This is a genomic window from Micromonospora sp. SCSIO 07396 (genome assembly GCF_053667945.1).
This window is the reverse complement of sequence record NZ_CM132210.1, coordinates 2,436,447-2,549,746: the sequence shown is the minus strand read 5'-3', so window position 1 is coordinate 2,549,746 and position 113,300 is coordinate 2,436,447. Positions and strand designations below refer to the sequence as shown.

Annotated in this window: 104 protein-coding genes, 2 pseudogenes and 2 riboswitches (1 of these 108 only partly in view); of the genes and pseudogenes, 35 read left to right on the top strand and 71 right to left on the bottom strand. The window is 74.6% G+C overall.

Annotation, left to right across the window (positions count from 1 at the left end; translation table 11 throughout):
- Positions 1–107 precede the first annotated feature (107 nt).
- From ACWCHM_RS10780 to pdhA, 4 genes and pseudogenes are all read right to left on the bottom strand, one after another.
- A pseudogene (locus tag ACWCHM_RS10780) lies at positions 108–1,788 on the bottom strand (right-handed parallel beta-helix repeat-containing protein).
- Positions 1,789–2,037: 249 nt separating this feature from the next.
- On the bottom strand, positions 2,038–3,573 hold the full coding sequence (locus tag ACWCHM_RS10775) for a dihydrolipoamide acetyltransferase family protein (protein ID WP_454222300.1): 1,536 nt from the start codon (positions 3,571–3,573) through the stop codon (positions 2,038–2,040).
- Complete coding sequence (locus ACWCHM_RS10770; protein WP_204960636.1) at positions 3,570–4,586, bottom strand: alpha-ketoacid dehydrogenase subunit beta; 1,017 nt, start codon at positions 4,584–4,586, stop codon at positions 3,570–3,572. Before ACWCHM_RS10770 ends, ACWCHM_RS10775 begins: the two co-directional genes overlap by 4 nt.
- Positions 4,586–5,785 carry a pyruvate dehydrogenase (acetyl-transferring) E1 component subunit alpha gene (gene pdhA, locus ACWCHM_RS10765; RefSeq protein WP_204960768.1) on the bottom strand — a complete coding sequence of 400 codons (1,200 nt, stop codon included), beginning with the start codon at positions 5,783–5,785 and terminating at the stop codon, positions 4,586–4,588. Before pdhA ends, ACWCHM_RS10770 begins: the two co-directional genes overlap by 1 nt.
- Before the next feature lie 72 nt (positions 5,786–5,857).
- Here pdhA and ACWCHM_RS10760 point away from each other — a divergent pair, with 72 nt between their 5' ends.
- The gene (locus ACWCHM_RS10760) at positions 5,858–6,364 is read left to right on the top strand and encodes an Lrp/AsnC family transcriptional regulator (RefSeq protein WP_281897165.1); all 507 of its coding nucleotides are present in this window, start codon (positions 5,858–5,860) and stop codon (positions 6,362–6,364) included.
- A 42-nt stretch (positions 6,365–6,406) separates the two neighbouring features.
- On the opposite strand, the gene ACWCHM_RS10755 is transcribed toward ACWCHM_RS10760, so the two are convergent.
- Together ACWCHM_RS10755 and ACWCHM_RS10750 are read right to left on the bottom strand one after the other, a co-directional pair.
- Positions 6,407–7,378, bottom strand: a complete 972-nt coding sequence (locus tag ACWCHM_RS10755) for a DNA polymerase domain-containing protein (protein WP_454222299.1) — start codon at positions 7,376–7,378, stop codon at positions 6,407–6,409.
- A 39-nt stretch (positions 7,379–7,417) separates the two neighbouring features.
- Positions 7,418–7,630 carry a helix-turn-helix transcriptional regulator gene (locus ACWCHM_RS10750; protein ID WP_088647624.1) on the bottom strand — a complete coding sequence of 71 codons (213 nt, stop codon included), beginning with the start codon at positions 7,628–7,630 and terminating at the stop codon, positions 7,418–7,420.
- Positions 7,631–7,791: 161 nt separating this feature from the next.
- Here ACWCHM_RS10750 and ACWCHM_RS10745 point away from each other — a divergent pair, with 161 nt between their 5' ends.
- Positions 7,792–7,986: a hypothetical protein gene (locus tag ACWCHM_RS10745; protein ID WP_204960633.1), complete on the top strand. Its 195-nt coding sequence runs from the start codon at positions 7,792–7,794 to the stop codon at positions 7,984–7,986.
- A 10-nt stretch (positions 7,987–7,996) separates the two neighbouring features.
- Positions 7,997–8,617, top strand: coding sequence for an L-threonylcarbamoyladenylate synthase (locus ACWCHM_RS10740; RefSeq protein ID WP_454222298.1), 621 nt, complete (start codon positions 7,997–7,999; stop codon positions 8,615–8,617).
- Between the two features lie 10 nt (positions 8,618–8,627).
- Here the strand turns inward: ACWCHM_RS10740 and ACWCHM_RS10735 are convergent, their stop codons facing one another.
- Positions 8,628–9,173 carry a hypothetical protein gene (locus ACWCHM_RS10735; RefSeq protein ID WP_454222297.1) on the bottom strand — a complete coding sequence of 182 codons (546 nt, stop codon included), beginning with the start codon at positions 9,171–9,173 and terminating at the stop codon, positions 8,628–8,630.
- Positions 9,174–9,392: 219 nt separating this feature from the next.
- Here ACWCHM_RS10735 and ACWCHM_RS10730 point away from each other — a divergent pair, with 219 nt between their 5' ends.
- Positions 9,393–9,893 (top strand): hemerythrin domain-containing protein, encoded by a 501-nt coding sequence (locus ACWCHM_RS10730; RefSeq protein ID WP_454222296.1) that lies wholly within the window; start codon positions 9,393–9,395, stop codon positions 9,891–9,893.
- A 112-nt stretch (positions 9,894–10,005) separates the two neighbouring features.
- Here the strand turns inward: ACWCHM_RS10730 and ACWCHM_RS10725 are convergent, their stop codons facing one another.
- Positions 10,006–10,431, bottom strand: coding sequence for a winged helix-turn-helix transcriptional regulator (locus ACWCHM_RS10725; RefSeq protein WP_204960629.1), 426 nt, complete (start codon positions 10,429–10,431; stop codon positions 10,006–10,008).
- 100 nt (positions 10,432–10,531) lie between these two features.
- On the opposite strand from ACWCHM_RS10725, the gene ACWCHM_RS10720 reads away from it, so the two are divergent.
- Positions 10,532–11,347, top strand: a complete 816-nt coding sequence (locus tag ACWCHM_RS10720; RefSeq protein WP_454222295.1) for an SDR family NAD(P)-dependent oxidoreductase — start codon at positions 10,532–10,534, stop codon at positions 11,345–11,347.
- A gap of 9 nt (positions 11,348–11,356) precedes the next feature.
- Here the strand turns inward: ACWCHM_RS10720 and ACWCHM_RS10715 are convergent, their stop codons facing one another.
- On the bottom strand, positions 11,357–12,226 hold the full coding sequence (locus ACWCHM_RS10715) for a metallophosphoesterase family protein (protein WP_454222294.1): 870 nt from the start codon (positions 12,224–12,226) through the stop codon (positions 11,357–11,359).
- Positions 12,227–12,504: 278 nt separating this feature from the next.
- A riboswitch (ZMP/ZTP riboswitch) is annotated at positions 12,505–12,594 on the top strand.
- Positions 12,595–12,612: 18 nt separating this feature from the next.
- Here ACWCHM_RS10715 and ACWCHM_RS10710 point away from each other — a divergent pair.
- Positions 12,613–14,049 carry a glycine hydroxymethyltransferase gene (locus ACWCHM_RS10710; RefSeq protein ID WP_204960626.1) on the top strand — a complete coding sequence of 479 codons (1,437 nt, stop codon included), beginning with the start codon at positions 12,613–12,615 and terminating at the stop codon, positions 14,047–14,049.
- Between the two features lie 184 nt (positions 14,050–14,233).
- Here ACWCHM_RS10710 and ACWCHM_RS10705 read toward each other — a convergent pair whose 3' ends face one another.
- The 6 genes from ACWCHM_RS10705 to ACWCHM_RS10680 form a co-directional block, all read right to left on the bottom strand.
- Entirely contained in the window at positions 14,234–14,485 is a 252-nt protein-coding gene (locus ACWCHM_RS10705; RefSeq protein WP_204960625.1) for a hypothetical protein, read from the bottom strand.
- Positions 14,486–14,562: 77 nt separating this feature from the next.
- Complete coding sequence (locus ACWCHM_RS10700; protein ID WP_454222293.1) at positions 14,563–15,882, bottom strand: aminotransferase-like domain-containing protein; 1,320 nt, start codon at positions 15,880–15,882, stop codon at positions 14,563–14,565.
- Positions 15,883–15,886: 4 nt separating this feature from the next.
- Positions 15,887–16,990: an alpha-hydroxy acid oxidase gene (locus ACWCHM_RS10695; protein WP_454222292.1), complete on the bottom strand. Its 1,104-nt coding sequence runs from the start codon at positions 16,988–16,990 to the stop codon at positions 15,887–15,889.
- A complete protein-coding gene (locus tag ACWCHM_RS10690; RefSeq protein WP_454222290.1) occupies positions 16,987–18,012 on the bottom strand; it encodes an alpha/beta hydrolase in 1,026 nt (341 codons plus the stop codon). The genes ACWCHM_RS10695 and ACWCHM_RS10690 overlap by 4 nt, the downstream gene beginning before the upstream one ends.
- 11 nt (positions 18,013–18,023) lie before the next feature.
- Positions 18,024–19,244: a cytochrome P450 gene (locus ACWCHM_RS10685; RefSeq protein ID WP_454223061.1), complete on the bottom strand. Its 1,221-nt coding sequence runs from the start codon at positions 19,242–19,244 to the stop codon at positions 18,024–18,026.
- 61 nt (positions 19,245–19,305) lie between these two features.
- Positions 19,306–20,592 (bottom strand): SGNH/GDSL hydrolase family protein, encoded by a 1,287-nt coding sequence (locus ACWCHM_RS10680; protein WP_204960765.1) that lies wholly within the window; start codon positions 20,590–20,592, stop codon positions 19,306–19,308.
- A gap of 356 nt (positions 20,593–20,948) precedes the next feature.
- On the opposite strand from ACWCHM_RS10680, the gene ACWCHM_RS10675 reads away from it, so the two are divergent.
- From ACWCHM_RS10675 to ACWCHM_RS10665, 3 genes are all read left to right on the top strand, one after another.
- On the top strand, positions 20,949–22,499 hold the full coding sequence (locus tag ACWCHM_RS10675) for a class I adenylate-forming enzyme family protein (protein ID WP_454222289.1): 1,551 nt from the start codon (positions 20,949–20,951) through the stop codon (positions 22,497–22,499).
- A gap of 239 nt (positions 22,500–22,738) precedes the next feature.
- A complete protein-coding gene (locus ACWCHM_RS10670) occupies positions 22,739–23,947 on the top strand; it encodes an MFS transporter (protein WP_454223060.1) in 1,209 nt (402 codons plus the stop codon).
- 224 nt (positions 23,948–24,171) lie between these two features.
- A complete protein-coding gene (locus tag ACWCHM_RS10665; protein ID WP_204960621.1) occupies positions 24,172–24,855 on the top strand; it encodes an SGNH/GDSL hydrolase family protein in 684 nt (227 codons plus the stop codon).
- Between the two features lie 230 nt (positions 24,856–25,085).
- Here ACWCHM_RS10665 and ACWCHM_RS10660 read toward each other — a convergent pair whose 3' ends face one another.
- From ACWCHM_RS10660 to ACWCHM_RS10580, 17 genes are all read right to left on the bottom strand, one after another.
- On the bottom strand, positions 25,086–26,444 hold the full coding sequence (locus tag ACWCHM_RS10660) for a hypothetical protein (protein ID WP_454222287.1): 1,359 nt from the start codon (positions 26,442–26,444) through the stop codon (positions 25,086–25,088).
- Complete coding sequence (locus tag ACWCHM_RS10655; RefSeq protein ID WP_454222286.1) at positions 26,444–27,415, bottom strand: alpha-ketoacid dehydrogenase subunit beta; 972 nt, start codon at positions 27,413–27,415, stop codon at positions 26,444–26,446. The genes ACWCHM_RS10660 and ACWCHM_RS10655 overlap by 1 nt, the downstream gene beginning before the upstream one ends.
- A 1-nt stretch (position 27,416) precedes the next feature.
- Entirely contained in the window at positions 27,417–28,385 is a 969-nt protein-coding gene (locus ACWCHM_RS10650) for a thiamine pyrophosphate-dependent dehydrogenase E1 component subunit alpha (protein WP_204960618.1), read from the bottom strand.
- Positions 28,382–29,179 carry a DUF3050 domain-containing protein gene (locus tag ACWCHM_RS10645; RefSeq protein ID WP_204960617.1) on the bottom strand — a complete coding sequence of 266 codons (798 nt, stop codon included), beginning with the start codon at positions 29,177–29,179 and terminating at the stop codon, positions 28,382–28,384. The genes ACWCHM_RS10650 and ACWCHM_RS10645 overlap by 4 nt, the downstream gene beginning before the upstream one ends.
- 2 nt (positions 29,180–29,181) lie before the next feature.
- Positions 29,182–30,105 (bottom strand): phytanoyl-CoA dioxygenase family protein, encoded by a 924-nt coding sequence (locus ACWCHM_RS10640; RefSeq protein ID WP_454222285.1) that lies wholly within the window; start codon positions 30,103–30,105, stop codon positions 29,182–29,184.
- The gene (gene hppD, locus ACWCHM_RS10635) at positions 30,102–31,211 is read right to left on the bottom strand and encodes a 4-hydroxyphenylpyruvate dioxygenase (RefSeq protein WP_454222284.1); all 1,110 of its coding nucleotides are present in this window, start codon (positions 31,209–31,211) and stop codon (positions 30,102–30,104) included. The genes ACWCHM_RS10640 and hppD overlap by 4 nt, the downstream gene beginning before the upstream one ends.
- 70 nt (positions 31,212–31,281) lie before the next feature.
- Positions 31,282–32,541 (bottom strand): beta-ketoacyl-[acyl-carrier-protein] synthase family protein, encoded by a 1,260-nt coding sequence (locus ACWCHM_RS10630; RefSeq protein WP_421488262.1) that lies wholly within the window; start codon positions 32,539–32,541, stop codon positions 31,282–31,284.
- Complete coding sequence (locus ACWCHM_RS10625; RefSeq protein ID WP_454222283.1) at positions 32,538–34,154, bottom strand: class I adenylate-forming enzyme family protein; 1,617 nt, start codon at positions 34,152–34,154, stop codon at positions 32,538–32,540. Before ACWCHM_RS10625 ends, ACWCHM_RS10630 begins: the two co-directional genes overlap by 4 nt.
- A complete protein-coding gene (locus tag ACWCHM_RS10620) occupies positions 34,151–34,678 on the bottom strand; it encodes a beta-ketoacyl synthase chain length factor (protein WP_454223058.1) in 528 nt (175 codons plus the stop codon). Before ACWCHM_RS10620 ends, ACWCHM_RS10625 begins: the two co-directional genes overlap by 4 nt.
- A gap of 26 nt (positions 34,679–34,704) precedes the next feature.
- A complete protein-coding gene (locus ACWCHM_RS10615; RefSeq protein WP_204960611.1) occupies positions 34,705–35,901 on the bottom strand; it encodes a beta-ketoacyl-[acyl-carrier-protein] synthase family protein in 1,197 nt (398 codons plus the stop codon).
- A complete protein-coding gene (locus tag ACWCHM_RS10610) occupies positions 35,894–36,139 on the bottom strand; it encodes a hypothetical protein (RefSeq protein ID WP_088647750.1) in 246 nt (81 codons plus the stop codon). The genes ACWCHM_RS10615 and ACWCHM_RS10610 overlap by 8 nt, the downstream gene beginning before the upstream one ends.
- Positions 36,139–36,405 carry an acyl carrier protein gene (locus ACWCHM_RS10605; protein WP_281897133.1) on the bottom strand — a complete coding sequence of 89 codons (267 nt, stop codon included), beginning with the start codon at positions 36,403–36,405 and terminating at the stop codon, positions 36,139–36,141. Before ACWCHM_RS10605 ends, ACWCHM_RS10610 begins: the two co-directional genes overlap by 1 nt.
- Before the next feature lie 161 nt (positions 36,406–36,566).
- Positions 36,567–37,958, bottom strand: coding sequence for a class I adenylate-forming enzyme family protein (locus tag ACWCHM_RS10600; protein ID WP_421490395.1), 1,392 nt, complete (start codon positions 37,956–37,958; stop codon positions 36,567–36,569).
- A 388-nt stretch (positions 37,959–38,346) separates the two neighbouring features.
- Positions 38,347–39,636, bottom strand: coding sequence for a beta-ketoacyl synthase N-terminal-like domain-containing protein (locus ACWCHM_RS10595; RefSeq protein WP_454222281.1), 1,290 nt, complete (start codon positions 39,634–39,636; stop codon positions 38,347–38,349).
- Entirely contained in the window at positions 39,633–40,901 is a 1,269-nt protein-coding gene (locus ACWCHM_RS10590; protein WP_204960607.1) for a beta-ketoacyl-[acyl-carrier-protein] synthase family protein, read from the bottom strand. Before ACWCHM_RS10590 ends, ACWCHM_RS10595 begins: the two co-directional genes overlap by 4 nt.
- A complete protein-coding gene (locus ACWCHM_RS10585) occupies positions 40,898–41,302 on the bottom strand; it encodes a cupin domain-containing protein (RefSeq protein WP_088647536.1) in 405 nt (134 codons plus the stop codon). Before ACWCHM_RS10585 ends, ACWCHM_RS10590 begins: the two co-directional genes overlap by 4 nt.
- Positions 41,295–42,002 carry an SRPBCC family protein gene (locus ACWCHM_RS10580; protein ID WP_281897126.1) on the bottom strand — a complete coding sequence of 236 codons (708 nt, stop codon included), beginning with the start codon at positions 42,000–42,002 and terminating at the stop codon, positions 41,295–41,297. The genes ACWCHM_RS10585 and ACWCHM_RS10580 overlap by 8 nt, the downstream gene beginning before the upstream one ends.
- Before the next feature lie 199 nt (positions 42,003–42,201).
- On the opposite strand from ACWCHM_RS10580, the gene ACWCHM_RS10575 reads away from it, so the two are divergent.
- From ACWCHM_RS10575 to ACWCHM_RS10555, 5 genes are all read left to right on the top strand, one after another.
- Complete coding sequence (locus ACWCHM_RS10575) at positions 42,202–43,230, top strand: AfsR/SARP family transcriptional regulator (RefSeq protein WP_454222280.1); 1,029 nt, start codon at positions 42,202–42,204, stop codon at positions 43,228–43,230.
- Positions 43,227–43,574, top strand: a complete 348-nt coding sequence (locus tag ACWCHM_RS10570; RefSeq protein WP_281897121.1) for a TcmI family type II polyketide cyclase — start codon at positions 43,227–43,229, stop codon at positions 43,572–43,574. Before ACWCHM_RS10575 ends, ACWCHM_RS10570 begins: the two co-directional genes overlap by 4 nt.
- A 192-nt stretch (positions 43,575–43,766) precedes the next feature.
- Positions 43,767–45,077, top strand: coding sequence for a hypothetical protein (locus ACWCHM_RS10565; protein WP_454222279.1), 1,311 nt, complete (start codon positions 43,767–43,769; stop codon positions 45,075–45,077).
- 251 nt (positions 45,078–45,328) lie between these two features.
- Positions 45,329–46,390, top strand: a complete 1,062-nt coding sequence (locus ACWCHM_RS10560; RefSeq protein WP_454218960.1) for an IS110 family transposase — start codon at positions 45,329–45,331, stop codon at positions 46,388–46,390.
- 203 nt (positions 46,391–46,593) lie between these two features.
- A complete protein-coding gene (locus ACWCHM_RS10555; RefSeq protein WP_204960603.1) occupies positions 46,594–46,800 on the top strand; it encodes a hypothetical protein in 207 nt (68 codons plus the stop codon).
- A 346-nt stretch (positions 46,801–47,146) separates the two neighbouring features.
- Here the strand turns inward: ACWCHM_RS10555 and ACWCHM_RS10550 are convergent, their stop codons facing one another.
- From ACWCHM_RS10550 to ACWCHM_RS10530, 5 genes are all read right to left on the bottom strand, one after another.
- Positions 47,147–49,255: an amino acid transporter gene (locus tag ACWCHM_RS10550; RefSeq protein ID WP_454222278.1), complete on the bottom strand. Its 2,109-nt coding sequence runs from the start codon at positions 49,253–49,255 to the stop codon at positions 47,147–47,149.
- Positions 49,256–49,372: 117 nt separating this feature from the next.
- A complete protein-coding gene (locus ACWCHM_RS10545; protein WP_454222277.1) occupies positions 49,373–49,783 on the bottom strand; it encodes a hypothetical protein in 411 nt (136 codons plus the stop codon).
- 205 nt (positions 49,784–49,988) lie between these two features.
- Positions 49,989–50,738, bottom strand: a complete 750-nt coding sequence (locus ACWCHM_RS10540) for an aminoglycoside phosphotransferase family protein (RefSeq protein WP_454222276.1) — start codon at positions 50,736–50,738, stop codon at positions 49,989–49,991.
- A 74-nt stretch (positions 50,739–50,812) separates the two neighbouring features.
- Positions 50,813–51,583 (bottom strand): DUF5995 family protein, encoded by a 771-nt coding sequence (locus ACWCHM_RS10535; protein ID WP_204960600.1) that lies wholly within the window; start codon positions 51,581–51,583, stop codon positions 50,813–50,815.
- Between the two features lie 116 nt (positions 51,584–51,699).
- On the bottom strand, positions 51,700–54,687 hold the full coding sequence (locus ACWCHM_RS10530) for a helix-turn-helix transcriptional regulator (protein ID WP_454222275.1): 2,988 nt from the start codon (positions 54,685–54,687) through the stop codon (positions 51,700–51,702).
- A gap of 192 nt (positions 54,688–54,879) precedes the next feature.
- Here ACWCHM_RS10530 and ACWCHM_RS10525 point away from each other — a divergent pair, with 192 nt between their 5' ends.
- Positions 54,880–57,246 carry an AAA family ATPase gene (locus ACWCHM_RS10525; RefSeq protein WP_454222273.1) on the top strand — a complete coding sequence of 789 codons (2,367 nt, stop codon included), beginning with the start codon at positions 54,880–54,882 and terminating at the stop codon, positions 57,244–57,246.
- Between the two features lie 7 nt (positions 57,247–57,253).
- On the opposite strand, the gene ACWCHM_RS10520 is transcribed toward ACWCHM_RS10525, so the two are convergent.
- The 6 genes from ACWCHM_RS10520 to paaI form a co-directional block, all read right to left on the bottom strand.
- On the bottom strand, positions 57,254–58,264 hold the full coding sequence (locus ACWCHM_RS10520; RefSeq protein ID WP_454222272.1) for an ABC transporter ATP-binding protein: 1,011 nt from the start codon (positions 58,262–58,264) through the stop codon (positions 57,254–57,256).
- Positions 58,261–59,304 (bottom strand): ABC transporter ATP-binding protein, encoded by a 1,044-nt coding sequence (locus ACWCHM_RS10515; protein WP_281897104.1) that lies wholly within the window; start codon positions 59,302–59,304, stop codon positions 58,261–58,263. The genes ACWCHM_RS10520 and ACWCHM_RS10515 overlap by 4 nt, the downstream gene beginning before the upstream one ends.
- Positions 59,301–60,251, bottom strand: coding sequence for an ABC transporter permease (locus tag ACWCHM_RS10510; protein WP_454222271.1), 951 nt, complete (start codon positions 60,249–60,251; stop codon positions 59,301–59,303). The genes ACWCHM_RS10515 and ACWCHM_RS10510 overlap by 4 nt, the downstream gene beginning before the upstream one ends.
- Positions 60,248–61,192, bottom strand: coding sequence for an ABC transporter permease (locus ACWCHM_RS10505; protein ID WP_204960595.1), 945 nt, complete (start codon positions 61,190–61,192; stop codon positions 60,248–60,250). The genes ACWCHM_RS10510 and ACWCHM_RS10505 overlap by 4 nt, the downstream gene beginning before the upstream one ends.
- A gap of 9 nt (positions 61,193–61,201) precedes the next feature.
- The gene (locus ACWCHM_RS10500; RefSeq protein ID WP_454222270.1) at positions 61,202–62,737 is read right to left on the bottom strand and encodes an ABC transporter substrate-binding protein; all 1,536 of its coding nucleotides are present in this window, start codon (positions 62,735–62,737) and stop codon (positions 61,202–61,204) included.
- Between the two features lie 157 nt (positions 62,738–62,894).
- Positions 62,895–63,407: a hydroxyphenylacetyl-CoA thioesterase PaaI gene (paaI, locus tag ACWCHM_RS10495; RefSeq protein WP_454222269.1), complete on the bottom strand. Its 513-nt coding sequence runs from the start codon at positions 63,405–63,407 to the stop codon at positions 62,895–62,897.
- 258 nt (positions 63,408–63,665) lie between these two features.
- Here paaI and ACWCHM_RS10490 point away from each other — a divergent pair, with 258 nt between their 5' ends.
- Positions 63,666–64,199, top strand: a complete 534-nt coding sequence (locus ACWCHM_RS10490; protein ID WP_454222267.1) for a FluC/FEX family fluoride channel — start codon at positions 63,666–63,668, stop codon at positions 64,197–64,199.
- Positions 64,196–64,558: a fluoride efflux transporter CrcB gene (gene crcB / locus ACWCHM_RS10485; protein WP_454222266.1), complete on the top strand. Its 363-nt coding sequence runs from the start codon at positions 64,196–64,198 to the stop codon at positions 64,556–64,558. Before ACWCHM_RS10490 ends, crcB begins: the two co-directional genes overlap by 4 nt.
- 102 nt (positions 64,559–64,660) lie before the next feature.
- Here crcB and ACWCHM_RS10480 read toward each other — a convergent pair.
- The 15 genes and pseudogenes from ACWCHM_RS10480 to ACWCHM_RS10410 form a co-directional block, all read right to left on the bottom strand.
- Positions 64,661–65,554 (bottom strand): annotated as a pseudogene (locus ACWCHM_RS10480) (sirohydrochlorin chelatase); the annotation flags it as partial.
- Positions 65,551–66,144 (bottom strand): precorrin-8X methylmutase, encoded by a 594-nt coding sequence (locus ACWCHM_RS10475; protein WP_204960591.1) that lies wholly within the window; start codon positions 66,142–66,144, stop codon positions 65,551–65,553. The pseudogene ACWCHM_RS10480 and the gene ACWCHM_RS10475, both read right to left, overlap by 4 nt.
- Positions 66,145–66,190: 46 nt before the next feature.
- Positions 66,191–66,421 carry a 4Fe-4S binding protein gene (locus ACWCHM_RS10470; protein ID WP_204960590.1) on the bottom strand — a complete coding sequence of 77 codons (231 nt, stop codon included), beginning with the start codon at positions 66,419–66,421 and terminating at the stop codon, positions 66,191–66,193.
- The gene (gene cobJ, locus ACWCHM_RS10465; protein ID WP_454222264.1) at positions 66,418–68,163 is read right to left on the bottom strand and encodes a precorrin-3B C(17)-methyltransferase; all 1,746 of its coding nucleotides are present in this window, start codon (positions 68,161–68,163) and stop codon (positions 66,418–66,420) included. The genes ACWCHM_RS10470 and cobJ overlap by 4 nt, the downstream gene beginning before the upstream one ends.
- Complete coding sequence (gene cbiE / locus ACWCHM_RS10460) at positions 68,160–69,497, bottom strand: precorrin-6y C5,15-methyltransferase (decarboxylating) subunit CbiE (protein ID WP_454222263.1); 1,338 nt, start codon at positions 69,495–69,497, stop codon at positions 68,160–68,162. Before cbiE ends, cobJ begins: the two co-directional genes overlap by 4 nt.
- Entirely contained in the window at positions 69,494–70,645 is a 1,152-nt protein-coding gene (locus ACWCHM_RS10455) for a cobalt-precorrin-5B (C(1))-methyltransferase (protein ID WP_454222261.1), read from the bottom strand. The genes cbiE and ACWCHM_RS10455 overlap by 4 nt, the downstream gene beginning before the upstream one ends.
- Positions 70,642–71,469, bottom strand: a complete 828-nt coding sequence (gene cobM / locus ACWCHM_RS10450) for a precorrin-4 C(11)-methyltransferase (protein WP_454222260.1) — start codon at positions 71,467–71,469, stop codon at positions 70,642–70,644. The genes ACWCHM_RS10455 and cobM overlap by 4 nt, the downstream gene beginning before the upstream one ends.
- Positions 71,466–72,248 (bottom strand): precorrin-2 C(20)-methyltransferase, encoded by a 783-nt coding sequence (gene cobI, locus ACWCHM_RS10445; RefSeq protein WP_454222259.1) that lies wholly within the window; start codon positions 72,246–72,248, stop codon positions 71,466–71,468. Before cobI ends, cobM begins: the two co-directional genes overlap by 4 nt.
- A complete protein-coding gene (locus ACWCHM_RS10440; RefSeq protein WP_454223057.1) occupies positions 72,245–73,618 on the bottom strand; it encodes a cobyrinate a,c-diamide synthase in 1,374 nt (457 codons plus the stop codon). The genes cobI and ACWCHM_RS10440 overlap by 4 nt, the downstream gene beginning before the upstream one ends.
- Positions 73,619–73,698: 80 nt before the next feature.
- Positions 73,699–74,310, bottom strand: a complete 612-nt coding sequence (gene cobO, locus ACWCHM_RS10435) for a cob(I)yrinic acid a,c-diamide adenosyltransferase (RefSeq protein WP_454222258.1) — start codon at positions 74,308–74,310, stop codon at positions 73,699–73,701.
- Positions 74,310–76,661: a VWA domain-containing protein gene (locus ACWCHM_RS10430; RefSeq protein ID WP_454222257.1), complete on the bottom strand. Its 2,352-nt coding sequence runs from the start codon at positions 76,659–76,661 to the stop codon at positions 74,310–74,312. The genes cobO and ACWCHM_RS10430 overlap by 1 nt, the downstream gene beginning before the upstream one ends.
- On the bottom strand, positions 76,658–80,425 hold the full coding sequence (cobN, locus tag ACWCHM_RS10425; RefSeq protein WP_454222256.1) for a cobaltochelatase subunit CobN: 3,768 nt from the start codon (positions 80,423–80,425) through the stop codon (positions 76,658–76,660). Before cobN ends, ACWCHM_RS10430 begins: the two co-directional genes overlap by 4 nt.
- Before the next feature lie 307 nt (positions 80,426–80,732).
- Positions 80,733–80,862: riboswitch (cobalamin riboswitch) on the bottom strand.
- Between the two features lie 601 nt (positions 80,863–81,463).
- Positions 81,464–81,799 (bottom strand): hypothetical protein, encoded by a 336-nt coding sequence (locus ACWCHM_RS10420; protein WP_088646738.1) that lies wholly within the window; start codon positions 81,797–81,799, stop codon positions 81,464–81,466.
- A gap of 91 nt (positions 81,800–81,890) precedes the next feature.
- Entirely contained in the window at positions 81,891–82,790 is a 900-nt protein-coding gene (locus ACWCHM_RS10415; RefSeq protein ID WP_454222255.1) for an aldo/keto reductase, read from the bottom strand.
- 73 nt (positions 82,791–82,863) lie between these two features.
- Entirely contained in the window at positions 82,864–84,105 is a 1,242-nt protein-coding gene (locus ACWCHM_RS10410) for an MFS transporter (RefSeq protein WP_454222254.1), read from the bottom strand.
- Positions 84,106–84,319: 214 nt separating this feature from the next.
- Between ACWCHM_RS10410 and ACWCHM_RS10405 the strand changes: the two genes are divergently transcribed.
- On the top strand, positions 84,320–85,156 hold the full coding sequence (locus tag ACWCHM_RS10405) for an AfsR/SARP family transcriptional regulator (protein ID WP_281897076.1): 837 nt from the start codon (positions 84,320–84,322) through the stop codon (positions 85,154–85,156).
- Positions 85,157–85,180: 24 nt separating this feature from the next.
- On the opposite strand, the gene ACWCHM_RS10400 is transcribed toward ACWCHM_RS10405, so the two are convergent.
- The 5 genes from ACWCHM_RS10400 to ACWCHM_RS10380 form a co-directional block, all read right to left on the bottom strand.
- Positions 85,181–86,440, bottom strand: a complete 1,260-nt coding sequence (locus tag ACWCHM_RS10400; protein ID WP_454222253.1) for an MFS transporter — start codon at positions 86,438–86,440, stop codon at positions 85,181–85,183.
- A gap of 174 nt (positions 86,441–86,614) precedes the next feature.
- Positions 86,615–87,073 (bottom strand): thioesterase family protein, encoded by a 459-nt coding sequence (locus ACWCHM_RS10395; RefSeq protein WP_204960579.1) that lies wholly within the window; start codon positions 87,071–87,073, stop codon positions 86,615–86,617.
- Positions 87,070–88,251, bottom strand: a complete 1,182-nt coding sequence (locus ACWCHM_RS10390) for an acyl-CoA dehydrogenase family protein (RefSeq protein ID WP_204960578.1) — start codon at positions 88,249–88,251, stop codon at positions 87,070–87,072. The genes ACWCHM_RS10395 and ACWCHM_RS10390 overlap by 4 nt, the downstream gene beginning before the upstream one ends.
- Before the next feature lie 12 nt (positions 88,252–88,263).
- Positions 88,264–89,619 (bottom strand): aspartate aminotransferase family protein, encoded by a 1,356-nt coding sequence (locus tag ACWCHM_RS10385; protein WP_204960577.1) that lies wholly within the window; start codon positions 89,617–89,619, stop codon positions 88,264–88,266.
- The gene (locus ACWCHM_RS10380; RefSeq protein ID WP_454222252.1) at positions 89,616–90,758 is read right to left on the bottom strand and encodes a 3-oxoacyl-ACP synthase III family protein; all 1,143 of its coding nucleotides are present in this window, start codon (positions 90,756–90,758) and stop codon (positions 89,616–89,618) included. Before ACWCHM_RS10380 ends, ACWCHM_RS10385 begins: the two co-directional genes overlap by 4 nt.
- Before the next feature lie 246 nt (positions 90,759–91,004).
- On the opposite strand from ACWCHM_RS10380, the gene ACWCHM_RS10375 reads away from it, so the two are divergent.
- The 16 genes from ACWCHM_RS10375 to ACWCHM_RS10300 all read left to right on the top strand — a co-directional run bounded on the left by ACWCHM_RS10375 (position 91,005) and on the right by ACWCHM_RS10300 (position 105,080).
- Positions 91,005–91,790 carry an LppM family (lipo)protein gene (locus ACWCHM_RS10375; protein ID WP_454222251.1) on the top strand — a complete coding sequence of 262 codons (786 nt, stop codon included), beginning with the start codon at positions 91,005–91,007 and terminating at the stop codon, positions 91,788–91,790.
- Complete coding sequence (locus ACWCHM_RS10370; RefSeq protein ID WP_454222250.1) at positions 91,787–91,981, top strand: hypothetical protein; 195 nt, start codon at positions 91,787–91,789, stop codon at positions 91,979–91,981. The genes ACWCHM_RS10375 and ACWCHM_RS10370 overlap by 4 nt, the downstream gene beginning before the upstream one ends.
- Positions 91,982–91,992: 11 nt before the next feature.
- Complete coding sequence (locus ACWCHM_RS10365; protein ID WP_454222249.1) at positions 91,993–92,601, top strand: glycine zipper family protein; 609 nt, start codon at positions 91,993–91,995, stop codon at positions 92,599–92,601.
- Complete coding sequence (locus ACWCHM_RS10360) at positions 92,598–93,290, top strand: carboxypeptidase-like regulatory domain-containing protein (protein ID WP_454222247.1); 693 nt, start codon at positions 92,598–92,600, stop codon at positions 93,288–93,290. The genes ACWCHM_RS10365 and ACWCHM_RS10360 overlap by 4 nt, the downstream gene beginning before the upstream one ends.
- 25 nt (positions 93,291–93,315) lie before the next feature.
- Positions 93,316–94,548 (top strand): phage tail sheath family protein, encoded by a 1,233-nt coding sequence (locus tag ACWCHM_RS10355; protein WP_454222246.1) that lies wholly within the window; start codon positions 93,316–93,318, stop codon positions 94,546–94,548.
- Position 94,549: 1 nt separating this feature from the next.
- Positions 94,550–95,032, top strand: a complete 483-nt coding sequence (locus ACWCHM_RS10350; RefSeq protein ID WP_204960571.1) for a phage tail protein — start codon at positions 94,550–94,552, stop codon at positions 95,030–95,032.
- On the top strand, positions 95,007–96,515 hold the full coding sequence (locus ACWCHM_RS10345) for a hypothetical protein (protein ID WP_454222244.1): 1,509 nt from the start codon (positions 95,007–95,009) through the stop codon (positions 96,513–96,515). The genes ACWCHM_RS10350 and ACWCHM_RS10345 overlap by 26 nt, the downstream gene beginning before the upstream one ends.
- A complete protein-coding gene (locus tag ACWCHM_RS10340) occupies positions 96,515–97,306 on the top strand; it encodes a CIS tube protein (RefSeq protein WP_454222243.1) in 792 nt (263 codons plus the stop codon). Before ACWCHM_RS10345 ends, ACWCHM_RS10340 begins: the two co-directional genes overlap by 1 nt.
- Positions 97,307–97,320: 14 nt before the next feature.
- Positions 97,321–98,889: a phage baseplate assembly protein V gene (locus tag ACWCHM_RS10335; RefSeq protein ID WP_454222241.1), complete on the top strand. Its 1,569-nt coding sequence runs from the start codon at positions 97,321–97,323 to the stop codon at positions 98,887–98,889.
- On the top strand, positions 98,889–99,227 hold the full coding sequence (locus ACWCHM_RS10330; protein WP_204960568.1) for a hypothetical protein: 339 nt from the start codon (positions 98,889–98,891) through the stop codon (positions 99,225–99,227). Before ACWCHM_RS10335 ends, ACWCHM_RS10330 begins: the two co-directional genes overlap by 1 nt.
- Positions 99,224–99,700: a GPW/gp25 family protein gene (locus ACWCHM_RS10325; protein WP_454222239.1), complete on the top strand. Its 477-nt coding sequence runs from the start codon at positions 99,224–99,226 to the stop codon at positions 99,698–99,700. The genes ACWCHM_RS10330 and ACWCHM_RS10325 overlap by 4 nt, the downstream gene beginning before the upstream one ends.
- An 807-nt stretch (positions 99,701–100,507) precedes the next feature.
- The gene (locus ACWCHM_RS10320; RefSeq protein ID WP_454222237.1) at positions 100,508–102,352 is read left to right on the top strand and encodes a baseplate J/gp47 family protein; all 1,845 of its coding nucleotides are present in this window, start codon (positions 100,508–100,510) and stop codon (positions 102,350–102,352) included.
- Positions 102,333–102,893 carry a phage tail protein gene (locus ACWCHM_RS10315; protein WP_204960565.1) on the top strand — a complete coding sequence of 187 codons (561 nt, stop codon included), beginning with the start codon at positions 102,333–102,335 and terminating at the stop codon, positions 102,891–102,893. Before ACWCHM_RS10320 ends, ACWCHM_RS10315 begins: the two co-directional genes overlap by 20 nt.
- Positions 102,890–103,720, top strand: coding sequence for a hypothetical protein (locus ACWCHM_RS10310; RefSeq protein ID WP_454222236.1), 831 nt, complete (start codon positions 102,890–102,892; stop codon positions 103,718–103,720). The genes ACWCHM_RS10315 and ACWCHM_RS10310 overlap by 4 nt, the downstream gene beginning before the upstream one ends.
- Positions 103,721–103,817: 97 nt before the next feature.
- Complete coding sequence (locus ACWCHM_RS10305) at positions 103,818–104,273, top strand: hypothetical protein (RefSeq protein ID WP_454222234.1); 456 nt, start codon at positions 103,818–103,820, stop codon at positions 104,271–104,273.
- Between the two features lie 57 nt (positions 104,274–104,330).
- Positions 104,331–105,080 carry a hypothetical protein gene (locus ACWCHM_RS10300; RefSeq protein WP_281897047.1) on the top strand — a complete coding sequence of 250 codons (750 nt, stop codon included), beginning with the start codon at positions 104,331–104,333 and terminating at the stop codon, positions 105,078–105,080.
- A gap of 193 nt (positions 105,081–105,273) precedes the next feature.
- Here ACWCHM_RS10300 and ACWCHM_RS10295 read toward each other — a convergent pair whose 3' ends face one another.
- Genes ACWCHM_RS10295 through ACWCHM_RS10285 form a run of 3 tightly spaced genes read right to left on the bottom strand, consistent with a single transcriptional unit; the run spans position 105,274 to position 108,424 of the window.
- Positions 105,274–106,071: a sugar phosphate isomerase/epimerase family protein gene (locus ACWCHM_RS10295; protein ID WP_454223055.1), complete on the bottom strand. Its 798-nt coding sequence runs from the start codon at positions 106,069–106,071 to the stop codon at positions 105,274–105,276.
- 53 nt (positions 106,072–106,124) lie between these two features.
- Entirely contained in the window at positions 106,125–107,276 is a 1,152-nt protein-coding gene (locus ACWCHM_RS10290) for a dihydrodipicolinate synthase family protein (RefSeq protein ID WP_454222232.1), read from the bottom strand.
- The gene (locus ACWCHM_RS10285; protein ID WP_454222231.1) at positions 107,273–108,424 is read right to left on the bottom strand and encodes a Gfo/Idh/MocA family protein; all 1,152 of its coding nucleotides are present in this window, start codon (positions 108,422–108,424) and stop codon (positions 107,273–107,275) included. The genes ACWCHM_RS10290 and ACWCHM_RS10285 overlap by 4 nt, the downstream gene beginning before the upstream one ends.
- Before the next feature lie 155 nt (positions 108,425–108,579).
- On the opposite strand from ACWCHM_RS10285, the gene ACWCHM_RS10280 reads away from it, so the two are divergent.
- Positions 108,580–109,596, top strand: coding sequence for a LacI family DNA-binding transcriptional regulator (locus tag ACWCHM_RS10280; RefSeq protein WP_454223054.1), 1,017 nt, complete (start codon positions 108,580–108,582; stop codon positions 109,594–109,596).
- A gap of 78 nt (positions 109,597–109,674) precedes the next feature.
- On the opposite strand, the gene ACWCHM_RS10275 is transcribed toward ACWCHM_RS10280, so the two are convergent.
- The 5 genes in view from ACWCHM_RS10275 to ACWCHM_RS10255 are tightly spaced (each overlapping or abutting the next) and all read right to left on the bottom strand, a layout consistent with a single transcriptional unit that may run on beyond the window.
- Complete coding sequence (locus tag ACWCHM_RS10275; protein ID WP_204960559.1) at positions 109,675–110,283, bottom strand: bifunctional 4-hydroxy-2-oxoglutarate aldolase/2-dehydro-3-deoxy-phosphogluconate aldolase; 609 nt, start codon at positions 110,281–110,283, stop codon at positions 109,675–109,677.
- The gene (locus ACWCHM_RS10270) at positions 110,280–111,302 is read right to left on the bottom strand and encodes a sugar kinase (protein ID WP_454222229.1); all 1,023 of its coding nucleotides are present in this window, start codon (positions 111,300–111,302) and stop codon (positions 110,280–110,282) included. Before ACWCHM_RS10270 ends, ACWCHM_RS10275 begins: the two co-directional genes overlap by 4 nt.
- Entirely contained in the window at positions 111,299–112,240 is a 942-nt protein-coding gene (locus ACWCHM_RS10265) for a DUF6807 domain-containing protein (RefSeq protein WP_454222228.1), read from the bottom strand. Before ACWCHM_RS10265 ends, ACWCHM_RS10270 begins: the two co-directional genes overlap by 4 nt.
- The gene (locus tag ACWCHM_RS10260) at positions 112,237–112,869 is read right to left on the bottom strand and encodes a hypothetical protein (RefSeq protein WP_454222227.1); all 633 of its coding nucleotides are present in this window, start codon (positions 112,867–112,869) and stop codon (positions 112,237–112,239) included. Before ACWCHM_RS10260 ends, ACWCHM_RS10265 begins: the two co-directional genes overlap by 4 nt.
- Positions 112,866–113,300: the final stretch of a carbohydrate ABC transporter permease gene (locus tag ACWCHM_RS10255; protein ID WP_239485956.1), read on the bottom strand. 447 nt of this gene lie beyond the right edge of the window; 435 of the gene's 882 nt are visible here — the last part of the coding sequence; its start codon lies off the right edge, out of view; its stop codon occupies positions 112,866–112,868. Before ACWCHM_RS10255 ends, ACWCHM_RS10260 begins: the two co-directional genes overlap by 4 nt.

Here is a 113,300-nt window from a genome sequence, read left to right as displayed (position 1 = left end):
TCCGGGGAACCGGACGCGCGGGGCCGGGCTTATCGACCCGGCCGGGCCACCGGGGGCCACGGTGCCGCCGATGTCCGGGATCGGCCGTGCCGGGACACCCCGACCGGTCAGTCCCAGTCCTGGTCGCCGTGGTTGCGGTGCCACCGCCCACCGACCGGCGGGGTGTCCAGTCGCAGGGCCGCCACCGCGTTGCCGGCCAGGTCGTTGTCCTCGACCCGGCAGTCGACGCAACTGCCCCGGGGGGTGATCCACATCCCGTGGGTCTGGGTGCGGTCGTCGTGGTTGTCCCAGATCCGGTTGCCGCGCACCGTCGCCGAGTCGAACGCCGCGTTGATCGCGATGCCGGCCCGGGTCGGCGGCGCGGCCGGCAACTCGTACGGGGTGCCCGGCAGCGGGGTGTCCCCGCTCCACCCGCTGTAGGCGTCGGGACGTACCGGGGCGAGGTGCAGTTCGGTGGCGGTGTTCGTGGCGACCACGGCGACCCGCCGGCCGACCCGCAACACCGTGCCCCGGTGGCTGTCCTGCGCCCAGGTCGCCGAGCGGTCGACCAGGGACCGTTCGCTGTAGCGGACCGACTCGCCGCCACCGTGGGACGCGTCGGCGCACCGCCGGCCGTTGTTGCGGATCCGGTTGTCGAGCACCATCGCGTCGGTCATCGGGCGGTCCACCCGGATCGCGTCCAGGCCGTTGCCCCAGAACTCGTTGCTCTCCACCACCACGTCCTGCGCCGGGTGCGGATAGCCCCGCCCCAGGTCGTGCTGGTGGTAGCCGTAGCCGCCGTTGCCGCTGATCCGGTTACCCCGCACCGTGTACGGGCCCGGGGTGTTGCCCACGCTGATCCCGTCGCCCACGTTGCCGTCGATGACGCAGTCGGTGAGCAGACCACCGCGGCCGGCCACCCCGGAGGTGCCGTTGCCCGACACGTCGAAGCCGGCCTCCAGGTTGCCGGTCATCGTGCAGCCGGTGACGATCAGCCCGTCGGCCCCCCAGTCGGAGATGCCGAACCGGTTGCCCTGGCTGTGGCAGCCGACGATCCGGTACCCGCGCGGCGGCGTCCAGTAGTCCTTCTGGAGTTCCAGGAAGATGCCGTTGGTGCCGTTGGCCAGGGCGGTGCAGTTGGCGATGGTGAGCCGCTCCATGTCGCCCCAGCCGCCGATGCCGATGCCGATGCCCGCGCCGCCCATCTGCTCGCCGTTGTCCAGCCGGCCGCAGCCGACCACCACCACCCCGTCGACCAGGGTGTCCTGGAGGAAGTCGCAGCCCAGGCCGCTGGCCGCCGTGTGGTGGATGTAGAGGTTGCGGAACACCCCGCGCACCACGTACTGCAACCCGAGGCCCTTGGCCAGGTAGTTGTACTCGGCCATGGCCACCCCGGAGCCGTCGATCTCGAAGTCGGCGAAGGTGCAGTCGGCGATGTGCCGGTCCCGGTCCGCGCCGTGCTGGAGCACCGTCCAGAACGCCAGCGGCGTCGGATCACTGCGGTTGCCCTCGTTGCTGAGCAGGAACCGGGTGGCCGCCGGGCCGGCGCCGATCAGCGACACCCCGCTGCGCCACACCGTGCCGGCGTCGCGGATGGAGTAGATGCCCGGCGGGCACCAGATCACCCGGGCCCGCCCGTCGGCCGCGTAGCCGTCACCGAGCCGGTCCACCAGGGCCGCCAGCGCGGGTTGGTCGTTGGTCACCCCCGTCGCCGGTCAACCCGTAGTCGTGGGCGTTGCACCACAGCGGCGCACCGGCGACGGGGGGACGGCGGTCCCGGACGGCGACGGGCAGACCCTGATACGGCACGGGTGGCTCCTCTCGGCGGTACGTCCACGACCGACACGGCAGGGCCGCGACCGGGCGCGCGCAGGGCGGCAGCCGCCGGCGTACGCCCACCCGACGGTGCGGCGCATCCGCGCGACCTGCGCCGGTTTCCCGGCCCGTCGGGCGGAAAACCCGACCGCCCACCGGTGCTGCCCGGCGAACCGGACGAACGCCGGGCCGCACGACGGAGCCGGCCACCCCGCCCAGGGTGACCGGCTCCGGGCGTACCGGTCAGACGTTCGCCACCAGCAGCGCCGGTTGTTCGACGCAGTCGGCGACGTGGCGCAGGAACCCGCCGGCCACCCCGCCGTCGCAGACCCGGTGGTCGAAGGTGAGGCTGAGCTGGGTCACCTTGCGGACGGCCAACTGCCCGTCGACCACCCACGGCTTGTCCACGATCCGCCCCACCCCGAGCAGCGCCGCCTCCGGGTGGTTGATGATCGGGGTGGAACCGTCCACCCCGAACACGCCGTAGTTGTTGAGGGTGAAGGTGCCGCCGGTGAGCCGGGCCGGTGGCAGGGTGCCGGCGCGGGCGTCGGCGGTGGTCTGCGCCAGAGCGGCGGCCAACTCCCTGGTGGTCAGCCGCTGGGCGTCGCGCAGCACCGGCACGAGCAGGCCCCGGTCGGTCTGCGCGGCGATGCCCAGGTGCACCCCGGCCGACTGGACGATGCGCTGCCCCTCGGTGTCGACGTGGGCGTTGAGCTGCGGGAACCGGCGCAGGCCGCTGAGGCAGATCCGGGCCAGCAGGGCCAGCACGCTGACCGGCGCGTCCGGGGTGGCCGCGTTGATCGCCGCCCGGGTGGCCAGCAGCGCGGTGGCGTCCGCGTCCACCCAGATGGTGACCTCGGGGATCTCCCGACGGCTGCGGGAGAGCTTGTCGGCGATCACCCGACGGATGCCGGTGAGCGGGATGACGACGTCGGACGCGTCGGCCGGAGCGAGCCCGACGTGCGCCGGGGCCGGCTCCGCGGCGGCGGGCCGCCCCGGGCCGGGCGGGGCCGGGTCTGCGCTGTGCTGGTCACGCGCGGCGGCGCGGCCGGCGGGCCGCTGTGGCGGGGTGGCCAGGGCGGCCTCCACGTCACAGCGACGGATCACACCACCCGGACCGGTGCCGCGCAGGCTGCCCAGGTCCACCCCGTGGTCGCGGGCGAGCCGACGCACGATCGGAGAGATGACCAGGACGGCCGTCTCGCCGGTCGGGGCGGTGCCGCCCCCCACCGGCCCGACGGCACCGCCGGCGGCCACCCCGGCGGAGGCCGCAGCGTCCACACCCGCGCCGGCCGGGCCCCTCGACGCGGACGGCGGGCCGGTGGCGGGCTCGGGGGCACGCTCCGCGACGGCTGCGGCAGCACCACCGGCGACCGGCTCCGGAGCCAGCGTCAGCCGGGGGCGACGCCGGCGGCGGGCGGAGCCGCCGTGGCCGGTGCCGTACCCGATCAGGACGTTGCCGGAGCCGGCCCGCTCCTCCTCGCGGTAGGTGGCGTGCCCGGCGGGCTCGTCGCCACCGTCGGCCGGCGCGACGGTGATCAGCGGCTGGCCGACCGGGCGCGTCTCGCCGGCCGCGCCGTGCAGCGCGACGACCCGCCCGGCGTACGGGCAGGGCACGTCGACCACGGCCTTGGCGGTCTCCACCTCCACCACGCTCTGGTCCACGGTGACCAGGTCACCGACGGCGACCTTCCACTCGACGATCTCGGCCTCGCTCAGCCCCTCACCCAGGTCGGGCAGGAGGAACACCCGGGTGCCGGTGGCGGTGCGGGCGCTCACGCCGCGCTCCCCTGGGCCAGCCAGCGCGGGTCGGGCCGGTCGTCCCACTGGAGGCGGGCCACGGTGTCGAGGACCCGGTCCACCCCGGGCAGGTGGGTGTGCTCCAGCATCGGCGCCGGGTAGGGGATGTCCAGCCCGGACACCCGCAGCACCGGGGCGTGCAGGGCGTGGAAGCAACGTTCCTGCACCCGCGCGGCGATCTCCGCGCCGACCCCGGCGAAGCCCTGCGCCTCGGTGATCACCAGGCACCTGCCGGTGCGGCGGACCGAGGCGGTGACCGTGGCGTCGTCGAACGGCACGATGGTGCGCACGTCGACGACCTCCAGGTCCCAGCCGTCCTCCCGGGCGGCCTCGGCGGCCTCCAGCGCCACCGGCACCGCCGGGCCGTACGCGACCAGGGTGGCGTCGGTGCCGCGACGGCGCACCACGGCCCGGCCGAACGGGGCGGTCCGGGCCGGCAGCGCGGCCTCGCCGCTGGCGAAGTAGAGCTTTTTCGGCTCCAGGAACACCACCGGGTCCGGGTCGGCGATCGCCTCCCGCAGCAGCGAGTACGCGTCCTCGACGGTCGCCGGGGTGACCACCTTCAGGCCGGGGGTGTGCGCGTAGTACGCCTCCGACGAGTCGCAGTGGTGCTCCACCCCGCCGATGCCACCGGCGTACGGCACCCGGATGACCATCGGCACGCTCAGCGCGCCCCGGGTGCGGTTGCGCAGCTTCGCCACGTGCGAGGCGATCTGCTCGAACGCCGGGTAGGCGAACGCGTCGAACTGCATCTCCACCACCGGCCGCAGCCCGGACATGGCCAGCCCGACGGCGAACCCGACGATGCCGGCCTCGGCCAGCGGGGTGTCGAAGCAGCGCTTGTCGCCGAACCGGGCCTGCAACCCGTCGGTGATCCGGAAGACCCCGCCGAGCTGCCCGACGTCCTCGCCGAAGACGAGCACCCGCTCGTCGTCGAGCATCGCGTCGGCGAGCGCGGCGTTGAGCGCCTTCGCCATGGTCATGGTGGCCATCAGGCGTCCCCCTCCGCGTCGGCGGCCAGCTCGGCCCGGACCATCTCGCGCTGCTCGACCAGCTGCGGGGTCGGCTCGGCGTAGACGTGCTCGAACAGGCTCAACGGGTCGACGACCGGCTGGGCGTGCATCCGCTCCCGCAGGTCGGCGGCGTACGCCTCGGCCTCGGCGGCGACCTGCGCCACCGCCGCGTCGTCCAGTTCGCCCCGGCTGCGCAGGTACGCCTCCAGCCGGGCCACCGGGTCGCGGTCCCGCCACGCCTCCACCTCGTCGGGGTCCCGGTAGCGGCTGGCGTCGTCGGCGTTGGTGTGCGCCTCCATCCGGTAGGTGTGCGCCTCGACCAGGTACGGCCCGTGCCCGGCGCGGGCGTGCGCCACCGCCCGGGTGAGCACCGCCAGGACGGCGACGGGGTCGTTGCCGTCGACCTGCTCGCTGGGCACCCCGTAGCCGACGCCCTTGTAGGCCAGGCTCGGCGCGGCCGTCTGCCGGGACAGCGGCACACTGATCGCGTACTTGTTGTTCTGCACGAAGTAGACGACCGGGGCCTTGAACACGGCCGCGAAGTTCAGCCCCTCGTGGAAGTCGCCCTCGCTGGTCGCGCCGTCGCCGATGAAGGCCAGCGCGACGGTGTCCCGCCCCTGGTAGGACTCCCCATAGGCAAGACCGGCGGCGTGCACGCACTGGGTCGCCAGCGGGGTGCACTGCGGCGCGGTGCGGACCACCGTCGGGTCGTACCCGCAGTGCCAGTCGCCGCGCAGCAGGGTGAGCACCTCGACCGGGTCGATGCCCCGGGCGGTCAGCGCCATCGACTCCCGGTAGGTGGGGAAGACCCAGTCGTCGTCGCGCAGCGCCAGCACCGCGCCGACCTGGCAGGCCTCCTGGCCGCGCGAGGACGGGTAGACGGCGAGCCGGCCCTGCTTGGTCAGGGCGGTGGACTGCGCGTCGAAGCGACGGCCGACGACCATCCGGCGGTACATCTCGCGCAGCGTCTCGACAGGCGGTGCGGGCAGGTCGGCGCGGGGTGGCAGCGGGGTGCCGTCGGGGTCGAGCAGCCGGACCGGTTCGGCCTGCGGGAGCAGGCCGGTCGTCGGGTCGGGGGCGACCGGGGTGGCCGGTCGACGGGTACGCGGGGATGCCCTGCGGACCGCCTGGGGTGTGGTCGTCACGGCGGGGACCTCCTGGACGTGTGGTGGCCCTATGCTCCAGCCGTTGGATGATTGACTCAACATTCCCGGTGAACGCGGGACGATTGGCCTACCGAGGAGTATCTGATGAGCCAGCAGACCACCCCGCCGCCGGGCCCACCGGGCGCAACGGGACGTTCGGTCACGCCGCTGGACGAGGTGGACCGACGGGTCCTCGACGAGCTGACCCGGGACGGCCGGCTGTCCATGCGTACGCTCGCCGAGCGGGTGCACGTGTCGCGCACCAACGCGTACGCCCGGGTGGAGCGGCTGCTGCGCGAGGGGGTGATCACCGGGTTCCGGGCCCGGGTGGCACCCGAGCCGGCCGGGCTGGGCACCTCGGCGTACATCTCGCTGACCATCCAGCAGAACACCTGGCGGGAGGTGTCGGCGGAGTTGGCCCGGGTGCGCTACATCGAGCACGTGGCGCTGCTCAGCGGGGAGCACGACGTGTTGGCCCTGGTCCGCGCGCCGGACAACGCCACCCTGCGGGACGTGGTGCTCAGCCGGGTGCAGGGCATCGCCGGCGTGCTGTCCACCCGTACCTGGTTGGTCTTCGACGAGTTCGACGGGGCCGGCAGCCCCTGGGCCTGAGTGGCGGCCCGGCCGGTGGGGCGGCCAGGCCAGCGCGGCCGGTCAGCGTTCCGGTGGGGCGGCCAGGCCGGCGCGGTCGGCCAGGGCCAGCAGCGGCTCCAGGGAGAAGCGGTCGCCGTCCAGGCCGGCGTGCGGGTCGCCGCGCTCGGCGAACCGGGACGGCATGGTCAGCACGTCGAAGTCCTCCGGGCGGGCGTCGTCCAGCTCCGCCCAGTCCAGCGGGGCCGACACCAGCGCCGCCGGGGTGGGCCGGATCGAGTACGCCGAGGTCACCGTGTGGTCGCGGGCCATCTGGTTGTAGTCGATGAAGACCGGCCGGTCCCGCTGCTCCCGCCACCAGGTGGTGGTGACCAGGTCGGGCAGCCGCCGCGCCAGCTCGTGACCGAGGGCGAGCACCGCGCGCCGGCACTCCCCGAAGCTCCACCGGGGCTCGATGGACAGGTAGACGTGCAGGCCACGCCCGCCGGTGGTCTTGGGGTAGCCGACCATGCCCAGCTCGGCGAGGAACGCCCGGACCTCGTGCGCCACCGGCACCACCCGGTCGAAGCCGACCCCCGGCATCGGGTCCAGGTCGATCCGGAGCTGGTCGGGGCGCTCCACGTCGGCCGCCGTCACCGGCCAGGGATGGAACCGCAGGGTGCCGAGGTTGGCCGCCCAGATCACCACCGCCAGTTCGCCCGGCGCGACCTCGTCGGCGGTACGGCCGCTGGGGAACGTGAGGTGTGCGGTGCGCACCCAGTCCGGCGCGCCGGCCGGGAGCCGCTTCTGATAGAAGGCGTCACCCCGGTTGTCCTGCCGGGTGCCGATCTTCGCCCCCGCGAAGACGCCGCGCGGCCAGCGCTCCAGCATCGTGGGCCGGTCCCGCAGGGCGCGCAGGATGCCGTCACCGACGGCCAGGAAGTAGCCGACCACGTCCCGCTTGGTCAGCCCGCGCTCCGGAAAGTAGGGCTTGTCGGGGCTGGAGATACGGACCAGCCGCTCCCCCACCTGGATCTCCTCGGCCGCCGTCGCCACGCTCACACGGTAACGGCCACCCCTGACACCCGGAGCCGTTCAGCGCTCGTCGTCGTCCGCGCCACGCGGTTGGTTCGGCCGGTACTGCCTGATCCACGCGTCGACTGCCGCCCGGTCCCAGACGCGGACCTTGCCGCTGGCCACCGTGTCGAGCGGCGGCGGGAAGGTCGGGCGGTTGGTGATCTCGGTGGCCCTGGTGCGCGACACGCCGCCGAGCATGTCCGCGATGTCGGAGAGAGCCACGAGTCTCACGTCCCGACCGTATGTACGTGTGCTGTGCACACGTTGCCACTTGCAACCTTGGCGGTGTGCACGTTGCAGGTGATGCTGATGAGGCACATCCGGTAGCGGTCCGGGTACCTGATCGGGGATCGGTGCCCGGATCTGCCCGTACCCGGGAGGGTCCCATGCCGATGGACGACGGACCGGTCACGCCCGCCCTGGTCGTCTGGACCGCGCAGCGGGTGCTGGCCCAGCACCACGAGGCACCGGACGGGCCGCCGCCCCTGCGCCGGTGCTTCCAGTGCCGCGACGGCGGCTGCCACATGCTGACCTGGGCCCGCGACGTGCTCCGGGCTCACCGGCGACCGCCGCCGGTCCCCCACTAGGCTCCCCGCCATGGCGATCTATCTCGACGTACACCCGGAGAACCCGCAGCCACGGACGATCACCCGGGTGGTCGACCTGCTGCGCGGCGACGGCCTGGTCGCCTACCCGACCGACTCGTGCTTCGCGCTCGGCTGCCAGCTGGGCAACCGGGACGGTCTCGACCGGATCCGGGAGATCCGGCAGCTGGACAGCAGGCACCACTTCACCCTGGTGTGCCGGGACTTCGCGCAGCTCGGGCAGTTCGTGCACATCAACAACGCGGTGTTCCGGTCGCTGAAGGCGGCCACCCCGGGCAGCTACACCTTCATCCTGCCCGCCACCAAGGAGGTGCCACGCCGGCTGCTGCACCCCAGGAAGAAGACCGTCGGGGTACGCATCCCCGACCACCCGGTCGCCCAGGCGCTGCTCGCCGCACTGGGCGAGCCGCTGGTGTCGAGCACCCTGCTGCTGCCCGGGGAGACCGAACCGATGACCCAGGGCTGGGAGATCAAGGAACGGCTCGACCACGCCGTCGACGCGGTCATCGACTCCGGCGAGTGCGGCACCCTGCCCACCACCGTGATCGACTTCTCGCAGGACGAACCGGAGATCGTCAGATACGGCGCGGGCGACCCGACCCGCTTCGAGTAGCCACCTCCGGTCAGGACGCACCGGGGTCCGCCGGCGGAAGCGGCAGCGGCTCCACGACCGGGTCGACGTCACGGGCGGAGTGCACGGGTGCCGGCCGGGCGGGACCCGTCGTCCGGCTGTGCCGGCGGCCCGCACCCGGGGGCCCGGAGTGTCGGGACACCTCGCAGGTGACCAGGTGGATCGGGGCCGGCGGCACGGCGAACCGCCCCGGACCCCAGCGCACCCAGAGGGCGACCCGGCCGGCGGCCGCCTCCGCCGTCAGCTTCTCCCAGGTACGCCGCCGGTCGGTGTGGTCGACCTCGACGACCACGGGTGGCCCGTCGCGGCGGGCACACGCCACGTCCAGCACCGAGTGCCGGTCGGTCATCGGCGGGGGCAACGGCAGCACGCTCGCCGCCCGACGGTAGGACCGCCAGCCCTGCTCGGCGGCCCAGGCCGACACCGCGTCGACGATCCGTGCGGTCACCTCGTCGGTGCCCAGGTCGACGAATTCGAGCCGGTCCAGCCAGCAGGTGAGCGATGCCGCCAACCGTTCGCCGTCCGCCCCACCGTCCACGCCGGCAGGGTACCCACTCACCACTCGGCCCCGCCCCCCGGACCGCCGACCGCCCGCATGATCGACTCCAGGTCGACGAAACGGCGGTTTCCGGCCGCACCGGGACCGCGACACCATCGCCGCCGTCCGCCGGTGCCGGACGTTCGCCGGGCACGATCCGTTTCCGCAGTTCGTCCCGGGGTACCGGAATTGCCGTCAGCCGATCAAGGAGGTCTGCCGGTGTCCACCGATGCCATCGTCCTGCTCAAAGAGGACCACAAGGAGATGCGCCGCCTCTTCCGCGAGTTCGAGAAGGCGCAGGAGGGCCCGGCCAGCCGCCGCCGGAAGCTGGTCGACGAGATCGTGGCCGCCCTCACCACGCACACCTACCTGGAGAACGAGGTGATGTACCCGGAGGTCCTCACGCTCCTGCCGGACCTGGAGGACGACATCCTGGAGTCGTACGAGGAGCACCACGTCGCGGACGTGCTCTGCGCCGAGCTGGCCGCGATGGACGCCGCCGACGACCACTTCGTCGCCAAGACCACGGTGCTGATCGAGAACGTCGAGCACCACGTCGAGGAGGAGGAGCAGGAGTGGTTCCCGAAGGTGCGGGAGGCGCTCGGCCGCAACCAGCTCCAGGAGATCGGCGAGCGGATGATCGCGCTACGGCCGGACGCCCCCCGCTCCCCCAGCGACCCGAAGGCGGTCAGGAGCGCCCGGCACGCCACCACCGCCTGAACCACGTGCGACCCGCACCATGCCACGAGGGGCCCGACCGTCCGGTCGGGCCCCTCGTGGCATGGTGGGCGCGGTCGGAAAGAAGGCCCACGGCCACCCCGCGTGGGGCCGGTCAGGATGGGCCGCTCGATGCCGCAGCGGCGGCCCGGTGCCGGCCGGCGACGAGGGCGGCCTCGTTGCTGACCGCCCAGTCGGCGAGGGCGGACAGCGGGCCGAGCAGGCTCTGCCCGAGCGGGGTGAGCCGGTATTCGACGCTGGGCGGGACGGTGGGATGGACCTCGCGCAGCACCAGGCCGGCCGCCTCCAGACCACGCAGGGTGCGGGTCAACATGCGTTGGCTGATCCCGCCGATGGCCCGGTGCAGCTCGTTGAAGCGGTACGGCTGTCGGCCCAGCAGGACCAGCACCAGCATCGACCACTTGTCGCTGAGCAGCCGCAAAAGGCCGGTGACCGGGCAGCCGTCGTACTCGTCGGCCGGAACGGGCGTCGGCAGCGCCGCGCCCACCAGGGAAGGAACATCCGTGTGCGCTGGGGACATGAAACTGCCTTCTTCCGCCGCCGTCGGCCTCCGAACAGGATTGTGCCGAGGTTGACGTCCGGTGCCGAACGGGGGCCACCGGGCGACGGGAAGGGGTGGTATGCGGGTCACCGTCATCAGCGGCGGCACCGACGGCATGGGTCGGGGCACCCTCGAAGCCCGGCTCCGACGCGGGGACGAGGTCGTCGCCATCGGCAGCAACCCCGCGAAGGGGCGGTCCGTGCAGGCGCTCTCCGACCGGGTGCACTTCCTCCGGGCGGATCTGCGCTCGGTGGCGGCGACCCGCCGGGTCATCGACGTCATCCGTGACCGATGGCCGACGGTGGACGCCCTGGTGCTGTGCGCCAACCGGCAGTCACCCCGGCGGGTGGTCACCGACGAGGGCCTGGAGCAGACCTTCGCGCTGTACTACCTGAGCCGTTACCTGCTCAGCCACGGCCTGCGCGACCAGCTCGACGCCGCCGAGCGGCCGGTGATCATCAACGTGGCAGGCGTCGGCAGCACCAGGGGTTCGATCCACTGGGACGACCTCCAACTCACCCGCAGGTACGGCATGGTGGACGCCCAGTTGCAGGCCGGCCGGGCGAACGACCTGCTCGGGGTGGACTTCGCGGCACACTCCGGCGCGCGGGCCCGGTACGTGCTCTACCACCCCGGCTTCACCCGCAGCGGCGACCTGTCGACCATGCCGGCGGCGGTCCGTGGGGTGATCCGGGCGGCGTCGGTCTTCGCCAGGCCGGTCGGAAAGTCGGTCCGCCCTGTCGTGGAGTGGATCGAGAACCCGCCGTCGGAGGCGCTGACCGCCAACGACCGGGGCCGACCCGTGCCACCGTCGACCGGGACGCTCGATCCGGCCACCGCCCGCCGTCTCGGGGCGGTGACCGGCGCGCTGCTCACCCGCCTGCACCCCGGCTGAACCGGTGGCTCACCACAGGGTCACCGGTGCGCCCGTGGGCGCGGGCAGGATCTGCCGTACCCGGCCGGGGGGCACGCTGCGCTGCCGCCACTCCCGGGGGTAGCCCACCGAGACCTCCTCGAACCGCACCCCGTCCTTCCAGGTGGTACGGGGGATGTGCAGGTGCCCGTAGACCACGGTGGTGGCGGCGAACCGACGGTGCCAGTCGGCGGTGGCCTCCGTGCCGCACCACTGGGCGAAGATCGGGTAGCGCAGCACCTCGGTCGGGTGGCGGTCCAGCGGCCAGTGGTTGACCAGCACGGTGGGCAGATCCGGGTCGCGGGCTTCCAACCGACTGGCGGTCTGCGCCAGCCGGGCTTCACACCACGCCTGCCGACTCGGGTACGGGTCGGGGTGCAGCATGAACTCGTCGGTGCAGACGATCCCGGTCCGGTACGCCTCGGCCAGCGCCGCCTCCCGGGTGTCGAAACCCGGGGGCCGCCAGCTGTAGTCGTAGAGCAGGAACAGGGGGGCGACCAGCGCCGGACCGCCGGGCCCCCGCCACACCCGGTAGTCGTCCTCGGGGGTGACCACGCCCAGTTCCCGGCACCGCCGGACCAGCAGTTCGTAACGCTCCAGCCCGCGCAGGGTCACCGGGTCGGCCGGCGGGGTCCACAGTTCGTGGTTGCCCGGCGCCCAGATGACGGTGTCGAAGCGTTCGGCGAGCGTGCCGAGCGTCCACTCGATGTCGGCGACGGTCTCCGCCACGTCACCGGCGACGATCAGCCAGTCCCGTGGCGAGGCGGGGCGTAGCGCCTCGACCAGGGCACGATTCTCCGCGTACCCGACGTGCAGGTCGCTGATCGCGACCAGACTGCCCTCGATGTCCTCCCCCAGCATCCGCCGATCGTACGCAGACGGCTCCCCGGCGTGCGGCACGCGGGAGCACCCCCGGGCCGGGGTCGGTCGGCGGAGCCGGACCCGGCCACCCTGTCCTCGCCCCTCATCGTCGCTGTGGAGCCCGGCGCGGCCACGGTCGCCGGGTCGGCCCTGCCCTCCGCGCCGACGATCCGGTCGCCCATCTCGGCACGATCGAAGAACTTCGTCCCGGTCGGGCCGGGCAATGGCCGTGACCGACGAGGTGCTCCGGAGGGTCCACCGGCCACCCGGTAGGATCGTCGACGGGCCGTGACTGGCGCGTGGGGATGGAGCACCATCGGGAAGCGGCCCCGTCATGAGGACGCACGCCGAGCGCCTGGGCCTTCCGCACGTCACCTGGAGGTCGCATGTCGCGCAACGCCGAGTCCACCGCTTTCCGCAGCGCGCTCGAGGTGATCCGGGCGGTCGAGCCCCGGGTGGCCGACGCCATCGGCGCGGAGCTGGCCGACCAGCGTGAGTCGTTGAAGCTGATCGCCAGCGAGAACTACGCCTCCCCGGCGACCCTGCTGACCATGGGAAACTGGTTCAGCGACAAGTACGCCGAGGGCACCGTCGGCCGCCGCTTCTACGCCGGCTGCCAGAACGTCGACACGGTCGAGGCGCTCGCCGCCGAGCACGCCAAGGAGCTGTTCGGGGCCGCCCACGCGTACGTGCAGCCGCACTCGGGCATCGACGCGAACCTGGTCGCGTTCTGGGCGATCCTGGCCGACCGGGTCGAGTCCCCCGCGTTGAAGAAGGCCCAGGTACGCCAGGTCAACGACCTGACCGAGGCGGACTGGTTCGCGCTGCGCCGCGAGCTGGGCAACCAGCGGATGCTGGGCATGTCGCTGGACGCCGGCGGCCACCTCACCCACGGTTTCCGGCCGAACATCTCCGGCAAGATGTTCGACCAGCGCAGCTACGGCACCGACCCGGCCACCGGCCTGATCGATTACGACCGGGTCGCCGAGGCCGCCCGAGACTTCAAGCCGCTGATCCTGGTCGCCGGCTACTCGGCGTACCCCCGGAAGGTGAACTTCCGGATCATGCGGGAGATCGCCGACTCGGTCGGCGCGACCTTCATGGTCGACATGGCGCACTTCGCCGGCCTGGTCGCCGGGAAGGTCTTCACCGGCGACTTCGACCCGGTGCCGCACGCGCACATCGTCACCACCACCACCCACAAGTCGCTGCGCGGCCCGCGCGGCGGCATGGTGCTCTGCGGCCCGGAGCTCGCCGACCAGGTCGACCGGGGCTGCCCGATGGTGCTCGGCGGCCCGCTGCCGCACGTGATGGCGGCCAAGGCCGTCGCGCTGGCCGAGGCCCGGCGGCCCGACTTCGCCGACTACGCGCAGCGGATCGTCGACAACGCGCAGGCGCTCGCCGAGGGGTTGCTGCGCCGGGGCACCACCCTGGTCACCGGCGGCACCGACAACCACCTGGTGCTGCTCGACGTCTCCGGCTACGGCCTCACCGGCCGGCAGGCCGAGCAGGCGTTGCTCGACTCGGGCATCGTCACCAACCGCAACGCCGTCCCGCAGGACCGCAACGGCGCCTGGTACACCTCCGGCATCCGGATCGGCACCCCGGCGCTGACCACCCGGGGCCTCGGCACCGCCGAGATGGACGCCACCGCCGAGCTGATCCACACCGTGCTCAGCCAGACCACGCCGGGGGCCAACGCCGACGGCACCCCGTCGAAGGCCAAGTACGTGCTCGACCCGGCGGTCGCCGACTCGGTCGGCAAGCAGGCCACCGACCTGCTCGCCGGCTTCCCCCTCTATCCCACCGTCGCCCTCGACTGACCACGCCCCGCCCCTGCCCGCCCCTCCCCCGCCAACCCGACCGAACCCCGTCCGGCGGCACGGGTGGGGCGGGTTGGCGGGGTGATCAAGAGGTTCTGGTCAGGGGCGGTCGTTCTGGTGACCGAAACCTCTTGTTCACCCGAACGACCGGGTGGCGGGGTGGCCGGGTGACAGCCGGCGGGGGTCAGCCGAGGGGGCGCTTGAGGTGGTAGCGGTGGACCTCGGTGCTGCCCTGGATGTTGTTGACGTCCTCGGCGGCGGAGACCAACTCCCAGCCCTCCCGGCCGACCCGGTTGAGGTGGGCGATCGCGGTGTCGCCGTACGCCGTGACGTCGGTGCGTGAGCCGTCCGGGCCGTACCAGACGAACGAGACGTGGAACTGGCGTCCCTGTCCCTGGTAGCGGCGGACCAACAGGGCGTACTCCCAAGCGATCATGCGTCCATTATGGCCACCGCCACGCCCGCTGCACAGCACGGGGGGTGGCGGTTCGACGACACCGGGTGGGGGTCGGCTCAGCCGGCCGGGATCGCGGCGCGGGTCAGCTCGTCGGTGATCAGCGCGGCCAGCCGGTCCAGGCCGAGGTCGATCTGCGCCGGGGTGACGGCGCTGACCGACAGCCGCAACGCGTCGACCGGACGGCCGTCGTCGTAGAAGTGCGCCATCGGGGTCCAGAGCACCCCGTACCGCTCGGCGGAACGGCGCAGCAGCGCGTCGTCCACCGGGAACGGGACGGTGACCACGACGAAGAAGCCCCCGGCCGGGGTGTTCCAACGCACCGGCGAGCCGGCCGGGAAACGCCGCCGCAGGCCGGCGAGGAGATGGTCCCGGTTGCGGGTGTACGCCTCCCGTTCCCGCCGGTTCGCGGCGACCAGCGAGCAGCCGTGTTCCAGCAGGGCCCCGCCGATCACGGCCTGGGCCAGCGGCGACGTGTTCACCGAGACCATACTCTTGATCTTGGCGAGCTGGTCGGCGAACAAGCCCACCCCGCCGCCGGCCCCACCGACCCGCTGGTCGGCCACCAGGTAGCCGATCCGCGCCCCGGGCAGCACCGTCTTGGCGAACGAGCCGAGATAGACCACCCGCCGTCGGGTGTCGAGCGCCTTGAGCGTCGGCACCCGGTCGGCGTCCCCGGCCGGGAACAGACCGTATGGATTGTCCTCGATCAGCAGCAGGTCCTCCTCGGCGGCCAGGTCCAGCAGCCGCTGCCGGTCGGCCAACCCGATGCTGGTGCCGGAGGGGTTGGCGAAGTCGGGCATCACGTAGCAGGCCCGGGGGCGCAGCCCCTCGTCCCGGGCCCGGTGCGCCTGCGCCCGCAGGTCCGCCAGGTCCACCCCGGCCGGGCCACCGGCCACCGGCCGCACCGGCAGGTCCACCAGCCGGGCCGCCCCGGTCAACCCCACGTACGTCGGGGCGACGGCGAGCAGCACGTCGGTCGGGCCGGCCCGTAACGCCCGCAGCACCAGCAGCATCGCCTCCTGGCAGCCGACGGTCACCACCACCGCCTCGTCGTCGACGTGGACGTCCTCGTCGACGGCGAGGTTACGGGCGATCAGGTGATGGATGATCCCCTTTGTCCGGCCGTACTGGAACAGGGTGCGGCGCACCTGGTCAGGGCTCTGCCCGAGGTCGTCGGCGAGGTGCCGGCGGAACCGGTCCAGCCAGCGCCCCGGCGCGTCGTCGTCGAAGAACTCCTCGTACGGCCGCCCGGCCGCCAGCGACACCGCGTCGGGCCAGTGCTGGGACACCTCGTTGAGGAAGTTCATCGAGTTCAGCGCCGGGTCGTCGACCGCCGGGTGCAGGGTCGCCAGGTCCAGGTCCACCAGATGCTCCAACGGGTCAGCCTCCGGTCAGGGTACGCAGCCGCCGGGCCTGCGCCGGGTCGGCACAGCCGGTCAGGGTCAACGCGTCGCGCAACTCCACGGCGAGCAGGTCGAGGGCGGCCCGTGCCCCGGCGCGCCCGCCGGCCGCCAGCGCCCACAGCATCGGGCGGCCCAACAGCACCCCGGTCGCACCGAGGGCGAGCGCGCGCAGCACGTCCGTGCCGGACCGTACCCCGCTGTCCAGCAGCACCTCGATCCGCTCGCCGACGGCCGCGACCACCTCGGGCAGCATGGTGGCGGTGGCCGGCGCCCCGTCGAGCTGCCGGCCGCCGTGGTTGGAGACCACCACGGCGTCCACCCCGACGTCGGCGGCGCGGACCGCGTCGCGCGGGTCGAGCACCCCCTTGACCAGCAGCGGCAACCGGGTGCGTTCCCGCAGCCAGGCCAGATCCGCCCAGGTCAGGGCGGGAGCGAAGGCGGCCTCGGTGTGCGCGGCGATGGCCGACACGCCGGGGGTGCCGGCGTGGGCCAGGTCGTCGCGGCCGGCGGGCAGGTTGGCGGCGGTCACCTCCGGCGGCAACGCGAAGCCGTTGCGCACGTCGCGCAGCCGCCGTCCGAGCACCGGCACGTCGACGGTCACCATCAACGCCGCACAGCCGGCGGCGTGCGCCCGGTCGAGCAGGTCGGCGACCAGCCCCCGGTCACGCAGCCAGTAGAGCTGGAACCAGACCGGTCCCTCGGTGGCGGCGGTGACCTGCTCGACCGGGGTGCTGCTCAACGTGCTCAACACGTAGGGCACGCCGGCCGCACCGGCCGCCGCCGCGAGCGCCGGCTCACCGTCCGGGTGCAGCAACCGCTGGTACGCCATCGGCGCGACCGCCACCGGCATCGCCTGCTCCCGGCCGAGCAGCAATGCGTCGGTGCGCGGACGTTCCACCCCGGTCAGCACCCGGGGCAGCACGGCGACCCGGTCCAGGGCGGCCCGGTTGGCGGCCAGCGTGGTCTCCACCCCGCTGCCCCCGCCGACGAAGTCCCAGACCCCGGCCGGGAGCGCCCGCCGGGCCAGCTCGGCGAAGTCGGCCAGGCTGACCGGCTGCCGGTCGACCTCCCCGACGGTCACCGCCCGCCCCCCACCGTGGTGGCGGTGACCGGGGTGTCGGCCGGCGGGGTGGGCAGCCCGAAGACCTCCCGGAGGAAGGCGGCGGCCTCGTCCTGGGCGCGTCGGCCGGCGTCGAAGACCCCGGGCATGGCGAAGAACCCGTGGATCATCCCGGGATAGCAGGTGGCCCGCACCGGCACGCCGGCCTCCCGCAGTCGTTGCGCGTACCGCTCCCCCTCGTCCCGCAGCGGGTCGTGTTCGGCGGTGACCACCAGGGCCGGCGGCAGGCCGGACAGGTCGTCGGCGAGCAGCGGCGAGGCCAGCGGATCGGCCGCGTCCGCCGGGTCGGCCAGGTAGTGCCCCCGGTACCAGTCGACGGAGTGCCTGTTGAACAGCAACGGGTCCTGCTCGTCGCCGCTGCCCCGGGCGTCGGCGTCATCCTGGTCGGTGGCGGGGCGCGGGCGGTCGGCCCGCTGGTCGGTGTTCGGATAGACCAGCAGTTGCCCGGCCAGCCGGGGGCCACCCTCGGCGCGGGCCAGCAGGGTCACCGCCGCCGCCAGGTTGCCCCCGGCGCTGTCCCCACCCACCGCCAGCCGGTCCGGGTCCACCCGCAGCTCGGCGGCGTGCTCAGCCAGCCACCGGGTGGCGGCGTGGCAGTCCAGCACGGCCGCCGGGAACGGGTGCTCCGGGGCAAGCCGGTAACCGACCGTCACCACCTGGCAGCCGGTGGCGTTGGCCAGCCGGCGGCAGATCCCGTCGGCGGTCTCCACACTGCCCAACGTCCAGCCGCCACCGAAGAAGTAGACCAGGGTGGGCAGCAGCCCGTCACCGGCCGGCCGGTGCACCCGGACCCGCAGGTCCCCGTCGGGGCCGGGGACGGTCGTGTCGCGTACCTCGTGGACCGGCTCGACGTCGCCGCCGCCGGCCCGGATCGCGGCGAGGTCGGCGGCGCGGGCCTCGGCGAGGGTCTGGGTGTACAGCGGCGGGACGCCGGCGGCGGCCCGCGCGGCCCGGTACGCCACCACCTGGGGGTCGAAGGACATGGGATCGGCTCCTATCCGCCGGTGGTGACGAAGAGCTTGTCGATGCCGCGCAGGAACAGGCTCCCGCTGTAGTCGGCCGGCTGGCTGACCGCGAGCCGGGGGAACCGCGCGAAGAGCCGGGGCAGGCCGAGCCGACCCTCCAGGCGGGACACCGCCGCGCCGAGGCAGAAGTGCGGGCCGACGCCGAAGGCCAGCGACGGGGGGCCGTCGCGGCGCGGGTCGAACCGGTCCGGCCCGGGGAAGCGGTGCGGGTCCCGGTTGGCCCCGGCGATGATCAGCAGGACGTTCTCGTCCCGGGCGACCGGCACGCCGCCCAGCACGGTGTCCCGGGGTGCGGCGCGGGCCAGGAAGTGCACCGGGCTCTGCAGCCGCAGCACCTCGTCGACGCAGCCCTGGGCCAGGGTCTCGTCGCCGGGCAGCGCGGCCACCGTGTCGGGGTGCTCCAGCAGCACCGGCAGGCCGTTGCTGAACATGTAGACGGTGGTGACGAAGCTGGCGTTGAACAGCACGATCAGGTTGCTGATCAACTCCTCCTCGGTCAGGTCGACCTCGCCGGAGTCCAGCGCCTCGACCAGCCCGGAGATCAGGTCCTCACCCGGCTGGCGGCGGCGGTGCCCGATCAGGTCCCGGTAGAGCGCCCGCAACTCCTCGGCGGCCTGGTTGGCCAGGGCCAGCCGCTGCGGGGTCTTGCCGGCCACGTCGAGGAACTCGTCGATCCAGTCGACCCGCTGCCGGTACCAGGCCAGCTCGCTCTCGGGCAGGCCGATGAACTCGGCCATCACCAACGCCGGCACCGGATAGGCGAATTCCGCGACGAAGTCGACCTCGGAGCCGTCGGAGCCGGTGTCGGCCATCCGGTCCAGCAGGGTGTCGACCACCCGGACGATCACCGGTTCCAGTGCGCCGAGCCGGCGCGGGGTGAAGGTACGGGAGAACACGCCCCGCATCCGGCCGTGGTCGGGCGGGTTGACGAACATCATCGACGACTGGAAGGTCCGCAGGATCTCCTGCTCCTCCCAGCCCGGCGGGGGTTGCTTGTACCACTCCGGATCACGCAGCACCTGGTCGACCAGGTCGTAGCCGACGGCCACGGCGCTGACCGTGCTGTGCTCCGGACGGTTCGGGATGACGCTGATCGGCCCGTGCTCGTGCAGGGCCGCGTACCACGGATAGGGGTTCTGCCGGCCGGCCTCGCTGTACAGACCGGACAGGATCTCGTCGACGTCCACGATGGTGCTTCCTCCCCAGGAAATGACCGGGGGGCGACGGGTCACCCCCGCCGCCCCACCGGTGTCACAGACCGAGCAGTCGAAGGGGTACGGCGTCCGCCAACGCCTGGTTGCCGGCGTCGTTCGGGTGGATGTGGTCACCGGCGTCGTACGCGGGCAGCAGCCGGCTCGGCTGGGCCGGGTCACGCAGCACCGCGTCGAAGTCGAGCAGCCCGTCGAACTCCGCCGCTCCCGGCCCCCGCAGCCAGGTGTTCACCGCCTGCCGGGTGGCGTCCTTCTCGGGCGTCCACACCCCCGGGTTGCCGTGCCCCTCGTACGGGGTGAGGGTGACCGCGAGGCTGCGCAGGCCGCGCGCCTTGGCCTGCTTGTTGATCTGCCGCAGCGAGGTGATGATCCGGTCGGCGGAGTCGTCGGACATCCAGATGTCGTTGATGCCGAGGTGGGTCACCAGGGTCTTCACGCCGGTCTGCGGGAAGACGTCCTCGTTGAGCCGGGCCAGCGCGTTCGGGCCCAGCTCGTAGTAGCCGGGGAAGCCGCCCGCGCCGGGCTCGGTGCCCTCGTGGTTGAGCCGGTTACCGGCCAGGCTCAGGTTGAGCACCCCGGGGGTGCGCACCTCGGGACGCGCGGCGACCAGCCGCCCGGCGAGCAGTTCCGGCCAGCGCTTGTTGGCGTTGACGGTGCTGCCGTTGGCGTCCCCGATCGAGTCGCTGAGCACCACCACCGCACCCGGGCTCGCCGGGCGCAGCACGTCGATGCCGGACAGGAACATCCAGCAGCAGTCCGGGCGGATGGTGAAGCCGGCGCCGTCGGCGGCGGTGGTCAGGTCGTTCGCCCCGATGAAGGTGGTGACCTTGGACTGGCCGTGGAACGTGACCGGCCCGGTGAGCACCGGGAAGTGCAGGGTGACGACCAGGTCCTCCTGCTCGCCGACCGCGTAGGTCAACGGGTCGCTGAGCAGTTCGGCACCCTTGTTCATGGTCGCCGAGGTGGACCCGCCGAACTTCAGCTCCCGCACGGTGCCGGGCAGGATGTCGGACCGGTCGGTCAGGGTGGCGGTGTTCGGGCGGGCGACGGTGGCGTGTCCCACCTGCACGGCCTGCTCACCGTAGAGGTTGCTCAGCCGGACCCGCAGCCGCTCGCCACCCACGGTGGTGCGCACGGTCATCCGGATGCTCTGGTTGTTCAGGCCGGTGTTCGTCAGCCCGACGGTGTTGCCGCGGGTGACCGCCGCGGCCCACGTGCCCGCCCACTGCGGCCGGGCGGCTGCCGCGGCGGTGTCCGAGTCGGACGGACCGGCGCTGGCCACCACCGCCGGGGCGCTCACGACCAGCAACGCGGCCGCGGACGCTATGACCTGCCATCTCTTCGGGGTCGACATTGAACCTCCATGTTGGGCCGCCCAGGGCCGGCGTCCATTGACGGCACCGCCCGGACGATGGTCCAGAAACCTAGCCGTGACGTCTGACAGGCGTCAATCAACCCGATAGACATGATCAATTGTCCATGGTGGGCAGCTCATCGCCGTTCGGCTCTGTCACCGGGCGAGGCCACCGGCCTAGGCTCGCTAGCGGCGGCGGTGCGCCCGCCCATGGCGCGCACCCCGTCGCGGGCCGGGCGGGGACCTGCTCGGCCGCCAACCCGGCCGGTCGCCACGGCGGGTCCCACCGGGCCGCCGGCGACCCGCCGCATCGACCTGGGGGCTGTGCGATGACCGACGGGGCCGACCGATCCACCACCTACGTGCACGACGCGCTGGAGCTGTTCGCCGGCTTCGGCGACCGGAAGGCGCTGGTCGGCGACGGCAGGCGGCTGACCTACCCGCAGGTCGCCGCCGAGGTACGCGGTCTGGCGTACGCCCTGACCGGCCACGGGGTACGCCCCGGCGCGGCGGTGCTGGTGATGCTCGGCAACGCGGTGGAGGGCCCGCTGCTCCAGCTCGCCCTGCACCTGCTCGGCTGCCGCAGCATGTGGATCGCCCCGGTCACCTCCCGGCGGGAGATCGACGAGTTCGTCCGGCTGGCCCGTCCCGACGTTTTCGTGCACCACGCGCAGGCCCCGGACGGGCTGGGCGACCAGATCGCCGCCTCGCTGTCCGGGGTGCCGGTGCTGCGGCTGGGCGTCGAGTTGACCGCCGACGCCCCGCCGGTCGAGCTGCCCGCGCGGGTGCCGACCCCGGAGTCGTTCCTACAGACCAGCGGCACCACCGGCACCCCCAAGCTGGTGCACCACCGGGAGAGCTTCTACCGGCAGGTGCTGGCCCTGGCGGCGGATTTCCGCGCCGCCGGCTTCCCGCTGCTGCGGCACCTGTCGCACTCCCCGATGTGGCTCGCCAGCGGCCAGATCACCACCCTGTTCAACCTGTTCACCGGCGGCGTGCTCTTCCTGCGCCAGCAGTGGGATCCGGCCGCGTTCATCGCCACCGTCGACGCCGAACGGCTCACCTCCACCTTCGTCACCCCGCCGATGCTCTACGAGGTGCTCGACCATCCGGCTCTGCCCGACGCGGACTTCTCCGCCATGTTCATGTTCAACGTGGGCGCCGGGCCGGCCGCGCCCGCCCGGCTGCGCCAGGCCATCGCCCGGTTCGGCCCGTGCCTGCGCATCGTGTACGGCCTCAGCGAGGCGGTGGTGATCTGCGCCCAGCCCGGCCTGACCGAGGACCCGGCCCACCCGGAGCGGTTGGGTTCCTGCGGCCGGCCGTACGGGGACGTCACGGTGGAGATCCGCGACGCCGACGGGCGGGTGCTGCCGGCCGGCACGGACGGCGAGGTGTGGGTACGCACGAAACTCAGCTTCCACGGCTACCACGGCCAGCCCGAGCTGACCGCCGAGACGCTCGTCGACGGCTGGGTACGCACCCGCGACATCGGCCACCTCGACGACGACGGGTTCCTCTACCTGGTCGACCGGTTGCAGGACCGCATCCTGACCCGGCAGCGCAGTTGGCCGATCTACTCCCGACCGATCGAGGACGTCCTGGCCGGGCATCCGCAGGTGCGCGCGGCGGCGGTGATCGGGGTGCCCGACCCGGTCGCCGGGGAACTGCCGTACGCGTACGTGGTGCGCGCGCCGGCGGCGACGGTGACCGGAGCGGAACTGATCGGTCTGGTCACCACCGAACTGAGTGACACCTGGGCGCCGGGTGCGGTGGAATTCGTCGACGCGCTGCCCCTGAACCGGTCGGCCAAGGTGGACAAGCGGGCGCTACGCGAACGGTACGCCGCCGGCGTGCCCGCCGCGGTCGGCAGCCCGTCGTGACCGCCGACGCCGACACCGGCCCGCGTACCGCCACCGACGGCGACCCGTGGCCGGCCGACGCCGGGGCTCCCGGCGGGGCATCCGGCCTGCGACCGGCCGACGGCCCGACCGGTCCCGGACCGACCCCCGGTCAGGACGACACCGGAGCGGACGGCGTCGGGGCGGATAGGGCCGGGGCGGGCGACGCCGGATCGCTCGCCGCACCGCCGGGTCCCGAGCGGCGGGCCGCCCGGCGGGAACTGGTCACCCTGGTCGCCGCCGATCTCATCTCCAACCTGGGCAGCCGGATCTCGGTGATCGCGATCCCCTGGCTGGTGCTCACCACCACCGGCAGCCCGGCCAAGATGGGCATCGTCGCGGCCGCCGAGTTCCTGCCGTACATGCTATCCAGCTCGTTGGCGACGCCGTGGGCGGACCGGTTCGGGGTACGACGTACCTCCATCACGGTGGACGCGGCGAGCGCGGCCGTGATCGCGGTGGTCGCGCTCGCCCCGTGGCTCGGTTTCGGGGCGCTCGTCGCCCTCGTCGCGGTGGCCGGCGGCCTGCGCGGCATCGGTGACCGGGTCAAGCACGTCATGTTCCGGCCGGCCGCGCAGCGGGCCGGGGTGGAGCTGATCCGGCTCACCTCCGCCTACGACGGGCTGGCGCGCGGGGTGGCGCTGTTCGGCACGGTCATCGGCGGTCTGCTCATCGACTGGGTCGGGGTGACCCGGGCGATCTGGATCGACGCGGGCACCTTCGCGGTCTGCGCACTACTGGTCGGGGTGCTGGTGCGCCCGCCCGTAAGCGACGCGCCCGTCGCGCCCCGGGAGGGCTACTTCCAGGCGTTGCGCACCGGCTTCGGCTATCTGCGCACCGACCGGGTGCTGCTGACCATGCTGGTGGTGGTCTCCGCCCTGAACATGTTCGCCGCCGCCAACACGGCCGTCTGGGTGCCGCTGTGGGTCCGCGACGAACTCGGCGACCCGGCCGGGTTCGGGCTGGTGCTCGGGGTGTTCGGCGGTGGCGCGCTGCTCGGCAACGTGGTCTTCACCATGCTCGGCCCCCGGCTGCCCCGGACCCTGGTCTTCGCGGCCGGGGCGGCGTTGAGCGGCGCGCCCCGCCTGCTGGCGCTGGCGCTGACCGACCACCTGGTGGTGGTGCTGGTGGTGACGTTCCTGTCCGGGATCGGCATCGCGGCGGTCAACCCGCTGCTCGGCGCGGCCCTCTACGAACGGGTGCCGGACGCGTTGCAGACCCGGGTGCTGGGGATCTCCGGTTCGCTGGCGTTCGTCGGGCTGCCGGTGGGAGCACTGCTCGGCGGCTGGTCGGTGACGGTGCTCGGGCTGCGGCCGGCACTGCTGGTGATGGCGGTGGTGTGCGCGGTGCTGACCGTGCTGCCGCTGTTCGCCGGGCCGCTGCGGATGGGCCGGCCGGCACCCCCGCCGGCGGCCGTCGAACCGGGCTGACGCCCGACGGGTCCACCCGGCCGCCCGCACCGCCCGACGCCGACAACCTACCCGCGACGACCGACACAACCGCCGGACCGGCCGGGACGGGCCGGGGACCAGGTGGGCCGGAGTCGGTAGACCGGGCCGGGGCCGGCGCTGGTTGGCGCACCGGGACGACCATCAGGCGATCCGGGCGGTCGGTGTGATCGACGGCACCGGTCCGGTCGGCTACATTCCCGGCCATGTCATCGATGTTGACCGAGGCCACCGATCCGTACTGCCTGCGCGAGGGGGAGAGCGCCGCGCTGCTGCGCGACCATCCGTGGCACCGGTTCGTGGTGCTCGGCGACAGCGTCGCCGAGGGCATGTGCGAGCCGGTCGAGGGGTACCCGGACGTGCAGTGGGCCGACCGGGTCGCCGCCGAACTGTCGGCGGTACGCCCCGGGATGGCGTACCTGAACCTGGGTCGGCGCGGGCTGCGGGCGCAGCAGGTGCGCGCGGGTCAGCTGGACCGGGCGTTGGCCTTCTCCCCCGACCTGGCGCTGGTGGTCTGCGGCGGTAACGACGCCTTCCGGACGGCGTTCGACCCGGACGCGGTGGACACCGAGTTGACCGCGATCGTCGGGGCGCTGCGCGACGCCGGGGTGGACGTGATCACGGTGGGCATGTTCGACGTGTCGCACAGTCCGGCGGTCCCGGCGGCGCTGCGGCCCGGCCTGGGCGCCCGGATGCGGCTGCTCTCCTCGCGTACCAGGCGGCTGGCCGACCGGTTGGGGGCGCTGCACGTGCACCTGACCGATCATCCGGCCGGCACCGATCCGTCGATGTACAGCAGCGACGGCCGGCACGGCAGCGCCCGCAGCGACGCCATCGCCGCCGCCGAAACCATCCGCCGCCTCGGCACCCACCTGGGCACCCACCCATGACCCCCCGCCCCGCCCCGCCCGGCAGTGTCGATCAAGAGGTTTACGTCAGGACATCGGCCCCGGATGACGCAAACCTCTTGATCGACGCGCAAACCTCTTGATCGACGCGGCGGGAGCAGGGGCGGAGGCGGAGCAGGGGCCGGGCTGGGCCGGGTGGAGGCACGTGGAGGCGGGGACGGAGCGGGGTGGGATGTTGGACGGGGTGGGAGCGGTAGGGACAGAGCGGGTCGTCAGTCGGTGAGCAGGATGCCGGTGAGCAGGACGCCCCGGGCCAGGTTGAGGACCTCGTCGCAGCCGGGGAAGCCGACCCGGGCCAGGGCACCGGAGCCGGTCCGCCCGAACAGGTACGGGGCGATGCTGTAGGGAACCTCGGCGGTGACCGTCTCGCCGGTCTCGATCTGGACGAAGTCCATCTCCACCCGGTCGGCGGGCCAGTAGCGCTGGAGGATGTCGCCGCCCCGGTCGAGGGCGACGCGCAGGCCCTCGGCCCAGTCCGCGTCGCTCAACTCCCGACCGATGAGCACCCCGTGGCCGGCCGAGCCGTCGGCCGGCTTGACCACCAGGTTCTCCCGGTCGGCCAGGGCCCGCTCCAGTTCGGCGGCGGTGAACGCCACGGTGTGCGGGACGTACCGGCGGATCAGGGCCTGGTCGTCGGCGGAGAGCAGGTCCAGGTCCTCGTAGAGCCAGGCGAAGTTGATTTTGTTGCCGAGCAGCCAGGCGGCGGTGCTGACGAACATCGGCAGGGTGCCTGCGGCGAGCGCGCCGGCCACCGCGTCCAGGCCGGCGCTCGGGGTGACCCGGTTGGGCACGAAGAGGCGGAACAGCGCGTCGACAGGTGCACCGCCGACGACCAGCCGCTTCGCGTCGTCCAGGGTGGCCGTGCCGACCGGGGCGATCACCAGGTCGATGCCGAACCGGCGGGCCTGGTCGACCAGCGGGGAGAGGATCTTGATGAAGTCGTCAGGGGTCTCCAGGCCGGGGTAGTCGGCGTCAAAGTCGAGCAGCAGCGCCACCCGGGCCCCGTCGGGCAGGGACAGTCCGTCGCGGATCGCCACGAACCGCTGGTCGAGCAGGGACGGCGCCGGCCGCACCGGCAGCCCGTCGAGGATGCCCTGCTCCTGGTAGAGCGCCGCGTACCGGCGGACCACCGTGTCGGCGTCGAACCCGCCGCCCAGGCTGCTGTCGATGTTGTACTCGACGATCCTCGGCACGCCGCCGGAGATCAGCACGTCGGGCCGGTACGCGGCGAGCAGGTCCTCGGACAGTTCCTCGGACTCGTCGAGCAGCCGGGTCGCCCCCGCGGGCACCCCGAGCAGCCGCTGCAACTCCCCGGCGGTGCGGGCCCGCCGCCGGCAGGCGTCCAGGATGAGCTGGGCGATCCGGTCGCAGACCTCGTTCAGCTCGCGGAACGCGTCCGCCGGCATGACCGGGGGCCGGGCCAACCGCCACTGCTTGTTGTACGTCGCACAGCCATAGAAGATCTCCCGCCAGGCGGCGGCCCCGCTGGCCACCATCGCCGTACGGGCCGGCTCCGGCAGCTCGCGCCACGCCTGACCGGGCTCGGGCCAGCGGTAGTTCGGATCGGTCATCATCTGTCCTTCATGGTCATGTGGATGGCGGCGGTGAGTTGCTCGCGGCCCGGCTGCACGGCCCGGTCGAGCACCGGCGCGAAGGGCAGCACCGCTCCGTCCGGCCGGGTGACCCGGCGCGGCGGCGCGACCAGCGGCACCCGTTCCAGCACCGAGGTGATGATCTCGGCAGCGATGCCGCAGGACCGGTTGGAGTCGTCGACGACCACCAGCCGGCCGGTGCGGGACACCGAGTCGAGCAGGCCGTCGAGGTCGAACGGGTAGATCGTGCGCGGGTCGAACACCTCCACCGACACCTGGTCGGCGAGTTCCTCGGCGACGGCGAGCGCGTCGTGCACCAGGTGCCCGATGGCGACCACGGTGACGTCGTCGCCGGCCCGGCGGACCATCCCGCGCCCGAGCGGCACCGGCGCGAGGGTGGCGAAGTCGACGTCGTCGCGGACCTCCATCGCGGCGGCCGGGGCGAAGACCACCACCGGGTCGTCGTGCCGGATCGCCGACGCCAGCAGCCCGTACGCGTCGGCCGGGGTGGCCGGCACCACGGTGACGATCCCGACGTGGGCGAACAGCGAATACGGGTGGTCGGAGTGCTGCCCCGCCCAGCCGGTGCGGGAACCGGAGCCGGGCACCAGGTAGGTGACCGGCACCGCGCACTGCCCACCGGTCATCATCGGGAACTTGTGCGCGTGGTTGACGATCTGCTCGAACACCAGGAACAGCAGCGACGGGATCTGGAACTCCACCACCGGCCGCAGCCCGGCCAGCGCCGCCCCGGTGGCGAAACTGGTGAACGCCTGCTCCGACAGCGGGGTGTCCAGCACCCGGTCCGGCCCGAACCGTTTGAGCAGGCCCGGGGTGACGTTGGCCGCGCCCACCCGGATGTCCTCGCCGAGCAGGAACACCGCCTCGTCCCGGGTCATCTCGTCGGTGAGCGCCCGGGTCAGCGCCTTGCGGTACGACAGCCGTGGCATCTCAGGAGCCTCCCCGGGCGGTCAGCCCACTGGCGTAGAGGTGGTCCAGCGCACCCGCCGGGTCCGGTTCGGGGCCGGCCAGGGCGAACGCGACGGCCGCGTCGAGGGTCGCCTCCACCTCGGCGTCGACCGCCTCCCGGTCGGCCGTCGACAACCGCTCCCCCTGGATCGTCACCGGGTCCCGGGAACGGCCGTCGGCCACCTCCTGCGGCGTGCGGTACTGCAGGCGTACCGCGTGTTCGAAGGTGTGGTGGGCGTCGAACCGGTAGGTACGGGCCTCGACCAGTTCCGGCCCGCCGCCGTCGCGCATCCGCGCGACGGCGGCGGCGGTGACCTGCCGGACCGCCTCCGGGTCCTGACCGTCGACGACGGTGGCCCGGATGCCGAACGCCTCGGCCCGACCGGTGATGGTGCCGGCGACCGCGCCGGCCACCGGCATGGTGGTGGCGTATCCGTTGTTCTCGCAGACCAGCAGGACCGGCACCCGCCAGAGCGCGGCCAGGTTGAACGCCTCCAGCAGCATCCCCTCGTTGACCGCGCCGTCGCCGAAGAAGCTCGCCCCGACCACCGCGTTGCCGCGCTGTCGGTGCGCCCACACCGCGCCGGTGAGGATCGCCGGGGACGCCCCGACGATCGCGTTGGCGCCGAGCACCCCGATGGACAGGTCCGCGGCGTGCATCGAGCCGCCCCGGCCCCGGTTCAGTCCGGTTTCCCGGCCGCACAGTTCGGCCATCATCCGGGCCGGGTCGGCACCCTTGGCGAGCACGTGACCGTGCCCACGGTGGGTGCCGGTGACCAGGTCCCCCGCGGCGAGCGCGGCGCACACGCCGGCGGCGATCCCCTCCTGACCGAGGTAGGGGTGAATGCCGCCGACGATGTGCCCGGAGCGGACCAGGGCGATGGCCCGCTCCTCGAACCGGCGGATCAGCCGTACGGTGCGGTAGAGCCGGGCCGGGTCGGCGTCGGTCACCTGTCGCGGCCCTCCTTGACGGCGGCGAGGATGTCGTCCCAGAGCTGGGCACGGGCGGTCAGCGCCAGGTTGACCGTGTCGGCGCACTCCTGCCACTTGGCGTCGTCGTCGCCGCACAGGTCGGCGAGCATCTGCATCGCCATCGGGGTGTGCTGCTCGCCGTCGACCTCGATGTGCCGCTCCAGGTAGTCGACGAAGGTGTGCAGCCGGTTGCTGCGCTCGTTGACCGCGACGACCTGGGTGAACATGTCGGGGATCAGGTCCTCCCGGCCGAATGCGAACGCGGCGGCCTGGCAGTGCACCGGAGTCGACTCGATGATCTTCCAGGTGGTGGCGGCGAAGGCCCGCGATGCCTCGGGCACCCCGGCCTCGACCAGCGCGTCGGTCACCGACGTGCCGCCGCGCAGCAGGTCGACCAGCCGGTCGACGGCGGTGGTGTCCGCGCCCGCCTCCCCCATCCCCCGCACGTACAGCTCGAAGTGGCTGATGTAACCCTCGCCGAGCTCGTCGCTCTCCTCGACCATGACGATGTCGTTGATCAGCCGCCGGCTGCCGGTGGGCCCGGTGGGGATCCACGGCACGGTCACGCAGGTGAGCTGCCGCTGCAACGACTTCAGCAGGGACATGAAGTCCCAGACCGCGAAGACGTGGTGCTCCATGAAGGTGACAAGCGACTCGTGGGTGTCCAGGTTGGCGTAGAGCGGGTGCTTGACCACCACGTCGCGGCGGTCGGTCACCGCCTTCTCCAACCGCTCGATGCCCGGATGTGTCTTACCCCAGTCGTACCGTGACATGTTCAGCCTCCCTGCTGGGCGCGTTCGCGCCAGATGACCGGGCAGTAGTCGGGGTCCGCGTAGTCCGGCCGGCCGGCGTGGGTGCGGCGGACCAGCACGTCGTGGTTGTACGCGGCGAGGCTGCCGTCGGAGAGCGGGAACTCCTGGTAGGCGTTGTCGCCGTCCTGAAGGTGCAGCGAGATCGCCCGGCGCGGGCGTCCGCTGACGTTGGCGCCGCTGCCGTGGTAGGTGCGGCAGTGGTGGAAACTCATGTGCCCCTTGGGGATCACCATCGGAATCTTGCGGATCTGCGCGCCGTTGTGCGCCGCGTTCTCGGCCAGCATCTCCTCCAGCTGGTCGCGGTCCCGCTCGGCGAAGTGCCGCACGACGGTGTCGTCCGCGCCGGTCTCCGACCACCGGTGCGAACCGTCGACCATGGTGATCGTGCCCATCTCCTCACCGCAGTCGTGGAACGGGATGAACGCGGTCAGCATCTTCTCCGACGACGACGACGACCAGTAGTGCTTGTCGAAGTGCCAGGGCACGATGTTCGACGGCTCACCCGAGATCGGCGGCTTGTAGATCAGCGTGGACTGGAAGACCCGGATCTCGTCGGCCTGGGCCAGCCGGGCGGCGACCGCGCCGATCAGCGGCTTGCGCAGGATCGCGGCGATCCCGTCGTGTTCGTAGTGGACGTAGTCGTTGTGCCGCTGCACCGGGCCCTTCGACGGGTCCCAGTAGGCGAGCTTCGGCGGGCGCACCGGCAGGGTGCGGTCCCGTTCGCCGTCGTAGTAGCGGTCGGTGGCCGCGGTCAGCGTGTCCACCTCGTCGTCGGTGAGCAGCTTCTTGGACAGGTACCAGCCGTGCTCGGCGTAGTGGCGCACGTCCTCGTCGGACGGGAGCAGCGCCTCCTCCTCGGCGGTCAACGTCGGATGTGTCGTGGTCATGCACCTGCTCCTCGTGCCGTGCCGGCCGCGACGGCGGGGGTCGCCCCCGCCACGGCCAGCTCCCGTTCCTTGGCCTCGTAGAGGGCCCTGATGTTGCCGCTGCCGAAGGTCCGCGCCCCGCGCCGCTCGATGAGTTCGAGGAAGAGGGTGCGCCGCACGTGCATCGACTCGGTGAAGATCTGCAACAGCTGTCCGCCGTGGTCGGCGTCGACCAGGATGCTGAGGTCCCGCAGCCGGTCCAGCGGCGCGTCGACCTTGCCGACCCGCTGCTCCAGGGTGTCGTAGTAGGCCGCCGGGGTGCCGGCGAAGCGCACCCCACGGGCCCCGAGCGCGCCGACCGCGCCGACGATGTCGTCGGTGCGCAGCCCCAGGTGCTGCACCCCGGCCCCATGGTGCTCGGTGAGGAACGCGTCGATCTGGCCGGGACGCCGTCCGGCGTCCGGTTCCAGCAGCACCAGGGTGACCCGCCCGGAGGCGTCCTGCACCACCTTGGAGTTCATCGCCTGACCGGCGACCTCGATGTGCTCCTCGAAGATCTGCGCGAACCCGAAGACCCGCTCGTAGTGCGCGACGGTGTCGTCGAGCTGGCCGGGCGGCACGCACACCGCCAGGTGGTCGATCTCGGCGAGCAGCCGCTCGTCGGTCCCGCCGGCCGGGGTCGCCTCGATCGCGCCGGGCAGGAAGTCGGCCCGGTCGCCCCGGCGTTCCACCAGCCGGTGCAGCACGTCACCGAAGCCGCCCACCTCGGCGGTCACCACCTCGGCGTCCGCGCCGGTCCAGGTGCGCGGCGGGGTCACCGGCGTCGCACCTCGGGCCACCAGCTCCGCGTACGCCCCGGCGGCGTCGCCGACCTCCACCGCCACCACCGCGATCCCGTCACCGTGCCTGGTGACGTACCCCGAGGCGGGATGGTCGGCGGCCAGGCCGGTGGTCAGCACCATCCGGATGTCGGCCTGCCCCAGCAGCAGGGACCGCTGCCCGACCAGCCCGGTCTCCGGCCCGCCCTGCCCGAGCAGGGTGAAACCGACGGCGGTACCGAAGTAGAAGGCCGCCTGTCGGGCGTCTCCCACGTACAGTTCGATGTGATCTATTCCGCGAATGTCCATCTCTCCAGCCCTTCCCCATGTCCCCCCGTGACTGCCGTCCGGGCACGTGCGGCCCGGGTCGCAGCGTCGATCACCTCCCCGGCTCGGCAGGCCGGGCGCCAGCCCCGGTGGTACGCCGCAGCAGCAGGCTCACGTTCTGCCCGCCGAATCCGAAGGAGTTGGTGAGCGCGAATTCGGCCCGGCTCGCCCGGGGCACGTCGCGGACGTGGTCCGCCGGGCAGTCCGGGTCCGGGTCGTCCAGGTGGTACGTCGGCGGCAGCAGGCCGGCACGCAGCGCCAACGCGCAGGCCGCCGTCTCCACCACCCCGGACGCGCCCAGCAGGTGCCCGGTGAGCGCCTTGGTGGAGCTGACCGGCACCCCGCCGACGCCGAAGACCTTGCCCAGCGCGGTGCTCTCGGCGATGTCCCCGAGCTTGGTGCCGGTGCCGTGGGCGTTGACGTAGCCGACCTCGGCCGGTGGGACGTCGGCCCGGGCCAGGGCGGCGCGCATGCAGTCGGCCGCACCCTCGCCGTCGGGCCGGGGCATCGTCGGGTGGTGCGCGTCGGTGGTGCTGCCGTAGCCGGCCACTTCCGCGTACGTGCGGGCGCCCCGGGCGGCGGCGTGGGCGGCCCGTTCCAGCACCAGCAGGGCGGCCCCCTCGGCGAGCACGAACCCGTTGCGTCGCCTGTCGAACGGACGGCTCGCCTCGGTCGGGTCGGCGAAGCCCCGGGCGAGCGCGCGGGCGTTGCCGAAGGTGTCGGCGAAGGTCGGGAAGAGCGGCGCCTCGCTGGCCCCGCAGAGCACCACGTCGGCCTCGCCGGCCCGGATCAGCCGGGCCGCGTCGGCGACCGCCTGGGCTCCGGAGGCACAGGCGGTGCCGACCGAGGAGCTGTAGCCGCGGATGCCGTGGGCGATGGCGATCCGCGCCGAGGCCATGTTGGGCAGGATGCCGGTCAGCAGGTACGGGCTGACCGCCGCCCGGCCGCGTTCGGTGCGGGCGATCACCTGCTGTTCCAGGGTGGACATGCCACCGACCCCGCCGACGATGACGCCGATCCGCGCCGGATCGACGTCCCGGCCCACCTCGATGCCCGCGTCGGCGAGCGCGTCGGCGGCGGTGAGCAGGGCGAACAGCACCACCCGGTCGAGCACCTTGGTCTCCGGGCCGGTGGCGACCGTACGCGGGTCGATCGGCGGGAGCACCCCGGCGACCTCCAGCGACTCCCGGGCCGGGTGTCCCTCGGGCGGTCGGCTCAACCCGGACCGGCCGGTGGTCAACGCGGCGAAGGTGTCCTCCACCCCCCGCCCGACCGGGCTGAACAGGCCCATGCCGGTGATGACGACGGTCATGACGACGACTCGGCGAGGAAGCGTTCCCGCAGCGCCACCTTGCGGACCTTGCCGGTGACGGTGACCGGGATGTCGTCGGCGCTCACCGGCACCACCCGACGCAGGGTCGCCCCCACGTCCGCCCCGAGGGCGGCCCGGATCGTGTCGGTTCGGTCGACCGTCGGGTCCGCTCCGGCGGCCAGTTCCAGCAGCACGTCGGTGGTGACCGTGTCACCGTCGGCGACGATCAGCACGGTGCAGTCGGTGACGTCGGGGCAGGCGGCGAGGACGCGCTCCTCGGACAGCGCGGTGAAGTAGCGCCGCCCGTCGGGCAGCGTCACCGAGTCGACCGCCCGGTCCAGGTGGTAGTAGCGGCCGTCGGCGTCGGCGTGGACCAGGTCACCGGTGAGGTACCAGCCGCGCAGCCGGAACCGGTAGCTGGTGACCGAGTCGTTCCAGTAGCCCCGGAACAGCGACGGCGAGTCGATGCCGAGGAAACCCACCTGGCCGGGGGGCAGCTCGTTGCCCTCGGCGTCGAGGACGGCCACCTTCGCGAACCGGTAGGGCCGGCCCACGCAGCGGCCGTACCTGTCGGTGTCGGTGGTGTGCGTGATGTGGAACATCGAGTGGCCCATCTCGCTGGAGCCGAGGCCGTCGATGAACATCGAACCGGGGACGCGGGTGACGCCCTGCCGGGTGACCACGTCGCGGGAGCCGACCGCCACGAGTCGGCGGACGTGCGGCTCGTGCGAGCAGTCGCCGGTGTTGAACCACAGCCGCACCGAGTCCAGGTCGTACCCGCTGAGGTCGAAGCGGGCCAGCTCGGCCCAGGTCATCGAGAAGCCGAAGACCCCGTCGGGCCGCCACTGCTGGATGGCGTCGAGGACCCGTTCGCCGCCCTGCTCGGACAGCAGGAACATCTCCGCCCGGTTGCCCAGCGCCTGGTTGACCATCAGCACGGTCGCGGTGTGCGGGGCGGGCAGCGCGTTGAGGATGCGGCGGGTGCCCTGCGCCTGCGGCATGGACAGCAGGTGCCGGGTGGCGGCGAAGAGGCTGGCGTGCGAGTGCAGCACCGCCTTGGGCACCCCGGTGGTGCCTGACGTGTGGGTGATGACGATCGGGTCGTCGGGGTGGTGCCGGTAGTCGGCCGGGGCCTGCGCCGGGTCGCCGGCGCCGGCCCCCTGCGGGGTGCCCAGCAGCGGCACGCCCAGGTCGTGCCCGGCCAGCAACTCGGTGTGCGCGGCGTCGGCGAGCACCCCGGCACCGCGCAGCCGACGGATGTACTCGGCGGCGATCTCGGAGCGCAGCTTGCCGTTCATCAGCGCGGGGATCGCGCCGATCCGGGTCAGCGCCAGGAAGCTCAGCACCATGTCGGCGGCGGCGGTGGCCCAGACGGCCACCGGGTCGCGGGGCCGCACCCCCCGGTCGTGCAGCCACGCCGCCCGCGCGGCGACCCGCTCGTCGAGCTGGCCCAGGGTGAGCGGCTGCCCGGCGGGGTGCCCGTCGACCGGGGTGTCGAAGGTCAGCCCCGGCCCCTGCGGGTCCGCGCCGTGGGCCAGCACCCGGGCCAGCACGTTCCCCGCGCCGAGCTGCGGATCGGCGGCGAGCACCCCCCGCAGTCCCTTCGTCCTCATTGACTGTCTCCTCCCCCCAGCAGCACCGCGACCGCACCGGTGGGCGTCGCGTCGGGTGCCTCGTCGATCAGGACCAGCAACGCCTCGTCGGCGTCGCCGTCGTACAGCAGCAGTTCCCCCTCGGCGGTGGCGTCGGCCCGTGGGTCGCCGGTCGGGCTCAGGCACACCACCGGCCCGGTCAGCCCGAAGCGGGCGGCGACCTGCCCGGCGACGCTGTTGGGCACCGACTGGAAGAAGAACAGTGGACCGACCCGCCCCCCGGCGGCGACGGTCGACCGGACGTGCGTGGCGCTGGGCCGGTCACCGGCGGCGCTGACCAGCACCACCGCGCACCGGGTGCCGGTCGCCGCCGGGCCCCCCGGCCGGCGGTCCAGGCAGCGCCCGGCCACCGCGGCGACCAGCGGCGCGAACGGCGAGTGCAGGAACCCGGGCAGCGGCGGTGGCGGCCCGTCGCCCGGTTCCGGCCAGCGCGCCTGCGCCAGCACCCGCGGTGCGCCGTGACCGGCCGGACGGCCCGGGACGATCCCGGGTCCCGGGCCGCGCGTGCCGGTCACGGCGCACCCACCAGCAGGGCGGTGTTCGCGCCGCCGAAGGCGGCGTTGAGGCTGAGCGCGTACCGGCTGGTCACCGGGCGGGGCGCGGCGGTGACCACGTCCAGCGGGCAGGCCGGGTCGGGGCCGAGCCAGCCGGCGTTGACCGGCAGCTTCCCGTGCCCCAGCGCCGCCACGGTGACCACCAGTTCGAGCAGGCCGGACGCCTCCAGCGCGTGCCCGTGCAGCGCCTTGGTGGAGCTGACCGGCACCTGCCCGGCCCGCTCGCCCAGGGCCAGCCGCAGCGCCGCGGCCTCGGAGGCGTCGCTGAACCCGGTGCCGGTGGCGTTGGCGTTGACGTAGCCGACCGCCCCGGCGGGCAGGCCGGCGCGGCCCAGCGCCGCGCCGATCGCCCGGGCCAGCCCGCCCCCCTGCGGATCGGGTTGGCAGGGGTGGTGGGCGTCGCCGGCCCGGCCCCACCCGGCCAGCGTCGCCACCGGCGTCGCGCCCCGGTCGTGCAGCGTGGCCGCGGACTCCAGCACCACCGCGGCCACCCCGTCGCCGAGCAGCAGGCCCTGCCGTCCGATGCTGAACGGGCGGACCGCCCCGTCGGCGGCGAGCGCCCGGCCGGCGTCGAAGAGCGCGAACTGGTCCGGTTCCACCAGGTAGCCGGCGGCCACCACGACCCGGTCGGTGTCCCCCCGGCGGATCATGGCGGCGGCGTCGGCGACCGCGTTGCTGGCCGAGACGCAGGCGGTGGTGTAGACCCGGGTCGGTCCGCCGAGCCCGCAGCGCCGGGCCAACCGGCCGGCCAGGGTGGGCAGTTCCGGCCAGGCCGGGCCGTCGCCGTCGCGCTCGCCGCCGGCCCACCACGGGTCGTCGGTGTCGGCGACCGGCCTGTCGTCGGCGTACGGGCCGGGCAGGGTCGCCGGCCCGCCGTGGGTGGCCAGCAGCAGCGCGGACGCCCGACGCTGCGCCTGGTCGAGCCCGGCCGCGTGGCAGGCGGCGTCGACCGCGTCGGCCAGTTCCTGCGGCAGGGTCGCCACGTCGGGGCGGGTGGCCGCGACGGCCACCCGGCGGCCGGTGGTGTCGAACCGGCGGACCGGTCGGAACGCCGGCACCCCGGACAGGACCCCGGCCAGCAGGGCGTCCACGCCCCTGCCGAAGGCGCTGACCGCGTGGGTGGCGGAGATCGTGACGGTGCCCCGGTCAACCATCAGCGGAGGCGGTCAGGCAGGTGTGGAAAACGGCCAGGGCGTCGTCGAGGGTGCGGATGCCGGCGAGCTGGTCGTCGGTGAGGTCCATCCGGGTGTCGTAGCGCTGTTCGACGAGGTGCACCAGCCAGGCCAGTTCCATCGAGCCGACCCGGTGCGGTACCTGGTCGACGGGTTTGCCGGTCAGTTCGGCGAGCATGCTCACCAGGTCAGCTCGCCCCAGGTCGGGCTGACCGGACATCAGCGGTTGTCGGTGGTCGCCCCGGCGACCCGGTCGGCGACCATGGTGGTGAACTCCCCCACCGTCATCAGGGCCAGCTTCTCCGAGTCGTCGTCGGCGAACCGCAGCCCGTAGCGGTCCTCCACCCGGACGGACAGGTCGGACAGGGCGAGCGACTCCAGGTCCACCCCGGACGGGCCGAGGGTGGTGTCGTCGTCGATCCCGTCGACGTCGTAGTTCATGTCCTGGAGCTGCTCGATGACGAAGGTGCGGACCTCGTCTCGCATGACGGTTACCTCTCTCGATGGGCGGGTCGCCGGGGCCCGGTCGGGGCACCGTGCGGGGGTGGTTCGGGCGTGCCACCGACGGTCGGCCGGTGGGGACGCGGTGGGGACGCCCCGGCGACGGTCCACGGGGGCCGTCCGGGTGGCGGGGTGCAGCGGACCGGTCACGGCACCGCCGTCCGCAGCACGTCCAGTGAGCGGACCAGTTTGCCGGTGGTGGTACGCGGCAGCTGCGCCACCAGGTGCAGGGTGCGGGGCCGCTTGTAGCCGGCCAGCCGCTCCGCGAGGAGCTTGTCCAGCTCCTCCTCGGACAGTGGGCCGTCGGGCTGCACGTACGCGGTGATCCCGTCGTCGTAGGCGACCACCGCGGCGGCCACCCCGGGCAGGCCGGTGAGGGTGGCCTCGACCTCGGTGAGGTCGACCTTGAGACCCCCCACGGAGACCTGCGAGTCGAGCCGCCCCCGCACGGTGACCAGGCCGGTGTCCGGGTCGACGGTGCCGGCATCGCGGGTGCGCAGCCAGCCGTCGGCCCAGCGGCTCGGGTCGCTGAGCCCGACGTACGGCGAGGCGGGGCAGCTGATCAGCAGCTCACCGTCGGACTCGCGGACCTCGATGCCGGGGGCGGGGGCGATGGCGGGCCGGTGGCTGCCGTGCAGGTCGGTGCCGATGACGCCGACCTCGGTCATCCCGTACATGTTGCCCAGGGGCACGCCGTGCCGGTCGGTGAACGCCTGCACGACGGCCGGCGGGACCAGTTCCCCGCCGGTGGTCATCCGCCTGAACTGGGGCAGCGGCCCGTCCGGGCGGGTGAAGGCGAGCAGACCGATGTGGAACGGCACGCCGAGCACGGTGGCCGGGGTGTCCTGGGCGGCGATCGCGGCCAGCACGGCGTCGCCGCTGAGCCGTTGCGGCGGGACCAGCTCGACGTGGGCGTGCAGGCCGTAGAGCAGGCCACCGACCAGGCCGAGCACGTGCACCATGGACGGTAGCAGGATGATCCGTTCGCCGGGCAGCGCGACCCCGTCGATGCGGGTGTAGCGGTGCACCTCGGCGACCAGGTCGGCGGCGGTGCGTCCGATCACCTTGGACGGTCCGGTCGAGCCGGAGCTGAGCTGGATCACGGCGTGTCCGCTGACCGCCTGACGGTCGGCGTATCCGGTGACGCTCTCGGTGACGTCGAGGAAGACCTTCAGCGCGCCAGGACCGGTACGGGCCGGCGCGACGACCACCTGCGGGGTGAGCCGGCGCAGCGCCTGGTCGACCTCGTGGTCGGTGAGCCGGTGGTCGAGCAGCACTGCCTGGCCGCCGCTGCGCCAGGTCGCCAGCAGGTTGACCACATAGGACACCGACGGTGGCAGGCGCAGTGCGACGGCCCCGCCGGGGCGCAGTCCCGCGTCGCGCAGCCGGTCCTGTGCCGCGACGACCAGGCGGTGCAGGGTGCCCCGGTCCACCGGCTCGGGCAGCCGGAGACAAATGTCGGTTGGAGGGCCGGCGAACAACACGTCGTCCACCCAACCGGGGTCTAGCGCCGCAGGATCTTCCGTCGGGCGATACATGGTCACCGCCGGCCACCGTCCAGCATAGAATGGGGCGAAAGCGCCCAAAGATGATGCCTCTTGTCGTGCTCACGGCACCCTACGACAGCCCGGAAGAGCATTACTAGGTGCGAATGGCTAGATCATAAAAGGCGGCCGGCCGGATTGCCGCCGCTCGATCGGCCGGGCAGGATCGGGCGCGTACGCCGGCCCGCGACACCACCGGCGGCCTCGCCGTGCCCGACGCTCCGGCCGGCATCCGACCGACCCGACGGCACCCCCTGGTCAGCACCGGTCACCGTGGACCGTCGACGACCCGGCGCAGTGTCCACGCCGGACCCGGACAGGGGTGTGCCCGGCAGGCGGACTTCCGCCGGCCGGGCACACCCTCAGGCGCCACGCACAGTGATCAGTCGGTCGCGCTCCTCGGCGTCGGCGCGACGCCCCGGAGCACCAGGGCGCTGTTGAAGCCGTCGAAGCCGCGCGCGCAGACCAGCGCCACCCGACGCTCGGGCCGGCGCGGGGCACGCAGGAAACCCAACTCGCAGCCCGGAGCCGGATCGACCGGACCGGCCGAGGCGGGCAGCATGTCGTGGTGGAAGGCGAGCAGCGCGGTCGCCACGTCCAGGGCCGACCCACCCTGGTGGGCCCGGCCGGTCAACGACTTGTGCGTGCTCACCGGCGGCGGCCGGTCAGCGAAGACCGTCCGCAGCGCCGTCGCCTCGCTGCGGTCGTAGCGGGGCACCCCGAGCGCGTCGGGCACGACCAGGTCCACCTCGTCGGGCGGGCTGCCGGCCCGGTCCAGCGCCAGCCGCATCGCCCGCGCGTACGCCGTCGGGTCGCCTGCGGTGTCCGGGCCGGTGTGCACCGCGTCGTGGGTGGCCGCCCAACCGGTCACCTCCCCGTAGATCCGGGCACCCCGGGCCAGCGCGTGCCCCCGCTCCTCCACCACGAAGACCGCACCCCCCTCGGCGGGCACGTACCCGCCGGCCGCCCGGTCGAACGGCAGGTACGCCGCCGCCGGCTCGTCGACGGCACTGAGCAGCCCGGAACGCAGCTGGCAGGCCAGCGCGTACGGGCTCAGCGGGCACTCGGTCGCCCCGGCGACCACCACCGACGTGCCCCGCCTGATGGTGCGCACCGCGTGCGCCAGGCTGTCCAGCCCACCGGCCGCCTCGGCGACCAGCACCCCCGACGGCCCCTTGAACTGGTGGTGGATGGACAACTGCCCGACGCTGGCCGCATAGAACCAGGCGATCGACTGGTACGCCCCGACGGTGCGGCTCGGCCCGCCCCAGAGCCGTTGCAGCTCCCGCTGGCCGAACAGGTTCCCCCCCGACGAACTGGCCAGGGTGACCGCCCAGGCGTACGGGTCCGGGGCGCGGGCGGGCAACCCGGCGTCGGCGAGCGCCAACGCCGTCGCGGCGAAGCCGAGCTGGGTCCACCTGTCGGTCTGCACGAGCTGCCGGGTGTCGACGTACGCGGCCGGCTGGAAGCCGGGCACCTCGCCACCGACCCGGGTGGGATAGCCGGTCGGGTCGAACAGGGTGATCGGCCCGGTCCGTCGGACCCCCGAGGTCACCGTCCGCCAGTGCGCGTCGACGCCGATGCCGCTGGGCGCGACCACCCCGATCCCGGTCACCACCGCCCGCGCCCGCTCCCCGGGGGCCGGGGTGACGGCGGGGGCGGGGAGCGTCACCGCGCCACCGCCAGCCGGCGGAACAGCATCGCGGACTGGAAACCCCCGAACCCGCTGCCCACCGACAGGGCCACGTCGACCGGGGTCTCCCGGGCCACGTTCGGCACGTAGTCCAGGTCGCACTCCGGGTCCCGGGTGGTCCAGTTGGCCGTCGGCGGCACCACCCCGTACTCGATGGCCAGGGCGCAGGCGGCCATCTCGATGGCGCCGATCGCGCCCAGCGAGTGCCCGACCATCGACTTGATCGAACTCACCGGCACCTGGTACGCCGTAGGGCCCAGCGCCCGCTTGAACGCCGCCGTCTCGTGCCTGTCGTTCTGCCGGGTGCCGGAGCCGTGCGCGCTGACGTAGGAGACCGCCGACGGGTCCAGCCGGGCCTCCCGTAGCGCCGCCGCGATGGCCAGCCCCATCTCCACCCCGTCGGGCCGCAACCCGGTCATGTGGAAACCGTTGCTGCGCCCGGCGTAGCCGGCCACCTCGCAGTAGACGTGCGCGCCGCGCCGCCGGGCGTGCTCCCACTCCTCCAGCACCAGCACCGCGGCCCCCTCGGCGAGCACGAAACCCTGCCGGTGGGCGTCGAACGGGCGGCTGGCGTGCCCCGGGTCGTCGTTGTCCGGGCTGGTCGCCCGGATCGCGTCGAACGAGGCCACGGTGACCGGGGAGATCGGCGAGTCCGCCGCGCCGGCCAGCACGATGTCCGCCTCCCCGTCGACGACGAGCTGGTGGGCGTACCCGATGGCGTCGATGCCCGAGGTGCAGCCGGTGGAGACCACCTGCGCCGGGCCGTGCAGCCCGTGCCGGCAGGCCACGTCGGCGGCGAGGCTGCTCGGCACCAACGCCTGGTAGAGGTACGGCCCACCGAGGGCGTGGTCGACCAGCCAGTGCCGGCCGGCGTCGCTGACCCGGACGTACTCCTGCTCCAGCGCGGTGGTGCCGCCGACGGCGGTGCCCAGCACCACCCCGGCGACGTCCCGCTCGGCGTCGGTCAACTCCAGGCCGCTGTCGGCCAGCGCCTCCGCCGCGCAGGCCAGGGCGAACTGCACGTACCGGTCGGAGCGTTGCCGCTGCGCCGGGGTCAACCCGGCGGCGTCCGGGTCGAAGTCACACTCGGCGGCGATCTGCGACCGGTACGGCGACGGGTCGAAGAAGCTGATCCGCCTGGTGGCCGTCCGCCCCTCGGTGAGGGTCTTCCAGAACCGGTCCCGGGTCACCCCGCCCGGGGCGACCACCCCGACCCCGGTCACCACGGCACGCCGCCCGGTCACGACGGACCCCGCTGCTCCACCAGTTCGGTGTCGACGTGGCCGAGTTCCGGGCGGGGGGCGAGCGGGCCGAGGTGGAACACCACCTCGGCGGGGGCGTCACCGGTGTTGCGCAACCGGTGCCGCACGTTACGCGGCACGAACAGCGCCTCCCCGGCGGCCAGCGGCACCGGCTCGTCGTCCAGGTCCACGGTGATCGCGCCGCGCACCAGGTACAGGAACTCCTCGCTGTACGGGTGGTAGTGCTCGGCCACCCGGTCGCCGGGGGCCACCGTCACCACCCCCATGAACCCCGAGGTGCTGCCGACGGTACGCGGGCCGAGCAGCACCCGCAGCTCCCCGCCGCGTCGCCGGTCGGCCGGTACGTCCCGGGCAGCGACCAGACCGGTGGTGACCTCACTCATCGCCGCCTCCCGCGTACGCCCGCTCGATCCGTTCCTTGATCACGGCCAGTTGCACCCGGCTGTTGGTGTTGATCCGCTCGGTCATCGCCACGTCGTCCACCGGCGCGGTCGGCTTCATCGCGAAGTCCTGCACCCAGGTCATCCGGGTGCCCGCCGGTTCCGTGTCGTAGTACCAGTGGATGCGCATGTACTCGAACGGTCCGGTCTCCACCCGCCGGGCCCGCACCTGCCAGGTCGCCGGGTCGGCGGTACGTTCGCTGACCCAGCTCCACGCGATGCCGTTCTCGTCGGGGTGCATGGTCAGCCGGAACCGGACCGTGTCCCCCTCCCGGTGCAGGATCTCCACCACCGCGTACTCGGTGAACAGGTCCGTCCAGCGGGCCACGTCGTTGGTGATCTCCCAGACCAGCGCCAACGGGGCGGCGATGAGGATGCTGTTCTCGGTGTGCCCGGCCGGTCCGGCGTCAGCCACCAGGTCGGCGACGCCGGCGATGCTCAGCTGCCCGGCCTGTTCGGGGATGCGTACCCGCCAGCGGTCGGCGACCACGGCGGACAGTTCCAGCAACGCCAGCGAGTCCATGCCCAGCTCCTCCAGGCTGGCGGCGGGCGCGCGGGCAGCGGCGTCGGCGTCGAGACCGCAGCGGGTCACCAGGATCTCGGTGATCTCGCTGGTCAGCGGTCGGCCGTGGGTGACGGTCATCTCGGGTCCTCCTCCACCGGGCGACTCACCCCGGTAGCCGCCACCCTGCGGCCGGACCCGTCACCCCGGCGTCACCCAGCGGCCCCCGACACCTCCGCACGATGGTGACGGTGCGTTGACGCATGCTGTGTACCGGCTATGCGCGAGCTGTCCATTGTGATGGAGGTTCGCAGATCAGGGGCAATGCGACCCGGTCACCATGCCTACACTTTCGTTGACCGAGAGTAATCATATTGGTAGTGTTCGTGCCGGCCGGCCCGGCTCGGCCGCGCAGGGAACCGGCCACGGCGTCGCGGGGGACCCCGTCGGGACACCGGACGATCTGGACCCAGGTTTCCGTGCAGGGGGTGCGCCCGTGACCGGTCATGCCAGCACGCCGACCAACGGCGCTCCGGTACGCCTGCACCTGCTCGGCGGTTTCCGGCTGCTGCACGGCGACACCCCCGTGGTGGTCCCCCGGGGGCTGCAACGGGTGATCGCCCTGATCGGGCTGCGCCCCGGCGCCACCCGCAGCAACCTCGCCGGGCTGCTCTGGCCCGAGGTGCCCGAGGAACGGGCGTTGTCGTCCCTGCGCACCGCCCTGTGGCGGCTACGCCAGGACCCCTGCTGCCCGCTGCTGGTCAGCGGGGACACCGTCCGCCTCGATCCGGCCGTCCGGCTCGACGTGGACGACCTGGTCGCCACCGCCGCCCGGGTCCGCGACGGGGGTGACCCGCGCGCCGCCGCCGACGCGCTCGCCGCCGGCAGCCGCGACCTGCTCCCCGGCTGGTACGACGACTGGGTCCTGCTGGACCGGGAACGGCTGCGCCAGCTCCGGCTGCACATGCTGGAACAGCTCGCCGTCGACCACCTCGACGCCGGACGGCACGGCGAGGCGTTACAGGCCGCCCTGGAGGCGATGGCCGCCGAACCGCTCCGCGAGACCCCGCACCGCCTGGTGGTGCGCATCCACCTCGCCGAGGGCAACGCGTTCGAGGCGGTGCACGCCTTCTACGTCTACCGGGACCTGCTCATGCGGGAACTGCGCCTGGAACCGTCCCCCGCGATGTGCGCCCTGGTCGACGAGACCCTCGCCCCGATCCGGCAGGCCACCCGCCGCACCCCGGCCGCCCGCCGTCACGATCCGGCCGGACGGCGTGACGACGAGGTGACAGCCCCACCACCAGGGTGGACCCACCGTGAGCCCTGGACCGATCGGGGCGCGCCACCGGCGAGAGGGGTCCGATGAGCCGTCTGGTGATCGTCAGCAGGATCATTCCCGGCGCGGAGGGGCGGGTCGCCCAGATCTTCGCCGAAGCCGACGCGACCGAACTACCCGAACTCACCGGGCTGCGCCACCGCTCCCTGTACCGCCTGCACGACCTGTGCGTACACCTGATGGAAACCACCGAGGTGGACGTCGACACCCTGGTCACCGCCCGCCGGCACCCGCTGTACCAGCGGACCAACGAACGGTTGTCGGCCCACACGTCGGCGTACCTGCCGACCTGGCGGTCGCCCCGGGACGCGCCGGCCGGCTGCTTCTACAGCTGGGACGTCTCCGACGCGCCCAGCCCGGAGCCGCTGCGCTGAACCGCCGCCGGGGCGCGGAGCCCTCCCGACGTCGACGCCCTGTCGTGACGTCGATACCGCCCGACACCGGGCATTCCACCTGCGCAACGAGGTGTGGTCCTCCCTGTCGTCCGACATTCGCGTATGCAAAGCTGCGGCGGGTTTTCGCGTTTTCCTCGCGATCTCAACGACATACGCGATAGGGAGGTAGCCGTGCCGTCAACTGTCGGGCAGTGGCTCGTCGTGATCTTGGCTCTGCTGGTGGGCCTGGCCGGAGGCTGGGCGCTGTGGGGGCGGCAGAAGCCGACCACCGCCACGCCCATCGTGGAGGGTGACCCGGTGGTGGGGCTCTCCCCGGAGGAGAAGGCCGCCGCCACGATCGACGCCCCGCGCCCGGCCGCCACCCTCGACACCTCCCCGGCACCCGCCGCCGCTGCCGGCACGGCCGTCCCCGCCGAGTCCTCCGCTGCCGCTGACTCCGCCGCTCCCTCCACCGCCTCCACCGCCGACGTCGAGGACGCCGCCGTCAACGGCACCTCCAGCACGGTCGCCGCCGACCGGACCGCCCCCCTGCCGGACCTCGCGGACGAACCCACCACCATCGACCTGACCGGCCGCACCACCCGTGACGACGCGCCCGGAAGCGGCGTCACCGATGAGGCCACCGCGCCGGTTCCCGCGCCCCGGACCACCGTCGAGGACCCCCCGGACAGCGCGGCGGCCGACCTGCCGGCACCAGCCCCGGTGGCCCCGGAGCCGGACGCCACGGCCCCGGTCACCGCCTCGGACGTCACCCCGACTGACGCTTCGGCCCCGGCTGACACCTCGGGCCCGGATGACGCTTCGGCCCCGGCTGACACCTCGGGCCCGGATGACGCTTCGGGTCCGGATGACACCTCGGCCCCGGCTGACGAGCCGGACTCGGCCGGTGAGCCGACCCCGGCAGTCGCGTCGACGCCGGTTGATGAACTGACGCCGGTTAACGAGCCGACCCCGGCCGGTGAGCCGACGCCGGTCGACGGGTCGATCCCGGCCGGCGTTGCGGAAGCCGAGCCGGCCGATGCGTCCGAGCGCACCTCACCGCGAGTGCCCGACGTGGACGACGTCCCGGTCTCCGCAGAGCCGGTGATCCCGACGCAACGCACCCCCGACGCCGACAGCGCCCCGGTTCCGGAGCAAGCCCCGGTTCCGGACGGTGCCCCCGCCTCGGACGGTGCCCCGGTTTCACCGGGTGCCTCCGTCGCCGACGTCGCGGCGGCGCAGGACGAGCCGGTGGACGACTTCCGGCGTATCCAGGGGATCGGCCCGAAGCTGGCCGCAGCGCTCCAGGCTGCCGGCATCCGCAGCTACCGGCAGCTCGCCGCGCTGGACGAGACGAGCCTGCGGGAGACGATCCGTGCCGCCGGGCTGCGCGCCACCGCGAGCCTGGCCACCTGGCCGCAGCAGGCACAGGTGCTGGCCGGTGCGGGTGCCGAGGCCGAGCGGGTGCTGCCGACGCCGACCGGCACCGACAGCCAGGACTGACTGTGAGGCTGGCGGGGTCGGTCCGCAGGTGATGGGCTGATGTCGGCAGCAGCGGGCGTGACTCTAGGTCTGACTGGCTTCGTGCCTTTCGCGGGACTTGTCCACCCACTGCTGCCGGCGCCCGGCCCGGCGGGAGACGTTTGGCCTGATCAGGAGCTTGACCGCCAGTTAGCGGCTGGCGTGTCTCATCACAGTCCTGCCATCTCCGCACCGGACCGGACCCTCGCGTCCCCACGGTTTGGAGAGAACGCATGTCCATGCTGGCAGATCTGGTCGAGGTCGTCATCGGCGTCGACACCCACAAAGACACCCACACCGCCGCCGTGCTCGACACCCGCACCGGCGGGGTCCTGGCCCGAGCTACGGTGACCACCGATCCGGACGGCTACGCGCAACTGGTAGCCCTCGCCGATGGGCAGTCAGGACTACGGGCCTGGGCCCTTGAAGGCGCCGGCGGCTATGGCGCTGGCCTTCACCGCTATCTGGCCGATGCCGGTGAGCTGGTCGTCGAGCTGGACCGCCCGAAGCGGCCCGCCCGCCGGGCCGGGGCGAAGTCCGACCCGATCGACGCCGAACGCGCCGCCCGCGACGCTGTGGCCCGCACCCGGCTGACGCAGCCTAAAACCGGGCCTCAGCGGGCCGCGTTGCAGATGCGGCTGACCGCCCGCCGAGCGGCTGTCGAGGCCGCCACCGCCGCCCAGCGGCAGCTACACGCGATGGTCATCACCGCGCCGGAGACAGTGCGAACCCGCTTCCGCGGGCAGAGCACCCGCGCGATGATCACCACCGCCGGCCGGCTACGACCCACCACAACCAGCGGTGACATCGAGGTCACCACCGCCCTGACAGTGCTACGTGACCTCGCCCGACGCATCCGGACCCTGGAAACGGAAGCCGCCGGCCACGAAGCGGCCATCCGCACGATCGTGCGTTCCTGGCGGCCGGACCTACTCGACCTCACCGGCGTCGGACCGATCGTCGCCGCGACCATACTCACCGCCTGGTCCCACCCCGGACGCTGCCGCAACGACGCCGCGTTCGCCATGCTCGCCGGCACCGCCCCGATCCCCGCATCCTCCGGCAAGACCATCCGCTACCGCCTCAACCGCTCAGGCGACCGGCAACTCAACCGTGCACTGCACACCATCGCTCTGTGCCGCCTCCAACGCGACCAGACCACCCGCGCCTACGCCGAACGCCGCCGCGCCCAAGGCAAAACCGACCGAGAGATCAAACGCTGCCTCAAACGCTACATCGCCCGAGACCTCTACCGACGCCTCGAAAACCCGCCCCAACCACTTGACCCGGCATAGGAGCGTCCGCCGAACCGACGGCGAGGGCTGGTGGACACGTGCGAGGCGTGTCCACCAGCCCTCGCCGTCGTCCGGTACGCGGTGGCCACCGTCGGTGAATTGTGCACCATAGCGCTGACCGTTCCGGAATACCGTTTACCCGGTCCCGGCCATGGGGTACATGGGCGTCACCTCGAACATCACACAAGCCGGGAGGCACCCCCATGCGCGGTACGTCGATCCTCGGAGTCATCGTCGTCATCTGGCTGGTCATCGGCGCTATCGCCGCTGGTCAGCGGGGCTATTACGGGAACGACGACACCAACTGTGCCGAGGCCGGCACGATCCTGGTGACGATCGTGGCCGGGCCGCTCAACTACATCGGCGCCAACCCGAAGATCGACTGCAAGCTCCCCGAGCCGTCGAAGTAAGCCGCAGCTTCCCGGCCCGCGCCCACCCCTCGGGGCGCGGGCCGCGTCATGTCCGCTCCAGATCACCCCCTCCCGCGCCCGCCACCCCACACCCCCTAAGCATCCTAGGAACCCATCCCACAAGCTCCCTCCACCCCTCCACCCCTCCACCCCTCCACCCTCTCCCCCTCCATCGACAACCGCCATGCAGTGATCAAGGGGTTGTGGACCGGTGATCAAGAGGTTTCGGTCAGAAAAGCGTGCTCCGGTGACGCAAACCTCTTGATCACCGAGCAAAGCCGGGGGCGGGCGGGGCCAGCGCGGGGCGGGGGGCGGGGGCGCGGGGGGAGCACGGGGTGGGTGTGGGTCAGGCGCCTACGTGGATGCCGGGGCGGCGGGAGGGGTCGGGTTCGCTCTTGCGGATGATCTCGCGGACCACGGGTGGGGTGTCGCCCCGACCGAGGATCAGGTAGCGCAGCAGGTGGGCGATAGGGTTGCCCTCGGACCACTCGAAGTGGGCGTGCGGGCGGACCCCTGTGCCGTCGCGCAGCGCCAGCAGGATGGCGGCGATCGCGTTCGGCACCGCCGGGCTGCTGGCCCGCAGCACCCGGAAGCCGCCCACCTCGACCCCGTGCACCCACAGCACCTGGCTGAACTCCGACGGGTCCACCACGTCGATCTCCAGGAAGAGCACGTCGGAGGCGCCCGGCACCGGGTTCATCCCCCGCTGTGCCCGCTCCTTGACCCGGTACTCCTTGAGCGCGCCGCTGTCGCGTTTGTGGGCGATCAGGTGCAGCCGGCCGTCGTGGGCCAGCGACTCGGCGACGAACCGTCGGGCCGGCTCGTCGAACTCGATCCGTTCGGTGCGCAGCTCGGTGGTCCGGGTGATCCGGGAGACCAGCGACACCACCACGATGCCGGCGATGAACATGCCGGAGATGGCGAGCCCGTCGGGTTTCTCGATGACGTTCTCGGTCAGCGCGTAGAGCAGCACGGCGGTGAGCAGCGCGAAGCCGGCGGCGGCGAACCGGTGCCGGGCCCGGACGGTCGCGATGGTCACCGCCACCGCGCCGGAGACCATCATCGCCAGGATGCCGGTGGCGTACGCGCCGGCCTGGGCGTTGACGTCGGCCCGGAAGGCGACGGTGATGACGATGCTGATCAGGGTGTAGACCAGCACCACCGGCCGGACCGCCCGCCCCCACTCCGGCGCCATCCCGTACGACGGTAGGTAGCGCGGCACGATGTTGATCAGGCCGGCCATCGCCGACGCCCCGGCGAACCAGAGGATCAGCACGCTGCTGATGTCGTAGAGCGTGCCGAACCCCTCGCCGAGCCGGGCGTGGGCCAGCCAGGCCAGCGCCCGGCCGTTCGCCGCGCCGCCCGGCTGGAACTCCCGGGGCGGGATCAGGACGGTGGTGACGAACGTGGTGGTCAGCAGGTACACCGACATGATCAGCGCGGCGGCGGTGAGCAGCCGGCGGGTGTTGCGGATCCGCGCGGCCAGCCGCTGCCCACGGTTCTCGCCCGCCCCGCGTACCAGGGGCATCATGCTCACCCCCGTCTCGAAGCCGGACAGGCCGAGGACCAGCAGCGGGAAGGCCAGCACCGCCGGGCCGACCAGGTCACCCACGCCGGAACCCCCGGCGGTCAGGGCGGCCGTCCAGTTCCGCACGGTGTCCGGGTCGGCGGCGATCCCGGCCAGGCCGTCGGCCACGATCACCGCGTTGAGACCGAGGAAGACCACCACCAGGGGTACGGCCACCAGCACCGCCTCGCTGAACCCGAGCAGGAACACCCCGCCGAGGACGAGCAGCAGCGCCACCGTCACCAGCACGGCCACCCCCTCGCCGTGCGGCGCCGACGACGGCAGGTACGGGTTCTCCAGCAGGTGCACCGTGGCGTCGGCGGCGGAGAGGGTGATCGTGATGATCCATGAGGTGGCGACGAACCCGAGCAGCACCAGGACGAAGATCTTGCCCCGCCAGAACGGCAGCAGCCGTTCCAGCATCGCCACCGAGCCCTGCCCGTGCGGGCTCTCCCGGGCGACCCGCCGGTACATCGGCAGCATCCCGAGCAGGGTCAGCGCCACGATCAGCAGGGTGGCCAGCGGGGAGAGCGCCCCGGCGGCCAGCGCCGCGATGCCCGGCAGGTAGGACAGGGTCGAGAAGTAGTCGACCCCGGTCAGGCACATCACCTGCCACCAGGGATGCCGACGCTGGCTGCCCTCCTCGGTCTCCGGGCCGACCGGCTGCACCCGGTACGCGAACAGCCACCGGCGCAGCGCGCCACCGGGCCGGGCCGGCCGGGCGTGACTGTTCACGCACTCCGGCAGGCCCACCGGCCCGGGTCGGGTGCGCTCACCCTGGCCGGCGTCCCGGGCCTCGCGTAGCGCCCGCCCGTGCCCCCGTGGCGGCGCGTTCCCCCGTCGTTCCCGGGTCCGCCGTCCCCGCGTCCCGTCCCGCCCGTCCGCCATCCGCCGACCGCCCTCGTGTCCCCTGTCCCCGACGGTAGGCGCTGGAGGCGGCCCGGCCGGCCGGAACAGGGGAAGCCGGGGTCGGGCGGGCCGGCCGGAACAGGGGAAGGCGGGCAGTCAGGCGGGACCGGGCCGGTCGACCGGGGTGCCGTGCAGGGCCGCCAGCAGGGCGTCCGGGTCGGTCACCGTCACGGTGGCCGCCGGATGGCGCAGCCACCGGCCGGGGGCCAGCCCCGGCACCGGGGTACCGAACCGCAGGCACACCCCGGCCGCGGTGCCGGTGCCGAAGGTGACCCCCCGGTCGGCCAGGGACAGGTGCGGCCCGACGGCCCGCCACCAGCGGTACGGCCCGCCGCGCCGGGCGTCGACCACGTTCGCCCGGCCGGTCCGCAGCCGCCAGCGGCCGAACCGGATCACCAGTTCCGCATCGTCGAGCAGCACGTCGCAGGTCTGCGGCCGGATGCCGAGCAGCGCCAACGGCACCCGGAACGGCGGATCGAACCGGAACGCGAACCGGTGTGCGGGCATGACCGACGGGTACCCCGGGCGGGCCGTCCGACACCCGGATCCCGCCAACCGGCACGGCGACCTCGGGCCGACCGCACAGCTGCCGTGCGACCGGGGCGGGCCCGTGGGTGCCGTGCCACCGGGGCGAGCCCGTGGGTGCCGTGCGACCGGGGCACGCCCATGGGTGACGTGACCGGCCGGGGTGGGCGCACGCCGGCCGGCCGGGTCACGTCAGGGCGCGGGTCCAGTCGTCCACGTGGGCCGACAGGTGCTCGGCGACGGCCCGCCAGTAGGGGCCGTCCTCGGCGTGGATCCGGGCCCAGGGCTGCACGCCACGCCGGGCGCCGTCGCACAGCAGGTCGTACATGGCCCGCGCCCGGGGGCCGAGGGTCGCGGCGAGCGCGGGACGGTGCGCCGCCGGCAGGTCGTATCCGTCGACCAGGGCGCGCAGCCGGCGGGCCGAGTCGGACACCGGCCGGTCGGGGCGCATCCCCGCCATGGCCTGCGCGGCGTACGCCAACTCCCAGCGGCGGGTGCCGGGGCCGGCACCGTCCCAGTCGATCAGCACCCAGCCCCGGGGGGCGCGGACCAGGTTCCAGGGGGCGGGGTCGTGGTGGCAGATCAGGTCCGTGCCGTCGGGGCGGATCGGCACCTGCCAGCGGGCCGGTTCGGGGGGCACGAACCCGGCGGTGGCACGGTGCAGGTCGGCCAGCAGCCGGCCGATCGAGGGCAGGTCCGCCGTCGGGTAGAGCCCCGAGGGGTGGCCCGGCTCCCCCGGCACGTACTCCAGCACCTGCCGGCCCTGCTCGTCGCGGCCCAGCGGCCGGGGCGCGCCGTCGAAGCCGACGGCGCGCAGGTGGGTCAGCAGGGCGTCGACGGCGTCGGTCCACGGGCCGACCGGCCGGCGGACGGTGTCGCCGACCCGCACCACGCCGGTGGTGACGTTGCCGGGCAGCGGTTCCTCGGTCGGGCGCATCCGGTCATCCTGGCGTAACGGACGCGTCCCCGCGCCCCGGTTTCCCGGGGCGCGGGGACCCCCCGTCCCGGCTGCTACTGCAGGAACGCCCCCAGCGGTGACAGCAGCAGCCGGCCGAGCGCAGCGGCATTGTCGTCCAGCCGGGTGCGCTCGCCGTCTCGGGCCTGCGGATCGTGCCGGCAACGCCAGATCTTCTGCGCGTTGCGCCAGGCCACGTCCCTGGTGTATTCGACCAGTTCGCCCTGGTACCAGTCGTCGATGTCGCCGTTGAGCATGTCCAGGAGCAGTTGCCACCGCTCCAGGTAACCCCGCCGCAGCGACGGGATCTTGTCGGCGAAGATGTCGTTGATCTTGAGGTAGTCGCGGTGCTGTTCGGTGCCGTCCACCGGCTCGGACTCCAGGTGGTCGAACGTGGTCACCAGGGCGAACGGCAGGTCGAAGTTGATGTGCGCGTTCACCCCCGCCGCCGCCGACGGCAACGGCCGGGCGTCCGGGCCACGCATCCGCTTGAACAGGCACGCCCAGGCGCGCGGGGTGGTCGGGCTGGACTCGGTCCACAGCCGCATCGCGTCGAAGTAGCGGGCGGCGAACTCCACGTCCAGCCGGGACAGGAACACCGGGTCGGCGAAGTAGTCGTCGTAGAGCCCCTCCAGCACCCGGCTGGTGATGGTCAGGTACAGCCGGTTGAAGTCGGCGAGCGGGCAGCTGCGCTCCAGCGGCGGCAGCCGCACCAGCAGGTCCTGGAGCTTGGTGAGGTGGTCGACCACCGCCGGGACGTCCTCCGGGTGGTCGGCGAGGAGATCGACGATGTCCGCGTGGACGGGCCCCCAGACCGGTTCCGTCATGTCTCCTCCACAGTGGTCGGGGCAGCGCCGCGCCGTCGTTTCCGAGAGACAGCCTGTCAGCCTCGGCCGCAGCGGGGATCAGTAGAACGACGTATTCGCCCGCGTCGGACGTACGCTCACTCGCCCCGGTTACGCAGGTGGATGGCGCTGGCCTGGACCCTGGTCCGCACCTGGAGCTTGTCGAAGATGTGCGACACGTGCACGCCGATGGTGCGTTCGCTGATGAACAGCCGCTGGCCGATCTCCCTGTTGGTCAACCCTTCGGCCACCGCGGCGAGCACCTCCCGTTCCCGCGCGGTCAGCGGGGCCAGCTCGTCGGGCCCGGGCGGCACGGCGGCCTCCCCCGCTGCGACGGCACGGCGGCTACCCGCGCCCGGCGACCGGGAGCCGCCCGTGCGGGGCGTCGGGACCCGCCCCGCAGGCTGGACCCTCCCGGTCAGTTCCACCCGCGCCCGGCCGGCCAGCGTCCGGATCTCGCTGGTCAGCGGCACCGCACCCAGGCTCGACGCCATCTCGTGGGCCTGCCGCAGCAGGGTGCTCGCCGCACCGCTGCGGCTGCGTCGGGCCAGCAACGCCTCGGCCTGCCGCAGCCGGGAGTAGGCCGCCGGGTAGGGGTGGTTGCGCCTGTCCCACTCGGCCGCCGACCGGGCCCAGGCGTCCGGATCGCCCCGGCCGTCGAGGCGGCTCAGCTCGGCCGTGCACAACGCCAGGAAGCCGTCGGCGATGACCCGTACCGGCCCGGCGGCCGTCGCGCTCTTGGCCGCCACCCGGTCGACCGCGTCACGCAGCCGGCGGAGGGCCGTCTCGTCGACCGCCACGGTACGGCTCGCGTGCGCCTCCGCCTCCGCGCGCAGCCCGTGCCAGGCCAGCGTGCCCAGCAGCACCACGTCGTCGGAGCGGCTCTCGGTCAGGCCCCGCTGCACGGCCTGCCGGGCCACGTCGTGCCGGCCCTGCCACATCGCCAACCCGGCCCGCAGGATCAGCATCGGCAGGACGTGCCGGGGCGCGCCACCGCCGGCCAGCATCGTCGCCACCGCCTCCAGGTCCCGGTCGGACGCGGCGACGTCGCCGTACCCGACGGAGAGCCGGCAGCGGGCCAGCAGCAGCTCGACCGCGTCGGCGCCGGACGGGCGGTGCCGCAGCGCCGCCGCGACCACCTTCTCCGCCTCCGCCCACTGGCCGACCCGGAACAGCCCGTTGGTGGCGATGGCCAGCAGCCGGGTCTCGTAGGTGCGGCCCAGGCCCAGCTCGGCGACCCGCTCGGCACCCCGGCGGGCCACCACCACCCCCTCCTCGAGGATGTTCAGCGGCCCGGTCAGCAGCTCCGCCAGGTGCAGGTACGCGCAGGCCACGTCCTCCGGGCCGCCGGAGCGTTCGGCGGTCTCCAGGGCCCGACGCACCACGGCCAGGCCGGCGTCCGGGTCCTCCAGGAACGCCTCGCTGAAGCCCAGCGCGGAGCTGGCCAGCACCACCTCCGTGGTGCTGCCCTCGACGGACGCGGCCAGCTCCAACGCCGTACGGGCGCGCTGTCCGGCATCGGCGTACCGGCCCTGCAGGACCAGCAGGTGGGCCAGTTGGGCGGCGGCGGCGGCCCGTTCCCGGGCGGTGCAGTCGACGGACTCCAGCACGCTGCGGTACTCCGCCTCGGCGGGGGCGGACCGGCCGGCGGCGGCCAGGTAGCGGGCCCGTTGGATACGTACCGCGCAGGACGGGTCGAGCGGCTCACCCCCGGTCAGCTCGGCCAGCAGGGACAGCGCGCGGGCGTGCTCGCCGCTCTTGTGGGCGGCCTCGGCGGCCCGCTCCAGCAGCGCCGTCCGGTCCACCTCGGGTGGGGCGTCCGCCGGCCCGGTGACCGGTGTGGCGGCCAACTGCAACGCCGCCGTCCAGTGTCGGTGCGCCTCGGCGAAACCGTGCAGCCGTTCGGCCTCCCGGGCGGCGGCCATCGCCGCCGGCAGGGCCCGACCGGGTTCACCGGCCAGCCGCCAGTGGTGGGCCAGCCGGGCCTGGTGCAGCTCTGCCGGAGCCCGGGTGAGCGCCTCGGCGTAGCGGCGGTGCAGGCCGGCGCGTTCCGCCGGGAGCAGTTCGTGGGCGAGCACCTCGGCGACCAGCCGGTGCCGCAGCCGGTAGCCGTCGTCCGCGCCGACGAGCAGCCGGTGGGCGACCGCCTCGCGCAGCGCCTCGATGAGTTCGGCCTCGGGCAGGCCGAGCACCTCGGCCAGCAGCCAGTGTTCGACCGGTTCGACGCCCGCCGCCACCGCGTGCACCGCGGCGTGCGCGTGCCGGGGCAGCGCGTCCACCCGGGACAGGAAGATCTCGCGCAGCGTGTCGGACAGCCCGTCGCGGCCGTCGCGCAGGTCACGGGCCAGTTCCTCGACCACGAACGGGTTGCCGCCGCTGCGCTGCCAGACCTGGTCGGCGGCCTCCGGGGCGAGCGGCGCGCCGACGATCCGGGCGGCCAGCAGGTCGGTGCCGGTCCGGTCGAGGGGGGCCAGGTCGAGCACCCGCACCGACCGCAACCGACGTAGCTCGGTGAGCACCCGGCGCAGCGGGTGGGCCCCCTGCAACGACTCGGCCCGGACCGCCGCCAGCACCGACAGTTGCAGTTCGCCCAGCCCGGCGAGCAGATAGAGCAGGAGTTGCCGGGTGGTCCGGTCCACCCACTGCAGGTCGTCGAGGACGAGCACCAGCGGACGGCCCTCGGCGATCAGGCTCAGCCCCCGGGAGACCCGTTCCAGCAGCGCCCCGGCGCTGTCCGCGCCGCCGCTGTCCGCGGCGAACGTCCGCAGCAGACCCCGCACCGCCGACGAGGTGCGGGCCTGGCCGGCGGTGAGGTCGGCGTCGAAGCGGCGTAACGCCTGGAGCACCGGGTGCAGCGGGGAGGCGTCGCCGATGTCCAGGCAGGAGCCGGTGAGCACCACCGCTCCCGCGTCCCGCAGCCGCGCCGCAGCCTCGGTGAGCAACCGGGTCTTGCCCACCCCGCTCTCACCGGTGACGAAGACGGCGGCGGTCTGCCCGGGGCCGATCTCGTCGTGGAGCGCGGCGCGCAGCACCGCCAGCTGGTCGGCGCGGCCGACGAGCGGTGCGCTGTCCACATCGCTGGCCATGTCCGCAGCCTAGTCACAGGTTCCCGCACCGTTCTACGGGATTGATCCGGCATTGGTACCTCTCGCGTCGACATTGCGACTAAAGGCGGCGAGCGGCAGACATACGTCGTTCGGCAGATCCCCCGTCAGCCCGGTGGTGACAGTCTCCGATCGTCGTCATCAGCAGCACCGCGCAGGAAAGGGGTGGGTGTGATGCCACTGTCCACGGTCGGCACCGGTCGGGAAGACGCCACCGCGACGCCCTGGCCGGTGCCGCAGGAGCGGCGTACCCTGACCGTCCTCTTCGCCGACATCGTCGGGTCGACCGGGTTGACCGAACGGCTCGACCCGGAGGACGTCCGGGCGGTGCAGTTCGCCTATTTCGACACCGTCGCCGGGGTGCTGCGCCGCTGGCAGGGCACGGTGGAGAAGTACGTGGGCGACGCGGTGATGGCATTGTTCGGTGCGCGTACCTCCGACGGGTTGGACGGCTACCGGGCGGTGCGGGCGGCCCTGGAGATCCAGGCCGCGCTGGACCGGCGGACGCTGCCCGGCGGGGTGACGCTGCGGGTCCGGGTCGGGGTCGCCACCGGCGAGGCGGTGGTCGACCTGGCCGCCGCCCGCGACGGCGGGCACGGCATGGCCTCCGGCGCGGTCCTCACCACCGCCGCCCGCATCCAGGAGTACGCCCCGGCGGGCGGTGTCGTCGTCTGCGCGGCCACCCACCGGGCCACCGCCGGCCTGGTCGACCAGCACGCCCTCGCCCCGGCCAGCCTCACCGGCAAGGCGCTGCCGGTGGACGTCTGGCGGGTCACCCGGCCGATCCGCCACCTGCCGGTCCGGCACGACGGCCCGCTGATCGGTCGACGCCGGGAGGTCGCCACCGTCCTGGACCAGCTCACCCGGGCGGTCCGTGAGCATCGTCCACGGTGGGTGGCCCTCACCGGCCCGGACGGGATCGGCCGCAGCCGGTTGCTGGCCGAGCTGCGCCACCGGCTGCCCGAGGTCGACGGCCGGGCGGTGCGCTGGGCGGTGGCGCACTGCCCGCCGTACCCGGAGCAGGTGTTCGGACCGGTCGCACAGCTGCTGCGGGACCTGGCGGGGCTGCCCGCCGGCGACCAGCCGGTCGCGGTCCGCCCCCGGCTGGCCGCCCTGGTCGACGGGCTGGTCCCGGCGGGCCAGGTCGGGCCGACCGTGGCGGCGCTCGCCGCGCTGTTGGACGCACCGGACCGGTCGGCGGTCGCCGGGGCGGCGGCGGTACGCCGGATCCTGCTCGCCCTGGCCGCCCGCCGGCCGGTGGTGGTCGGCGTGGACGACCTGGACCGGGCGGCCCCGCAGCTGGGACATTTCCTGCACGCGCTGTTCGCCGCCGCGACCGACCGCGGCCTGCCGCTGGCGGTGTTGGCCACCCACCGGCCTGACCGCACCGACCCGCTGCCCGCGCCGGCCGGCCGGCACCGGGTCGCGCTGGCCCCGCTGGGCGCCCTGCACACCGGCCGGTTGCTGCGTCGGCTGCTCGTCGACTCCGGCCGGCCGGCTGCGGTCGCCGCCCGCCTGCTGCCGCTGGTCGCCGGCCGGCCCGGCCACGCCGCCGCCTACGTCGAGGCGGTGCCCCGCCCGCACCCGGGCGGTGGTCCGCCGGCCGGCCCGGTGGTGGAGCCGGCGCTGCCCGAGTCGCTGCGTCGGCGCGCCGCCGCCCGGTTGGACCGGTGCGACGGCGTCCACCGGGCGGTGCTGATGGCCGCCGCGACGCTCGACGTGCCGGTCACCGCCCCGGCCGTGGCCGTGCTGCTCGGCTGGGCACCGGAGCGGGTCGCCGGGGCGCTGCGCCGGCTCACCGACGCCGGCCTCCTGACGCCCTCTGCCCGGGGCGGGCTGGTGGTGGCCGACCCGGCCCTGCGGCGCTGCGCGTCCGACCGGTTGCCCCGCTCGGTCCGCGCCGACTTCACCCGCCGGGCCGCGTCCGCCGGGCAGGCCGGCACCGGTACCGCACGGGCCGGGACCGCCGGACCGGTCGGCACCGTCGCCGGCCGGGTCGCAGTGACCTGGCGGGTCGGGGTGTCGGGGCGGGTGACGCCCGCGCACCGGGCCGCACCGGGCCAGCAGGTCGGTGCCACCCGGGCGGCGGCACCGGGCCGCCGGGCCGGGTCCGCCGGCCGGGCGCACCGCGCGGGGTCCGCCGGGCGGCGGCCCGGGGCGGGCCGGGCGGCGGCTGCGGCCGGGGTGGTCGGGCAGCTCCCGCGCAGCCTGGCCACGGGGGCCGGCACGGGTCATGCCACGGCTGGCGGCGGACCCGACCGGGGATTCCGGCCGCGAGCGGCCGGGGCCGGGACCGCCAGGCGTCACGGGCCACGCCTGTGGTCCGGGCACGCCGAGGGTGGGCGGCCGGCGTGGACGCCGGCCGGGGCCGGACGACCGACGGCGCTGCCGGGGCGGGCCGCCCGACGGCTGGCCGTCGTCGTGCCGCTGCCGACCCGACCGGCAGGCGTCCGCGCTGTCCAGGGGCCGCCGACCGGGCGGCGACGACGGGGGAAGGGATTGCCGCCGCCCGCCGTGCCGTTACCGGCGCGCGCCGCCTGACCCGCCGCTACCGGGGTCCGTCGGCGGGTGGGTCGGCGCGCATGGCGCGTACCGCCTCCCCGGCGAACAGGCACGCGGCCCGGTGGCCGGGGGTCACCTCGACCGGGGGCGGGTCGGTGTCGGCGCAGGCGGGACGGGCCTGCGGGCAGCGGGTGCGGAACCGGCAACCGCTCGGCGGGTCGGTCGGGCTGGGCAGGTCACCGGTGAGGATGATCCGCCGCCGGTTCCGTTCCACCCGGGGGTCGGTCACCGGGACCGCCGACAGCAGCGCCGCCGTGTAGGGGTGGGCCGGCTCCCGCCACAGCTGCGCCGGGGTGCCGGTCTCCACGATCCGGCCCAGGTACATCACCGCGATCCGGTCACTGAGGTGTTCCACGGCGGCCAGGTCGTGCGCGATGAACAGGTAGGTGAGCCCGAGGTCCCGTTGCAACCGCCGGAGCAGGTTCATGATCTGCGCCTGCACGCTCAGGTCGAGCGACGCGATCGGTTCGTCGAGGACGATCAGGTCGGGTTCCCCGGCCAACGCGCGGGCGATGCCGACCCGCTGGCGTTGCCCGCCGGACAGCTCGTGCGGGTGCCGGCCGGCCGTCTCCGGTCGCAGGCCCACCAGGTCGAGCAGTTCGGCGACCCGGTCCCGGCGGGCCTGCGCCGAGGGGGCCAGCCGGTGCACCACCAACGGTTCGGCGATGCTCGCGCCGACCGTGCGGCGCGGGTCCAGCGACGCCTGCGGGTCCTGGAAGACCATGGCCACCCGGCGACGCAGCCCGCGCAGCCGGCGACGCGACCAGCCGGTGACGTCCTGGCCGCCGACGACGATCCGGCCGCCGGTCGGGGCCACCAGCCGCAGCAACGCCAGGCCGGTTGTCGACTTGCCGCTGCCGGACTCCCCCACCAGGCCCAGGGTCTCGCCCGCCCGTACGGTCAGCGACACCCCGTCCACCGCCCGCACCGGCGGGCCACCGGGACTGGGGAACCAGACGGTGAGGTCGTCGAGTTCGGCGATGGTTCCCGTGCTCATCGGTCCTCCGGGACGGCCTGGTCCGGGTCGTCCCCGGCGACTGTGGGACAGAAGGTGCGCACCAGGTGGGCGGGGGTGATCGGGACCAGCGGGGGCAGCTCGTGGGCGCAGCGGGCGTCCCCGCGTACCGGGCAGCGGGGCCAGAACGCGCACCCGGGCGGCAGGTCGAGCGGGCTGGGTGGCGCACCCGGGATCGCCGCCAGTTCCTCCCCCGCCGCGCCGGGCCGGGGCCGGGCCGCCAGCAGGGCCCGGGTGTACGGGTGCCCCGGCGCGACGAGGACCGCGTCGACCGGGCCCTGCTCGACGATCCGGCCCCCGTACATCACCGCTACCGTGTCGGCGATCCCCGCCACGACCCCGAGGTCGTGGGTGATCCAGACGACCGCCGTGCCGAGCCGGCGGCGCAGGTCGGCGACGAGTTCCACGATCTGCGCCTGGGTGGTGACGTCCAACGCGGTGGTCGGCTCGTCGGCGATGAGCAGGGCCGGTTCGCAGGCCAGCGCCATCGCGATGACGACCCGTTGCCGCATCCCGCCGGAGAACTCGTGCGGGTGGGCGTCCACCCTCCGCCCGGGTGCCGGGATACCGACCAGGTCGAGCAGCTCGACGGCGCGGGAACGGGCCTGCCGCCGGCTCATCCCGAGGTGTTCCTCGCACGCCTCGGCGACCTGCCGGCCGACGGTCAGCACCGGGTTGAGTGTGGTCATCGGGTCCTGGAAGACGAAACCGACGTGCCGGCCCCGCCACCGGCGACGGTCCGACCCGGACATGTCGGTCAGGTCCCGGCCCAGCAGCCGGACCCGGCCGGTGACGGTGGCGGAACGCGGGGCCAGCCCGGTGGCGGCGAGCACGGTCATGCTCTTGCCGCTGCCGGACTCCCCGACCAGGGCGAGGGTCTCGCCGGGGGCCACCGACCAGTCGACTCCCGCGACCGCGCGGGCCGGGCCGTTGCGGGTGCCGAGGGTGACCGTCAGGTCGCTGATCTCCAGCACCGGCGTGTCCCCGGCGACCCGGGGCGACGGTACGGCGGGTGCGCTCATCGGGTGCTCCTGCGGGCTTCGCCGACGGTGAGCTGGCGGGGGTCGAGCACGTCACGCAGGGCGTCCCCGACCAGGTTGAACGCCAACACGGTCAGGAAGATCGCCGCGCCGGGGAAGAACCCCAGCCACCAGGCGTCGGTGACGAACCCGCGCCCGTCGTAGAGCATCCGGCCCCAGGCCGGCGCGGGAGGCTGGACGCCCAATCCGAGGAAGGACAGCGCCGCCTCGGACAGGATCGCGAACGCCAACGACAGCGAGGTCTGCACGATCAGCGGGGCGGCGATGTTGGGCAGCACGTGCCGGCGCAGGATGCGCAGGTCGGAGGTGCCGATGGAGACGGCGGCCCGGACGAAGACCTGCTCCCGTACGGCCAGCACGCTCCCCCGGGTCACCCGGGCGAAGATCGGGGTGTAGACCACCCCGATGGCGGTCATCGCGGTGACCAGCCCCGGGCCGAGGACCGCGACGATCGCCACGGCGAGCAGCAGCACCGGGAAGGCGAACAGCACGTCCATGGCGCGCATGAGGACGTTGTCCGCCCAGCCGTCGTACCAGCCGGCGAGCAGGCCGACGGTGACCCCGACGGCCAGGGCGATGCCGACGCTGACCAGGCCCACCTGCAACGACACCCGGGCCGCCACCAGCACCCGGCTGAGCACGTCGCGACCCAGTTCGTCGGTGCCGAACGGGTGCGCGCCGCTGGGTGGACGCAGCATCTCCTCGACGTCCACGTCGTTGATCCCGGCCGGCGCGAGCCACTGCCCGGCCAGCCCGACGACCAGCAGGACCAGCAGCACCACCGTGCCGGCGACGGCCGGCGGGTCGTGCCGCAGCGCGGCCAGCGCACGGCGCAGCGCACCCGCCTCGACGGCCGCCGACGGGCGGTCGTCGACCTGGTCGACAGGCGGCAGGGCGGCAGGGGTCGACGCCCGGTCCCCGGCGCTCATCGCAGCGTGATCCTCGGGTCGAGGCGGGCGTAGAGGACATCCACCAGCAGGTTCACCAGCAGGAACAGGGTGGCCACGAAGAGCACCGCGCCCTGCAGCACCGGATAGTCGCGGGCCTGGACGGCGTCGTAGGTGAGCCGGCCGACGCCCGGCCAGGCGAACAGCACCTCGATCACGATCACCCCGCCGATCAGGCTGGCCACCTGCACCCCGACCACGGTGACCACCGGGATCAGCGCGTTGCGCAGCACGTGCCGCACGACCACCACCCGGGGGCGCAGCCCCTTGGCCTCGGCGGTGCGGACGTAGTCCTCGGCGAGCACCTCCAGCACCGAGGACCGGATGAACCGGGTGAGGATGGAGGCGGTGACCAGGCCGACGGCGGCGGCGGGCAACGCCACGTGCGAGGCCCAGCCCACCGGGTCGTCGGTGAGCGGCACGTACCCCGACGGGGGCAGCCAGCCGAGCACCCCGGCGAAGAGCAGGATGCCCATGATGCCCGTCCAGAAGTCGGGGACGGAGACGCCGAACTGGCTGAACACCCGGGCGGCGTGGTCGACGAACGATCCGCTGCGCACCGCGGAGAGCACCCCGAGCGGGAAGGCGACGAGCAGGGCGAGCAGCACGGCGGTCACCGCCAGGGACCCGGTGGCGGGCAGCCGTTCCAGCACGATCGTGGTGACCGGCCGGCCACTGCGGAAGCTCACCCCGAGGTCACCGGTGAGCGCGTTGCCGACGTAGCTGAGGTACTGCACGACCAGCGGACGGTCCAGCCCGGAGCGTTCCCGCAGCGCGTCGTAGGTCTGCTGGTCGAAGCGGGTGCCCAGGGAGACCCGGACCGGGTCGCCGGGGACCAGTTGCAGCAGCAGGAAGACCACCAGGGTCACCCCGAGCAGGACGACGACCGACTGGAGCAGCCGCCGCAGGACGAAGCGTCCCACCTCGCCCCCTCAGCGGTTCAGGGCGACGTCGCGGAACCGGATCGCCCGGTCGGAGCGGACCTGGTAGCCGGTGACCCTGGGGGACCAGCCCTGCACCACGTCCGGGTTGTAGAGGTAGATGTAGCTGGCGTCGTCGACGATCTGCTTGGCGGCCCGCTCGTACGTCTGCTTGCGGGCGGCCTCGTCGGTCTGGGTGCGGGCCTGGTCGAGCAGGGTGTCGACGGCGGGGTTGCTGTATTTGTGGAAGTTGAACGTGCCGCCGGTGCGGTGCTGGGCGTAGTAGAACTCGTCCGGGTCGAGGTTGCCCAGCCAACCGAGCAGGAAGGCGTCGAAGTTGCCCTTGCCCTGCTCGTCGAGCCACTGGGCGAAGTCCAGGGTACGGATCTTGACGTTGATCCCGACCTCGGCGAGCTGGGCGGCGATCACCTGGGCGGCGGTGACCGTCTCCGGGTACTCGCTGGTGACCATCAGGTCCATGGTGCGGCCGGTGACGCCGGCCCCGCCGAGCAGTTGCCGGGCCTGCTGCGGGTCGTGCCGGTACGGCGCGTAGTCGTAGTACCAGGCGCTGCCCTTGGGGATGGCGGTCTGGTTGGCGGTGGCCTGGCCGAACTTGGCGGCCTTGGTGATCGCCTCCCGGTCCAGGGCGAACGCGACGGCACGGCGCACGTTCACGTCGTCGTACGGCTTGCGTGCCTCGTTGAGGGCCAGGTACCAGTAGTCGGTCGAGGGGGTGGTGGCGACGGTCACCGCGCCGTCCTCCTTGAGGGCAGGCACCTGCTGGGGCGGCAGGTTGTCGGTCCACTGCACCTCGCCGCCGCGCAGGTTCTGCCACGCCACCGTCGGGTCCTTGACGAAGGTGAAGGTGACCCCGTCGAGCTTCGGTTTCGGCCCCCAGTAGGCGTCGTTGCGGGTCAGTTTGATGGTGTCGCCGGAGGTGTAGGCGGCGACGGCGAACGGGCCGCTGCCCACCGGCCGGGTCGTGATCGCGCCCGACTCCACGTTGGACTTCTGGACGATCGCGACAGCCTTGAAGCCGCCGAGGTTGGCCAGCAGGTTGGGGGTGGGCGCGGTCAGCGTGAGCACCACGGTGGCCGGGTCGGGTGCGGTCACGGTCTTGACGGTGGTGAACCGGTACGCCGCGTTCAGCTTCTCGTCGATGATCCGCCGGTAGGAGTAGACGACGTCCTGCGCGGTCAGTGGCGACCCGTCGGAGAACCGCACCCCCTCGCGGAGGGTGAACGTCCAGGTGAGCTGGTCGCTGCTGGTGGTCCACTTCGTGGCCAGCGCGGGCCCCATCTTCAGGTCGGCGTCCGGCTCGACCAGGGTGTCGTAGACGTTCTCCAGCACCTGGAAGCTGTGGTAGGCCGACGTCTTGTGCGGGTCGAGCTGGTCGGGTTCCCCGCCGATGGCGGCGGTGAGCGTGCCGCCCGTCGATCCTCCGGCGGTGGACCCGCCGTCGACGTCGACGCTCTCACCGGCGTCGCAGCCGGCCAGCGCGGTCAGGGCGACGGCGAGCACCGCCGCGACGATCGTCGATCTGGTCATGGACTCGGTCACCCTTCGTCGCCTGGCAGATCAGAAGGGCGAGTCTTCTCCGCCGGGCAGGGCGATGTCAATAAAACCCAGCCAAAGCAGGGCGAAATACCGGAAATCACTGCGATCGACGGCCGTCGTGGGTGGACGGTGCACAGCGGACCGTCCCCTACCGACCCTGTTTCCCGTCGGACGCCTGGCAAACCCCGTCAGTCGTCGCGGGGCGGGCGAGGGTGCGGCTGCGCCCCCGGAACTCGGCCACCACCTCGCCGTCACGGGTGACGGTGACGTCGTAGATGCCGCTGCGGCCGTAGCTGACGCGTTCGGTGGCGGACGCGGTCAGCAGGTCGCCCTCGCGGACCGGGCGCAGGAAGCTGATCTCGCCGCCGGCCGCGACGGTGGCCGGGCCGTGCGTGTTGCAGGCCAGCGCGAAGGCGGTGTCGGCGAGCAGGAAGACGAACCCGCCGTGGCCGATGCGGTGACCGTTGAGCATCCCGGCGGTCACCCGCATCCGGGCCACCGCCGTGCCGTCGGCGGCATGGACCAACTCGATGCCGAGCCCCCGGGACGCCACGTCGGCGTCGAACATGTCGTGGGCCGCGGTCCGGGCCGGCGGCACCGCAGCGCCGTCGGTCCCCCCGGCGAGGTCCGCTTCACGGGGGTACGGGCTACGCTCCGGCACTGCTCCTCCTGAGACGGTCGGGGCACGCTGACGATCGGGGCACACCGACCGTCGCGCCGCTGACGGTCGGGGCACGACGACCACCGGCCGCCCCGCCGACCGTACGCCGTCGGCGGGCACCCGCCACGGCACCCGGGCCGGCCGGGCTATGCTCACGGACGAGTCGGCGGTGGGGCCCGCCGTCCCGGCCCGACCGGGAGAACCGCGCGGACGCGCCAACGGTCCCTGCCAGTGCTCCCGAACTGGTGGGAGGTCCCGGTGACGTCACCGTCGTCGCGGCGCGTCGATCCCGACGTCGACCTGCGGGTCCCGGCCGACCGGGGCGAGCTGGCCGCGCACCCGGCCGCCGTGCTGGGCGTGGTCGCCGCAGGTGGGGCGCTCGGGGCGCTCGCCCGCGCCGGGGTGCAGGCCGCCCTGCCGCACTCCCCGACCGGTTTCCCCTGGTCCACCTTCACCGTCAACGTCACCGGGTGCCTGCTGATCGGGGCGCTGATGGCGGTGCTCGGCCGACGGCGGGCCGGCCCGCTGGTCCGGCCGCTGCTCGGGGTGGGCGTGCTCGGCGGGTTCACCACCTTCTCCGCGTACGCCATGGACGTGCACCTGGCGCTGGCCGCCGGGGCCGCCACGACGGCGCTGGCCTACCTGGCCGCCACCCTGGTCGGTGGGCTCACGGCCGTCGCCGCCGGTGACGCCCTGGCGGGCCGGCTGCTGGACCGCGCCGACCGACGCCGCCCCGGCGGCGGGCCGGGCGGCCCGGCGGCGGGGCGGACCGGCCGGCGGGAGGTCCGGTGACCGTGCTGCTGATCGCGCTCGGCGCGGCGCTGGGCGCACCGCTGCGCTACCTCACCGACCGGGCCGTGCAGGCCCGGCACGACTCCCGGTTCCCGTGGGGGACGCTGACCGTCAACGTCGCCGGGTCGCTGCTGCTCGGCGCGGTGGCCGGGGTGCCCGCCGGACCGACGGTGACCGCGCTGGTCGGCACCGGCTTCTGCGGCGCGCTGACCACCTGGTCCACCTTCGGCTACGAGACGGTACGCCTGGCCCGGGCCGGCGACCGCCGGTACGCGCTGGCCAACGTCCTGGTCAGCGTGCTCGCCGGGCTGGGCGCGGCGACGCTCGGCTTCGCCCTGGCCCGCGCGCTGACCGGCTGACCGGCGGCCCCCTCAGCGGACCGGGGTCGCGGCCCGCCCCGGACCGGGCACGTGGTCGTGGTCGTGGCCGTCGTGGTCGTGGCCGTGGCCGCCGTGCCCGCCGGGGCCGTGGTGGCCGTGGTGGTGGTGGCCGTGGCCGTCGACCGGGTCGTCGGGGTGGTCGTGCGGGGTCTGCGGGCGGCCCACCTTGTCGGCGAAGCCCGGCATCAGCACCCGGTAGGCGCAGGTGTCGCAGTTCATCCGGATGTCCCCCCGCACCGCCTCGGCGTGCCGCTCCAGCACCAGGTCGGCCAGGGCGTCACAGTCGCCGATCAGGTCGGCGACCCGGACGTCCAGGTCGGGATGGTCGGCCGCGTACGCCTGCGACTGGGCCACGATCCGGTCCGGCAGCACCCCGGCGAACAGGAAGTACGGGGCGACCACGATCCGCCGGGCGCCGAGCCGGCGCAACCGGTCGAGCACCGCCGGCACGGAGGGCTCGGCCAGCGAGATGAACCCCGGTTCCACGCCGGCGTAGCCGCGCCCCTCCCACAGCAGCCGGGCCACCTTCGCCACCTCGGCGTTGGCGTCCGGGTCGGTCGCGCCCCGCCCGATCAGCGCCACCCAGGTGCCGGCCCGGTCGACCCCGGCCAACGCCGCGTCGATCCGTTCCTCCAGCACGCTGTGCAGCAACGGATGCGGGCCGAGCGGTCGCCCGTACCGGTAGGTCAGGCCGGCGTGGCGCTCCTGCTCGCGGGCCATCGCGGCCGGGATGTCCCCCTTGCCGTGACCGGCGGCCGTGAGCACCAGCGGCAACGCGACGAGCGCCCGGTGACCCTTCGCGACCAGCGCGGTCACCGCGTCGGTCAGCGGCGGGCGGGACAGCTCGATGAACCCGCCCTCGACGTCGCCGACGGCGGCCCCCGCCCGGTCCCGCACCCGCTCGACGAGCGCGGCGAACTGGTCGACCCCGGCCGCGCTGCGCGTACCGTGCCCGACGATGACCAGTGCGGTCATGTTTCCTCCAGGTAGAGCAGGGCGTTGAGGGCGGCGGCGGCGACCGCCGAGCCACCCTTCTCGCCGATGTTGGACACGGCGGGCAGGCCACTGGCCCGCAACGCCGCCTTGGACTCGGCGGCCCCGACGAAGCCCACCGGCAATCCGACCACCAGCGCCGGGTCGGCGGCCACGCCGATCAGTTCGACCAGTGCCGTCGGCGCGCAGCCGACCACCCAGACCGCACCCGGGCCGACCCGGTCCAGCGCGATCCGCACCGCCGCCGCCGACCGGGTCAGACCGGTCTGCCGGGCCAGCGCGACGGCGGCCGGTTCGGCGACCGGGCAGACGATCTCCCGCCCGGCGCCGGTGATCCCGGCGGCCACCATCGCCACGTCGGTGACGATCGGCACCCCGGCCCGCAGCGCGGCCAGCCCGCCGGCCAACGCCGCCTCGTCGCAGACCAGGTCGGTGACGTAGTCGAGGTCGGCGCTGGCGTGCACCACCCGCTCCACGACCGCCCGGGTCAGCGGCGGCAGGCCGCCCAGGTCGACCCGTTCCCGCAGGATCCGGTACGACTCCCGCTCGATGGGGTGGACGACCCGGCTCACCGCCCACCTCCCCGGGTGGGCCGGCGGCGGGCCGGGTGGATGCTGGTCATGGTGCTCCTCGACGGTCGGTGGTGACCCGGATCGCGTCCACCGGGCAGATCTCCAGGCACTCCAGGCAGCCGGTGCAGCGGTCGGACCGGACGGTCAGGCCCCCGGGCACCGGGCGGATCGCGTGGGTGGGGCAGGTCAGCAGGCAGGCCCCGCAGCCCTGGCAGGCGTCGATCACCACCGGCGGCGGCACCCCGACCGGGGCGGGCACCGGCACGGCGGGCGTCATCCGCGCCACCGGTAGCCCCGGGGGGTGACCATCCGGCCACCGACCAGCCGGGTCTGCGAGCTGCCCACCACCACCAGCCCGTACATGTCGACCACGGTCGGGTCGAAGGTGGCCAGGGTGGCCAGGTGGACCTGCTCGTCGGGGCGGCTGGCGTTGCGGACCACCCCGACCGGGGTCTGCGGCGGGCGGTGCGCGGCGAACGTCGCCAGCACCGCGCCGAGCTGCCAGTCCCGGGCCCGGCTACGCGGGTTGTAGAGCAGCGCCACCAGGTCCGCCTCGGCGGCGGCGGCGACCCGCCGTTCGATCACCGCCCACGGGGTGTGCAGGTCGGACAGGCTCAGGTAGACGTGGTCGTGGCCGATCGGCGCACCGAGCAGGGCGGCGGCGGCCAGCGCGGCGGTCACCCCGGGCACCCCGACCACGTCGATCCGCTCGTCGGCGTACTCCAGGGCGGGGCTGGCCATCGCGTACACCCCGGCGTCGCCGGAACCGACCAGCGCGACGGCGTGCCCGGCGGTGGCCTCGGCGACGGCGCTACGGGCCCGTTCCTCCTCCGCGCCGAGCCCGCTGGCGAGCACCCGGGTGCCCGGTCGCAGCAGGTCACGGACCTGGTCGACGTACTGGTCGAGGCCGACGACCACGGCGGCCCGGCGCAACTCGGCCACGGCGCGCGGGGTACGCAGGTCGGCCGCGCCGGGGCCCAGGCCGACGATCGCCAGCCGGCCGCGCGGGGCGTGCCGGGCGACCGCGACGGTGGCCATCGCCGAGGCGGTCTTGGACACCAGCAGGGTGCCGCCGTCGCGCAACGCCGCCGCCTCGGCGACGCTGGGCGTGCCGACGGCGGCCCGGACCACCTCGCTGGGGTGCGGCACGTCCACCGCCGAAAGCTCCGCCGCCGGCCAGGTCCGCAGCGGTACGCCGAGCGCGTCGGCGGTGGCCCGGATGCCCTCCTCGTCGGCCTTCACGTCGACGCTGGCCAGGCAGCGCAGGCTGGCCGGGCTCAACCCGGCATCGGCGAGCGCCCGGTGCAGCAGCGCGTCGACCTCGGCGGCGGGCACCCCCCGGCTGGAGCCGACCCCGGCGACCAGGGACGGCGGTCGCAGCACGACGGTCCGGTCGTCGACCGGCACCACCCGGTCGGTCACCAGCACCCGGTACCCGTCCTGCGGGTGTTCCCCGGTGGGCGGTCCGGGGTGGACGTTGGGCGGCAGGGCGGGCAACGGCCACACCGCGTCGGCGACCAGCCGGACCGGCTCGCCGTCGAGGATCGCCCGGGACACCGCGGCCACCGCACCCTCGACCGGCCAGCCGAGGGTGTCCAGGCCGGGCAGGTCGACCGCGTCGGTGGCGGTGGTGACCACCGGCCGGGCGTCGAGCAGCGCGGCCACCTCGGCGGCGAGCGGGTTCGCGCCCCCGGCGTGCCCGCCGAGCAGGGCGACGGCGTGCCGGGCGGCCTCGTCGACCACCACCACCGCCGGGTCGGTGCGCTTGTCGCCGAGCAGCGGCGCCAGCACCCGGACCACCGCGCCGGTGGCCAGGAACGCCACCACCGCGTCGCACGTCGTCCAGGCGGTCCGCAGCGCGTCGGCGACCCCGTCGGCCTCGACCAGCCGGGCGTGCGGCCAGGCGGCGGCCAGGGTACGGGCGTGCCGGCGGCCGGCGGCGGTGGCCGCGACGAGCCCGACGCGGTGCGGGCCGGTGCCGGGGGTGTCCCGGTGCCGGTGTGGTGCGGTGCTGGTCACGGGCGCTCCCCGGTGAGGACGACCACCGGGTTGGTGGCCGCGAGTCGGACGGACCCGCCGGGCAGGTCGGCGAGGCGGGCGGCGGCGAGCTGGCTGCCGGTCACCGTGTAGCCGGCGGCGCGCAGCAGGTGCACGGCCGGGGCCACCCGGTCCAGGGCGGCCAGGGTGACCACCACCCGGTCGGGGTGGCGGCCGGCGACGGCGGTCAGCACGTCGGTCCCGCCACCGCCGACGAAGACGGCGTCCGGATCGGGCAACCCGGCCAGGACGGCCGGCGCGTCACCGGTCACCACCCGGACGTCGACGCCGTGCCGGGCGGCGTTGCCGGCGACCGGCGCGGTGGGATCCCGTTCCACGGCGATCACCGCCGCGCCGAGCAGCGCGCACTCGATGCCGACCGAGCCGCTGCCCGCGCCGACGTCCCAGACCAGTCGACCGAGCCGGGGCCGCAGCCGGGCGACGGCCAGCGCCCGCACCTCGGCCTTCGTGATCATCGAGTCCCGGTGCCGGTACGCGGACTCGGGCAGCGCCCAGCCCCCGGCGGGCGCGGCGGCCGGCTGGTTGTCGCGGCGCACCGGCCCGACAGTGCCACCGCACCCGGCCGCACCACCCGCGCCGGCGGGCGTCGCACCGGGATCGTCGGCCGCACCGGCAGGCGTCGTACCGGCGTCGTCGGCCGCAGCGGCGAGGCTGAGCACGACGTGCGGGTCGGCCCAGCGGCGGCCGGCGGCCTGCTCCGGGGTGACCCGGGTGACCCGCTCGGTCGGGGTGCCGAGGTGCTCGGCCACCAGCAGGTGGCGGGACCAGCCGGCCAGCCCGGCCCCGAGCTCGGCGGCCCCGGCGTCCGGCGCGGTCAGCACGGCGACGGCGGGCAGTGCCCGGCAGGCATTCAGCGCGGGGCCCAACTCCCGGCCGTGGGCGGTGACCACCACCGCGCCGTCCCAGTCGAGCCCGGCGCGGGCGAACGCGGCGGCCACGCTGGACACCGCCGGCAGCACCCGGACCGGCAGCCCGGCGGCGCGCAGTCGGCGTACCACGCCGAACAGGCCGGGGTCGCCGCTGGCCAGCACCACGGCCGCAACCCCGGCGGCCTGCGCGGCGGCGAGTCGCGCCAGCGCCGGGGCGAGCGGGCCGAGGGTGACGGTGTCGACGCCGGCCGGCACCGGCACGGCGGCCAGGTGCCGGGCCGCCCCGACGACCAGCCCGGCCCCGGCCAGGGCGGCGAGCGCCGGTGGCGGCAGTGGCCGGCCGGCCGCGTCCATCCCCAGCACCACGACCGGCTCCGGCACCCCGACGACCGGGGCCGGGCCGGTGAGCGGCTGCGGGCGCGTCACGCCGGCCACCGGCCGGAGGAGGCGACCAGGTGGTCGCCGGTGAAGTCGACCATCGCCACGTCGACGGTGAGCGTCGGCCCGGCGAAGCGGCGCAGCACCTGGCGGACCCGGTCGCAGAGCAGGTCACCGGCGGGGCGCAGCAGCCCGGCGGCCTCCCACAGCTCGTAGGCGTGCCGGCCGGTGTTCGCCGCCAGCACCGCCGCCACCAGGTCGGCGTCGCCACCGGCCTCGGCGGTGACCGCGCCGAGCAGCGACAGGTCCACCTTCGACCGGGTGTAGTGGGTCATCAGGATGCCGGCGGCGAGTTTGGCCAGCTTGCCGGCCATCCCGACGAAGACCACCCCGGTCATCGCGTCGCCCACGGCGGCGGTGACGGCCGCGCCGGTGAAGTCGCCGACCTCGACGAAACACACCTCGGGCAGCTCCGGCAGCAACGCGCGGGCGGCCCGCTCGGTGCGCCCGCCGGTGCACAGCACCACCGTCCGCTGCCCCTGGGCGGCCATCACGTGCACCGCCTGCACCACGCTGGCCCGCCAGGAGGCGGTGGAGAACGGCCTGACGACGCCGGTGGTGCCGAGGATCGAGATGCCGCCGACGATGCCGAGCCGCCGGTTGGTGGTCTTGCGGGCCATCACCTCACCGCCCGGCACGCTGATCACCACCCGGACGCCCACCTCCGCCAGGTCGACCACCTCGGCGACGGCCTGGCCGATCATCCGGCGGGGGGTGTCGTTGATGGCCGGACCGCCGACGGCGAGGCCGAGCCCGGGGCGGGTGACGGTGCCGACGCCGTCCCCGCCGGCGAGTTCCAGGCCGGGCCGGGGCCGCCAACCGACGGTCGCGGTGAGGTGCGCGCCGTGGGTGACGTCCGGGTCGTCCCCGGCGTCCTTGACCACCACCGCCTCCGCCGTCGGTTCGGGCCGGGCGGTCAGGTCGCAGCGGGCCACCGCGAAGGTCACCCGCCGGCCGGCGGGCAGCCCGATCTCCACCTCCCCCGGGGGTACGCCGGTGACCAGGGCGGTCACCGCCGCCTTCGCCGCCGCCGTCGCGCACGCGCCGGTGGTCCAGCCGGTACGCAACGCCACCGGCCGGACCTTCGCGGTACGCGGCAGGTCCGGCTCGCGCAGCGGCGGCTCGGCGTAGGTCACGGGGTGGCGTCCTCCACGGCGGCCCGGGACCGGCGCAGCTCGGCGCGGGCGGCCGGCTCGGCCCGGCGGAAGGTGTGGAAGTGCCCGGGGTGGTAGAGGTGCGACCGGGTGCCGGTGGCGGCCAGCGCCGGCCCGACCAGGAACAGGGTGTGCTTCCACAACCGGTGTTCCTTGACGGTGGCCGCCAGCTCGCCGAGGGCGCACCGCACCACCAGTTCGTCAGGCCAGGTCGCCTGGTAGGCCACCACGACCGGGGTGTCGGCCGGGTAGCCGCCGGCGAGCAGTTCGGTCTGGGCCTGCCCGGCGCGGGCGGCGGACAGGAACAGCGCCATGGTGGTGCCGTGCCGGGCGAAGTCGCGGACCCGCTCCCCCGCCGGCATCGGCGTCTTGCCGCCCTCCAGCCGGGTGAGGATCACCGACTGGGCCACCTCGGGGATGGTCAGTTCCCGGCCGACGATGGCGGCGACGGCGGTGAACGAGGAGACCCCGGGGACGATCTCCACGGCCAGGTCGAGGGCCCGGCACAGGTCGAGCTGCTCCTGCACGGCACCCCACAGCGCCGGGTCGCCGGAGTGGATCCGGGCCACGGTGAGCCGCTCGGCGGCAGCGCGTCGATAGAGCGGCAGCACCCCCTCGATGGGCAGCTGCGACGAGTCGACGATCTCGGCGTCGGGGCGGGCGTGGGCCAGCACGTCGGCGTGCACCAGGCTGGCCGCCCAGATCACCACGTCGGCGTCGGCGATCACCCGGGCGGCGCGCAGGGTGAGCAGGTCGGCGGCGCCGGGCCCGGCCCCCACGAACCACACCTTTCCGGTGGACGTCACAGTTTTCCTCCCCGCCGGTCCCGGCGGGCCGGGACCAGCAGCGTCGACAGGTAGGGCAGCTCGTCGTCCGGGCCGACCGGCCCGATCCGCTCGTCGGGCAGGCCGAGGCCGCAGCCGAGCACCGCGTCGTCGAGCCGGTCGTGCCGGCGCAGCTCGTCGACGAGTTCCCGGTGCCGTCGCCAGCCCTTGTAGACCACCACGGTGCCGGGCCCGGCGAGGGCGTCGGCGACCGGTGCCGGGCCGGCGGTGGCCGGCAGCAGGGTCAGCGGCTCCCGCCCCTGGCACAGCGGGACGCCGCTGCGCGCGGCCAGCTCCTGCATGGCGGTCACCCCGGGCACCGTGCGCAGCCGCACCGCCGGCCGCAGCGCGCGGACCCCGTCGGCCAGGTAGGTGAAGGTGGAGTAGACGTTGGGGTCGCCGATGGTGGCGAACGCGACCGAGCGGGCCCCGGCGTCGAACGCGTCGACGACGGCACGGGCGGCGGCGTCCCAGGCGGCCTCCCGGCGCGCGGTCACCCCGCCCCGGTCCTCCAGGGCGAACGGCAGTCGGCGCAGCCGGTTCGCCGGCACGTGCGCGCGGACCGTCGTCTCGGCCCGGCCGGCCGGCGTCGCCGGGTCCGCCGCCAGCCGGTCCAGCACCGGTACGACCACCAGGTCGGCCTCGGCCAGCACCCGCACCGCCCTGAGGGTAAGCAGTTCCGGGTCCCCCGGTCCGACCCCCACCCCGGTCAGCGTGGCGGTGGCGGCGACGGGCGGGTGGTCCGCACCGGTGCCGGTCACCGGGCCGCCGCCTCGACCAGCCGGCGGGCCGCCCGGGGGTGACCCGCCCAGTGGGTGTGCAGGTAGGAGGCGTGCACCTGCCCGGTGACGAACCCGTGGGCGGTGTCGTCCCAGTGCCAGGCGGGCCGGTCGCCGTGCCCGGGGTCGGTGACGGTGCGGTGGAACTCGTGGCCGCGTACCCGGTCGCCGGCGGCGTGGACCGGGGAGTCGGTGGCGGCGACCGCGTCGCGGTAGCCGAGGGTGAGCCGGCCGGTCATCCGGGCGTGGTGGTCGAGCCGCCCGCACATCGGCACCCCGTCCAGGGCGCGGCCGAGGTAGAGCAGCCCGGCGCACTCGGCGACCACCGGCCCGGCGAAGCCGGCCAGCTCGGCACGGAGCCCGGTGTTGGCGCTCAACGCCTCGACGTGCACCTCGGGGAAGCCGCCACCGATGACCACCGCCCGGGTGCCGGCGGGCAGGGCTGGGTCACGCAGCGGGTCGAACGGGGCCACGGTCGCGCCGGCGGCGGTGAGCAGTTCGGCCGTCTCGGCGTACGAGAAGGTGAAGGCCGCTCCGGCGGCGACCGCGACGACCGGACGGCCCCCGCCGGCCGGGCCGCCGACGGCGGTGCCCGGCTCCCAGGCGTCCACGGTCAACGGTGGGGCGCTGCGGGCCAGGTCGAGCACGGCGTCGAGGTCGACGGTGGACGCGACGAGCCCGGCGAGCGCGTCGACGACGGCCAGTGACTCCGGTGCCCGTTCGGCGACCGGCACCAGCCCCAGGTGCCGGGCCGGCGCGGCCACCTCGACGGCCCGGGTCACCGCCCCCAGCACCGGTACGCCCACCTCGGCGAGCGCGTCGCGCAGCAGGGACTCGTGCCGGGGCGAGCCGACCCGGTTGAGGATCACCCCGCCGACGCGTACCGCCGGGTCGAAGGCGCGCATGCCGAGCACCAGCGCGGCGGCCGAGCGGCCCTGCGCGGTGGTGTCCAGGACCAGCAGCACCGGCGCGTCGATCAGCGTGGCGACGTGCGCCGTGGAGGCGTAGCCGCCCCGGCCGACCGCCCCGTCGTGCAGCCCCATCACCCCCTCCACCACGGCGACGTCGGCGGGGGTGGGGACGCTCGCGCCGTGCCGCAGCAGCGGGGCGATCAGCTCTTCCTCGACCAGCCACGGGTCGAGGTTGCGGCCGGGACGGCCGGCGGCGAGCGCATGGTAGCCGGGGTCGATGTAGTCGGGGCCGACCTTGTGCGGGCTGACCGTGAGACCCCGACGGCGCAGCGCGGCGAGCAGCCCGGTGGCGACGGTGGTCTTGCCGTGCCCGCTGGCCGGGGCGGCGACCACCAGCCGGGGCAGCACCCACGGGCCGGTCGGTGGGGCCGACGGCGGCACGCCCGGCGCGGTGCCACCCGGGTGACCGGCCGGCGCGTTGCCCGGCGGGCGGCGCTGGTCGGTGCGGCGGCTCGGTCCGGTCACCACTCGATGCCCTTCTGGCCCTTCTGGCCGGCGTCCATCGGGTGCTTGACCTTGGTCAGCTCGGCGACCAGGTCGGCCGCCTCGACCAGCCGCGGGTCGGCGTCCCGGCCGGTGATCACCACGTGTTGGAAGCCGGGCCGGTGGGTGAGGGTGTCGACCACCTCGTCGACGTCCACCCAGCCCCACTTCATCGGGTAGGTGAACTCGTCCAGGACGTACAGACCGTAGCGCTCGGCGGCCAGGTCACGCTGGATCTGCCGCCAGCCCTCCAGGGCGTCGGCGGCGTGGTCGGCGTCGCCGCCGCGCTGGATCCACGACCAGCCCTCGCCCATCTTGTGCCAGGCCACCGGCGCACCCTGCCCGGTGTCGGCGTGCACCTGGCCCAGGGCCCGGAAGGCGTTCTCCTCGCCGACCCGCCACTTGGCGCTCTTGACGAACTGGAACACCCCGATCGGCAGCCCGGCCGTCCAGGCCCGCAGCGCCAGTCCGAACGCGGCCGTCGACTTCCCCTTCATCTGCCCGGTGTGCACGATGGTCAACGGGCGGTGCCGTCGCTGCCGGGTGGTCAACCCGTCGGCGGGGACGTGTTCCGGCTTTCCCTGCGGCATCAGCGCACGCTCCGATTCGCTCCGACGGTGGCGAGCCCGGCCAGCGGGTCGGCGGTGACCGTGTCCAGGCGGTGGTGGGCCGCGCCCAGCTGACCGGCCAGCCGGTGGGCCAGGTGCAGCCGGACCGGGCCGGACTCACAGTCCACCACGACGCAGGGCGCGCCGGTGGCCGCGAGCACGGCCGCCGCGCGTGCCGACCGGTCCAGCGGCCGGTGCCCGGCGGTGGCCCGGCCGTCGGTGACGACCAGCACCAGCGGACGCCGTCGCGGGTCCCGCAGCCGCTGCACCCGCAGCAGGTCGGCGGCGGCGAGCAGCCCCTCCGCCAGCGGGGTACGCCCCCCGGTGGGCAAGTCGGCCAGCCGGGCCGACGCGGCCAGCACCGACGAGGTCGCCGGCAGCAGCACCTGCGCCCCGGTACCCCGGAAGGCGACCACCGCCACCGTGTCCCGCCGCTGGTAGGCGTCGGTGAGCAGGGCCAGCACCGCGCCCTTGACCGCCGACATCCGCTGCCGCGCGCCCATCGAGCCGCTGGCGTCGACGACGAACAGCACCAGGTTGCCCTCGCGGCCCTCCCGGACCGCCTCCCGCAGGTCGTCGGGGCGCAGCAGCAGCCGGCCGCCGCACCGGCCCCGCCCGGCCTGGTGCGGGGCGGCGGCGCGCAGGGTCGCCGGCAGGTGCACCGCCGCCGGCCGGCCGGCGGGCACCCGGGCCCCGGTGGTCCGCCCGCGCCCGGTCCGGGCCCGGGAACGCCGGCCGGGCACCCCGTCACCCACCCCCGGCGCGGTGAACAACCGGGCCGTCAACCCCCGCTGCGGTACGGCCACCGAGCCGACGCCCGCCGGGTCACCCGGGTTGGTGGTGCCGCCCTGGCCGGGTCGCCCCGGACGGGCGCCGGCGTGCTCGGCCGACCCGTCGTCGGGGCGTCCCGACCGGCCGTCGGCGCGGGGCCCGCCGTCGTCGTCCGGCCCGCCGTCGTCGATGCGGTCCGGCCACCGGTCGTCCCCGGACTGTGGGAAGGCCGGACCGGTCCGGGCGCGCGAGTGCTCGTCGTGGCCCGGCGGACCACCGGCGTCCTGCGGTCCACCGGTGGCATCCTGCGGCCCACCGGCGTCGTCGGGTGACTGTGGGCCCGACCCGTCGCCGGGGCCGCCCGCCGAGGGGCCGCCCGGCCCACCGGGGCCAGCCCCGTCCGGCCCGCCGGTCGGGTCACCCGGACCGGCCGGCCCGGTGTCCGGCGGATCGTCGTCGGGATGCTCGTCGCGGGCCCGCTGCAACGCCTCGTCGAGGCGCTTCTCGTCCAGGCCCGGGGTGTCGAACGGGTCACGGCGACGGCGGTGCGGCAGAGCGAGCCGGGCGGCGACCCGGACGTCGTCGGCGGTCACCCGGTCCCGGCCCTGCCAGGCGGCGTGCGCGACGGCGGTCCGGGCGGTGACGATGTCGGCGCGCATCCCGTCCACGTCGAACGCGGCGCAGACCTCGGCGATCTGCCGCAACGCGGCGTCGGGCAGCAGCACCCCGTCGAGCCGGCCCCGGGCGGCGGCCACCCGGGCGGCCACCTCGGCGTCGGCGGCGGCCCACCGGGCGGCGAACCCGGCCGGGTCCGCGTCGGCGGCGAGCCGACGGCGCACCACCTCCACCCGGACGGCCGGGTCCCGGCTGGCCGCCACCTCGACGGTGAGCCCGAACCGGTCGAGCAACTGCGGGCGCAGCTCACCCTCCTCCGGGTTCATCGTGCCCACCAGCAGGAACCGGGCGGCGTGACTGACCGAGACACCCTCCCGTTCGACGTGGCAGCGGCCCATCGCGGCGGCGTCCAGGAGCAGGTCGACCAGGTGGTCGTGGAGCAGGTTCACCTCGTCGACGTAGAGCACCCCCCGGTGGGCGGCGGCGAGCAGGCCCGGCTCGAAGGCGCGTACCCCCTCGGCGAGGGCCTTCTCCAGGTCCAGCGAGCCGACCACCCGGTCCTCGGCGGCGCCGACCGGCAGTTCCACCAGCCGGGCCGGGCGGCGCTCGACCGGCCCGGCGGCCGGATCCTCGTGCCCGCCCGCACCCGGGTGCGGGCCGTCCGGGCAGGTCGGGTCGGGGGCGGCCGGGTCGCAGCCGAACCGGCACCCGGCGACCCGGTCCACCGGCGGGAGCAACGCGGCCAACGCCCGCACGGCGGTGGACTTGGCGGTGCCCTTCTCGCCCCGCACCAGCACCCCGCCGATCGCCGGGCTGACCGCGTTGAGCAGCAGCGCCAGCCGCATGTCGTCCATGCCGAGCACGGCCGAGAAGGGAAACCCGCTCACTGAGCTGGCCTCGGTTCGCGACTGCGGGGCTCGCAGACCCGGCTCACTCCTCGCGCTCACTGTCGCTCCTCCAGGTCGCCCTCGGTGGCCAGGTACGTCTCCCGCAGCCGGTCCAGGGTGGCGGGCTCGGGAGCCGCCCACAGGCCCCGGTCGGCGGCCTCCAGGAGCCGTTCGGTGATGCCGCGCAGCGCCCACGGGTTGGACCGCTCCAGGAACTCCCGGGTCTGCCCGTCGAACAGGTACGCCTCGGCGAGGCGCTCGTACATCCAGTCGTCGACGACCCCGGCGGTGGCGTCGTACCCGAACAGGTAGTCCACGGTGGCGGCCAGCTCGAACGCGCCCTTGTAGCCGTGCCGGCGCATCGCCGCGATCCACTTCGGGTTGACCACCCGGGCCCGGAACACCCGCCGGGTTTCCTCGCCGAGGGTGCGGGTGCGCACGTCGTGCGGCATCGCCGAGTCGCCCACGTACGCGGCCGGGGCGGCCCCGGTGAGGTGGCGCACCATCGCCACCATCCCGCCGTGGTACTGGAAGTAGTCGTCGGAGTCGACGATGTCGTGCTCGCGGGTGTCCTGGTTCTTCGCCGCCACCGCGATCCGGGCGAAGGAACGTTCCATGTCGGCCCGCGCCTCCCGCCCGTCCAGGCCCCGGCCGTAGGCGTAGCCGCCCCACACGGCGTACACCTCGGCGAGGTCGGCGTCGGTGCGCCAGTTGCGGGCGTCGATCAGTGGCAGCAGTCCCGCCCCGTACGCCCCGGGTTTGGAGCCGAAGATCCGGGCGGTGGCCCGCCGCTCGTCGCCGTGGGTGGCGAGGTCGGCGGCCACGTGCGCGCGCAGGTAGTTGTCCCCGGCCGGCTCGTCGAGGGCGGCGACCAGCCGTACCGCATCGTCGAGGAGGGCGACGACGTGCGGGAACGCGTCGCGGAAGAAGCCGGAGATGCGGACCGTGACGTCGACCCGGGGCCGGCCCAGTTCCGCCACCGGCACGACCTCGACGCCGGTGACCCGCCGCGACCTGTCGTCCCACACCGGCCGGCAGCCGAGCAGAGCCAGCACCTCGGCGATGTCGTCGCCCTGGGTACGCATGGCGCTGGTGCCCCACACGGTCAGCCCGACCGACCGCGGGTACTCGCCGGTGTCGGCGAGGTAGCGGGCGAGCAGCGAGTCGGCCAGCGCCACCCCGACGTCCCACGCGTTGCGGCTGGGGATCGCCTTCGGGTCGACGGAGTAGAAGTTTCGGCCGGTGGGCAGCACGTTGACCAGGCCCCGGGTGGGCGACCCGGACGGTCCGGGCGGCACGAACCGGCCGGCGAGCGCGCCGAGGGTGTGGGTGATCTCGTCGGTGGTGCGGTCCAGCCGGGGCACCACCTCGCGGGCGGCGAACCGCAGCACCTCGACGGCGTCGGGGCAGCCGTCACCGGTCACCTCGGTGACCACCGCGTCGGCCCGGTCGGCGTCCCAGCCGAGGGTCTCCATGCCCAGGACGAGCCGCCGGGCCAGCGCCTCGATCAGGTCCACCGCGTCGGCGGCGGTGACCGCCGGCCCGTCGACGACGTCGGTCAGCGCCGCCGGCACCGCCACCCGCGCCCCGGGCTCGGCCAGCAGCGCCTGCTCGTCGAGGCCGTAGCCGGCGGCGAGGGCCTGCCGCAGGCCGGGCAGGGCCCGGCTGCCGCCCCACACCTGCGGGGCGCGCAGCACGGCCAGGACGAGGTTGACCCGGGCCTCACCGGTGGGCACCCCGGCCAGGACGTGCAGCCCGTCGCGGATCTGCACGTCCTTGACCTCGCACAGGTAGCCGTCGAGGTGCAGCACGAAGTCGTCGAAGTCGTCGGCGGCCGGCATCGCCTCGGTGTGCAGGTCGTGGTGGAGTTCGGCGGCGCGCACCAGCTCCCAGATCTGCCCCCGGACCACCGGCACCTTCGCCGGGTCGAGCGCCTGCACGGTGGCGTACTCGTCCAGCAGTTGTTCGAGTTTCGCCAGCTCGCCGTAGGTCTCGGCGCGGGCCATCGGGGGCACCAGGTGGTCGACGACGACGGCGTGCGCCCGCCGCTTGGCCTGGGTGCCCTCGCCGGGGTCGTTGACGATGAACGGGTAGACCAGCGGCAGGTCACCGAGGACGGCGTCGGGGGCGCAGTCGGCGGCCAGGCCGAGGCCCTTGCCGGGCAGCCACTCCAGGGTGCCGTGCTTGCCGAGGTGCACCACCGCGTCGGCGCCGAAGCCGCCGTCGTCGACCGGCGCGGCCAGCCACCGGTACGCGGCGAGATAGTGGTGGCTGGGCGGCAGGTCGGGGTCGTGGTAGATGGCGATCGGGTTCTCGCCGAAGCCGCGCGGCGGCTGGATCAGCAGGGTGACGTTGCCGAACCGCAGCCCGGCCAGGACGATGTCCCCGTCGTCGGTGTAGAGCTGACCGGGTGGCTCACCCCAGTGTTCCCGCATCCGGTCCCGCAGGTCGGCCGGCACCTGGTCGAACCAGCGCCGGTAGGTCTCCCCCGGCACCCGGGCCTCGGCGGCGGCCAACTGTTCCGGGGTGAGCCACTCGACGTCGTGGCCCCCGGCGGCGATCAGCGCGTGGATCAGCGCGTCCCCGTCGGTGGGTGGTGGCGCGTCGCCGAGGTGGTACCCCTCGGCGGCGAGGGCGGCGAGCAGGCGGACCGCCGAGGCGGGGGTGTCCAGGCCGACGGCGTTGCCGACCCGGGAGTGCTTCGTCGGGTAGGAGCTGAGCACGATCGCCACCCGCTTGTCGGCGTTGGGCAGGTGGCGCAGCCGGGCCTGCCGGACGGCGATCCCGGCGACCCGGGCGGCCCGCTCGGCGTCGGCGGCGTAGACCGACAGCCCGTCGGCGTCGATGCGTTTGAACGAGAACGGCACGGTGACGATCCGGCCGTCGAACTCGGGGATGGCCACCTGCATGGCCGCGTCCAGCGGGGACAGCCCGGCGTCGCTGGCCGCCCACTGCTCCCGGGTGCTGGTCAGGCAGAGCGCCTGGATCACCGGCACGTCGAGGGCGGCGAGCGCGCCGACGTCCCAGGCGTCCTCGTCGCCCCCGCCGGAGGCGTCGGCGGCGACCGTCCCGCCGGCGGCGAGGACGGTGACGACGAGCGCGTCGCAGCGGGCGAAGAGGTCCAGCGGCCCGTCGCCGGGGGTGAGCCCGCGCAGCGAGCCGCAGAAGATCGGCAGCGGTTCGCCGCCGGCCGCGTCGACCGCGTCGGCCAGGGTCTGCACGAAACCGGTGTTGCCGGCCAACGCGTGCGCCCGGTAGAACACGATCCCCACCGTGGGCCGCCCGCCGCCGCCCTGCCGCCCGTCCGGTCCGGCCGCCTGATCCGCCTGGTCGGTCGGGTCTGACTGGGCGGTCGGGGCGGTCGGGGCGGTCGGGTCTGGGTGGGCGGTCGGGCGGCACCGGTCGAGGATGCCGTACGGCGGGGTGGGGGTGGGCGGGTCGAAGCCCTCCCCGTTGAGCAGGACCGTGTCGGACAGGAACCGCGCCAGCTGGGCGAGGTTCTCCGCGCCCCCCTCCACCAGGTAGGACAGCGCTTCGGTGGCCACCCCGGAGGCCACCGTGGACGCCGCCATCAGCTCCGCGTCAGGCACCGCCTCGCCGCCGAGCACGATCGTGGGGACCCCTGAGCCGAGCACCGCCGCGAGGCCGTCCGGCCAGGCCTGCCGCCCGCCGAGCAGCCGTACGACGGCCAGGTCGACCCCGTCGAGCAGGGCCGGTACGGCGGCCACGTCGACCCGGGTGGGGTTGGCGAGGCGGTAGTCGGCGGCACTGGCGCGGGCGGCGAGCAGATCGGTGTCGGCGGTGGACAGCAGCAGGATGCGCACGTGCAGCTCCGGAGAGTGACGTCCGGCTCGACCACGGGGCCGGGCCGAGCGGGGCGGGAGGGACGCCGGTCAGCGGCGGCGGAGGTCGACGACCCCGCCGACGGCGGGGCACCCGGACCGGCCGTCAGCGGTACGTGGCAGGCCGACCGCCCCGGCGACGGCCGGCGACGGTGGGAGTGGTGGGAGCACGCGGCGGCGCGGGCTCGACAGTGATGCGGGAATCACCGACCGTGATCGGGTCGGCAGTGACGCTGCGCGTCATCGGGTCCTCCTCGGGTGTCCACGCCCTGGGGTTCTCCGACGGCCGAAGTATCCTGGCTCCCGGATCGACGCTCACCCCCGGCCTTCCAACCGTGCACGCACGGTCGTGACCCACGAGGGGGGATCGCTCCCCGGTGACAGTGGCGGGACCGCGTCGGAATCGCACCGACTTCCTTCACTGCCGTCAGGCCGCGAATGCTGCCACACTCCTCACCCCGAGGTCAACGGCAGCCACCGGCCCCACGACGGCACCGGTCGGCCCCCGTGGTGAGGCCGACGGCGATGGTTCGCGCTCGTCCAACGGGGCGCGGCCCACACCCAGACGGCCCGCACCCAGACGGCCCGTCCCCGGTGGATCGTCCCCGGTGGCTGGCCGGCCCCTGGCGGTCGGGATACCTCTTTCACACGCTGTCGAGCTGATGACGTCAACGACTCGGACCGGCATGGTCGGGTCCGACCGGACGGTGGTCGGGCGGATAGCCCCGGCCACCCCACCGCCGCCGCAGCGCGGCCCCGGCCCGACGCCTCGGGCCGCGCCGCTCCGACGCCACCGGTCACCCTGCCCCGACACCGCCGGCCATCCCGTCACGGCGGTGCGGGTCGGCACACCCGGCAGGCAACGATCCGTCATCGTCATCAGCTCGAAAGGACCCGCATCGACATACCCACACCGAGTGGCCGGCGGACCGCAGGCCGGCGCACGCGGCCAGCGCACGCCTTCGCCACCCTGGCCGCACCCCACGACCCCGCCGCACCCCACGCACGGCTGGTGGACAGTCAGCGCAGGCGGCGCTCGGGGTGGGCCCGGTTCCAGGCCCGCATCCGCTCCGGGTACCCGGTCTTCGCCGCCTCGTACAGGGGCACCGCGTGCCGGTGGGCCAGCTTCGCCGCCGTCCGTGGGGAGCCGGTGCGGCGGCGGATCCACTCCCCGTCGTGCGCGATCGCCACCACGGTGGTGTCGGTGGCGGTCGTCTCGGGTTCGAGATAGAACTCCACCCCCCGGTGGGCGGCCACGAAGTCCGCCAACGCGGTCAGGTCGTCCCGGGTGGCCTCCCGGTCGAGCTTGGTCGGGATGCCCTCGTCAGCCCGGGTCCGTCGGCTGAACCAGCCCATCTGCCCGTTCCTCTCCTCGGCGTCCCTCCAGTGGAGCACCCCCACCTGGAAGGGCGCTGCGAACCCGGTGACAGCCGGCTGAGCGGCCCGTTCACGCCCGGTCGAGGGCGGCCAGCTCGTCGGGGGTGAGCCGCAGCGCCCCGGCGGCGACGTTCTCGGCCAGGTGGGCCGGGTCGCCGGTGCCGGGGATGGCCAGCACGTGCGGGCCCTGGTGCAGCGTCCAGGCGAGGCGTACCTGTTGCGGGGTGGCGTCGTGGGCACGGGCGACCGCGCGTACCGCCGCACCGTGGTCGGTGCGCGCCCCGCCCTCGCGGTTGCCACCGGTCAGGGAGAAGAACGGCACGTAGGCGATCCCCCGGTCAGCGCACTCGCGGACCATGGCGTCCTGGTCGCCGCGGTTGTCCAGGGCGTAGTTGTTCTGCACGCAGACCACCGGGGCGATGGTCTGCGCCTCGTCGAGGTGGTCGAGGCGGACGTTGGACAGACCCAGGTGCCGGATCAGGCCGGCGTCGCGCAACTCGGCCAGCGCGCCGAAGCGTTCGGCCACGGAGTCCGGCGCGGGTCGTTTGACGATCCGCAGGTTGACCAGGTCGAGGTGGTCGCGACCCAGCCGGCGCAGGTTCTCCTCCACCTGGGCGCGCAACTGCGCCGGGCCGGCCTCCTCGTGTATCCCGGTCGTCGGGTCGTCCCGGAAGCCGACCTTGGTGGCGATGACCAACCCCTGCGGGTACGGGGCGAGCGCGGCGCGGATCAGCTCGGTGGCGTACCGGGCGGGGCCGGTGCCGACCTTCAGGGTGCCGCCCGGCGAGACGTAGAAGGCGGCGGTGTCGATGTGGTCGATCCCCAGCTCGACGGCCCGGCGCAGCACGCGCAGCGCCCGCTCCCGGTCGGGGTGGGCGGTGATCCGCATCGAGCCGAAGCCCATCCGGTGCACGGTGCGGTCGCCCAGGGTCCAGCGGCCCGCCGCTGCGGCGGTGATCTCGGTTGGCATCCGGCGACCCTAGCCAGCGCCGGCAGCCTGGGGTAACGGCCGCGCACCCGATACCGGAACGGGTCGGGGACTGTTAGTTTTTCTGTACTGGACCGGTGGGTGCCGACGGTCCGACACCGGCCGGTGGACGGGTCGCCGGCACCAGGCCCAGCGTCGGGATCAGCAGCAGCGGCACCACCAGCAGCGCGTGCAGGATGCCGACGTGGTCGCCGAGCAGGCCGAGCAGCGGCGGGCTGGCCAGGAACGACGTGTAGCCGAGCACCGCGACGACGCTGACCCGGGCGGGGGCGTGTTCCTCGTCGTCGGCGGCGGCGCTCATCCCGACCGGGAAGCCGAGCGACGCGCCGAGTCCCCAGAGGACCACCCCGACGACGGCGAGCGGACCGGAGCCGGCCAGCACCGCCAGCAGGGAGCCGGCGGCGGCCAGCAGGATCGTGCCGATCAGCACCGGCACCCGGCCCCAGCGGTCGATGGCCACGGTGCCGACGGTCCGGCCGATGGTCATGCCGGCGACGAAGACCCCGAAGACGGCGGCCCCGGCGGCCTCGCTGACCCCGTAACCGTCGACGAAGGCGACCGCCAGCCAGTCGTTGGCACTGCCCTCGGTGAACGCCATCACCAGCACCAGCGCGCCGATGAGCAGGGTGCGCGGCTCCCGCCAGGCCGCGAGCAGGCCACTCCGGCGGGTCGACGCGGCACCGTCGGCGGTCGAGGCGGCCGGGGTGGGCAGGAAGTTGCGCGCACCGAGCACGGTGCCGCCGAACACCACCACCGCCAGCACCGTCAGATGTACGGTGATCGGCACACCGAGCCGGGCCGCGCCCGCGCCCAGCCCGGCACCGGCCACCGAACCGAGGCTCCAGGCGGCGTGGAAGCGGGGCAGGATGGTGCGGCCGAGCCGTTTCTCCACCGCCGCGCCCTCGACGTTCATCCCCACGTCGCAGGTGCCGGAGCCGTAGCCGAGGGCGAACAGGCCGACCGCGACGCCGGGCAGCGAGCCGAGCGGGGCGGCGACCCCCACCCCGGCCAGCCCCACCGCCACCAGCACGGTCGAGGCGACGACGGTGCGGGCCGGGCCGAGCCGCTGGGTCACCAGGCCGGCGCTGGTCAGCGCCAGCACCGCGCCGCCGGACATGGCCAGCAGCAGCAGGCCGAGCCGGCCGGCGCTGAGGCCGAGCGCGTCGCGGACCGCCGGGACCCGGGAGAACCAGGTCGCCACGGCGAGGCCGTTGAGGGCGAAGACCACCGCGACCCCGGTACGGGCGGCCCGTACCACCCGGGGTGGGACGGTTCGGTTCTCGGTGGCGGCGTTCACGGCGCGTGGTCCTCTTCCCCTGGGGTGGCTTTCCTGGTGTGGCCGTTTTCCCGGGCCCGGTGTGTCCCGTCCGGGCCGGACGTCCCACCGCTGATCTCACACCGCTTTCGTCACGGCCACAAGCGCGATGTGCTCCTTACCCCGGCGGCGCAGCCGAACGGAGATGGCGCGGCACCGTCATTATTGATCGACTAGCTTCAATTACCAACGGGGAATGACGGTACGGGGGCATGTGCATCGTGGGGGATTCGTGAAGTTCGGCATACTCGGAACATATGTGATACTTCCCGGGCAGAACTACTGCATAAATGCTCCCAAGCAACGCAATCTGATGGCGGTTCTGACAGTCAACGGAAATGTGCTCATCCCGGTGGAACGCCTGGCCCGGGAGGTGTGGCCCGACGAACCACCCGCCTCGGCCAGCAATCTGATCCGGCAGTACGTCTTCCGCCTCCGGCGCAGTCTGCCCCCGTCGGTGGGGCGGGCCATCGTCACCGGCCCGGGTGGCTACAAACTACGGTTGGCGCGCGGCGACGTCGACAGTCATCTCTTCGACGCCAACGTGGTACGGGGTCGTGCCGCCTTCGCGGCGGGCCGGCTCGACGAGGCGGTACGGGCCCTGTCGGAGGCGTTGGCCGCCTGGCGGGGGGACCCGCTCGCCGACGTCGACCCGTCCCCCTCGATCCTGGCCGAGACCCGGCGGCTGGGTGAGCGGCGGCTGCTCGCCATCGAGATGCGGGCCGACGCCTACCTGCGTCTCGGCTGGTACGACGAGGCCGTCGAGGAGTTGGCCGCGCTGGTCACCCTCCACCCCGAGCGGGAACGCCTGCGCGACATGCAGATGCGGGCGCTGTGCCAGGTCGGCCGCCGGGCCGACGCCCTCGCGGTGTACCGCGACCTGCGCCAGACCCTGGCCGACGGCGTGGGCATCGAGCCGGGGCCGGAGTTGCAGCGGCTGCACCGGCAGGTGCTCGACGGCGACCCGGCGCTCAGCGAGCCGCCGGTCCGCCGGTCCGCCGTGGCCGGATGGTCCGGGTCGGCGTACCGGTGAAGGGTCGACGTACCGGTGAAGGGGTCACCGGCCCCGGTCGGGGCGCGACGGCAGCAGCGTCGCCGCGAGGGCGAGCGCCGCCACCGCCAACCCCGCCCCGGTGACCACCGTCGCCGCACCCCAGCGGGTCAACAGGGGCGCCAGCAGCATGCTGCCCACGGCGAAACCCCAACCGATCGCCGCGTACTGGAGGGAGAAACCGGTGGCCCGGCGGTCCGCCGGCAGGACCCGTTCCAGGTGCAGCGACCGGGCCAGCACGGTCGGCCCCTCGAAGAACCCGGCGACGGCGTACAGGGCCAGCAGCGCGACGGCGTGCGGTCGCGCGACCACCGCGAGCGCGACCACCAGGCCCAGCACCAGCAGGGCGACGTCGGCCTGCCGCTGGTGCCCGCCCGGCCAGCCGCGCAGGCTGTAGAGGACGCTGCCGAGGCCGGTCCCGATCGCGTACGCGGCGAGGGCCAGCCCGGCGAGCGACGCCTGCCCGCTGCCGCTGAACAGCGGTACCGCCGCGACCGTCAGCACCCCGAGCAGGACCCGCAGCGCGGCGGTCAACGCCAGGGTGCGGGCCAGCAGGCGCAGCACCGGCAGGACCCGGCTGCGCCCAATGGCGGTCCGGGCCGACGTCGGGTCGGGCAGGCGCAGGGCCGCCCCGGCGGCGATCGCGGCGGGCAACGCGGTCAGGCCCACACCGGCGGCGGGCGAGACGGCGGCGACGGTCACCCCGACCAGCACCGGCCCGAGTCCCCAGCAGACCTGGTTGAGCACCGTGTCCAGGGACAGCGCCCGGGGCAGCACGGCCACGTCGACCAGGTGGGTGAGCATCGACCGCAGGCCGCCCGGGGCGCCGGCCGGCACCGCACCGGCCAACGCGACGAGGACGACCAGCAGCGCCGTGCCGCCACCGGTGCCGACCACCACGGCGGCGGCCAGGAAGAGCAGCGCCTCGGCGGCCAGGCACCCGGCCAGGACGCGACGCGGGTTCCACCTGTCGATCAATGCCCCGGCAGCCGGTGCCGCGACCGCCTCACCGATGGTGTGCGCGCCGACCAGCAGGCCGCTGAGCAGGTAGCCGTCGCTGAGCGCCCGGCCGGCGAAGACCAGCGCCAGCGGGGCCATCGCCACCGGCAGCCGGGCCCCGAAGGTGGCGACCGCCCAGCCCACCCAACCCGGCGAACGCAGGATCGCCCGCAGGGGTGTGCCGGCCCGACCCGAGAGGTCCACCTGCGACGTCGCCACCGACCCGCCCTTCCACAGCGCCGCCCACCAGAGACGAACAGTAGTCACCACCACCACCTCCGGCACCCCACCATCCCCCCCGCGCCCGCATGATCGACCCGCCCGCGTGATCAAGAGGTTTACGTCAGGAAATGCCGGGGCGGTGACGCAAACCTCTTGATCACGCGAGCAAGGGGCGGGGACGGGCGCGGGGTCGGTGGGGACGCGCCTGGGTCTCGGGGGCTAGCTGTTGGGGGGTGCCAGTCGGCGGAGGAAGGCGTCCCGGTCGACGACCCGACGTCGGTGGGAGCCGTGACCGAGGACCGTCCCGGTCGGGCCGACCACGGTGAAGTCGACGTCGACGTCACGGCCCGCGACGGTGAGGGCGACCCGGTAGGTGACCGGCTCGCCACAGCCGGCCGCCGCCGCGTGGGTCAGGGTCACGCCGACGCCCACGGTCATCTCGCCGGCCGCCAGCACCGGTGCGAGCACCTCCACGCAGGTCTGTTCCATCAGGCCCAGCATGGCCGGGGTGGACAGGACCAGCAGGCCCTCGTTGCCCCACCGGGTGGCGCAGTCCTCCTCGCGGACCACCCGGGTCCGCTCCCCCTCGACCCGACGCCCCTCCCCCGCACCGGCAGCGCCCGTCGCGCCAGCGGCGTCGGGCCCGGTCACCCGGCCGGGGCCCGTCGGAGCGGTCACGCCGGCACCACCGGTACGTCGAGCGGGGCGGCGTAGCGGCGTACGACGTCCTTGTAGATGTTCTTCTTCTGCATCTCGGTGGTGCCGCCGGCGATCCGGATGGCCACGGCGTCGCGCAGGTGCCGCTCGATGCCGCCGGTACGGTCGTAGCCGGCGTGCCCGAAGATCTGCACCAGTTCGACGGTGGACCGGACCGCGCCCTCGGAGGCGGCCAGCTTGGCGCAGGAGGCGAGCGCGCTGTAGGAGTCGTCGCCGCGGACCAGCGCGTCGGCGGCGGCGTAGGCGAGGTGCCGGGCCGACTCGATGGTGGTCCGGATGCCGACGACCTTGTCCTGGATGAACTCGTGCTCGCCGATGGGGACGCCGAACGCCCGGCGTTCGGCACAGCGGCGCAGTACCACGGGGAGCAGCGCCTCCAGTTGGGCGGCGACCACGACGCCGTACATGAGACGGTCGAAGGCCAGGAACGAGTAGAGGGTGGCGAGCCCGTCGCCGGGTGGCCCGACGACGTCGGCCGGGCCGACCGGCACCCCGTCCAGGATGATCGGCCCGGTGGGGCTCGTCCGCTGGCCGAGCAGGTCCTCGGCTGCTCCGGTGTCGACACCGGGCCGGTCGCGGTCCAGCACGAACAGGGTGATGTCCCGGCTGCCGATGCCGTCGAGCCGGCCGACGATCAGCAGGTGGTCGGCGACGGGCGCGTTGGTGATGTGTGCCTTGTGCCCGGTGAGCCGCCAGTCGTCGACGCCGTGCACGCTGGCCCGGGTGCCGACGGCGGCGACGTGGGAGCCGCCGGCCGGTTCGGTGGCGGCGGTGGCGCCCACCGCGCCGCCGGCCAGCGCCGGGAGCAGCCGGCGGCGCTGTTCGGGGGTGCCGTGTTCGCACAGTACGTGCAGCAGGCCGGCGTGGGCGACGGCGGACAGTACGAAACCGGAGTCGTCGGCGCCCTGGGCGAGCCCTTCCAGGCCGGCCAGGAAGTCCCACAGGGTGCCCCCGTCGCCGCCGTGCTCGCGGGGCAGGTGGGCGGTCCAGAATCCCTCGTCGGCCAGCGCCTGCCAGGACTTGGTGTCGAAGACCCCGGCGCGGTCGCGCTCGGCGGTGCCGGGGGCGACGGTCGTCGCGGCGAAGCGGCGGAACCGTTCCCGGCGGGCGTGTTGCTCCTGCGTCCAGGTGATCTGCATCGTCGTGCCCTCTCAGCCGGCCTCGGTGATGTCGTGCAGGGTGAGCCGGACGGCGGCGGTGAAGGCCGCGACGTCGTCTCCGGTGGTGCAGGTGGTGACGCAGCCCATGCCCCGGGGGGCGATGATCACGCCGTGGTTGAGCAGGCCCAGGAAGAAGGCCTGCTGGCGGGCGGCGTCGACGGCGCGGACGTCCCGGAACACCTCGACCCGGCGCGGGCCGACGTGGATGTTGAACAGGGACCCGACGCCGGTGACGACGGCGTCGACCGACGCATCGGCGAACACCCCGGTCAGTTCGCGGCGCAGCAGGTCGCCGGTGCGGTTGAGCGCGTCGATGGTGGCCGCGTCGAGCTTGCCGAGGGTGACGATGCCGGCGGCGACGCTGAGCGCGTTGCCGGTGAACGTGCCGCCCTGGTAGAGCGCCGGGCCGCCGGAGCGGGAGTCGTACACGTCGGTGCCGCCCTGGGGTTCGAGCAGCCCCATGATGTCGGCCCGGCCGCCGTACGCGCCGATCGGCAGACCACCGCCGATGATCTTGCCCATGGTGGTCAGGTCGGGGGTGACGCCGTACGCCTGCTGCGCGCCGCCGTACGCCAGCCGCAGCGTGATCACCTCGTCGAAGACCAGCAGGATGCCCAGCTCGTCGCAGGTGGCCCGCATCGCGGTCAGGTACTCGGCGGTGGCCGGGATCATCCCGCCGACGCCGAGCACCGGTTCCAGCACCAGCGCCGCCACCCGGTCGGCGTGGGCGCGCAGGACCTGCTGCGACGCGGTGACGTCGTTGAACGGCACCACCAGGGTCTCCCGGGTGCGGGAGGCGGGGATGCCGCGCATCTCCGGCACGGAGGCGGGCGACCTGACGTCACCGGCGAGGTCGGCCGGTGGCCGTACGCTGATCATCACGTCGTCGGTGGTGCCGTGGTAGCCGCCCTCGGCCTTGGCGACCAGCGGGCGGCCGGTGAACGCCCGCGCCAGGCGCAGTGCGAACATCACCGCCTCGGTGCCGGAGCCGGTGAACCGGACCCGCTCCAGGCTCGGCACCCGCGCCACCAGCAGCGCCGCCAGCTCGGCCTCCAGGGTGCGGGAGAACGAGTGCGAGGTGCCGTGCGGCAGCTGCTCCCGGATGGCGGCGGTGACGTCCGGGTCGGCGTAGCCCAGCGGCAGGCCGGTGTAGTTGGCCAGGAAGTCGCGGTAGACGTTGCCGTCGACGTCCCAGACCGTGCCGCCGACCCCCCGGTCCAGGTAGACCGGGTACGGCGGCCAGGAGTTGAGGCTGCGGGTCGCCCCGGCCGGGATCATCGCGCCGGCCCGGGCGAAGTGTTCCTTCGAGCCGGGGGTGCGCTTGGCGTAGTCGGACAGGATGCTCATGCCGGTGGCTCCTCGTGGGTCGGCTGGCCGGCCGTACCGCCGGGCCAGGTGATCAGGGCGCTGCCCCAGGTCATCCCCCCGCCGAAGGCGGCGAGCAGGACCCGGGCCCCGGGGCGGACCCGGCCGGCGTCGATCGCCGCGTCGAGGGTGACCGGCACGGACGCGGCACCGGTGTTGCCGTAGTGGGTGCCGCTGATCGCCACCTGGTCGGCGACGAAGCCGAGTTCCTTGGTCACCTCGCGCAGCAGCCGCACGTTGGCCTGGTGCGGGACGAGCAGGTCGAGGTCGGCGACGGTCAGCCCGCAGGCGGCGGTGGCGTCGGCGACGAGTTCCGGCAGCTTGCGTTCGGCGAACGCGCGCACCGCCCGGCCGTCCATCGTGAAGTAGTGCCCGCCGTGGGCGACGGTGGCGGTGCTGGCCGGGGCGCGGCTGCCACCGGCGGGGATCCGGACCAGGTCGTGCTGCCGGCCGTCGCTGCCCAGCCGGGTGTACGCGATGCCGGCGGCGTCGGCCGAGCGGCCCAGCACCACCGCGCCCGCGCCGTCGCCGAAGAGCACCGAGGTGCGCCGGTCGGTGTAGTCGAGGATGCGCGAGTAGGTGTCCGCGCCGATCACCACGGCGTACCTGATGGTCGGGTCGCACCGCATGATCTTGTGGGCGACGTCCAGGGCGTAGACGAAGCCGGTGCAGACGGCGTCCAGGTCCATCGCGTACGCGCCCCACGCACCGAGGTTGGCCTGCACCCGGCAGGCGGTGGCGGGCAGCGGCAGGTCCGGGGTGGAGGTGCCCAGGATGATCAGGCCGACCTCGGCGGCGTCGACGCCGGCCCGGTCGAGGGCCTGCCGGGCGGCGTGGGTGGCCAGGTCGGAGGTGGCCTCCCCGGGCGCGGCGGCCCGCCGTTCGTGGACCCCGGTCCGGTCGACGATCCAGTCGGCCGTGACGCCGAGCGCCGCGGCCAGCGACGCGTTGGTCACCACCTGCTCGGGCAGGCAGGCACCGGTGGCGAGGATGCCCGGCGTCGCACCCGGGGTGGGGGTGCGGTCGGCGGCGGCTCGGGGTCGGGCGGGAGTGGCAGCGGGCCATCGTGGGTCATGGCGGCTGCGTTCGGTCGGGCTTGCCTGTTCGGCGTCGGCATGCATGTCCCCAGGCTGCCGCCGGCGTGTTCGTTTTCCGTCGCCGCCGAGATTTAACGCAGATCTAGCGGGCCCAGAAATGGGACGTGACAGACGTCAACAATGGTCGACAATGGACGTCGACCGTCCAGAATATCGAGTGTCGACGCATTCCGTACCGGCCGGACCGATAAGCGGATCGGTAAGATCGGAGACAGCCATCTGACCGATCGCCGACTGCCCGGTGTGAAGTGGATCACACACAATGTGCCCATGAGAACCGGACGCGGACACGGCAGGGCGGTACGGCTCACGGTGTGCCTGGCCCTGCTGACCCTGCTCGCCGGATGTATGCAGCTCAACCTGGGGCTGACCGTCAACGCCGACGACACCGTCGACGGGCAGCTGCTGCTCACCGCCGAAAAGTCGGTGCTCAGCAGCCGCAACAAGAACCTCGCGGTCGCCTACGCCGAACTGCGGGAGAACATCCCCGCCCTGCCCGCCGGCGAGGAGACCGTCTACGAGGACGATCGTTTCTACGGCGCCCAGATCACTTATCGGCGCACCCCGCTGAAAAGCTTCACGAGCGAGAGCGTGAAGCTCGTCCGCGACAGCGATCTCTACCGGTTCAGCCTGCCACTCGACCCCAAGAAATACGGCGGGAAGGTGGCCGAACAGGATCCCCAGAACCAGCAGCGGTTCCTGGATCTCATGTCGTTCGAGATCTCGGTGACCTTTCCCGGTCGGGTGATCGATTCCAACGGCACGCTCACCGGGCGCTCGGTCACCTGGAAGGTCGTCGCCAACGAGCCCAAACCGGCCGAACTGCGGGCGATCGCCGAAGCGCCGCCGCGCCCCACCCCGTCGACCGGCCCGGCCGCCGCGGGCGGCACGGACGACCCGGGTGGCTTCCCGTGGCTGCCGGTGTCCGTGGGGGTCCTGGTCCTGCTCCTGCTGGCCGGCGGGGTCACCGCCGTCCTGCTGCGCCGTCGGGGCGGCACCGCCGCCACCCCGCCCGCCCCCACCCGTCCCGCACCACCCGAAGGGGGATCGCCGTGAACGATCTCTTCAGCTGGGCCGCCCTCGGCACCGTGGCCGGTGCCAGCGCCGCCACCCTGCTCACCGCCAACGTCATCGGCCGCCTGCTCGGCCCGAACAGCGACAAGGCCCGCAACCGGCAGCCCACCCAGGCCACCCCCGGCCAGCTCGCCCAGGGCCGGCAGCCCCGCTTCGTCCGTTCCTGGGTCTGAGGAGGCACGTCATGGTCTACGGAATCGTCAGCGCCGCCGTCCACGTCCTGGGCGGGGCGACGCTCGGGCTGGCCGTCGGTGGCCCGGTGGGACTGCTGGTCGGCGCGGTCGCCGGCCTGCTCGTCGGCGTCCCGTTCGGCTGGTCGGTCGCCGCCGCCCGGGTGTACGGCCCGGACGCCCGGGGGGTGGCGCTGTTCGTCGTCGACCACACCTGGAGCCTGCCGAACACCGCCGCCGGGGCGCTCTACCTCGCCCTGCACCTGGTCGTCGGCCACTCGTTGGACCGGCCCACCTCGCAGCACAGCTGCCGGGTCAACCTGGTCGAGGGAGTGTCCCCCCGGTACGCCACCACCATCGGCACGGTCTGCGCCGGTTCCGGCCCCGGCATCCAGCGCCACGAGGACGTGCACATCCTGCAGGCCCGGCTGCTCGGCCCGCTCTACCTGCCGCTGGTCGCGCTCAACTACGTGCTGTTCACCATCGCCCCGGTGTGGCTGCTCTGGCACGACCACGCCAACGCCCCGATCAACCGGTTCACCAGGTACTTCGAGATCGGCGTCTACCCGCACGTGTGGAACGAGGCCATCGCGTACCGCATCCAGGGGACGCCGCCGCGATGACCGGCGACGGGCCGGGGCCGGTCGAGACGGCCACCGCCGAGCTGGCCGCCTGGCTGGCCGGGGCCGCCGGGCAGGACGTCCCGGTCGGCCCGCCCGCCGACGGGGGCGTCGGGCTGACCCTGTGGCCGCTGGCCCTGCGGCCGGCCCGGCAGACCCGGGGCACCGGCACGCCCGCGCCGTACCGGTTCACGATCCGCTACCTGGTCGCCGCCGCCGGCCCGGCCGCGCTGGCCGGGCTGGACCGGGTGCTGACCGCCGCCGCCACGGCCGGCGAACCGGAACTGGTGCTGGAGGCCGGCGACCCGGCGCTGTGGGTGACGCTGGGCGTCGCCCCCCGGCCGGCGCTGCTGGTCGACGTGCCGGCCCAGGTGACCGCCACGCCGCCGGTCGCGCCACCGGTGCTGCACCCGCTGCGGCTGCACCGGCTGGCCCTGCGTGACCTCGTCGGCCGGGTGGTCGGCCCGCAGCGGCAGCCCCTGGCGGCGCTGCGGGTGGAACTGGCCGGCACCCCGTACGCCACCCACACCGACTCCGGCGGACGGTTCCGGCTCGCCGGGGTCCCGCACGACCCGGAGCAGCCCGACCAGCCGGTCCGGCTGCGCCTGGTCGGCCGGGGCCGCACCCTCACCGCCGAGGTCGACCCGGCCGACGCGGACATCGTCATCGTCTGCGAACCCCCGGCCCGCTGAGCCGGCCCGGCGTACAGGAGGACCGATGCCCCACTACTTCTCCCCCGGCATCTACGTCGAGGAGGTGCCCAGCGCCGCCCGGCCGATCGGGCCGGTCGGGATGGCCGTCGCCGCGTTCGTCGGGGTCGCTCCCGACCGGGGCGCGCACGTCGACCGGGCACTGGCCGTCACCAGCTGGTCGGAGTTCCTGCGGCTGTACGCCGCCGGTGACGACCTGGAGAGCACCCCGCTGGCCCGGGCGGTCTTCGGTTTCCTCGACAACGGCGGCAGCCGCTGCTGGGTGGTCAACGTCGGCGTCGACGGCCGACTCACCGGCACCGGGCAGCGGCGCACCGGGCTGCAACTGGTGGAGGCGATCGACGAGGTGGCCATCCTCGCCGCGCCCGGCTTCCACGACCCGGTGTCGCACGAGGCGCTGCTGAGCATGGCCGAGCGGTTGCGCACCATGGTGGCGATCTGCGACCCGCCGCCCGGCATCGAGGACATCTCGACGCTGACCCGGGTGGCCACCCCCGCGCGCGCCGGCAAGCCCGGCGACGGAAAACCGGCCGACGGCAAGGCCGGCGAGCCGGCCGACGCCGACACCGGCACCGCCCACCGGGCCCGGCAGTCCGACTACGGCACCTACTACTTCCCCTGGCTGCGGGTGCGTGACCCGCTCACCGGCGAGCTGGTGCTCACCCCGCCGAGCGGTCACATGGCCGGCATCTGGGCCCGTACCGACGCGCTGCGCGGCGTGCACAAGGCCCCCGCCAACGAGCCGGTCCGCGGCGCGGTCGACCTGGAGTACCTGGTCACCCGTGCGGAGCACGACGTGCTCAATCCCAGGGGGGTCAACGTGATCAGGTACTTCGCCGGGGAGGGCATCCGGGTGTGGGGGGCCCGGACCCTGGCCGCCGAGGCCAGCGAGTGGCGTTACCTCAACGTCCGCAGGTTGTCGATCTCCATCGAGCAGGCGATCGCCAACGGCACCAGGTGGATGGTGTTCGAGCCCAACGACTACTCGCTGTGGCGGTCCATCCGCCGCGACATCGGCGCGTTCCTGACCCGGGTGTGGCGCGACGGGGCGCTGCTCGGGCGTACCCCCGAGGAGGCGTTCTTCGTCAAGTGCGACGAGGAGACCAACCCGGTCGACGTCCGCGACGCCGGGATGGTGGTCGCGCACATCGGCATCGCGGTGGTCAAGCCGGCGGAGTTCGTGGTGTTCAAGCTGAGCCAGTGGGCCGGCGGCACCGACACCGAGACGATCGGAGGCTGACATGCCGACCCCGGCCACCCCGCAACCCGGCGCCCCGGTCGACCCGTACCGGGCGTACCACTTCAAACTGCTCATCAACGGCATCACTAACGGGCACTTCACCGAGGTCAGCGGCCTGGAGATGACGATCGGCCGGCTGTCCTACCGGGAGGCCGGCAACGACCGGGTCCGGTCGGTCCCGGGGCAGGTCGACTACGCGCCGGTGACCCTGCACTTCGGCCTCACCCCGTCGCGTGAGCTGTGGGACTGGGTGCACGGCGCGGCGACCGGGACGGTGAGCCGCCGCAACGTGTCCGTGGTGCTGTTGGACGCCGCCGGCACCGCCGAGGTGCTGCGCTGGAACCTGATCAACGCGTGGCCGATGCGGTGGCGGGGTGCCCACCTGCACACCCTGTCCCAGGAGATCGCGATCGTGGCGCTGACCCTGGCGTACGAGGGGTTGGAGTTGGAGGACGGCAGTGCCGCGGCGTCCACGACCGCGTGACTGGCTGGCCACCCGGCTGCGGGCCGCCGCCGACGCGGTGGCCCCCGCACCGGCCGCCCAGCCGACCGCCCCGGCCACGCCGTTCACCGGCACCGACCCCACCGCCCGGTGGGCCGGGCCGGCCCCGGTGCCGGGCGGGCCGGCCCGGCCACCGGACCACTGGCTGCCGCGCGGGCCGGGGCAGCCACCGGACCACTGGCTGCGGACGGTCGCCGCGCACGCCCCCGGCCTGCTGCACGACCTGGTCGGGCCGGCCGCCGACGACCCGCCGGGCCCGCCGTCGGCCGCCGGCCCGTGGCCCGCACCCCATCCGGGAGTACGCGGACAGTCCACCCCGGCGTCCGCCGAGCCCCCGCCCGACCCCGGTGCCCCCACCGCCGACCGGCACCCCGCACACCCGCCCGTCGCGGTGCCGCCGCCAGCTCCCGCCCCGCCCACCGCGCCGTGGGGGTCGTCGCCGGTGCCGAGCCCGGTGACCGGCACCCACCTCCCCCGATCCGGCGGCCCGACGGCGGCCACCCCGACCACCGGATCGGCGGGCCACCGCGTGCACCCGCCGATGGTGCACGACCCGGATCCGGCGACGGCGCATCCGACGACGGCGCACCCTGCGCATCAGCCTCCGGGGCACGACCCGGACCCGGCGACGGCGCACGGTCCGGACCCGGCGGCGACGGCCCGGCCAAGCCCGCAAGCGCGGCCCAGCGGGGTGGCGACGCCGCCCGGTCCGGAGTGGACGGCACGTGCCGGGCTCGGGTGGCTGCGCCGACCCAGCCGGCGACGGACCACCCCGCCCCGCCCCCCGACGACACGACCCCGCCCGGAGCCGACGACGGGGGCCGGTGCGGACCCGAGGACGGGGGCCGGTCCGCAGCCGGTGACGGAGATCGGCCCGAGGTCGGGGACGGGACGCGACCCGGGGTGGGCCGCCGCACCCGGGGCTCAGGCGCCTGATCCACGCGGGTGGGCGGGGCACCGTCCGCCTTCCGACGTCGACCGGGGTGCGCCCCTACCGGGCGGCGGGCGGTACCGGACCCCGGACGTACCGTCGCCGGCCCCCGGTCGGGGGTGGCCGGACCGCCCCGAGCCCGGTCGTACGGTGGAGGCCGCAACCAGCACCGGGCGACGGCCGGTCGACGGTCGACGGACCGGCGCGACGGCGGCCGACGCGGTGGCGGCGGCCGGCGACGCGGCACCCGGCGGCCCGGCCGGCTGGGGCCGCCCGGACCCCGGCCGGACGGGTAACCCGGTCACCGGCGGCTGGCGCGGTGGCGGGACCCACCCGGGCCCCGCCGGCGGCGCAACCGGGCGCGGCACCGTGACCCGGCGGACCACCACGACCCGGTGGCCGCAGGACGTGCCGGTCCCGGCCGGTGACCCGTGGCCGGCCCTGCCCGACGACGGGGCGTGGCGACGGCCGACGGGGACCGCCCGGGACGACGCCCGGGACGCCAGGCTCGACGCCGAACAGCGGGGGTACTGATGGAACGGGTCGCCTTCCTGATCGACGACTCAGGTGTACGGATCGACTGCCTGCTCAACCCGCAGACCGTTCAGGTCACCCGGATCGCCGGGGTACGGCCGCAGGGCAGCGCCGAGGGGCGGCTCACCGGGATCGGGCTGGCCGACGACCCACTGGCCTTCACCGGCGGCGGTCGTACCGAACTGGTGCTGGACCTGCTCTTCGACACCGACCTGGTGGAGGGGCCGACCCGGCCCGGGGACGTGCGGATCCTCACCCGGCCACTGTGGATGCTGGCCGAGAACTCCGCCGTGGCACACGGCTGGCAGCGCCCGCCGCTGGTCCGGCTGGTCTGGGGCAAGACATGGAACGTGCCCGGGGTGGTGGTGGCCGTCGCCGAACGGTTCGACGTGTTCACCCGTACCGGTTCACCCCGCCGCTCGTGGCTGCGGATGAAGCTGCTGCGGGTGGCCGAGTCGGCCGACGAGGCGCAGCAGGGCTTCGCCGAGGAGTTGGCCGCCGCGACCCCGCCCGGGACGCCCCCCGGGCAGGCGGTGGTGGCGGCCGGGGACGGTACGGCCACGCCCGGCTACTCCGGGGTGCGCTTCGACCTGCTCGCCCACGACGCGCTCGGCTCGCCGCTGCGCTGGCGGCTGCTCGCCGAGCACAACCGGATCACCGACCCGTTCGCCGTGCCGGCCGGGACCGCCCTCGCGGTGCCCCCGCCCACCGCGCCGCAGCCCGCCCCGGCACCGGCGGTGGCAGGCGCGGGCGGGACCGGGCCGACGCCGGCCGACGGGGGTCTGCGGTGAGTGCCCGCCCGTCGGTGTCCCTCGATGGCGTGCCGCTGGGCGGGGCGGCGGACCGCCGGATCCGGTCGGTGCGGGTGGCCGCCCGCCTCGACCAGCCCACCCAGTGCGAGGTGGTGTACGCCGCCGACCCCGGCCCGGGGGCGCGGGGTCCCGGGCCCGGGCCGGCGGTGCCGACCGGCGCGACGCTCACCGTCCGGCTCGGCGACGACCTGCTGTTCACCGGGGAGGTCACCTGCGTCGAGGTGGAGTACGCCGCCGACGGCACGGCCCTGTTCCGCTGGCGCGGCTACGACCTGCTGCACCGGCTGCGCAAGCGGCAACAGTTGCGGGTCTTCGAGGCGGTCACCGCCGCCGACCTGGCCCGGGAGCTGTGCGGCGCGGTGGGCCTCGCCGTCGACGCCGAGGCCGACGGGCCGGTGCTGGACCGGCTGCTCCAGCACCGGCACAGCGACCTGGAGCTGCTGCGGGAGGTCGCCGGCCGGGCCGGCCTGCACCTGGCCGCCGACGGTGACCGGGTACGCCTGGTCACCCTGGACGGGCACGGCCAGCCGGTGCCGCTGACCCTGGGCCGGACGCTGCACTCGGTGCGGTTGGCCGCCAACCTGGACCGGGCCGCCGGGGGCAGCGCCGCGCTGGGCTGGCATCCGCAGCGGGCCGAGCCGCTCGGCCACCGGGTCGACGCCGCGCGCAGCGGCCGGCGGGTGCCGTTGCGCCCGGATCCGGCGGCGGTCGGCGCGGACGGCGTACGGACCCTGCTGGACCAGCCCGGCCGCAGCGACGACGAGTTGGCCGCGCTCGCCCAGGCCGGCCTGGACGACCGGGTGGCCGCGCTGGTCACCGCCGAGGGCGTCGCCGCGGGTGACCCGGCGTTGCGTCCCGGCCGGCGGGTCACGCTGGGCGGGGTGGCCGACGACCTGGCCGGGGTGTACGTCCTCACCGAGGTGGTGCACACCGTCGACGGCAGCGGCCACCTCACCCGGTTCGCCACCGCCCCGCCGCCCTCCCCGCCGCACGTCACGGCCGGCGGGGCGGTGGTCACCCTCGGGGTGGTCACCGCCGTCGACGACCCGCAGCGGCTCGGCCGGGTCCGGGTGCGGCTGCCCGGGTACGGCGACCTGGACGCCGGCTGGCTGGCCGTGCTCTGCCCGGGGGCCGGACGGGACAAGGGCATCGTGGCGTTGCCCGACCCGGACGACACGGTGCTGCTGGCCCTGCCGGGTGGTGACCCGGTCGCCGGGGTGGTGCTGGGCTCGCTGTTCGGCACCGTCACCCCGTACGACGCGGGGGTGGCCGACGGACGGGCGGGCCGCTGGTCGGTGCGGACCGGCAGCGGTCAGACCATCGTGGTCGACGACGCGGCGCGCACGCTGCGGCTGGCCACCGACGTCGGCAGTTTCCTGGAGCTGACCCCCGAGTTGACCACCCTGCACGCCGCGACCGACCTGGTGCTCTCCGCGCCGGGCCGGGCGCTGGTGGTGCGGGCCCGCAGCGTCGACTTCCTGCACGCCGACGCGACCGAGGACGCGACGACCGCCAGGCAACAGGCCGGCACGCTCGCCCGCGCCCACTCCGGAGGTGCCTGATGCGCTGGATCACCCTCGACTCGCTGATCGCCTGCGACCACGACGGCCGGGTCACCAACCGGGCGTCGCAGGGCTGGCTGACCGTCGCCGGGACGCCGGTGCTGGTCGACGACGACCCGGTGGGGCGGGACATCGTGGCCTGCCCCAACTACGGGCCGACGGTCAAACCGTGCGCGAAGACCCTCGCGGTGCGGGTCGGCTACAGCGGCTGGCTGCGGGTCGACGGGCGGCGGATCGTGCTGTCGCACCTGGCCGGGTTCACCGACGGCACCCCGCCGAACCTGGTCCGGCACACCGTGCACGACGCCCGGCAGCGCCTGGTGGAGGCCGACCGATGAGGGCGTTGCGGTTCGTCGGGGCCGGCTTCGACGCCGGCCGCGCCGGGGGCCTGGCACTGACCGCGACCGGCGGGCTCGCCGTGACCGACGGCGACGAGACGGTACGCCAGGCGTTGTACCTGCTGCTGTCCACCACGCCGGGCGAGCGGCTGATGCGCCCCGGGTACGGCTCCCGGCTGCACCGGCTGGTGTTCGCGCCGAACGACGAGACCACCGCCGGGCTGGCCATCCACTACGTACGGCAGGCGATCCGCCGGTGGGAGCCCCGGATCGAGGTGATCGACGTCGACGCCGGCCCCGACCCGGACGACCCGTGGCGGCTGGTGATCAGGTTGGACTACCGGGTGCGGGCCAGCCTCTCCCCCGGTCAGCTGGTCCTCTCCGTCGACCTGCTCCCCGCCGACGCCGACCCGCCCGCGCACCGGGCCGCCGGTCGGCCGACCGGGGGCCGGACCGAGGGGGACGGGTCATGACGCTGCCCGTGCCGCACCTCGACGACCGCACCTTCCTCGATCTGGTCACCGAGGCCCGGGACCGCATCCGGCAGTCCTGCCCCGGTTGGACCGACCTGTCCGCACACGATCCGGGCATCGCCCTGGTGGAGGCGTTCGCGCACCTCACCGAGGTGATGATCTTCCGGCTGAACCAGTTGCCGGAGAAGGCGTACGTGCAGTTCCTGAACCTGCTCGGGGTCACCCGGCACGCCCCGACGGCGGCCTGGGCCGACGTCCGGTTCGTCCGGACCGGCGGTGACCGGGCGGCGGTGCGGATCCCGGCGGGCACCCGGGTCGCCGCGGCCCGGGGCGTCGACCCCAGGCCCGTCGTCTTCGTCACCACCGAGCCGGCGCTGCTGCCGGCGGACGCCGACGAGGTGACCGTCCGGATGCACCACTGTGAACCGGTCGAGGCGGAACTGCTGGGCGTCGGCACCGGCCAGCCGGGGCAGGCGCTGCGGGCCGCCCGGTCGCCGCTGGCGCGTACCGCCGAGCCGCGGGACCTGCTGCTCGGGGTGGAGGTGCCGGCCGGCTCGGTGGAGCTGGGCGCGGTGGCCCGGGAACACGAGGGGGCCACGTACGAGGTGTGGCGGCCGGTGGACAGCTTCGCCGGGGTCGGCCCGCAGGCCAAGGTCTACCTGGTGGACCGCTGCTCGGGGCTGGTCACCTTCGCCCCGGCGCTGGACCTGCGCCCACCCGCCCGGCCCGGCACCGGCCGACGTGGGACCGGGCGTCCCGGGGCCCGCCGGCACACGGGCGGGCGGTGGGCCGGTCACCGTCGCGGCGGTGCCGCCGGCCGGCGCGCGGATACGGCTGTGGTACCGGGCCGGCGGTGGCCGGACCGGCAACGTCGCCGCCGGCACCCTGACCACCCTGCGGGACCCGCTGCCCGGGGTACGGGCGGAGAACCCGGCACCGGCAGGTGGCGGACGGGAGCTGGAGAGCCTCGAATCGGCGCTGGTCCGGGGCCCGTACGAGTTCTTCGCCCAGCAACGCGCGGTCACCGCCCGGGACTTCGAGATCCTCGCCGCCGGCTCCGGCGGGGTGTCCCGGGCGCGGGCGTTCACCCGGTCGGCGGTGTACAGCTTCGCCCGCCCCGGCGAGGTCGAGGTGGTGCTGGTGCCGTACGTGCCGGACGAGGCCCGGCCGGGTGGCCGGCTGCCGGTGACGGTGCTGCGCGCGCACGAGGTGGAGGAGTCCCGCCGCCGGGTGGAGGCGGACCTGGACCGACGGCGGGCGTTGGGCACCAGCTGCCGGGCCGGGTGGGCCCGCTACAAGGCGGTGTCGATCCGGGCCCGGGTGGTGGTCCGGCCGGAGGAGGACGTCGAGGCGGTCCGCCGGCGCATCCACGACCGGCTGCACCAGACGCTCAGCCCGCTGCCCACCGCGCTGAACCCGACCGGCTGGGCGTTCGGTGAGCCGCTCCGCGCGTCCAACGTGTACCGGATGCTGGAGCACGCCGAGCCGGGGGTGCGCTACGTCGAGTCGGTCCGGTTCGTGGTGGACGAGGCACCCGACGCGCAGGTCCGCGCCGTCGCCGTCGACCAGTACCAGCCCGGCACCTGGTACGCCGGCCGGGGCCCGGTGCTGTTCCGCTCGTCCAACGCGGGGGTGGGCTGGGAGCCGGCGGGCCGGTTCGACGACGACGAGACGGTGCTGCGGGTCGCCCCCGCCCCGGCTCCGGTGCGTCCCGGGGTGCTGGCCCGACCCGGCGCGGTGGCGGTGGTGACCACCCGGGCCGCAGGCGGCTCCCGGGTGCACCTGAGCACCGACCTCGGCGAGACCTGGTCGGCGTTGACCGGCCTGGACTCCCGGATCACCGACCTGGCCTGGATCGACCGGGACGGTGCGGGCGCGCTGCTGCTGGCCACCGACACCGGCCTGTACGAGGTGTCGCTGCTGCCCGGGGCGGTGCCGTTGCAGATCCTGGTCGACCCGGCCGACGCCGACCGGGGCTTCTACGCCGTCCGCGCGTTCGTCTCGGAGCGGGGCGCGCCGGGGGTGGCGGTCGCGGCGCAGGCGGGTTTCGGCGTCTACCTGTCCACCGCCGGTGGCCGCCCCGGCAGCTTCACCCACGTCGGCCTGGCCAACGTGGACAACCGGGTGCTCGCCGTGCAGTACGACGGCCCGGCCACCCTGCTGTGGGCGGGCGCGGGCGAACCGGACCCGAAGAAACCGGGGCAGGGCTGCCACCGTACCCGGCTGTTCGAGTCCGACGTGAAGTGGCAGCAGGTGCAGGCCGGCTGGATCGGCGGCACCTGCCGGGACCTCGCCTTCGTCGGCACCCTGGCGGTGGCGGCCACGCAGAGCGGCGGGGTGGTCCGCCTCGACACCCTGGCCGCGCAGCCGCAGTGGCAGCCGGTGGTGGTCAACTGCGGCCTGCCGCTGCGCGACCGGACCCGGTTCGTGCCGGTGGACGCGATCGCCGGCAGCGCCACCGGTACCGGCGGCGCCCGGTTGATCCTGGCCGGCGGCGAACGCGGGGTGTACCGCAGCGGCGACGCCGTCGACTGGACACCCAGCGCCAACCAGGCCACCGCCGACGTGGTGACCGTCCCCGACACCTGGCTGCTCTGCTCCGGCGGGCACGACATCGAGGTGGTGGGGCACGATGCGCCGGGCCGCGATTGAACGGCTGCTGCCGGCGGCCTACCAGCGGGCCGCCGGGCCGGGCAGCGTCCTGGCCGCCCTGCTGGACGTGATGGAGACGCTGCACGCCCCGGACGAGGCGCTGCTCGCCGACGTGGACGTGCTGTTCGACCCGTACCGCACGCCGGCCGGGTTCGCCGGCTACCTGACCCGCTGGGTGGCGATGGACCACGTGCTCGGCCCGCCCCGGCCGGACGCCCCGCCGCCGCTGCCCGTGGGCCGGCTACGCGACCTGGTCGCGCACGGCGCGCTGCTGGCCCGCTGGCGGGGCACCCCGTACGGGATGCGGACCGCGCTGGAACTGGCCACCGGGGTCACCGGGTTCGTCCTGGACGAGCCGGCCGACCGGCCGTTCCACCTGGTCGTCCGGGTGCCGCAGGCGGCGGCCGGGCTGCTGACCGTGGTGACCCGGATCGTCGCGGCGGAGAAACCGGCGGCGGTGACCGCCGAGGTCGTCCTCGCCGACGGCTCCGCCCCGGGTTCCCCTCCCCCGCCCGGACCGTCGTCTGAGGAGCCGTCATGACCACCGAATGGGCCGTCGTCGCCGCCGCCGAGCAGTTCACCCTCGACCCGGCCAACCGGGGCGAGCTGACCTTCACCGTCTCCAATCCCGGCGGCGCGCCGGACACCGTGGTCTTCGACGTCGCGCCGGGCGAGGGCAGCCAACGGGGCTGGTTCACGGTGGCCGAACCGCAACGGGTGGTGCCGGGGCAGAACTCGGTGTCGTTCCTGGTCCGCCTGGCGGTCCCGGCCGGCACCGCACCCCGCCGGTACGACATGACCGGCTTCGCCTACTCGGCGAACACCGCGCCGGAGGAGAGCTCCCGCGCCAGCGGCCGGGTGACGTACGAGGTCAGGGCGGTCGCCCCGCCCCGGCGGGCCCCGTGGCCGTGGATCGCGGCGGCGGTGGCGCTGGTGGTGCTGGTCGGCGCGGTGGTCGGTTACCTGCTCAGCCGGCCGGACGCCGCCCCACCACCGGCCGCCGCCCGGGTGGTGACGGTGGAGGCGGAGACCCTGTTGGCCGGGGCGAAGACGGAGTCACCGGCGGGCGCCGCGGTGAAGGTGGTGGAGCAGCCCGACTGCTGCGGGCTGGCCTTCTCCGGCGGCCGACAACTGTTCCTCCAGGGGCTGGCGGCGGGTGACCGGGTCAGTCTCACCGTCACCTGCCGGTGGACGCCACCTGGTCGTTCGCCGCGTCCCGGACCACCTCGGCGGACTACGCCAACACCATCTGGCAGATCGACGGCATACAGGTGGGCGGTACCTTCCTCGGCTTCTCGAAGCAGCCCGCGCTGCGCGACGTCGAGGAGGTCGGCACGGTACGGCTCGGCCGGGGCACGCACACCCTGACCCTGATCGCGGTCGGCCGGACCCAGGGCACTGAGCGGTACTTCGCCGGGGTGGACCGGGTCCGGTTCACCGAGCTGCCCGAGCCGACGGGCCGGCCGTGACCGGCCGGCAGAAACTGCTGCTGGTGGTGGTCGCCGTACTGCTGGTCGCCGGGTTCGTCGGCGCGCTCGGGCTGGGTCACGCCGGTCGCGGTGATCCGGCCGACCCCGGTGCGCCGGGCTGGCTGGGCCGGCTCGGTGGGAACGGCGCCACCGTGGACCCGGCGACGGTACGGGCCGACTGCGACCGTACCGGCGACGTGCTCTCCTTCGTCGGCGGCTGCGCGCTGCGGGTGGACGACCCCGGCGGGCTGCGCACCCTGGTGCTGCGCAGCGGGGCGGCCTTCGCGGTCACCGCCCCCGCACCGGGCGACGCCGACCTGACCGTCCGCGACGACGTCACGCCGGCCGACGGGGGTGACGCCGTCGCGACGATCGCCGTCGACCGGGCCACCGAGGTCGGCCTGGGCTGCCCTGGAGGTGTCTCGTGCACCGTCACCATCGCCACCTCGTGACCCGACGCCGGTCGGTGCCCCGGGTCGCGGTGACGCCGGGCCGGGAGGTGACCCGGCATGGGTGAGCTGCGTAAACCGTTCCTGCTGTTGGCGCTGCTGGCGATAACGCTGGTGGTGGGACTGGAGTGGGGTTCGTCGCTGCTGACCGGCGGCGGCGACGCGGGCGGGGCGCTGCTCAGCGGTGCCCGGGACCTGGGTGTGGACGTCGGCGAGGTGGGGCGGATCAGTGAGCCCTCCGGCCGGGGCACCGGCTATCTGGCGCTGGTCGACGTGGTGGCGCTCTGGACGACCGGCCTGTTCTGCCTGAGCCTGCTGCTCTCCGACCGGGTGCAGGGCCGGGTGCAGGGGGTGGCCACCCTGGTCTTCGCCGTCCTGCTGATCCTGGCGTCGCTGGTGCTGCTGGTGACCGTCTTCGTCGAGCTGACGGTGATGGTGTCGCTGTTGCTGGCAGTGCCCTTCGGCACGCTGGCCTACCTGGCGCTGTGGGGATTCTTCCCGGTCGGCGAGGCCAGCCTGCTGCTCGGCCTGGTGCTGGCGTTGAAGCTGGTCTGGGCCGGGCTGCTGCTGCTCGCCCAGCCCCGGTTCCTGCAGAACAAGGGGCTCGTCCTGCTGGCGCTGACCACCCTGGTCTGCACGGTGCTGCTGGAGTTCCTGCACCGGCTGGTCCCGGTGATCCTGGTCAGCATCCTCGACGACGTCGGCGCGCTGGTCTTCGCCGTCGTGGCCCTCGTCTGGGGCCTGGTCCTGCTGGTCGGCTCCATCCCCGCCGTCGTCAAGGCCGTCCGCGCCACCGCCACCGCCCGGTGACTCGGCCCGGCCGCCGGCTGGTCGCCCCGCTGGGGTGCGGCGGGGTGGGACATGAGGTGCCACCGACTGATATGCCTGTCCGTCATATTCATGACGGACAGGCATATCAGTCCACCGCGGTATCGCCTTCCCTCCGTCCGGCAGGCCGACGGGACCCCACGGCGGGCCCGCTCAGGGTCCACCGGGGGCCCGGTCAGGACACGTGCCCCCGGTAGGCGTCGATGGTGGCGGCGAGGATGTCCGGGCCGGGGCGGGACCAGAGCGCCGCCTGGAACACCTCGACCTCGACCGGCCCGGCGTACCCGGCGGCGTCGACCGCCTCGCGCAGCCGGCGCAGCTCCACACAGCCCTCGCCGGGCAGCGCCCGGCCGAGCAGCACCCCCTCCGGCAGCGGGGTCACCCAGTCCGCCGCCTGGAACGCGGCGATCCTCCCGCCGGCGCGGGCGATCTGTGCGTAGACCGTGTCGTCCCACCAGACGTGGTAGGTGTCCACCACCACGCCGACCACGGCGGGGTCGAACCGTTCGGCGATGTCGAGCGCCTGGCCGAGGGTGGCGATGACGCACCGGTCAGCGCTGAACATCGGGTGCAGCGGCTCGATGGCGAGCCGTACCCCGGCCGCCGCGGCCTCGTCGGCGAGCGCGGCGACGGCGTCGGCGACCTGCCGGCGGGCCCCGTCGACGTCACGACTGCCCGACGGCAGCCCACCGGAGACCAGCACCAGCTCGCGGGTGCCGAGGGTGGCCGCCTCCTCGATCGCCCGCCGGTTCTCGTCCCACCAGTCGGGTGCGGTGAAGAACCCGCCCCGGCACAGTGAGGTGACGGTCAGCCCGGCGGCGCGGACCAGCCGGGCGGCCCGGTCGACCCCGTACTCCTGGACGGGTTCCCGCCACAGGCCGATGCCGGGCACCCCGGCCGCCACGCAGCCGGCGACGGCCTCCCGCAGCGGCCAGTGCTGGGCGGTGGCCTGGTTGAACGAGAACCGTTCCAACCCCGGCGTCACCACCACCCGGGCCGGGTCGTCGGACGGCGTGCGGGCGGCGGTCACTGGGCCACCCCGGCCACGGTGAAATAGGCCCGGGCCCGCGCGGCGGCCAGGTCGGCGTCGGGCAGCAGCCCGGCGGCGTCGGCGAGGACGAGCAGCCGGGCCAGGTGGGCCGGGGACCGGCCGGACTGCTGCCCGGCCAGCATGGTGAAGTGCTCCTGGTGCCCGGCCAGCCAGGCCAGGAACACAATGCCGGTCTTGTAGAACCAGGTCGGCGCGGCGAACAGGTGCCGGGCCAGCGGCAGGGTCGGGGCGAACACCGCGTCGTAGCGGTCCAGGTCACCGGCGTCGAGGGCGGCGAGCGCGGCGGCGGCGGCCGGCGCGATGGCGGCGAAGACCCCGAGCAGGGCGTCGGAGTGGCCCTGCCCGTCGCCCCGGATCAGCTCCGGGTAGTGGAAGTCGTCGCCGGTGTAGAGGCGTACCCCGGCGGGCAGGCGGCGGCGCAGCGCGACCTCCCGGTCGGCGTCGAGCAGGGACACCTTGATCCCGTCGACCCTGCGCTGGTGCTGTTTGATCAGGTGCAGCACCGTCTCGGTGGCCTCGTCGAGGTCGGTCGAACCCCAGTAGCCGGCCAGCGCCGGGTCGAACATGTCACCGAGCCAGTGCAGCACCACCGGCTGGTCGGCGGCGGTGAGCAGGTCGTCGTACACCCGCAGGTAGTCGTCGGGGCCGGTGGCGGCGGCGGCCAGGTGCCGGCTGCACATCAGCACCGGGCGGGCGTCGGCGGCGGTGACGTCGGCGAGCTGTTCGGCGTACGCCCGGGTCACCTGGTCCACCGTGGCCGGGCCGGGTGGGAGCTGGTCGGTGGCGACCCCGGCGACGATCCGGCCGCCGACCGCACCGGCCTCGGCGGCGCTGCGCCGGATCAGCTCCCGGGTGGCCGGGTAGTCCAGGCCCGCGCCGCGCTGGGCGGTGTCCATCGCCTCGGCCACCCCCAGCCCGTACGACCAGAGGTGCCGGCGGAAGGCGAGGGTGGTGTCCCAGTCGACGGCGGCCGGGGCGCCCGGGACGTTCTCCGCACGCGGGTCGGCGACGACGTGCGCCGCCGCGTACGCCATCCGGGTGGTCGACGGGCCGGCGGGGCGCTCGTGGCCCGCGCCCCCGCGCAGCCGGTGGGTGCCGCCGTCGGGCAGCCGGACGACGGCGGTCACCGGGACAGCTCCGGCACCTCGACCCGGCGGCCCTCCCGGGCCGAGCGCAGTCCCAGCTCGGCCAGTTGCACGCCGCGTGCGCCGGCCAGGAAGTCCCAGGTGAACGGGGAGCCGGTGACGACGTGCCGCAGGAACGCCTCCCACTGCACCTTGAAGCCGTTGTCGAATTCCTCGTTGTCGGGCACCTCGGTCCACTGGGCCCGGAAGTCCTCGGTGGCGGGCAGGTCGGGGTTCCACACCGGTTTGGGGGTGACCGCCCGGTGTTGGACCCGGCAGCGGCGCAGCCCGGCGACGGCGCTGCCCTCGGTGCCGTCGACGTGGAACTCGACCAGTTCGTCGCGGTGCACCCGGGTGGTCCACGACGAGTTGAGCGCGGCGATGATCCCGCCGTCGAGTTCGAAGATCCCGTACGCGGCGTCGTCGGCGGTGGCGGGGTAGGGCCGGCCGGCCTCGTCGACGCGCTGCGGCACGTGCGTGGCGGCCACGCAGGTGACCGCCCGGACCGGGGCGAACAGTTCCTCCAGCACGTACTGCCAGTGCGGGAACATGTCCATCACGATGCCGCCGCCGTCCTCGGCGCGGTAGTTCCAGGAGGGGCGTTGGGCGGGCTGCCAGTCCCCCTCGAAGACCCAGTAGCCGAACTCGCCGCGCACGGACAGGATGCGGCCGAAGAACCCGCCGTCGATCAGCCGCTTGAGTTTGCGCAGCCCGGGGAGGAAGAGTTTGTCCTGGACGACGCCGGTGCGGATGCCTGCGGCGTCGGCGGCGCGGACCAGTTCCCACGCGGCGGCGCTGGACTCGGCGAGCGGCTTCTCGGTGTAGATGTGCTTGCCGGCGTCGATGGCCTGGCGGATGGCCTTCTCCCGCTGCTGGGTCACCTGGGCGTCGAAGTAGATCTCCACGTCCTCGCGGGCGAGGGCGGCGGCGAGGTCGGTGGTCCAGTCGGTGAGGCCGTGCCGTTGCGCGACCGCCCGGAGCCGGGTCTCGTCCCGGCCGACCAGGATCGGCTCGGGCCAGATCCGGGTGCCGTCGCCCAGCGCCAGGCCGCCCTGTTCGCGCAGGGCGAGCAGGGAGCGGACCAGGTGCTGGCGGTAGCCCATCCGACCGGTGACGCCGTTGACGATGATGCCGATCGACCTTCGGGTCATGGTCGTCCTTCCCCTTTGCACATCACATAGGTAAGCGCTTTCCTAGCAGCCTAGGTGGCCGCTCCACCACGGGCAAGAGGCCGCCGTCGCCCGTTGCGGTAACCTGTCCGCTACCGCGCGGCCCCGACCGGGCCCGGACACTTTCGGGGGTGCCCATGGCGACGCTGGCCGATGTCGCCCGCCGCGCCGGGGTCTCCCCCGCCACCGCCTCCCGGGTGATCAACGGCAGCAGCAAGCCGGTCGCCGACGAGCTGCGCGAACGGGTGCTGCGGGCCGTCGCCGACCTGCGCTACGTGCCCAACGCACACGCCCAACTGCTGGCCCGGCCGCAACGCAGCGTCGTCGGCGTGGTGGTACACGACGTGTCCGACCCGTACTTCGCCGAGCTGACCCGGGGGCTGCAACGGGTCGCCACCGACCACGGCCGGCTGGTCATCATCTGCAACAGCTACCGCGACCCGGAACGCGAGCTGGAGTACGTGGAGATGCTGCGCGCCCAGCAGGTCGCCGCGATCGTGCTGGCCGGCTCCGGCTACCACGACGCCACCTTCACCGCCCGGCTCGCCGAGAAGCTGGCCGCCTACGAGGCCACCGGCGGCCGGGTGGCGGTCGTCGGCCGGCACGAGCACCCCGGCGACGCGGTGATGCCGGCCAACACCGAGGGCGGCCGGCTGCTCGGCGCGGAACTGCTGCGCCGGGGGCACACCCGGATCGGCGTGGTCGCCGGCCCGCAGGTGCTGACCACGATCACCGACCGGCTCGACGGGCTGCGTGCCGCGCTCGCCGAGGGCGGCCACCCGCTGCCCGAGGATCGGATCCGCTACGCCGACTTCGACCGTGACGGGGGTGCCCGCGCGGCCGGTGAACTGCTCGACGCCGTCCCCGGACTGACCGCCCTGGTGGCGTTGAACGACTCGATGGCCGTCGGCGCGCTGACCCTGCTGCGCGCCCGCGACGTGTCGGTCCCCGGCCAGGTCTCGGTGGTGGGCTTCGACGACATGCCGGTCGCCGCCGACGTCACCCCCGCGCTGACCACCGTCCGGCTGCCGCTGGTGGAGCTGGGCGCGCGGGCGATGACCCTGGCCCTGGGGCCGCCCGCCGACCGGTCCCGGGTCGAGGTGCTGCCGGCCACCCTGGTCGTCCGGGACAGCCTCGGCCCCGCCCCGGCCTGACCGGCGGCCCCCCGGCACGACGTCGCGCCCTCGTCGCCCCTGCGGCCCGTCGCGGGTCGAGGGCCGGCACGCCGCAGCTCAGGCCGGCGTGGCGGCCAGCTCGGCGAGCCGGTCGATCTGCCGGGGGTCGGACAGCGCCGACCCCACCGCCACCACCCGCACCCCGGCGGCGAGGAAGTCGGCGGCGTTGCCCGCGTCGATCCCCCCGGTCGCCACGAACCGTAGTTCCGGCAGCGGGCCGGCCATCGCCGTGAACCACCGGGGACCGAGACTGACCGCCGGGAACGCCTTGAGCCAGATCAGCCCGTGGTCGAGCGCGAGCTGCGCCTCGGTGGGGGTGGCCACCCCGGGCAGGTGCGGGATGCCGTAGCTGACCGCCGCGTCGGCCACCGCCAGGTCCAGCCCGGGGGCGACGGTGAACGCCGCGCCGGCGCTGGCGGCCTGCCGTACCTGGGCCGGGGTGCGCACCGTGCCGGCCCCGACCCGGCGGCCCCGGTCCTTGCCGGCCTCCACCGCAGCCCGCAGGGACAGGATGGCGTCCGGGGTGCGGATCGGCACCTCGACCACGTCGATGCCGAGGTTCCAGGCCCGTTCGGCGAGCCGGACGGTCTCCGTCGGCGGCAGGTCCCGCAGGATCACCATCACCCGTGCGGTGCCGAACAGGGGTGCGAAGTCGTGCGCGGTCATCGACCGTTCCTTCCGGTGGCGGGGGTGGGGAGCAGGCCGGCGGCGACCAGGTCCAGGCTCGCCCAGTCCGACGCCGGCAGCGCGAGGAGCCGATCGGCCACCGCCCACCGCGGCGGCGGGGCGGTGTCCCCGGCGACGGTCAGGGCGGGGGCCGCGCAGAGATGCCCGAGCCGCAGGCAGCGGTCCAGGTCGAGGCCACGCAGCAGTCCCGACAGCAGGCCGGCGGCGAAGGCGTCGCCGGCCCCGACCGGCTCGTGCACCGGCACCCGCAGTGCCGGTACGAAGACGGCCGCCGCGCCGCGGGGCAACGCGGTGGCCCCGACGGCGGCGTCCTTGACCACCACCAACTCCGGGCCGGGCAGCAGGTCGCGCACGGCGGCCGGCTCGGTGACACACCACAGGGTGTGCGCCTCGTCGAGGCCGACCAGGACCACGTCGGCGGCGTCGGCGAGCCCGCGCAGCACCGGTGCGGCGGTCGCCGCCGACCAGAGCCGGGCCCGGTGGTTGACGTCGAAGGTGACCCGGGCGGCAGGCAGCGGCCGGTCGGTGACCGCCCGGCGGACCAGGGCCGCGCAGGACGGCGAGAGGGCGGCGGTCACCCCGGACAGGTGCAGCAGCCGGACCCCGGCCAGCGCCGGCTCGTCCAGCACCCCCGGGTGCAGGCGGGAGGCCGCCGACCCGGAGCGGTAGTAGTGCACGGCGGTGCCGTCGGGCGTCGGGTCCTTGAGGTAGACGCCGGTCGGGGCGGCCGGGTCGACGGTGACCAGGCTGGTGTCCACCCCGGTGGCGGCGACGTGCCGCCGGACCCGCCGGCCGAACGGGTCGTCGCCGACCCGGCTGACCCAGGCCGTCCGGTGGCCGAGCGCGGCGAGCGCGCAGGCCACGTTGGACTCCGCGCCGCCGACCGAGACACCCAGCCGGTCGGCCCGGTCCAGCGGCCCCGTCGGGTCGGGGCCGAGCACCACCATCGACTCGCCGACGGTGGCCACCTCCGGGCCGGGCGGCGTCGCGCCGGTCACCCCGGCTCCGCGGCGGCGAGCAGGGCGGTGACGCCGGCCCGGTCGCGTACCCCGTCGGCGACCAGCACCCGGTGCCGGCCGGTCCGCCGGCCGTCGCCGGGCACCACCGCCGGGCGGTCGAAGGCGAAGGCCACGCAGACACCCGGGTACATCGCCGTCCGCACGAACCACCTGTCGCCGAGCCCCAGCCCGGTGAAGACCAGGGTGTACGCCCCACCGCCCGGCGCGACGCCGGTGAGCGCGACCCAGCGGGCGGCGCTGCCGTTGGCGGCCTGCTCGCCGTCGGCGTCGGCGGTGAACGTGACCGGCTCGCCGTCGGCGACGGCCCGCCAGAAGAAGCCGCCGTAGCCGGCCCCGCCGGGCCGACCGTTGGTGGCGGGGCTGCCCAGGTGGACGTCACGCCCGGCCGGGGCGGTGAGGGTGTAGTCGACGTCGAGCGCCCAGGCGTCCGCGGTAACCGGGGTCGCGGCGAGCCGGCGGTGCTCGGTGAGCAGCACCCCGCCGTCGCGGTCGCGCCACTGCAACGCGTGTGCCAGCCGGTCCGGTGCGCGCTCCCGCCAGTGCGTGTGCGCGATGACGCCATGGTCGTCGCGCCAGGTGTAGCCGGCGTCCCGGACGTACGTCCGGCCGCCCCACAGGTTGGTGCCGTCGACGTCCTGCACGGCGAGCGACGCCCCGAGGTGCCAGACGTGGTCGGCGGGCAGGGCGTCGGTGACCGGGGTGCCGGCCAGTGTCCGTACCGGGTGCAGGTAGGGCCGGGGGCCGTGCCGGGGGTCCAGGTCGGGACGCAGCACGTACCGGGCCACCTCGACGTCGCCGACGTGCAGCCGGGGATCGCCGTCGACGTGCGACCGGGGATCGTCGCCGGCCGGGTCCGGGGCGGCGCGGGTCGGGGCCGGGCCGGGACCGGCCGGGGCGGGGTGGGGGTGACCGGTCACGGTGCCTCCATCCGGGCGGTGGGCCGGCGGGCGGCGACCGCGTGCAGGGCGGCCAGCGCGTAGCCGGCCAGGATCGGCACCGCCACCGGGGTGACCAGTATCCCCAACAGAGCGGCCACCGCGCAGACCCCACCGGCCGCCGCCCAGGTCCCCGGCCGGGCCAGGCCGGTCCGGGCGGCGACCCGGGCGGCGCCCCGCCAGCCCCGCCCGCCGGCACGACCGACCGCCACCACGGTCAGCCCGGCGTACCCGGCCAGGGCGGCGGTGACCACGGCGGTGCCGGCCAGCGCGACGCCGCCGCCGGGCACCCGGCCGGTGGCCAGCGCGACCAGGTCGACGCCGAGCGCGACGGCGACGGCCAGCCCGACGGCGCTGGCGACCAGCCCGGCGGGCAGGGCCCGACCGAACCGGGACAGCGTGGTACGCAGGTCCGGCCAGCCGCCGAGGGTCAACCGGTCGTGCACGGCGGCGCTGGCGGTGGCCAGGGCCGGCGCGAGGGTGAGCACCGGCAGCGCGGCCAGCGTCACGGCGAACCCGAGCAGCGCCAGGTCGGTGGCGTCGCGCAGGGTGTCGCGCCAGTCCCGGCGGGCCGGTACGGCGTCCTCGGACGCCAGCGGGGCGGCGGTCATCCCTTCAGCCCGCTGGTGTTGATGCCCTCGACCAGCATCCGCTGGAAGGCCAGGAAGAACAGGAAGACCGGCAGCAGCGACAGCACCGACATGGCGAACATCGGGCCGACCGCGCTCTGGCTGGTGGAGTCGATGAACAGGGTCAGCGCGACGGGCACGGTGTAGTCGTCCAGGCTGGACAGGAAGACCAGTTGCCGGAAGAAGTCGTTCCAGGTCCAGATGAACGAGAAGATCGCGGTGGTGACCAGCGCGGGGCGGCTCAGCGGCAGGATGACGTGCCGGAAGATGCCGTACGGGCTGGCCCCGTCGATCTTGGCGGCCTCGTCGAGTTCGCGCGGGATGCCCCGCATGAACTGCACCATGAGGAACACGAAGAACGCCTCGGTGGCCAGGAACTGCGGGATGAGCAGCGGCAGGTAGGGCCATTCCCC

Excerpts from the sequence above, each read along its gene's own strand:
- ACWCHM_RS10585 (WP_088647536.1), bottom strand. The coding sequence starts at position 41,302 with ATGAGTGAGGTCACCACCGGTCTGGTCGCTGCCCGGGACGTACCGGCC.
- ACWCHM_RS10580 (WP_281897126.1), bottom strand. The coding sequence starts at position 42,002 with ATGACCGTCACCCACGGCCGACCGCTGACCAGCGAGATCACCGAGATC.
- ACWCHM_RS10740 (WP_454222298.1), top strand. The coding sequence starts at position 7,997 with ATGGCGATCTATCTCGACGTACACCCGGAGAACCCGCAGCCACGGACG.
- ACWCHM_RS10375 (WP_454222251.1), top strand. The coding sequence starts at position 91,005 with ATGAGAACCGGACGCGGACACGGCAGGGCGGTACGGCTCACGGTGTGC.
- ACWCHM_RS10630 (WP_421488262.1), bottom strand. The coding sequence starts at position 32,541 with ATGACCGTCGTCATCACCGGCATGGGCCTGTTCAGCCCGGTCGGGCGG.
- ACWCHM_RS10360 (WP_454222247.1), top strand. The coding sequence starts at position 92,598 with ATGACCGGCGACGGGCCGGGGCCGGTCGAGACGGCCACCGCCGAGCTG.
- ACWCHM_RS10600 (WP_421490395.1), bottom strand. The coding sequence starts at position 37,958 with ATGTATCGCCCGACGGAAGATCCTGCGGCGCTAGACCCCGGTTGGGTG.
- ACWCHM_RS10285 (WP_454222231.1), bottom strand. The coding sequence starts at position 108,424 with ATGACCCGAAGGTCGATCGGCATCATCGTCAACGGCGTCACCGGTCGG.
- ACWCHM_RS10525 (WP_454222273.1), top strand. The coding sequence starts at position 54,880 with ATGCCACTGTCCACGGTCGGCACCGGTCGGGAAGACGCCACCGCGACG.
- ACWCHM_RS10405 (WP_281897076.1), top strand. The coding sequence starts at position 84,320 with ATGACGGTACGGGGGCATGTGCATCGTGGGGGATTCGTGAAGTTCGGC.
- ACWCHM_RS10355 (WP_454222246.1), top strand. The coding sequence starts at position 93,316 with ATGCCCCACTACTTCTCCCCCGGCATCTACGTCGAGGAGGTGCCCAGC.
- ACWCHM_RS10745 (WP_204960633.1), top strand. The coding sequence starts at position 7,792 with ATGGACGACGGACCGGTCACGCCCGCCCTGGTCGTCTGGACCGCGCAG.
- cobO (WP_454222258.1), bottom strand. The coding sequence starts at position 74,310 with ATGCCGCAGGGAAAGCCGGAACACGTCCCCGCCGACGGGTTGACCACC.
- ACWCHM_RS10280 (WP_454223054.1), top strand. The coding sequence starts at position 108,580 with ATGGCGACGCTGGCCGATGTCGCCCGCCGCGCCGGGGTCTCCCCCGCC.
- ACWCHM_RS10615 (WP_204960611.1), bottom strand. The coding sequence starts at position 35,901 with ATGGTTGACCGGGGCACCGTCACGATCTCCGCCACCCACGCGGTCAGC.
- ACWCHM_RS10770 (WP_204960636.1), bottom strand. The coding sequence starts at position 4,586 with ATGGCCACCATGACCATGGCGAAGGCGCTCAACGCCGCGCTCGCCGAC.
- ACWCHM_RS10760 (WP_281897165.1), top strand. The coding sequence starts at position 5,858 with ATGAGCCAGCAGACCACCCCGCCGCCGGGCCCACCGGGCGCAACGGGA.
- ACWCHM_RS10575 (WP_454222280.1), top strand. The coding sequence starts at position 42,202 with ATGCCTACACTTTCGTTGACCGAGAGTAATCATATTGGTAGTGTTCGT.
- ACWCHM_RS10340 (WP_454222243.1), top strand. The coding sequence starts at position 96,515 with ATGGAACGGGTCGCCTTCCTGATCGACGACTCAGGTGTACGGATCGAC.
- ACWCHM_RS10645 (WP_204960617.1), bottom strand. The coding sequence starts at position 29,179 with ATGTCACGGTACGACTGGGGTAAGACACATCCGGGCATCGAGCGGTTG.
- ACWCHM_RS10310 (WP_454222236.1), top strand. The coding sequence starts at position 102,890 with ATGACCACCGAATGGGCCGTCGTCGCCGCCGCCGAGCAGTTCACCCTC.
- ACWCHM_RS10325 (WP_454222239.1), top strand. The coding sequence starts at position 99,224 with ATGAGGGCGTTGCGGTTCGTCGGGGCCGGCTTCGACGCCGGCCGCGCC.
- ACWCHM_RS10470 (WP_204960590.1), bottom strand. The coding sequence starts at position 66,421 with ATGACGCCCGCCGTGCCGGTGCCCGCCCCGGTCGGGGTGCCGCCGCCG.
- ACWCHM_RS10720 (WP_454222295.1), top strand. The coding sequence starts at position 10,532 with ATGCGGGTCACCGTCATCAGCGGCGGCACCGACGGCATGGGTCGGGGC.
- ACWCHM_RS10715 (WP_454222294.1), bottom strand. The coding sequence starts at position 12,226 with ATGCTGGGGGAGGACATCGAGGGCAGTCTGGTCGCGATCAGCGACCTG.
- ACWCHM_RS10535 (WP_204960600.1), bottom strand. The coding sequence starts at position 51,583 with ATGACGGAACCGGTCTGGGGGCCCGTCCACGCGGACATCGTCGATCTC.
- ACWCHM_RS10365 (WP_454222249.1), top strand. The coding sequence starts at position 91,993 with ATGGTCTACGGAATCGTCAGCGCCGCCGTCCACGTCCTGGGCGGGGCG.
- ACWCHM_RS10625 (WP_454222283.1), bottom strand. The coding sequence starts at position 34,154 with ATGAGGACGAAGGGACTGCGGGGGGTGCTCGCCGCCGATCCGCAGCTC.
- ACWCHM_RS10390 (WP_204960578.1), bottom strand. The coding sequence starts at position 88,251 with ATGCAGATCACCTGGACGCAGGAGCAACACGCCCGCCGGGAACGGTTC.
- ACWCHM_RS10380 (WP_454222252.1), bottom strand. The coding sequence starts at position 90,758 with ATGCATGCCGACGCCGAACAGGCAAGCCCGACCGAACGCAGCCGCCAT.
- hppD (WP_454222284.1), bottom strand. The coding sequence starts at position 31,211 with ATGGACATTCGCGGAATAGATCACATCGAACTGTACGTGGGAGACGCC.
- ACWCHM_RS10560 (WP_454218960.1), top strand. The coding sequence starts at position 45,329 with ATGTCCATGCTGGCAGATCTGGTCGAGGTCGTCATCGGCGTCGACACC.
- ACWCHM_RS10710 (WP_204960626.1), top strand. The coding sequence starts at position 12,613 with ATGTCGCGCAACGCCGAGTCCACCGCTTTCCGCAGCGCGCTCGAGGTG.
- ACWCHM_RS10330 (WP_204960568.1), top strand. The coding sequence starts at position 98,889 with ATGCGCTGGATCACCCTCGACTCGCTGATCGCCTGCGACCACGACGGC.
- ACWCHM_RS10300 (WP_281897047.1), top strand. The coding sequence starts at position 104,331 with ATGGGTGAGCTGCGTAAACCGTTCCTGCTGTTGGCGCTGCTGGCGATA.
- ACWCHM_RS10385 (WP_204960577.1), bottom strand. The coding sequence starts at position 89,619 with ATGAGCATCCTGTCCGACTACGCCAAGCGCACCCCCGGCTCGAAGGAA.
- ACWCHM_RS10415 (WP_454222255.1), bottom strand. The coding sequence starts at position 82,790 with ATGCCAACCGAGATCACCGCCGCAGCGGCGGGCCGCTGGACCCTGGGC.
- ACWCHM_RS10610 (WP_088647750.1), bottom strand. The coding sequence starts at position 36,139 with ATGTCCGGTCAGCCCGACCTGGGGCGAGCTGACCTGGTGAGCATGCTC.
- ACWCHM_RS10540 (WP_454222276.1), bottom strand. The coding sequence starts at position 50,738 with ATGCGCCCGACCGAGGAACCGCTGCCCGGCAACGTCACCACCGGCGTG.
- ACWCHM_RS10420 (WP_088646738.1), bottom strand. The coding sequence starts at position 81,799 with ATGGGCTGGTTCAGCCGACGGACCCGGGCTGACGAGGGCATCCCGACC.
- ACWCHM_RS10350 (WP_204960571.1), top strand. The coding sequence starts at position 94,550 with ATGCCGACCCCGGCCACCCCGCAACCCGGCGCCCCGGTCGACCCGTAC.
- ACWCHM_RS10690 (WP_454222290.1), bottom strand. The coding sequence starts at position 18,012 with ATGTCCTTCGACCCCCAGGTGGTGGCGTACCGGGCCGCGCGGGCCGCC.
- ACWCHM_RS10515 (WP_281897104.1), bottom strand. The coding sequence starts at position 59,304 with ATGAGCGCACCCGCCGTACCGTCGCCCCGGGTCGCCGGGGACACGCCG.
- ACWCHM_RS10570 (WP_281897121.1), top strand. The coding sequence starts at position 43,227 with ATGAGCCGTCTGGTGATCGTCAGCAGGATCATTCCCGGCGCGGAGGGG.
- ACWCHM_RS10500 (WP_454222270.1), bottom strand. The coding sequence starts at position 62,737 with ATGACCAGATCGACGATCGTCGCGGCGGTGCTCGCCGTCGCCCTGACC.
- ACWCHM_RS10545 (WP_454222277.1), bottom strand. The coding sequence starts at position 49,783 with ATGCCCGCACACCGGTTCGCGTTCCGGTTCGATCCGCCGTTCCGGGTG.
- ACWCHM_RS10605 (WP_281897133.1), bottom strand. The coding sequence starts at position 36,405 with ATGCGAGACGAGGTCCGCACCTTCGTCATCGAGCAGCTCCAGGACATG.
- ACWCHM_RS10530 (WP_454222275.1), bottom strand. The coding sequence starts at position 54,687 with ATGGCCAGCGATGTGGACAGCGCACCGCTCGTCGGCCGCGCCGACCAG.
- ACWCHM_RS10275 (WP_204960559.1), bottom strand. The coding sequence starts at position 110,283 with ATGACCGCGCACGACTTCGCACCCCTGTTCGGCACCGCACGGGTGATG.
- ACWCHM_RS10520 (WP_454222272.1), bottom strand. The coding sequence starts at position 58,264 with ATGAGCACGGGAACCATCGCCGAACTCGACGACCTCACCGTCTGGTTC.
- ACWCHM_RS10705 (WP_204960625.1), bottom strand. The coding sequence starts at position 14,485 with ATGATCGCTTGGGAGTACGCCCTGTTGGTCCGCCGCTACCAGGGACAG.
- ACWCHM_RS10260 (WP_454222227.1), bottom strand. The coding sequence starts at position 112,869 with ATGACCGCCGCCCCGCTGGCGTCCGAGGACGCCGTACCGGCCCGCCGG.
- ACWCHM_RS10665 (WP_204960621.1), top strand. The coding sequence starts at position 24,172 with ATGTCATCGATGTTGACCGAGGCCACCGATCCGTACTGCCTGCGCGAG.
- ACWCHM_RS10640 (WP_454222285.1), bottom strand. The coding sequence starts at position 30,105 with ATGACCACGACACATCCGACGTTGACCGCCGAGGAGGAGGCGCTGCTC.
- ACWCHM_RS10725 (WP_204960629.1), bottom strand. The coding sequence starts at position 10,431 with ATGTCCCCAGCGCACACGGATGTTCCTTCCCTGGTGGGCGCGGCGCTG.
- ACWCHM_RS10315 (WP_204960565.1), top strand. The coding sequence starts at position 102,333 with ATGCGCCGGGCCGCGATTGAACGGCTGCTGCCGGCGGCCTACCAGCGG.
- ACWCHM_RS10550 (WP_454222278.1), bottom strand. The coding sequence starts at position 49,255 with ATGGCGGACGGGCGGGACGGGACGCGGGGACGGCGGACCCGGGAACGA.
- ACWCHM_RS10510 (WP_454222271.1), bottom strand. The coding sequence starts at position 60,251 with ATGAGCGCCGGGGACCGGGCGTCGACCCCTGCCGCCCTGCCGCCTGTC.
- ACWCHM_RS10660 (WP_454222287.1), bottom strand. The coding sequence starts at position 26,444 with ATGACCGATCCGAACTACCGCTGGCCCGAGCCCGGTCAGGCGTGGCGC.
- ACWCHM_RS10675 (WP_454222289.1), top strand. The coding sequence starts at position 20,949 with ATGACCGACGGGGCCGACCGATCCACCACCTACGTGCACGACGCGCTG.
- ACWCHM_RS10555 (WP_204960603.1), top strand. The coding sequence starts at position 46,594 with ATGCGCGGTACGTCGATCCTCGGAGTCATCGTCGTCATCTGGCTGGTC.
- ACWCHM_RS10655 (WP_454222286.1), bottom strand. The coding sequence starts at position 27,415 with ATGCCACGGCTGTCGTACCGCAAGGCGCTGACCCGGGCGCTCACCGAC.